Annotated in this window: 79 protein-coding genes (2 of these 79 cut by a window edge); 42 read left to right on the plus strand and 37 right to left on the minus strand. The window is 46.4% G+C overall.

Annotated elements, in window-relative coordinates; translation table 11 throughout:
- Positions 1-1,258, plus strand: the 3' portion of a protein-coding gene (locus ABIE50_RS27725) for a RagB/SusD family nutrient uptake outer membrane protein (protein WP_209866309.1). It extends 221 nt beyond the left edge of the window; 1,258 of the gene's 1,479 nt are visible here — the last part of the coding sequence; the start codon falls outside the window, past its left edge; it ends in the stop codon at positions 1,256-1,258.
- 1,584 nt (positions 1,259-2,842) lie between these two features.
- Here ABIE50_RS27725 and ABIE50_RS27730 read toward each other — a convergent pair.
- The 3 genes from ABIE50_RS27730 to ABIE50_RS27740 form a co-directional block, all read right to left on the minus strand.
- Entirely contained in the window at positions 2,843-3,109 is a 267-nt protein-coding gene (locus ABIE50_RS27730) for a hypothetical protein (protein ID WP_209866312.1), read from the minus strand.
- 136 nt (positions 3,110-3,245) lie between these two features.
- Positions 3,246-3,800: a TlpA family protein disulfide reductase gene (locus ABIE50_RS27735; protein WP_209866315.1), complete on the minus strand. Its 555-nt coding sequence runs from the start codon at positions 3,798-3,800 to the stop codon at positions 3,246-3,248.
- 24 nt (positions 3,801-3,824) lie between these two features.
- Positions 3,825-5,435 carry a hypothetical protein gene (locus ABIE50_RS27740; RefSeq protein WP_209866318.1) on the minus strand — a complete coding sequence of 537 codons (1,611 nt, stop codon included), beginning with the start codon at positions 5,433-5,435 and terminating at the stop codon, positions 3,825-3,827.
- A gap of 444 nt (positions 5,436-5,879) precedes the next feature.
- Here ABIE50_RS27740 and ABIE50_RS27745 point away from each other — a divergent pair, with 444 nt between their 5' ends.
- Positions 5,880-8,543 carry an outer membrane beta-barrel protein gene (locus tag ABIE50_RS27745; RefSeq protein WP_209866321.1) on the plus strand — a complete coding sequence of 888 codons (2,664 nt, stop codon included), beginning with the start codon at positions 5,880-5,882 and terminating at the stop codon, positions 8,541-8,543.
- A 474-nt stretch (positions 8,544-9,017) separates the two neighbouring features.
- On the plus strand, positions 9,018-9,284 hold the full coding sequence (locus ABIE50_RS27750; protein ID WP_209866324.1) for a hypothetical protein: 267 nt from the start codon (positions 9,018-9,020) through the stop codon (positions 9,282-9,284).
- 184 nt (positions 9,285-9,468) lie between these two features.
- Here the strand turns inward: ABIE50_RS27750 and ABIE50_RS27755 are convergent, their stop codons facing one another.
- Entirely contained in the window at positions 9,469-12,207 is a 2,739-nt protein-coding gene (locus ABIE50_RS27755) for an alpha/beta hydrolase family protein (protein WP_209866327.1), read from the minus strand.
- A gap of 390 nt (positions 12,208-12,597) precedes the next feature.
- On the opposite strand from ABIE50_RS27755, the gene ABIE50_RS27760 reads away from it, so the two are divergent.
- From ABIE50_RS27760 to ABIE50_RS27780, 5 genes are all read left to right on the plus strand, one after another.
- Complete coding sequence (locus ABIE50_RS27760; protein WP_209866330.1) at positions 12,598-15,933, plus strand: SusC/RagA family TonB-linked outer membrane protein; 3,336 nt, start codon at positions 12,598-12,600, stop codon at positions 15,931-15,933.
- Positions 15,934-15,963: 30 nt separating this feature from the next.
- A complete protein-coding gene (locus ABIE50_RS27765; RefSeq protein ID WP_209866333.1) occupies positions 15,964-17,409 on the plus strand; it encodes a RagB/SusD family nutrient uptake outer membrane protein in 1,446 nt (481 codons plus the stop codon).
- A 51-nt stretch (positions 17,410-17,460) separates the two neighbouring features.
- Positions 17,461-20,142, plus strand: coding sequence for a glycoside hydrolase family 2 protein (locus ABIE50_RS27770; RefSeq protein ID WP_209866336.1), 2,682 nt, complete (start codon positions 17,461-17,463; stop codon positions 20,140-20,142).
- 284 nt (positions 20,143-20,426) lie between these two features.
- Positions 20,427-21,434, plus strand: a complete 1,008-nt coding sequence (locus ABIE50_RS27775; protein ID WP_209866339.1) for a hypothetical protein — start codon at positions 20,427-20,429, stop codon at positions 21,432-21,434.
- A gap of 159 nt (positions 21,435-21,593) precedes the next feature.
- The gene (locus ABIE50_RS27780; protein ID WP_209866342.1) at positions 21,594-22,412 is read left to right on the plus strand and encodes an SDR family oxidoreductase; all 819 of its coding nucleotides are present in this window, start codon (positions 21,594-21,596) and stop codon (positions 22,410-22,412) included.
- A 33-nt stretch (positions 22,413-22,445) separates the two neighbouring features.
- On the opposite strand, the gene ABIE50_RS27785 is transcribed toward ABIE50_RS27780, so the two are convergent.
- The 3 genes from ABIE50_RS27785 to ABIE50_RS27795 all read right to left on the minus strand — a co-directional run bounded on the left by ABIE50_RS27785 (position 22,446) and on the right by ABIE50_RS27795 (position 27,729).
- Positions 22,446-23,828 (minus strand): tetratricopeptide repeat protein, encoded by a 1,383-nt coding sequence (locus ABIE50_RS27785; protein WP_209866345.1) that lies wholly within the window; start codon positions 23,826-23,828, stop codon positions 22,446-22,448.
- A gap of 79 nt (positions 23,829-23,907) precedes the next feature.
- Positions 23,908-26,694: a family 78 glycoside hydrolase catalytic domain gene (locus ABIE50_RS27790; protein ID WP_354028202.1), complete on the minus strand. Its 2,787-nt coding sequence runs from the start codon at positions 26,692-26,694 to the stop codon at positions 23,908-23,910.
- An 18-nt stretch (positions 26,695-26,712) separates the two neighbouring features.
- Positions 26,713-27,729 carry a zinc-binding alcohol dehydrogenase family protein gene (locus tag ABIE50_RS27795; protein ID WP_209866347.1) on the minus strand — a complete coding sequence of 339 codons (1,017 nt, stop codon included), beginning with the start codon at positions 27,727-27,729 and terminating at the stop codon, positions 26,713-26,715.
- A 214-nt stretch (positions 27,730-27,943) separates the two neighbouring features.
- On the opposite strand from ABIE50_RS27795, the gene ABIE50_RS27800 reads away from it, so the two are divergent.
- The 8 genes from ABIE50_RS27800 to ABIE50_RS27835 all read left to right on the plus strand — a co-directional run bounded on the left by ABIE50_RS27800 (position 27,944) and on the right by ABIE50_RS27835 (position 38,604).
- Positions 27,944-28,504 carry an RNA polymerase sigma-70 factor gene (locus ABIE50_RS27800; RefSeq protein WP_209866350.1) on the plus strand — a complete coding sequence of 187 codons (561 nt, stop codon included), beginning with the start codon at positions 27,944-27,946 and terminating at the stop codon, positions 28,502-28,504.
- A 96-nt stretch (positions 28,505-28,600) separates the two neighbouring features.
- Positions 28,601-29,587 (plus strand): FecR family protein, encoded by a 987-nt coding sequence (locus ABIE50_RS27805; RefSeq protein WP_209866354.1) that lies wholly within the window; start codon positions 28,601-28,603, stop codon positions 29,585-29,587.
- Between the two features lie 102 nt (positions 29,588-29,689).
- Complete coding sequence (locus ABIE50_RS27810) at positions 29,690-33,100, plus strand: TonB-dependent receptor (RefSeq protein WP_209866357.1); 3,411 nt, start codon at positions 29,690-29,692, stop codon at positions 33,098-33,100.
- Positions 33,101-33,111: 11 nt separating this feature from the next.
- Entirely contained in the window at positions 33,112-34,896 is a 1,785-nt protein-coding gene (locus ABIE50_RS27815) for a RagB/SusD family nutrient uptake outer membrane protein (protein WP_209866359.1), read from the plus strand.
- A gap of 71 nt (positions 34,897-34,967) precedes the next feature.
- On the plus strand, positions 34,968-36,140 hold the full coding sequence (locus ABIE50_RS27820) for an acyltransferase family protein (protein WP_209866362.1): 1,173 nt from the start codon (positions 34,968-34,970) through the stop codon (positions 36,138-36,140).
- Between the two features lie 25 nt (positions 36,141-36,165).
- Complete coding sequence (locus tag ABIE50_RS27825; RefSeq protein WP_209866365.1) at positions 36,166-37,023, plus strand: AraC family transcriptional regulator; 858 nt, start codon at positions 36,166-36,168, stop codon at positions 37,021-37,023.
- A gap of 116 nt (positions 37,024-37,139) precedes the next feature.
- The gene (locus tag ABIE50_RS27830) at positions 37,140-37,775 is read left to right on the plus strand and encodes a class I SAM-dependent methyltransferase (RefSeq protein ID WP_209866368.1); all 636 of its coding nucleotides are present in this window, start codon (positions 37,140-37,142) and stop codon (positions 37,773-37,775) included.
- Between the two features lie 232 nt (positions 37,776-38,007).
- A complete protein-coding gene (locus ABIE50_RS27835; protein WP_209866371.1) occupies positions 38,008-38,604 on the plus strand; it encodes a short chain dehydrogenase in 597 nt (198 codons plus the stop codon).
- A gap of 185 nt (positions 38,605-38,789) precedes the next feature.
- On the opposite strand, the gene ABIE50_RS27840 is transcribed toward ABIE50_RS27835, so the two are convergent.
- The 9 genes from ABIE50_RS27840 to ABIE50_RS27880 form a co-directional block, all read right to left on the minus strand.
- Positions 38,790-39,749 (minus strand): FAD:protein FMN transferase, encoded by a 960-nt coding sequence (locus ABIE50_RS27840; RefSeq protein ID WP_209866373.1) that lies wholly within the window; start codon positions 39,747-39,749, stop codon positions 38,790-38,792.
- Positions 39,750-39,751: 2 nt separating this feature from the next.
- Positions 39,752-41,560 carry an FAD-dependent oxidoreductase gene (locus tag ABIE50_RS27845; RefSeq protein ID WP_209866376.1) on the minus strand — a complete coding sequence of 603 codons (1,809 nt, stop codon included), beginning with the start codon at positions 41,558-41,560 and terminating at the stop codon, positions 39,752-39,754.
- Positions 41,523-42,680, minus strand: a complete 1,158-nt coding sequence (locus tag ABIE50_RS27850) for a hypothetical protein (RefSeq protein ID WP_209866378.1) — start codon at positions 42,678-42,680, stop codon at positions 41,523-41,525. The genes ABIE50_RS27845 and ABIE50_RS27850 overlap by 38 nt, the downstream gene beginning before the upstream one ends.
- A 9-nt stretch (positions 42,681-42,689) precedes the next feature.
- Positions 42,690-45,164, minus strand: a complete 2,475-nt coding sequence (locus ABIE50_RS27855; protein ID WP_209866381.1) for a hypothetical protein — start codon at positions 45,162-45,164, stop codon at positions 42,690-42,692.
- A gap of 8 nt (positions 45,165-45,172) precedes the next feature.
- Positions 45,173-46,855: a RagB/SusD family nutrient uptake outer membrane protein gene (locus ABIE50_RS27860; protein ID WP_209866384.1), complete on the minus strand. Its 1,683-nt coding sequence runs from the start codon at positions 46,853-46,855 to the stop codon at positions 45,173-45,175.
- 12 nt (positions 46,856-46,867) lie between these two features.
- Entirely contained in the window at positions 46,868-50,194 is a 3,327-nt protein-coding gene (locus tag ABIE50_RS27865) for a TonB-dependent receptor (RefSeq protein WP_209866388.1), read from the minus strand.
- A gap of 313 nt (positions 50,195-50,507) precedes the next feature.
- A complete protein-coding gene (locus tag ABIE50_RS27870; RefSeq protein WP_209866390.1) occupies positions 50,508-51,701 on the minus strand; it encodes a FecR family protein in 1,194 nt (397 codons plus the stop codon).
- A gap of 82 nt (positions 51,702-51,783) precedes the next feature.
- Positions 51,784-52,383, minus strand: coding sequence for an RNA polymerase sigma factor (locus tag ABIE50_RS27875; protein ID WP_209866394.1), 600 nt, complete (start codon positions 52,381-52,383; stop codon positions 51,784-51,786).
- 131 nt (positions 52,384-52,514) lie between these two features.
- Entirely contained in the window at positions 52,515-53,291 is a 777-nt protein-coding gene (locus ABIE50_RS27880) for a 3-keto-disaccharide hydrolase (RefSeq protein ID WP_209866397.1), read from the minus strand.
- Between the two features lie 187 nt (positions 53,292-53,478).
- On the opposite strand from ABIE50_RS27880, the gene ABIE50_RS27885 reads away from it, so the two are divergent.
- From ABIE50_RS27885 to ABIE50_RS27915, 7 genes are all read left to right on the plus strand, one after another.
- A complete protein-coding gene (locus ABIE50_RS27885; RefSeq protein ID WP_209866399.1) occupies positions 53,479-55,056 on the plus strand; it encodes a tetratricopeptide repeat protein in 1,578 nt (525 codons plus the stop codon).
- A gap of 238 nt (positions 55,057-55,294) precedes the next feature.
- Positions 55,295-58,051 carry a TonB-dependent receptor gene (locus tag ABIE50_RS27890; RefSeq protein WP_209866402.1) on the plus strand — a complete coding sequence of 919 codons (2,757 nt, stop codon included), beginning with the start codon at positions 55,295-55,297 and terminating at the stop codon, positions 58,049-58,051.
- Between the two features lie 23 nt (positions 58,052-58,074).
- A complete protein-coding gene (locus ABIE50_RS27895; protein WP_209866405.1) occupies positions 58,075-59,340 on the plus strand; it encodes a hypothetical protein in 1,266 nt (421 codons plus the stop codon).
- 18 nt (positions 59,341-59,358) lie between these two features.
- Positions 59,359-60,444 (plus strand): phytase, encoded by a 1,086-nt coding sequence (locus ABIE50_RS27900; RefSeq protein WP_209866408.1) that lies wholly within the window; start codon positions 59,359-59,361, stop codon positions 60,442-60,444.
- A 10-nt stretch (positions 60,445-60,454) separates the two neighbouring features.
- Entirely contained in the window at positions 60,455-61,843 is a 1,389-nt protein-coding gene (locus tag ABIE50_RS27905) for a purple acid phosphatase family protein (protein ID WP_354028203.1), read from the plus strand.
- Positions 61,830-63,641: a cytochrome-c peroxidase gene (locus ABIE50_RS27910; RefSeq protein WP_209866411.1), complete on the plus strand. Its 1,812-nt coding sequence runs from the start codon at positions 61,830-61,832 to the stop codon at positions 63,639-63,641. The genes ABIE50_RS27905 and ABIE50_RS27910 overlap by 14 nt, the downstream gene beginning before the upstream one ends.
- A gap of 95 nt (positions 63,642-63,736) precedes the next feature.
- The gene (locus ABIE50_RS27915; protein WP_209866414.1) at positions 63,737-64,588 is read left to right on the plus strand and encodes an aldo/keto reductase; all 852 of its coding nucleotides are present in this window, start codon (positions 63,737-63,739) and stop codon (positions 64,586-64,588) included.
- 148 nt (positions 64,589-64,736) lie between these two features.
- Here the strand turns inward: ABIE50_RS27915 and ABIE50_RS27920 are convergent, their stop codons facing one another.
- From ABIE50_RS27920 to ABIE50_RS27930, 3 genes are all read right to left on the minus strand, one after another.
- Entirely contained in the window at positions 64,737-65,654 is a 918-nt protein-coding gene (locus ABIE50_RS27920) for an IS3 family transposase (RefSeq protein WP_209867494.1), read from the minus strand.
- Complete coding sequence (locus ABIE50_RS27925) at positions 65,549-66,106, minus strand: helix-turn-helix domain-containing protein (RefSeq protein ID WP_209867496.1); 558 nt, start codon at positions 66,104-66,106, stop codon at positions 65,549-65,551. The genes ABIE50_RS27920 and ABIE50_RS27925 overlap by 106 nt, the downstream gene beginning before the upstream one ends.
- 128 nt (positions 66,107-66,234) lie before the next feature.
- Entirely contained in the window at positions 66,235-67,116 is an 882-nt protein-coding gene (locus tag ABIE50_RS27930; RefSeq protein ID WP_209861625.1) for an SDR family oxidoreductase, read from the minus strand.
- A 107-nt stretch (positions 67,117-67,223) separates the two neighbouring features.
- On the opposite strand from ABIE50_RS27930, the gene ABIE50_RS27935 reads away from it, so the two are divergent.
- Positions 67,224-67,616, plus strand: coding sequence for a winged helix-turn-helix transcriptional regulator (locus tag ABIE50_RS27935; protein ID WP_354028204.1), 393 nt, complete (start codon positions 67,224-67,226; stop codon positions 67,614-67,616).
- Here ABIE50_RS27935 and ABIE50_RS27940 read toward each other — a convergent pair.
- Positions 67,605-68,558 carry a hypothetical protein gene (locus ABIE50_RS27940; RefSeq protein WP_209861629.1) on the minus strand — a complete coding sequence of 318 codons (954 nt, stop codon included), beginning with the start codon at positions 68,556-68,558 and terminating at the stop codon, positions 67,605-67,607. The genes ABIE50_RS27935 and ABIE50_RS27940 overlap by 12 nt on opposite strands.
- A gap of 103 nt (positions 68,559-68,661) precedes the next feature.
- On the opposite strand from ABIE50_RS27940, the gene ABIE50_RS27945 reads away from it, so the two are divergent.
- The 4 genes from ABIE50_RS27945 (at position 68,662) to ABIE50_RS27960 (ending at position 71,948) form a co-directional block, all read left to right on the plus strand.
- The gene (locus tag ABIE50_RS27945) at positions 68,662-69,603 is read left to right on the plus strand and encodes a helix-turn-helix transcriptional regulator (RefSeq protein WP_209861631.1); all 942 of its coding nucleotides are present in this window, start codon (positions 68,662-68,664) and stop codon (positions 69,601-69,603) included.
- A 54-nt stretch (positions 69,604-69,657) separates the two neighbouring features.
- Positions 69,658-70,719 carry a winged helix DNA-binding domain-containing protein gene (locus ABIE50_RS27950; protein ID WP_209861632.1) on the plus strand — a complete coding sequence of 354 codons (1,062 nt, stop codon included), beginning with the start codon at positions 69,658-69,660 and terminating at the stop codon, positions 70,717-70,719.
- A gap of 61 nt (positions 70,720-70,780) precedes the next feature.
- Positions 70,781-71,584: a HipA family kinase gene (locus tag ABIE50_RS27955; RefSeq protein ID WP_209861634.1), complete on the plus strand. Its 804-nt coding sequence runs from the start codon at positions 70,781-70,783 to the stop codon at positions 71,582-71,584.
- The gene (locus ABIE50_RS27960; RefSeq protein WP_142686547.1) at positions 71,562-71,948 is read left to right on the plus strand and encodes a DUF3037 domain-containing protein; all 387 of its coding nucleotides are present in this window, start codon (positions 71,562-71,564) and stop codon (positions 71,946-71,948) included. The genes ABIE50_RS27955 and ABIE50_RS27960 overlap by 23 nt, the downstream gene beginning before the upstream one ends.
- A gap of 196 nt (positions 71,949-72,144) precedes the next feature.
- Here the strand turns inward: ABIE50_RS27960 and ABIE50_RS27965 are convergent, their stop codons facing one another.
- The 7 genes from ABIE50_RS27965 to ABIE50_RS27995 all read right to left on the minus strand — a co-directional run bounded on the left by ABIE50_RS27965 (position 72,145) and on the right by ABIE50_RS27995 (position 84,189).
- Entirely contained in the window at positions 72,145-74,616 is a 2,472-nt protein-coding gene (locus ABIE50_RS27965; protein ID WP_209861636.1) for a glycoside hydrolase family 95 protein, read from the minus strand.
- A 327-nt stretch (positions 74,617-74,943) separates the two neighbouring features.
- A complete protein-coding gene (locus ABIE50_RS27970; RefSeq protein ID WP_209861638.1) occupies positions 74,944-77,202 on the minus strand; it encodes a DUF7133 domain-containing protein in 2,259 nt (752 codons plus the stop codon).
- 12 nt (positions 77,203-77,214) lie between these two features.
- Positions 77,215-77,628: a c-type cytochrome gene (locus ABIE50_RS27975; protein WP_209861640.1), complete on the minus strand. Its 414-nt coding sequence runs from the start codon at positions 77,626-77,628 to the stop codon at positions 77,215-77,217.
- A gap of 194 nt (positions 77,629-77,822) precedes the next feature.
- Positions 77,823-80,342 carry an AfsR/SARP family transcriptional regulator gene (locus ABIE50_RS27980; RefSeq protein WP_209861642.1) on the minus strand — a complete coding sequence of 840 codons (2,520 nt, stop codon included), beginning with the start codon at positions 80,340-80,342 and terminating at the stop codon, positions 77,823-77,825.
- 143 nt (positions 80,343-80,485) lie between these two features.
- Positions 80,486-82,864, minus strand: coding sequence for an ABC transporter permease (locus tag ABIE50_RS27985; RefSeq protein ID WP_209861644.1), 2,379 nt, complete (start codon positions 82,862-82,864; stop codon positions 80,486-80,488).
- A 168-nt stretch (positions 82,865-83,032) separates the two neighbouring features.
- A complete protein-coding gene (locus tag ABIE50_RS27990) occupies positions 83,033-83,254 on the minus strand; it encodes a hypothetical protein (RefSeq protein ID WP_209861646.1) in 222 nt (73 codons plus the stop codon).
- A gap of 11 nt (positions 83,255-83,265) precedes the next feature.
- Positions 83,266-84,189 (minus strand): zeta toxin family protein, encoded by a 924-nt coding sequence (locus ABIE50_RS27995; RefSeq protein WP_209861648.1) that lies wholly within the window; start codon positions 84,187-84,189, stop codon positions 83,266-83,268.
- 573 nt (positions 84,190-84,762) lie between these two features.
- On the opposite strand from ABIE50_RS27995, the gene ABIE50_RS28000 reads away from it, so the two are divergent.
- Complete coding sequence (locus tag ABIE50_RS28000) at positions 84,763-86,601, plus strand: hypothetical protein (protein ID WP_209861650.1); 1,839 nt, start codon at positions 84,763-84,765, stop codon at positions 86,599-86,601.
- Between the two features lie 66 nt (positions 86,602-86,667).
- Here ABIE50_RS28000 and ABIE50_RS28005 read toward each other — a convergent pair whose 3' ends face one another.
- On the minus strand, positions 86,668-87,249 hold the full coding sequence (locus ABIE50_RS28005) for an RNA polymerase sigma factor (RefSeq protein WP_209861652.1): 582 nt from the start codon (positions 87,247-87,249) through the stop codon (positions 86,668-86,670).
- Positions 87,250-87,620: 371 nt separating this feature from the next.
- Here ABIE50_RS28005 and ABIE50_RS28010 point away from each other — a divergent pair, with 371 nt between their 5' ends.
- The 6 genes from ABIE50_RS28010 (at position 87,621) to ABIE50_RS28035 (ending at position 98,137) form a co-directional block, all read left to right on the plus strand.
- Positions 87,621-90,983 (plus strand): SusC/RagA family TonB-linked outer membrane protein, encoded by a 3,363-nt coding sequence (locus ABIE50_RS28010; RefSeq protein ID WP_354028205.1) that lies wholly within the window; start codon positions 87,621-87,623, stop codon positions 90,981-90,983.
- Positions 90,984-91,000: 17 nt separating this feature from the next.
- Positions 91,001-92,428, plus strand: a complete 1,428-nt coding sequence (locus ABIE50_RS28015; RefSeq protein ID WP_209861656.1) for a RagB/SusD family nutrient uptake outer membrane protein — start codon at positions 91,001-91,003, stop codon at positions 92,426-92,428.
- 20 nt (positions 92,429-92,448) lie between these two features.
- A complete protein-coding gene (locus tag ABIE50_RS28020) occupies positions 92,449-93,336 on the plus strand; it encodes a substrate import-associated zinc metallohydrolase lipoprotein (RefSeq protein ID WP_209861658.1) in 888 nt (295 codons plus the stop codon).
- 26 nt (positions 93,337-93,362) lie between these two features.
- Positions 93,363-94,763, plus strand: a complete 1,401-nt coding sequence (locus ABIE50_RS28025; RefSeq protein WP_209861660.1) for a DUF4302 domain-containing protein — start codon at positions 93,363-93,365, stop codon at positions 94,761-94,763.
- A gap of 23 nt (positions 94,764-94,786) precedes the next feature.
- On the plus strand, positions 94,787-95,188 hold the full coding sequence (locus ABIE50_RS28030; protein WP_209861662.1) for a hypothetical protein: 402 nt from the start codon (positions 94,787-94,789) through the stop codon (positions 95,186-95,188).
- A 336-nt stretch (positions 95,189-95,524) separates the two neighbouring features.
- Positions 95,525-98,137, plus strand: coding sequence for a putative LPS assembly protein LptD (locus tag ABIE50_RS28035; RefSeq protein WP_209861664.1), 2,613 nt, complete (start codon positions 95,525-95,527; stop codon positions 98,135-98,137).
- Positions 98,138-98,312: 175 nt separating this feature from the next.
- Here the strand turns inward: ABIE50_RS28035 and pdxR are convergent, their stop codons facing one another.
- Complete coding sequence (gene pdxR / locus ABIE50_RS28040) at positions 98,313-99,776, minus strand: MocR-like pyridoxine biosynthesis transcription factor PdxR (RefSeq protein ID WP_209861666.1); 1,464 nt, start codon at positions 99,774-99,776, stop codon at positions 98,313-98,315.
- Positions 99,777-99,863: 87 nt separating this feature from the next.
- Between pdxR and ABIE50_RS28045 the strand changes: the two genes are divergently transcribed.
- Both ABIE50_RS28045 and ABIE50_RS28050 read left to right on the plus strand, forming a co-directional pair.
- A complete protein-coding gene (locus tag ABIE50_RS28045) occupies positions 99,864-100,304 on the plus strand; it encodes a carboxymuconolactone decarboxylase family protein (protein WP_209861668.1) in 441 nt (146 codons plus the stop codon).
- Between the two features lie 20 nt (positions 100,305-100,324).
- Complete coding sequence (locus tag ABIE50_RS28050) at positions 100,325-100,756, plus strand: GNAT family N-acetyltransferase (protein ID WP_209861670.1); 432 nt, start codon at positions 100,325-100,327, stop codon at positions 100,754-100,756.
- A 98-nt stretch (positions 100,757-100,854) separates the two neighbouring features.
- On the opposite strand, the gene ABIE50_RS28055 is transcribed toward ABIE50_RS28050, so the two are convergent.
- The 3 genes from ABIE50_RS28055 to ABIE50_RS28065 form a co-directional block, all read right to left on the minus strand.
- Positions 100,855-101,421 carry a YceI family protein gene (locus ABIE50_RS28055; RefSeq protein WP_209861672.1) on the minus strand — a complete coding sequence of 189 codons (567 nt, stop codon included), beginning with the start codon at positions 101,419-101,421 and terminating at the stop codon, positions 100,855-100,857.
- 257 nt (positions 101,422-101,678) lie between these two features.
- The gene (locus tag ABIE50_RS28060) at positions 101,679-102,107 is read right to left on the minus strand and encodes an SRPBCC family protein (protein ID WP_209861674.1); all 429 of its coding nucleotides are present in this window, start codon (positions 102,105-102,107) and stop codon (positions 101,679-101,681) included.
- Between the two features lie 57 nt (positions 102,108-102,164).
- Complete coding sequence (locus tag ABIE50_RS28065) at positions 102,165-103,070, minus strand: helix-turn-helix domain-containing protein (protein WP_209861677.1); 906 nt, start codon at positions 103,068-103,070, stop codon at positions 102,165-102,167.
- 151 nt (positions 103,071-103,221) lie between these two features.
- Here ABIE50_RS28065 and ABIE50_RS28070 point away from each other — a divergent pair, with 151 nt between their 5' ends.
- The gene (locus ABIE50_RS28070) at positions 103,222-104,208 is read left to right on the plus strand and encodes an aldo/keto reductase (protein ID WP_209861680.1); all 987 of its coding nucleotides are present in this window, start codon (positions 103,222-103,224) and stop codon (positions 104,206-104,208) included.
- A 199-nt stretch (positions 104,209-104,407) separates the two neighbouring features.
- Here the strand turns inward: ABIE50_RS28070 and ABIE50_RS28075 are convergent, their stop codons facing one another.
- From ABIE50_RS28075 to ligD, 5 genes are all read right to left on the minus strand, one after another.
- Positions 104,408-105,772: a Gfo/Idh/MocA family protein gene (locus tag ABIE50_RS28075; RefSeq protein ID WP_142686526.1), complete on the minus strand. Its 1,365-nt coding sequence runs from the start codon at positions 105,770-105,772 to the stop codon at positions 104,408-104,410.
- Between the two features lie 26 nt (positions 105,773-105,798).
- Positions 105,799-106,656: a sugar phosphate isomerase/epimerase family protein gene (locus ABIE50_RS28080; RefSeq protein WP_209861683.1), complete on the minus strand. Its 858-nt coding sequence runs from the start codon at positions 106,654-106,656 to the stop codon at positions 105,799-105,801.
- Positions 106,657-106,872: 216 nt separating this feature from the next.
- Complete coding sequence (locus tag ABIE50_RS28085) at positions 106,873-107,217, minus strand: hypothetical protein (protein WP_209861686.1); 345 nt, start codon at positions 107,215-107,217, stop codon at positions 106,873-106,875.
- 87 nt (positions 107,218-107,304) lie between these two features.
- On the minus strand, positions 107,305-107,481 hold the full coding sequence (locus ABIE50_RS28090) for a hypothetical protein (RefSeq protein WP_209861689.1): 177 nt from the start codon (positions 107,479-107,481) through the stop codon (positions 107,305-107,307).
- Positions 107,482-107,531: 50 nt separating this feature from the next.
- Entirely contained in the window at positions 107,532-109,601 is a 2,070-nt protein-coding gene (gene ligD, locus ABIE50_RS28095) for a DNA ligase D (RefSeq protein WP_354028206.1), read from the minus strand.
- Between the two features lie 281 nt (positions 109,602-109,882).
- Here ligD and ABIE50_RS28100 point away from each other — a divergent pair, with 281 nt between their 5' ends.
- The 4 genes in view from ABIE50_RS28100 to treY are tightly spaced (at most 25 nt apart) and all read left to right on the plus strand, a layout consistent with a single transcriptional unit that may run on beyond the window.
- On the plus strand, positions 109,883-110,392 hold the full coding sequence (locus ABIE50_RS28100; RefSeq protein WP_209861692.1) for a hypothetical protein: 510 nt from the start codon (positions 109,883-109,885) through the stop codon (positions 110,390-110,392).
- Between the two features lie 25 nt (positions 110,393-110,417).
- Positions 110,418-111,926: a 4-alpha-glucanotransferase gene (gene malQ / locus ABIE50_RS28105; RefSeq protein WP_209861695.1), complete on the plus strand. Its 1,509-nt coding sequence runs from the start codon at positions 110,418-110,420 to the stop codon at positions 111,924-111,926.
- Between the two features lie 4 nt (positions 111,927-111,930).
- On the plus strand, positions 111,931-113,745 hold the full coding sequence (gene treZ / locus ABIE50_RS28110) for a malto-oligosyltrehalose trehalohydrolase (protein WP_209861698.1): 1,815 nt from the start codon (positions 111,931-111,933) through the stop codon (positions 113,743-113,745).
- A protein-coding gene (gene treY, locus ABIE50_RS28115; protein ID WP_209861701.1) for a malto-oligosyltrehalose synthase crosses the window boundary here: on the plus strand, positions 113,735-115,343 show its 5' portion. 1,043 nt of this gene lie beyond the right edge of the window; 1,609 of the gene's 2,652 nt are visible here — the first part of the coding sequence; the start codon lies at positions 113,735-113,737; its stop codon lies beyond the right edge, outside the window. The genes treZ and treY overlap by 11 nt, the downstream gene beginning before the upstream one ends.

The following is a 115,343-nucleotide window of genomic DNA, read 5'->3' on the forward strand; positions in this document are numbered from 1 at the left end:
TGGCCGTGTGCTTATTTACTCAGATGTAAGATCTGTTGATGTAAACATTTCCTCTTACTTTGGTAATGTGCCTACTTTCAATATGCTCTCTAATAATGTGTATGCGTTCAACTGCTGGTCAGGCGGATACCGCACTATTTTTGAAGCGAACTATTTCTCACAAAACCTAAAGGACCATGAAAGCGTAGTGGGGCCCCAGGTAGCTGCCGGCTATTACGCAGAAGCCAAATTTATCCGGGCGCTTACCTATTTCTTCCTGGTAAATACTTATGCGCAAACCTATACTTTCCAGGCAGATGCGGGTCATTTAGGTGTTCCCCTGATCCTTACTGCTGCGAAAGACGGCGGCGAAGCCATAGATCCTAAGAATAAGGTTCCCCGTAATACAGTAAAGGAAGTGTATGACCAGATGATCAAAGACCTCACCGAAGCAGCTGCCGCGCTGCCTGTTACTTCCGGTGATGACTACAATGACCGCAGCCGTGCTACCAAAGGAGCCGCGCATGCGCTCCTGTCACGCATCTACCTGTATGAAGGCAACTGGGCCAAAGCCCGTGATTATGCAGACAGCGTGCTCCTCTCGTCTTATGGATATGACCTGGATGCCACTCCTGCAGATGTATGGTCTTCCGGCAACTACCAGAGCTCCATGGAACGTATCTTCTCTGTAGCCATGAGCTCCGGCGATAACCCTAACACCAACAATGCAATTGGCCAGCATTACGGCAGTTCCGGCCGTGGTGATATCACCATCAGCCAGGACTACCTGAAGCTTCCTAATTTTGATCGCTTCACCGACCTGCGTGCCAAACCATTGTTCACCTATGCTATCAGTAATGGCGACACCACTGCTTTCTATACAAAGAAATTCTTTGGCGCCAGCACTGTAGATGCCTGGGTACCTATAGTGCGCCTGGCAGAAGTGATGCTTACCAAAGCAGAGGCATTGGCCAGGCTGAGCCCGGCTGTTGCCGATCCGGAGGCCATCATCCTGCTGAACAAGATCAGAACAAGGGCTAAAGCTAAAGTACTTGCCCCCCTCACACAGGCCGCACTGATCAACGACATCCTCACAGAGCGCAGGATAGAACTGGCTTTCGAAGGACATGGTGAATTCGACTTCCTGAGAACACACCGGAACATTCCTGCTCACGGTGGTGTTGATGAACAGGCATGGAATGATAATGCGGTGGTATTCCCGCTGCCGAATGCAGAAGTAGAACGTAATCCGAATATGAAACAGAACCCGGGTTATTAAGCGCGGGTGCTTATTCATAACGAAGGGGCTGACCATTAACCTGGTCAGCCCTTTTTATTTATGTTGAAAACTTATTGCAGCATTATCTTTCTCACAGCTTTTCCATATCGCTCCACTATATAAATATTCCCTTCCTTATTCACACATAGCCGGATCGTTGTGGCTGTTGGCGATCTTACGCTGTATATCGCCCAGGCTGTTTGAGTATTGGTTAGACAGCTCTCTGAATTCCGGTGATAAATTCTTTGATTTTACCTTTTGTCCCAGGAAACCTATATCGCTGTTATAAAAGCTGTATCCTGTAATAACCAGGCGATCACCTCTGCCACGGTTTCGTTGCTGAGATCGGCCCTATATTTTCTTTCCACCGCCTTCAGCCGGGTCATAGAAGAAGGTAACGCCTCCCTTCTGTTACACTGTCATGAAACACTTTGCGATAGGCTCATTCCTGAAACTGATGCTGATCTTTTTCTGCAAGAAGCTTTCTTGTGCCATTACCGGCAAAGCAAAAGACTGCAGGATCAACATACATCAGTGTAAAAACTTTTCCTTCATTCGTTTGTGATTAAAAAAAGAGTGTCCGTTACCATCAGCAGCCCGCTGATGGTTGTTAGCATTGGCCTTATGTGTAGCGCTACTTTATGATGATAGTCCCGTGTTTGTCTTTATGAATACTGAGCCGGTACAATGCGGATCCAGCCAGTTCTGCAACGCAAATCGGTAGCTATACGTTGCAACGCCCGCAACCAATATCAATACCGCTGCAGCATAGCGCCATACGCGAATACGCGGTGGCGATATATGCCTTTGCAGATTACTCCATACCTCCATGCCCTGTTCTTCCACATCATCAGGTACCTGCTTCTCTTCTCAGGCCTTATCAAGGTAGCTATTCAGCAGTAATGATTGTAAGTATACTTATACGAATACTATCATAAATACTCATGCCAGGATAACTGACGAGTAGTACACAACCTTCCTAATTCACGATACGCATATCAAAATGGACATTCAACTGCTCTAAACGATAACATGTCACGGGCAATACTCTCTTTACGAGAAGCTCTACCAGCAAGTGATTTATCATCAAGATTATCCCATCTTCTGCAGAATCGACCGTTGGCAAGAATAGGTATTTGCGGTATTTTTGCGACTAATATTTAAACAAGGAATCATCCTTAAAGTTGCAAAACTGCTCTAATTGCACCACCGTATGGCGCTTGCACAAGACTCGCGTATTTTTAAAGAGCAAATGTCAACAAAAAAAACTCAAACTAATAATCAATTTCCAAGTGGGTCAATATGCCCAAATGACAATCCTATTATATCATTAGAAAAAATAGATCAAAGCGAATCAATATTCCAGAATCAAATGTTCAGATACTTACAAAAACAATAATTTAAGTTGGTCAACATAAATCAGAATGTATAACAAGAACACATCCCCTTTCTCCTTTCTTCAAAATATAATTTCTAATTTCAGCCTAAATAGCCATCTCCCAATTTATACAAACTGGGAGATGGCATCTCTATCAATGTGGTCTAATAGACAGATTCAAAATGTCCTTAGATACTTCTTTTTGATCAACCATTATTTGTAACTCTAGCAGTACAAGTAGTGGCACCAATACTAATTGTAGAGGAATACAGAGTAGTAATAAAACCACCTGCTGCAACGGGAGTCAGCTGTAAGGTCTTATCGACAACACAACCGCTAACAGGTTGACCATCAATTACGGCCTGACCCAATGAATAAAAATGGTTAACCTGCCTATTAGCTTTAAATGCCAGTGCACCACCAATAACCGCCAAAACGGCAACAGCTGTTAATGCAAATTTTGCTTTTTTCATAATGATAGATGCTTTTTAAAATCAAAAAGCTAAACTTAATTTTTACAAATTCGCCTACTCTTTTATAATGGTTTTCGGCTTCTCCATTTTTAGTAGGTCCTCTACGAGCATGGACCCACCTATGTTGCGCAACAACTTATTTTTCAGCAGTTGATTTTATCTGATCGAATTTCACATTACCAATGAATGCAGCGTTCAGTCTTTTATTGCTACCATATATAGCTAAATATGGAATATTCTGAGCTTGAAAATACTTACCAAACTTATATCCCACATCCATTCCAATTATCACATTGGGATACCTTTTCAAATTATAGGCATCATAAAATCGTTTTATATCCAAAATATGATATGGAGAAATCAAATAGAATTGTATATTCTCCATAGATTTCATGTTTGAAACTATCTCAAGCATCTCTAACTGGCAATATTCACAGTAAGGTCCAAAATAGAACAGCACTGCTGGCTTATCTGATAGCATGCTTCTGATATTAATAACCGTACTGCTGTCTGGAAGCAATAACTCAATATCAGGTAATAGTTCTCCTTCATGTCCAGTTACCAATTCCTTAATGTAACTTTTCCCTTTACCATTTATTACTGGATTATCAACAATCGAATTACCTCCTATGTATATCAGGAAACCTAAAAGAAAAATGATTAAAATGACAAAAAAAATCTTTCCCTTCATACAATCATATTACGTATTTAAAGGTTAAATAGTCGTATATTTCTCATTAGACTCCATAACTCTTACTACCCCGTTGGAACTATCCATAGAAGATCCTTGGGCCGCTTTCACAAGAAACTCAACCAGTAAGAATGTAAAAGATAATGATATCAATATGGGGAATAGTTGAAATCTAAGGGCTATTGGTGAGGCGAAAACGCTAAATCCAAAGTTCACTATCCATAATGAAACCACAAGCGCTAAAGCATTCTTCAACTGGGGAGACTGTTTATATCCTCTTAGTATTAAAAAGCTAATTGTGCTCAAAACAAAAACAACATTCATGGTTCCAGTCAAAATAGGATAAAAATCAAGTGTACTCACTTTGAAATCATTAAAACGACAAGTGATTTTATTGCTTTTATAGTTAAACCATACCTTCGCCGTTTCGTTTACACTATCAACTCCAGTGCTATACTGATTCAGAAATTCCACAGGCGGAGCGTAGTATTTTACTGCATTTGGAATTAGATAGTGGTGTGCAAATTCTCTAGGATATGATTTAATAAGAAATTCACCGTACTCTTTCATTAAAGGTGCCACGGTGGACCACTTCTTTAAAGCAGTAGCCGTTGAGTCATTCTTAAACTGCATTTCCATATACTTAGAAAGCGGTGATCCTGGATCCCACATATAAACTGTACTTGCAACAAGCGCCTCAGCAGGATGAGTTTTTATATCTCGACTCGAATCAAAATAGTTACGGACCATATTATCTAATCGCTCCAAGGTGGGAGGGGCCAACTTCCTCTGAGAGCTATCAACATATCGATAGGCATACAAGGCATTATTTGCCATTTGCCAACCTGTAAAAGGTGTAAATTGTTTCCGTCCAGTTATCTCTTTGTACTTCTCACTTGTTGTCTGTACAAACAATGTAATCAATATAATACTGAGTCCAAATCCCAAAAGATTCATCACCACCTTTCGTCTAACTAATAATAAGGCTATCCCACTTATTACAGGGTAAAATAAAGCATTATACCTAACAGTAAATGCAATGAAAAGTATCAATGAATTATAAAAAATCAACTTCTTAGTTGGTCTATTCATAATCCATATCAACAATGTGAACCATATCAAACTGAGACTTAAAAAGAAAGCATCACTAGAAATATAGTTAGCAAGATAAAGATATACGGGGTTAATTATCATAACTGAGAATAGGAGTATTCTAGTAATTCTCCTTGGATTATAGAAATAAAACAGCGTAAATACCAGCGCCATAGTACTCCCCTCTATCAACAAATACTGAATCGCAACAACAACTGAATCAGAGTGAGTAAACACACTAATTAAGCGGAGAAATTTTGAATATCCAATCGGATATGTATTGACTACAAAATTATGATATGCAGACTCCAAATAGATATATGAGTCACCATTTATAAACCCAGCAAAGGGGTAAAATATCTTAAAAATAATTAGTTGCAAGAAAATAACCAAAATCCCAACAACTAGAAACAATCTGTTCTCTAGCGAATTGACCAAATACTTTGTAAATCGTATTTCGGGGAAACCATCTCTTCTAACTTCATGTATGTCATCAAGCCTTCTATCCAATATAGAACTTCTGTTAGGGTTATCTAGAGTCATAAACTTAGTATATCACTTTATTAATTATAACCAAAAGAATAAAACCTTATTTTTTATCTACAAGACCAGATGAACCGATACCATGCTCGCTCTAAAGCAATTTTGCCTCTGCACAACAGTTAATTGACACATAATTCTAATATTAAGGCATAGTCACGCATCATAGTACTTAATGTTGGCACATCTTAAAGGAACAAAAAACAGACATGGTTAATGAAATTTTGAGGGTTCAATCTCTACACTTACTGTAGTTGCCTGTGAAATAAGATCGATACATATATACCTACCAAAATTCTATTCACTATATATCAAAATTAAATCTCCTCACTGCAATTCCTCGACAGCACATATATTTTTCATAAAAAAGCTAAAACTAGTAGAATTTACGACTGCCATTTGAATGCATTCAAAAGATTGAATTTAGGTGCCATCGATACTCGCCATATGAAGCAATTAGCAATCCTATTACTTGTAATTGTGACAGCTTTAAAAGCTCTACCCCAGACATCCAACAGGGTTAATATTAGCGGACAAATAATTGACAAGGAAACCCACAATCCACTATCTGCCGCTACAGTTAACTGTCTACTCGCAAAAGACTCAACTCAGAAAACATTAGTCTTTACCAATAAAAGTGGGATCTTCTCCCTTAACAATCTCTTAATCAATAATTATATACTACACATAACTTTCCTCGGTTATGAATCGCAGTCCATTCCAATAACAGTAACATCAGAGGACAGTATCAAAAAAATAGGCTTAATTGAAATGAAGAGAACAGGCCTTACTTTAGCAGAAATAGAAGTTGTTCAAACAAAGGTACCAGTTCGATTCACCAAAGACACAATTGAATTTAATGCCAGCCTCTTTAGAACAAAAGCAAATGCCGTCGTAGAAGATCTTTTGAAAAAAATACCCGGTATTCAGATCGACAATGATGGCACGATCCGGGCAAATGGAAAAATTGTGCAAAATATTATGATTGATGGTCGACAACTTTTCAGTGGTGGAAATCCTAGCATAATCAGTAAAAATCTCCAAGCAGATTTAATAGATAAAGTGCAATTAATTGATAGAATACAAGATCAAAAAAACAGCCCTGGGTTGAGCAACACACAAAATGAAAATATCATTAATATTACAATTAAGAAGAGCAAGCACAATTTGCTATCCGGGGAAATAAGTGCCTCTGCTGGAACTGCTGGCAGATTTGCCACAAAGGTAAATTTAAGCCGCTTTAATGAAAATCAACAACTAATGATATTAGGAGATGGAAATAATGTCAATGGAGTACCAGACTCAAAAAACATGGGAAGTCACGGTGTTCAACGAAGTTATAATGGAGGTGTAAGCTATAGCAATGAGGTAAGCAAAAAAATGACAGTTGGTCTAAACTATCTAATAAATGATAACAGAGTGACTGAGAAAGGTTCAAGTATAAGGAATACCATTATTAACGACTCAAATCTTCTATACAACCAGGAAACATTCACCGAAATAAAAAATACGAGTCATGATGGATCCTTGCAATTTGATTATAAAATTGATTCTCTCCAAAGTATTACCATTTCACAACAAATATCCCTTCAACAAATAAGCAATCACTTTTCCAGTAGCTACGAATCAACGGGAAGTCATTCTAGAAAAATCAATATAGGAACCATATTAAATGCAGATCTAAATAGATCTTCAAATTTTTCCTCGAGCTTAAGATATGATAAAAAATTCAAAAAGAAAAATAGATTCTTAAGCATCACAGTAGCATCCGGAGAAGGCTATAGTGAAGATGATGGAGTCGCAATATCAAAAAATATATACTTCCCTATTAATTCTGAAACTATTTCTGATACCATTAATCAAAATACTTTAAGAAAAAAGAACAGTAAACGTTTGTTTCTAATGATAAACTACACTGAACCTATTTCAAATAATGGATTGCTTGAGCTTTCGCTCGTAGAAGACTATAGTCATAATACATCCGATATAGAGGTATCGAACTTTAATAATCATACTAAATTATATGACATACCAACTGATAGCTTAAGTAACAGTTTTAGAAGCACTCCAGTTCAACATTATGCCAAGCTAAGTTGGATATATAAGAAAGACAAATTTGATTACTCGGTTTCACTAGCCTCACTATTATTTAACATGAAAAATGCCAACATTACGCAGAAAGAATACTATTCAACCCAGTCTAAAAGTTTATTACCGGAAGTAAATTTCAACTATCTCTTAGACACAAACAAAAAGCTTCGCTTTTCATATAGAAAGAATCAAGACTTCCCCCAACTATCTCAATTACAACCAATCCGAGACAATAGCAACCCTTTAAATTCAAAAATCGGCAACCAATCATTAAAACCGATGAGCATACATAATATAGATATCACATACAACATGTTTAATATTTCATCTCTGCATAGTTTTTCAGTAAATGTCAATGGCAGGATTCTACGTGATCAGATTCTAAACGCCTCATGGTACGATTCTCTTGGAAGGCAAACCGACCAGCCCATAAATATAAATGGGGGCTATACAATAAGTATTAACATAGACAATAACACACCTCTAAAATCGAAAAAGTCTTCAATTAATTTTTCCACAAAAGGAGTGATAAACCGTTCTATGAACTATACAAATGGGACAAAAATATTTCATAAAGATTTCACTTTTAGCCAATCAATTGGATTTCAGTTTGAATATAAAGAACTTTTCAAATGTAATATTGCAGGTAACTTAAATTATAATCAAGTAGTTTACTCTACTATACAAAGTACCAGCTTCCATTATTTTAACGGCGCGATTTCCTTTACAGGAGACCTCAATCTTCCCCACAAAATTGTCATTTCAACCAATGTCAACTATGGATGGACAACTGGAAGAATGGAAGGTTATAATTTAAATCCTATTATAGTTCATGCATCGATCTCCAAATCTTTATTCTCACATCAACAAGGTATTATCAAACTGCAAGGATTTGATCTATTAAGGCAAAATACTAATATAAGTCGCATTGTACAAAATAACTATATTCAAGATACTAGAACAAATTCGTTACAACGTTTCTTTCTTATTGGTTTCTCATATTTCTTAGGTAAAAGGTGAGGTGTCAGCAATAATCTCCATGGATCAATAAAAACAGGGGCCTGCGTACAAATAGCAGCGATTGTTTGTAGATTTGAAGCAGTGATAATATACTTCAATATTACCCAAGGTTTATTAGACAGCTCGATTCCTTATAAGAGATATAACAAAGGATGAAGACTCATGATATTGTTCAATATCCTCGATTATAACTAATAATCTAGCAATTTAGCCACCCTTAAAAACAACTGCAACTGGCTATAAAAACGAACTTCTAAGGCAACTTAAACTTATATGGCAATGATTTTATAAGGAACACAGCCTCTAAACACTCATTCTGATTTCAGACTGTAGCAGGTTTAAGTCAAATGAGTATATTTTATTCTATTACAAACATTACTCTTCGCAGAGGATGATATTCAGTAGAACTCTTCCTTCCTGTTAAAAGAATGCTTAAAAAATGAAAAACACATTTTAAAATAAAACATAAAAAATATGAAACCAGAAAAAATTATTCTATCAATTATTGCTATTATGGGCATCGTAGGTGGCTCATTAGCATTCAAAGCATCTAGAACATATAACATCTTCTATTCCTTCGGCACAACAATTAAATCTGGAGAAGAGCTCCAAGGTTGTGTACTAAGCATTTCCTTAAGATTGACTGCCGTTCCCGTAGGTGGGTTTATAACTACACTCTATTCATCGGCATTCTCAGAACAAACAAATACCTGCACCGCAAGAGTGACAACCTCCATGTAGCAAACTAATGCTTATAGTTAAAATAAAATCTGGATAATCTACCTTACAATGCTTAGACATAATCAGATCTCAAACTACTAGTCTCCAATTGGATCTTCAAAAGCTCCACTCCGTCAAATCACAAGAATATTTATACCATCGAGATCTCTAGAAGATACATACGATTTCAGAATAAATAAATTGCCTATCGGTTATTTGATCTAATCAATAGTCCTTTGGTGGGAGTTCTAATATCAAAATCCAACTCATACCCTTTTTCATTGCCTGCAGGTTCCAAAATCTCTCTGGTCATCCAAATAGGTGCCGGAGTACCTTTCAAATAGTGATTAAAAAATTGAAATAGTCTAATACTAAAATCATCTGCTGATTTACCACCAATTCCATGATTTCCCTCTGGATACTCCAATAACCATGCTCTTTTTCCTAATCGTCGTAGAGCCGTAAAAAATTCTAACGCCTGAGAAAAAGAACAAATACCATCATTTGTAGTATGCATTAATAATAGCGGTGTGGTTACTTTATCTGCACTAAAAATAGGAGAGTTCCTGAGATAGGATTCTGTTCTATCCCATAAAGTTCCCCCAATTCTTCCCTGGCCAACTTCAAAATAACTATTCAGACTAGTATATCTGGCAGGCACATCCCCGTAGGCGCTAACCAGATCGGAAATCGAAGATGATGAGTATGCGGCGGCAAATAGGCTAGTATGAGTCACCAAATAATTAGTTTGCAGCCCACCAAAACTACATCCCCCAATTCCCATACGATTACCATCAATATAAGGCAATTTAGAAATGTAATTAGCTGATGAAACGACTGCATCATATGTCCCTTGCATGGGATTTCCAATGACATAGTCAATATCAGGAGAAAAGACTAAAAACCCGTTACTTACGAATGTAGGAATATTCAAATTACACATTCCTGCTAGGCTCTCTGGAAAAATATAAGCATTCAATCCAAAGGATTTCTTTTCGTAATAATAAAATATAATAGGGTAACAATGCTTGTCATTAAAATCCTCAGGCTTGTAAAGAATGCCCTGCGAAAAAGTCCCGTCCGATTTCTTCCAGCTATGCAATTCAGTTGTATACCAATTATAATCACGCTCAGGAAAAACATGGCTCTCTTGTGTAAACTTTTTAAAATCAGAAGTAGAGAAAAAATTAGGGGACTCATTTGCCCGCATTCTCGAAACTATATATTTATTGGCATCTCTTGCCTTAATAGGATAGCGTCCCCCATTGTCTGTATACGGGTTATCTATAAGATGATATATATAATTCCCCATTGTCAGCAGTTGAGGGTCCCCACTTAATCCTATAGCTTTTTGAAAAAATCCGTTCTCTTTGTTAATGAGATTAAGCGCATTCAATACAATTGTCTCATTTTTCGAAAATGTCTGATTTAATGAATTGGATAGCCCCAAATAAAATACAATTTTGTGTTTAGCACCATATGAATTAGTAAGATTAACTGGCTTTCTCTTTCCCAATGGATCAACTACCCAAATATCAAATCGATCATAAATCATTACAGACATATCATTATCTAACCAACCTGCAATTCCACGCGGAGCACGAAAGAGATCTTCCCTGTAATAGCTGATCCAAGAGGTCTTTATCTGCGTTGTTATATTTCGACAAATACCGGACATAATATCAAAACTAAAGTACGTAAGTGAATCCCTGTCGTAGTATATTACATACTTACCTGATGGAGAAATTTCAATCATATCAAATCCTGCAAATTTTATATCCCTTGATGCCTTTTCTCCGACTGTTCTCAGCAAGTATGAACGTTGAGCAGATGAGCTCCATACTTGATCCCCTGGGCTTGAATTACCAGACATATGTTCAACCAAATATCTTTTCCCATCATTACTCCTGCTTAGTATCAACTCATTATCCCAGCTAGTCTGGGCAATGCAACGATCGTTAACGAAAGCAACAAACGAATAGGACTGTGGAAATTGACTATCAACTGTTCGTGCAGTTGGTAGTTTCGAGTCCAAATAGCTCCAAATAGTCACCAAAGATTTTTCATTAACACTATCAATTTTTCTCGCCTTCTTCTTTACAGTAAAATACACACAATTACCATCGTTACTAATTTCCGAAATATTATCCAAACTCAGATCTCCCTTGATATCAATTAAGGAATCACAAGTAATTAAAACAGGTATATGCTGCCCTTTTTTGTAGTACCATAAAGACTTCTTATCCGTCATCCTATCTAAAAGTACAAATGCAAAAACAGTAGCATATTGATCAAACATTAATTGCATTAGACCCACTCCTTTCCAAATATCTACGATTTTATTTTTTGACACATCGAGTAAACTTATTGTTTGACTTATCACACTGTCAGCCATCTGTTCATCTTCAATTATCAAAAAATTACCATTATTGCTAAAAGAATATTTTTTGACTGATCTATAAATTCGTTGCTCTCCGCTCCGGAAATTTCTCATTTCAAGCTTCCCCTCAGAATTAGTAAGTGCAATCCACTCCCCGTTTCCATTACTTGGGACTCTAAATAATTTCACCCCTGGGAACTGTGTGAGTACATTTTTATTCAATGTTATGACATTCAACGTATCGCCAACCTTAAACAAAGCTATCTTACTGTCACTGGTAAACTGCACGTAAATGCTTCCACAAATCTTTCTTTCCCATACTCCCTCACATTCCTTTATAACAGTCGTATCCATCCCCTTAAGCCTACTTTTAATATAATAACACATATATCTTCCATCATTCGAAATTTTCGGCCCATCTACAAATGACCATCTACCATAAGCAGTTGAATCAATTCGAGGTTTAGATTGCAATTTATTATCGTTGGTCTTTGAGAAACCCAATTGGCCAAAATTTTCAACCGGAACGCACATAAAAATAAATAACAATATTATATTTCTCATTTAAGAGGATTTAGTCGTTAAATCATGATATGATCAATTGGTCTAAATTATTGCAGTTTGCATAACCCATTGTACCTTAAATTAAACACTTTCAGCGCAATATACCTGCATAAAAGGAATTGAAGCAGTGTGCTTAATCTGTTATATTTCTTAAGTCAGTAAAAAATACCTGCCCTTTTCAGAAACGCCCAACCTTTATTGAACTAGCTTAATCCACCTTCCAGAGCGTAAATAATGTATGATTACACTATATAATACCTAAACGTACCAAAGCCTAATTCTAATGCCTCACAAGTTCGACTAAACCACAATGGTACCCTAGTTCCAAAATAGGTGTACTACAAGTATGTCAAGACATTAGCTTCATTACAGGGACAAATTTGATTTCATATGGCTAGAATGCTACTCGTAAATTGCCTTTTTAGACTTTCATTATTGACAATCATAATGGGCATTTTTAACACAACTCTTTCATTTGGAATAACAATCTGCCAAACATCCAGAGTCACGATATCTGCAAATAACATCCCATTAGGAACTGTCTTTAGAAAAATACATCAACAAACAGGGATTACCATTTCCAATAATGCTAATGCAACTGAGCTAAATGAAAAAAAAAGGGTAACTGTTAACTTTTTTCAAACGGAAATACGTGAAGTCATGAAATTTCTCCTAAATGACAATCGTAATGACTTAGGATTCAAGATAAATGATAAAAATATTTTAATATATAAATATAATAAGTATAATACACTTCCTACAAAAGATACAATATTAAACGTATATGAAATAACAGGAAAAATAACTGATACTGAGGGCAACCCAATATCTGGGGCATCGGTAAAATCCAAAATAAATAATCATGGAACAATCTCCAATAGTGACGGAAGCTTTCGTCTAACAAAAATTGAAAAAGGTAGCGTTGTCGTAATTAGTTCAATCGGATTCGAATCAAAAGAAATCATCGCCGATAAAAAAACGTTCCTAATACTTCTAAAGACACATACAAATGTTTTAGATGAAAAAGTGGTAATCGCTTATGGAAATACGACAAGAAGGTTAAATACGGGCAATATAAGCAGTTTAAAAGCGAAAGATATTGAAAAGCAACCCGTTAACAATCCTCTACTAGCACTGCAAGGGCGTTCTCCTGGGGTTTTTATTGAGCAATCAAATGGCTTACCAGGCGGTGGCGTAACAGTACGTATTCAGGGCGTAAATAGCCTTACAGCAGGAAGAGATCCCTTCTATGTGATAGATGGCGTTCCATATATCTCACAATTACTACCCACTACAAATGTAATCGGGGGATCATCTGGAACACGTGGTACATATGGAAATCCACTAGCGTATATCAACATGGCGGACATAGAAAGCATCGAAGTACTAAAAGATGCAGATGCAACGGCTATTTATGGCTCAAGGGCAGCAAATGGGGCAGTTCTCATTACAACTAAAAAGGGGAAAGTAGGTCCAACTAAAGTGAGTTTTCTATTTCAATCAGGATGGTCAAAAGTTCCATACAAAATGAATCTTTTAAATACAAAAGAATATCTTCAGATGCGCCGCGAAGCATTAATAAATGACGGCCTTACTCCTTCCGAATTTGACTGGGATCTAAATGGCACATGGGACACCACACGAAATATAGATTGGCAGGAAAAACTAATTGGGAATACAGCGCAACAAACAGACGCACAACTAAGTGTATCCGGTGGGAATGCTTATACACAGTACTTGTTTGGCGCCGGATATCACAAAGAAACAACTGTATTCCCGGGATCCTTCTCAGATACAAAAGGATCTATACACATTAACTTAAACAGTAACTCCGCTAATCAGAAATTTAGAATTCAAGTTTCAGGTTTTTTCCTCTTTGATGATAATAGGTTACCATTAACAGATCTAACGACTAGCGCACTAACACTAGCACCTGTTGCTCCAGATCCATATAACATCGACGGTTCTTTGAACTGGGCACCTGACAAAAATGGAGCAAGCACATATTTTACCAATCCAATTGCGCCAAATAAATTAAAAAGTACCAATAAAACCACTAATTTAACGGGCAATGCTACTCTAAGCTATGAAATCTTGCCAGGCCTGACTATTGAAAGCAGTTTTGGCTATAATAGCCTCCTAACAAATGAAATAACAAGGTCTCCCGCCTCAGTTTACCCTCCGGAGTTTGCGGCCTTCTTTCCCAATGGAACAGTATTCTTAACAAATAGAATCAATTCCTGGATAGTAGAACCTAAGCTAGAATACAAAAGAAAAATTGGTAACGGCTATTTAAATATACTACTAGGGAGTACAGTAACTCAGCAAAACAATGATCAACAAAGTATTACAGCTAGTGGTTTCAACAATGAGCTAGTAATGGAAGACCTCGCGTCCGCTACTAGCATCTCCGGAAAAACCATTAATTCTATATATAAATACAATGCCCTATATAGCAGAATTACATATAATTGGTTAGATAAATACGTATTAAATCTTACGGGAAGAAGAGATGGGAGCTCTAGATTTGGTCCAGAAAATCGTTTCCACAATTTTGCAGCTATTGGTGGTGCTTGGATTTTTTCACAAGAACCCCTCCTTCAAAACAACTTACAGCTATTAAGTTTCGGAAAGCTTAGAGCTAGCTATGGTACCACTGGAAACGATCAAATTGGGGACTACACATTTATGGATATCTATCAACCAATATATATTACGGGAAACGCATATCAAGGAACAATTGGGCTTTCTCCTAATCGTCTAACAAACCCATACTTACAATGGGAAGAAACAAAAAAATTACAGATCGGAATTGATCTAGGATTTCGAAACGACAAAATTATCTTAACTGCAAACTATAATCGTAACCGTTCCAGCAATCTATTGACATCATCAAGATTATCTACAGTCACCGGATTTAGCGGAATTAACCTGAACTTCCCAGCAACAATTCAAAACACTGGATGGGAGTTCACTATAACAAGCACCAATATAAAAACGAGAGATTTCTATTGGTCAACTAACTTCAATTTGACTATTCCGAAAAATCAGTTACAATCATACTTTGGGAAAGATAAAAACCAATATATATATCTGGGTACTCCTATTTCAACTATAGCCTATTTCAAATACCACGGGCTTAACGACACTACTGGAATTTATGAATTTATCGACGCAAAAGGAAACCACACTTATTCACCATCAGATCCCTCAGACAAAATCGTGACGCTCAACACAGATCCCAAATTCTATGGTGGTCTTCAAAATACGTTCACGTATAAAAACATTTCACTAGATATCTTTTTTGCTTACACGAAAAGATCTGCCATAGATAACGTCACATACAGTTTAAGGGGGCTTGTCTATCCAGGTCAATTTAACTCAGGAGCCGGTAACCAAGCAGCAGTTGTTATGAACCGATGGTATAAAAATGGAGACAAAGCACAACTTCAGCCATACAGCACTGAGAATATTGGAAACCTTGACAACCTTCTCCACAGCGAAGCAATCGTTGCAGATAATTCTTATATAAGGTTGAAAAATATATCACTCTCATGGCAGCTACCCGATAGATGGAAAAAGAAGCTGCACACGGAAAATACTAGATTATTCTTCAATGCACAAAACGTATTTATGATTACAAACTGTAAAAACCTAGATCCAGAAAGTGGCCTTTCATTACCTCCTTTAAGAGTAATTGTTGTAGGAGCACAAGTTACTCTCTGATTTAAAAGGATAAATCAAAATGTTTAAATTATGCCATATACAATAAAAAAAAAATTATTCTTAAAAAAGAGATTATTACAAATCTCATTACTTAGCCTTACTTTACTTGGCATAAGTTGCGAAAAACTTATAGAGATTAATCCTCCTACTACAAGCATAAATGGAGACAATGTATATACAAATGATCAAACTGCTGCAGCAGTTTTAACAGGTATATATACTAATATCAGCGCTACAGGTATAACAAATAGTGACCTATCTGCTATGGGTTTCATAACGGGCCTTTCCGGCGATGAACTCACTCTCTATAGTGGTTCTACTGACTTACGACTTAAGTCTTATTATCAAAATAATTTAAGGAATATAACGTCCTCTACAGAATTCTGGACAAAAGTCTATAAAATACTCTATACGGCAAACCTTTCAATTGAAGGCCTCAATAATTCTACATCGCTAACCTCTGAAGTAAAACGGCAATTACTCGGAGAAGCCAAATTTATTCGAGCATTCTGTTTCTTTTATTTGGTTAATTTATATGGGGAAATCCCAATAACAACGAGCACAAATTATATAACAAATAATATGCTTGCCCGTAGTCCTATTAATCAGATTTGGTCCCAGATCATTATGGATTTGGAAGAAGCAAAAGAATTACTTTCATCCACCTACCTTGATGGAGCTATTAAACATGAAACATCCGAACGAATCAGACCTACAAAGTGGGCTGCTACAGCACTGTTAGCACGATGTTATTTATACACAAAAAATTGGGAAAACGCTGAAAAACAAGCGACAGAAGTCATTTCTAAATCAGATCTTTATAAGTTGGACTCGTTAGACAAATCGTTTTTGATGAATAATAGTGAGGCAATCTGGCAACTCCAACCTGTTAATATTGGCTCCAATACGGAAGATGCAAAAACATATATTATACCTTCAACCGGACCATCTTTTCTAACGCCTGTATATATCAGTTCGCAACTGATAAATAGCTTCGAAGCTAATGATCAACGGAAAAAAGTATGGATAAACACAGTATCAGCTTCCGGTACCCTTTACTACTATTCATATAAATATAAAATAGGGAAACTAGATGAGCCGTTATCCGAATATAATACTATACTGCGCTTGGGAGAGCAATATCTAATTAGAGCGGAGGCCAGAGCCCAACAAGACAACCTTAGCGGTTCAAAAGATGATCTTAATATCATCAGAAAAAGGGCGGGGTTGGAAAAGTCAAATGTAACCGAAAAAAATTTACTACTCACCGCCATTTTTCATGAGAGACAAGTAGAGTTATTTACAGAATGGGGACATCGATGGATGGATCTAAAAAGAACTAATATGGTCGATGAAATAATGAATCAAGTAACTCCTAAAAAAGGGGGAAACTGGAATTCAAACTGGAAATTATACCCAATTCCTTCGTATGACATTGTTTCAAACTCAAATCTATATCAAAACCCAGGCTATTAATAACGAATATTCTTACCAATTTAAATAAATATCTGACAAAACAACACTCTAATGAAAAAAGAAATTGTAGGATTAGGAATTTTGGCTGTTGTAGCGACAACCTGCTCTGCACAATATACAACAGACACTTCTTACAACTATCATATGCCGCCTATTCAAATGCAGTCCAGATGGGCAAAGGAAGTTAGCGTAACAAATGCATTAAATGAATATCCCCGTCCACAGTTACAACGAAAGAACTGGTTTTCTCTTAACGGCTTATGGGAATACTGCATTACAGATTCCAACATCATATCGCCTCCAATAAAATTTGAAGAGAATATACTTGTACCTTATCCAATCGAATCTGCCCTTTCTGGTGTACAGAAGAAACTGATGCCAGATAAGCTCTTGTGGTACAGAAAGAAAATTCAACGACCTCGTACAAATAATGGAGAACGTATACTTCTAAATTTCGGTGCTGTTGACTGGCAAGCCACAGTTTTTATTAATAATAAATATGTTGGAGAGCATAGTGGAGGGTATCTAAGTTTTTCATTTGATGTCACTGATTATCTTAAATTAGGAGATAATGAAATTTTAGTGAAAGTTTACGACCCAAGTGACAAAGGGTTAAACCCTCATGGCAAACAGGTACTTAATCCTGAGAATATCTACTATACAGCCTCTAGTGGCATTTGGCAAACAGTTTGGTTAGAAACAGTTCCCAATACATATATTAGCAAATTAAAAACCACTCCCGATATTGATAAGGGGATATTGAATATTGATGTTAGCACAATTGGTAACCTGGAAAATACGAATCTTGAGATTATTATCTCAGAGAATGGAAAAGTAATTAATACGACAAAAACTCCCATGACTCAAAAAAATAAAAAAGAATCAATTAAAATACCTCATGCTAGGCTATGGTCCCCTGATGACCCATTCTTATATGATCTTTCAATAAAAATACTAAGAGGGAAAAAACCGGGAGATGAAATAAAAAGTTATTTTGGTATGCGTAAGGTAAATATACAAAAGGATGAAAAAGGAGCAGATCGAATTTTCCTTAACAATACATATACCTATAATCTCGGCATTCTGGATCAGGGTTTTTGGCCAGAAGGCCTTTATACTGCTCCTACCGATGCTGCACTAGCCTTTGACATTAAAACAATCAAATCCTTAGGATTTAACACAATTCGAAAACACATTAAGGTAGAACCTGAAAGATGGTATTATCATGCCGATAAAATCGGAATACTAGTGTGGCAAGATTTCGTAAACCCTCCACATGGCCTACCTGAAGGTTCTCGATCAATATTTGAAGAGGAAGTTCAACAGACCATGGAGCAACTACATAGCCATCCGAGTATTATAACATGGGTTCTTTTTAATGAACGCTGGGGTGCATATGATCAGGAAAGATTAACAAATTGGATAAAAAGATATGATTCAAGTCGAATAGTTAACGGTCATTCTGGTGAACTATTATATGTGGACAATCAATTACGTGAGCCAGCCTCCAATCCATGGATTGGAAGTGATATGACAGATATACATTCTTATCCTAATCCACGAAATGCACCTTCTTTACCTAACAAAGCGAAGGTTATAGGTGAATTCGGAGGTATTGGAGTCTCAGTTCCTTCACATGAATGGGACGATATGCAAGGTTGGGGATATATGAAAGTTTCTCCAGCAGATTTTAAGAAACAGTATATAAACATGATGCTAAATTTAAAAAAAATGGAGTCAGAAGGATTGAGTGCATCTATTTATACACAACCTTTTGATGTAGAAGGTGAAGAAAATGGATTACTTACCTACGATCGCGAAATAATAAAAATTCCAGTAGAAGAATTGAGAAACATTCATCAACAATTTGTTCGTCAGACCAATGGATTCATTCTTGACACCAATTTCGTCATTGCAGCTAATATAAATACGAATGACAATGATGATAGATACCAAGATTACATCAACGATTATGTGAAAGGTAAACGCGATTCCATCTTTTTAAGGAGGCTCGTTCTAATGTCAATTCGCAAAAAAGATCAAACTAATACAACAATTATTGGAAATAGTTATATTAACATATTAACCAATCCATTCTCAAAAGAGAATCTATTGTTCATTTGGAAAATTACCAAAAGGAGTAATGACAAAGGGTTTGAAATTTTTCGGACGCAATCACAAAAAGTAGACTCAGTGCTTGGAGAAAATACATCAATCAGCAAAGTAAAATCTATAATTGATGCGGAGGAAATAGCTCCTTATCGGTCAAATCCGGATTGGGATGCAATTCAAAATAAAATTGCAGGTAAATATGGAGCTATTGGGGAAGAACTGGTATTTGGCAAACAAATGATATATTATGGCTTTGATGCAAATCCCAGAGACTGGAAAAAGTATTCGAAGTATTATGTTCTCTATTTTGAAAGAGCATTAAAACGACCTGAATATCTGATCAATAATATGACTTGGTTTATATATGAGAATGAAAATGATCCTAAAATACTAGAATTTGCTCTTGGTGTAATGAAATATGCAATTGAAAAATGGGATAAGTCACCGGAGTCCTTTGACACATATGCACATCTTCTCCATAAACTAAACAAAACAAGCGAGGCCATTCCCTGGGAAGAAAAAGCAGTTAAACTAAAAAAAGGCGCCCCTGATGAAAAGCTCTACACGGACGCCCTCCAAAAAATGAAAGCCGGCCTCCCCACATGGCCTCAAAATAATTAATCTCTACGCGGTGTAAGAGGGTGGATGGTTTACACCCCTTACGCACTCATGCATCCGGTCGCTAGTATTCTTATTAGTGACCCTTTTTTCCAAAAATCCAAAAAAAAATTCATATTCCTAGTACGCCGGCAAATTTACCGGTGTACTATAAAGGAGAAAGATTCAAAACTGAAAAGGCCTGATTGAAATAGTTTGTTACTATCCTATTAAAACTCTTCAGTCAGCCCGGTCAGGAGGCAATATAACAGACTTTTTTACACCACCTTTTACAAAAAAACAATGTTATGAAAAGGCCCAGTAATTTACCCCGTATACCATTAAGGATCGATGAAGATGACCAGGTATTCGTTAAAATTGAGAGTTTACCCCAGGAATATCAACACCTGGCCATGCCCGCCGCTAAAATCTCTTTCAGAAGTGATGAATACGTGGATATCGTTAGCCAAACCATAAAACTTGGCCGGTTCACGCTCCGTACACATGAAGTATTCAATAAGGAGCAGGATATCATGTTAATACCCTATACCAGGGTCGAACTACTGACACTCCACTTTATGGCCGGAGGTGAAGTAGTGGCCGAAATCACAGACCGGGGCCCATATATGATGGCCAAAAGGGAAATGACCCTGTTCAAACTGGAACCCAGCTCGCATAGAGCGCCTATGAAAGCATGGGACAATATGTTCAGCTTCCATATCGATATTAGACCGGAAGATATGGCCGAAATGGCAAAGGAATATCCTGAGCTCGCCACTATAGCGAAAAAAACATCCGGGAAAGGAAGCGCTCCCGTTAATATAGAACCCTATCATATTAACATGGCCTGTACAGAATTGATTGATGCCATCTGTAATTGTAAATTTATAGGTAAACAGGCAGAAGTATTCATGCACAGGTGCTGCCTGGATCTGTACATGAATTTCGCCGCACAGGATGAAATGGAAGAGGAACCCATGCGGGTGTTCCCGCTATATGTATCCGAAAAACTGGAAGACTCCATTAAATACCTCGTCAATACTACCAACGAAAAATTCTCAATAGCTAAAATGTCGGTACTGCTCGACCTGGGTATCCAGGAACTGCAGGAAGCCTTCGTGGATAGCTTTTATATAGCGCCAGAACGCTTTCACCTGCAACGGCAAATGATGCAGGCATATAGCACGGCCGTAACCACTGCAGAGCCCCTGGAAAAAATTTGTGCTTCTATAGCAATGAACAATGTAGAAGAATTCACTACCCTTTTTGAATCCTATTTTAACTGTTCCTTCGCTATCATCCGTAATAGTCAATGAAGAGATTGAATATTCCCCATTTTGATTTTTTAGGTTGTTAATATGCCAGATCAATCATGGTCCGGCAATTTACTATCCCTCAAAATAACCCTTGCTTTTTGTGGTCAGAAAAAGATTCCTTAAATTCCTCTTTCTTTCTCACCGCTAAAAGCAAGGGTTATGTCATTTCAGCAACGTACCATCTTTATTACCGGCGCAAGCCGTGGCATAGGCAAAGCCATCGCACTACGCCTTGCCAGTAAAGGAGCTAATATTATCATTGCCGCCAAAAGCGTAGAAGAGGACCCAAGGCTGGGAGGCACTATCTATTCTGCCGCCGAAGAAGTAGAAGCGGCGGGAGGTAAAGCGCTTGCTGTACAGGTGGATATCCGGGAAGAAGCACAGATAGCCGCTGCCGTGCAGCAAGGCGTTGAAAAATTCGGAGGTATAGATGTGGTGATTAACAACGCATCAGCCATACAACTTACAAACACGGAAGAAACCCCTGCCAAGCGTTTTGATCTGATGTATGATATCAACGTACGCGGCACCTTCCTGGTAACACAACATTGCCTTCCTTACCTGAAAAAAGGAAATAATCCGCATATCCTTACACTGTCTCCACCGGTGAATATGGACCCAAGATGGTTTGGGCCACACGTTGCCTATACCATCAGCAAATACAATATGAGTATGCTGGCAATGGGTTGGGCCAATGAGCTGGAGAAATATAAAATTGCCTCCAATGCCCTGTGGCCGGCTACCACCATCGCTACCGCAGCAGTGAAAAACCTGCTGGGCGGGGATTCCCTGATCAATAAAAGCCGTACCCCTGAAATCATTGCAGATGCCGTGGAATATATCCTTCAGCAACCAGCTTCTTATTCAGGCCATACATTGATTGATGAAGAGGTATTGAAGGCGGCGGGCATCACCAATTTTGATAAGTATGCAGTGGTGCCGGGCGGCAAACTGCAGCGGGATCTGTTCCTGTCTTAAAAAAGTTGGCCCGGTAAAATACCGGGCCTTTCTTCATGAAGGAAATATGCGTGGTGTATCCCGGAAAATAAACTGTTTATAAAGTTGCTCCGCCACCGGGTAAATATCTTCAGGAATTTCTACTATCTCCCCAAACTCCGAAGTCTTGTATAAGGCGCACCGTATTGCCCGCCAGCAGTCTGAAACCTGTTCGGTAAGCAGTGCGCCAAGGGTTACCTGCTGATCCTGCATAATGGCTTCCTGGAATACCAGGCTGTAATCGTTCCAGGCTGATTTTACAATATCGTCGTCAGAAAGCTCCAACCAGCGCTCAACATAGGGCGGTATTGCCTCCCACTCTCTTAAACGGGCCATCAGGGCTACCAATGTATGCGCATAATCCCTGGCATATGGGGCCTGTTCAACAGCCCGCCGCGAAAATTTCAGGGCCAGGTCTAAGCGGGTATTCAGCAGGTACAGGCGCCAGGCTACACAGTTCAGGTCATGAGGGGTAAGCCGGAGATAATTAAAGTTAAGCTGCTGTTCCATAAACTGGAGCAGCGACAACGCATCTCCCGTCTGTCCCTGATCAGCCAGGAAACAGAGATAACATATTTTAGCATGCAGCATGTCATAGCTGCTCCCCTTCTCTTCTACCGCCTGCCGGTACCAGTTATGCGCTATACTATGATCAGTATTGGTTTCCGCATACAACGCAGCAAGTGCGCACATAGGCAGGCATTTAGGGCTGTAAGGTGCTGCCATCGCCGCTTTATACAGCTTTTCCGCCTCTGCATATTCTCCTGTTGCTTTATAGCAATGCCCCGCCAGGAGCTGTAAAAAAGATACCTGCTGCACAGCTGCCGGTGCATGTTTGTAAACTGCAACGGCAGCTTCATAACGATGCAGGCCCAATAAGGTGCTCATCAGTATATGGGAAGTAGTTATACAGTGCGGATCATTCTGCAGATGTTGCGTCCAGAGAGCTACAGCGGTATCATTATCCTTTGCCTGGTAATAGATGGCTGCCAGCTCCCTGTGTACATTCAACGTGATAAATTCAAATTTCTCTGCCCATTCCAGGCCATTACTCAGCAGGGACACATCCCCGGTTTGTGCCACCACAGTATGCAATGCCTCCAGGTAAACTTTTGCCAGTAAAGCACCTTGCGGAAAATAGTCGTCGGATAGTGTAAAGGCTTGTTCAAAATAATGAATTGCCGCCCTGGGCTCACCTATCTCACAATTACTGTATGCCAATACCAGGTAAAGCGATACCTGCTCCTGCCGTTGCCAGTTGTTGCCCTGTAAGGCTTCCAGGTAAGCAATATCTGTTCTTTCCAGCGTAGTTTCCGGGTGAGGAATACGTTTTTTATCCAGCTGTTGCAGGAATGCGGGTAAATCCTTTTGAATCACATTAAGCAATGTTTCATTCATAATGATTATTTGGGGGATGAGTAACTTCTCTGCGTGCGACGTGCAAATAGTATACACACGCAGCAACCGGGAAGTACCATCACCTCACCGCATAATTACCCGCCGACGTAGTCACCGGCCTGCGATTCACCACATGCAGCACATAATCCCCGGAGCCGGTTTCCATTATGTACCGGCCTTCTTTATACCCCTTCTCTATTGCCATCGGCACACCGTTCACTGTAATATCCGACGTCGATTCCGCGGGCATATAAATAGTAGCACGCGCATTTGCCGGTATGTGCACACGCAATGTGAAAGTATTATCTTCTTTTTTCCAGTCGCTCACAATTTCGCCATAGGGAGAAAGATAACTGGCTTTAGCAGCAGTAACATCCCCAACGGGTTCCGGCCTTATTACAATATCACGGAAAGCAATACTGCCTGCTGCAGGCCGTATACCGGCTAACCCGCTGTAGAACCATTCCATCAGGTGACCCAGCATGAAATGATTATTGGAAGCGTCGCGGTATCCCTGCCAGGATTCGGTAAGCGCAGTGGCCCCTTGAGCTAATTGCAGGCCGTAGCCGGGTACATCGGTGCGACTGTTCATATCATAAATCACATCCGAACGGCCTTCATCGTCCAGCACACGGAGCAGATAACGGTAGCCGATATCACCGGCGGTAATACCATTGTTGTGCCGGCGGATGTCTGCCACAATGTTTTCCACGATATCGGCTTTATAACGGGGATCTGCCAGCTGCATGTACACCGACATGGCATTGGCGGTCTGGCTTCCGGTAGCATATTGTTTGGTGCTGTCGTTGAAAAAAGCACGGTTATACGCTTGCTTTACCGCTTCGCTTTGGGAAAGGTATTTTTGCGCATCTGCAGTTTTTCCTAACAACGCAGCTACTTTGGATAAGATGCTGAGATCATAATAATATATAGCCGTTGCCGTTATACCCTTTGGAGTGAGCTGCGCTTCACCTGGGAATTTCGGGCCGATATCGTACCAGTCGCCCAGCCCATGGGAAAGGATATGATGATCTGATTTTTGCGCCAGGTAGCTTACATAACGGGTCATCATCGGGTAGCTTTCTTCCAGTACTGATTTATCGCCATACCACTGGTACATATACCAGGGTAAAATGATACCATTGCTTCCCCATTCCGGCGAATCGCGAAAACCATCTTCAAAATGCACATACTCCGGCGCTATATCGGGAATAAGCCCTTCTGCTGTTTGCGCATGGATCATATCACGTACCACTTTCCGGCAAAGCGCGGCAATATCATAGTTGTACCTTATGGAACTGCCCACCAGGTGCGCTTCTTCCAGCCATCCCAGTTTTTCACGGTGCGGGCAGTCAGTGAATATGCTGGCGGTGTTACTGCGGATGGCCCAGTCGATCAACTTAAAAGTTTTATTAAATAATTCATTAGAGCAGGTAAATTGCCCGATAGTAGCTGCTGCATTACGGGTGTGCAAACTTTGCAGCGTTTGAATTTCAGGCAACCCTGCAGGATTGCTTTTGCCTGCCGGCACGGCGCCGTCAATTTGTATGTACCGGAAGCCGTAATACATAAACTGCGGTTGCCAATATGCTGTATCTTCCCCTTTGAGTGTATAACTAAAAAATACCGGGCTACCTACGGCAGATTGATCTGCCAGGCCTTTGTCTGTAATAAGTTCTGCGGGCGTAATACGCACTACCATTCCTTTTTTCCCTTTCAGGGAGATGGCGGGAATGGCGGATGCATTCTGGCCCATATCGTACACCCAGGTAGCAGGCCCGGTTTGTGTGACCTTAACAGGGGTAAAGCGGTCAAATATCTTTAGTGGTGCGGCGGTTTGTGCATCCAGTTGCGGCGGACCGGTTACAGCTACCGCATTTTTCCAGCCTGCATCATCAAAAGAAGGTGTATCCCATCCGGGTTGTTCCAGGTTGGCATCATAATCTTCCCCGCCGTAGATGCTGGAAAAAGTAACAGGGCCGGGCGCAGCTTTCCAGCTGGTATCGCTGATAATATTTTCTGCGCTGCCATCGCGGTATTGCAGGTGTAACCTGCAAATCAGCTGTGGATAACCAAACGCACCGGTGAGTTTGCGGTACCTTTCTCCCGGCACATAAAAAAAACCGTTGCCCAGCATTACGCCAATGGCATTATCGCCGCTGTGTAACTGTTCCGTTACATCAAACGTAACATAGAGGGCGTGCTGATCGTATTTTGTCCAGCCGGGGTCCAGGAAATGATCCCCTGTTTTTTTTCCGTTGAGATGAAGATCAAACTGACCCAGTCCGCTGATGTAAACAGTGGCCCTTTGCAGTGGCTTGGCAATATGAAATACTTTTCTCAGCAGGGGCAGTATATCTTTCCGCGGGCCATAATTCTTATCGTTGGTAACCGCCGGCACAATGCGGGCGCTGTCCGGCATTTTCTCATACCCTATCCATTGCGCCTGCTGCCAGTCGCCCCGGGAAAATAAGCCCGTATGCCACTGCGCTGTTTCGCTCCAGCCAGATGGCCTTCCCTGCTGGTCCCATACCATTACTTTCCAGTAATAGGTAGTAGCGGGCAACAGTGGTTTGCCGCTGTAAAGCACCTGTACGGACTGATCCGACAATACCTTCTTTGAATCCCATATCCGTCCGCGGTTACGCTCCAGTGTAGCAGGATTATCTGCCACCAGTACACGGTAGGCAGTCTGACGAACATTGGTTCCTTTGCTTTGCAGTTGCCAGCTGAGTGCGGGCCGGGCGGCATCAATGCCTGCGGGGTTTTGCCGGTATTCACATAACAGGTGTTGCAGCGAAACCTGTTGCGCCACACCGGCATGGGCGATACACAGCAATAGTAAGAATAGCCATGATCTCATCATTCAACTGTTTTTGATAGGTCAGATATCTATGATCGCTTTTATCACTTCATTGCGGGGGTCCAGCCAGGAAGGAAATGTATGTTTCACTTCCCCGAATTTCACGCGGTGTGTAATATATTTTTCAGGCTGCACCTTCCCTTCCCTGATATAGCGGATCACCTGTTCAAAGTCTTCGCGGGTGGCGTTACGGCTGCTCATCAGCGTAGATTCTCTTTTGTGAAATTCAGGATGGGGAAACTGCAGCAGGTCCTTTTGCAATCCTATCAGCACATACCGGCCTCCATGCGCCAGGAAATAAATTCCGTTGTTGATAGCTTTCTGGTTACCGGTGGCATCAATCACTACAGTGGGCATATCGCCGCCCGTGATCCCGCGCAGCCTGCCGGCTACATCCGTGGCCGCGTTAATGGTAAAGGGAATGCCCAACGTTTCGCGCGCAAACTGCAGCCGTTTATCCTGTATATCAGTGGCAATTACATTTGCACCGGCAATGCGGGCCAGTTCCATGGCAGCCAGCCCTATAGGCCCCGCTCCCATTACCATTACAAATTCACCGGGTTGTACCCCCGCCCTGCGGATACCGTGGGCACTTACGGACAGTGGTTCCACCAATGCCAGCTGTTCAGCGCTAAGCCCGTTCCCATGCACCAGCAACCGCTCCGGAACGGAAAGAAATTCAACCATTCCTCCATCTTTATGTACGCCCAGCACCGCTATCTGCTCACAGCAGTTAGGCTTGCCGTTGCGGCAGGCAATACAAACGCCGCAATTTTCATAGGGGATCACGGTTACCAGCTCACCTGCACGGAAAGTGCTGCTATCCGCGGCATCCAGCGCTACTATTTCTCCTGCCAGCTCATGGCCCAGGATACGCGGGTAATTAAAATAAGGCTGCGTACCTTCAAAAGCGTGGAGGTCGGTGCCGCAAACCCCTATTTTCCGGATACGGATAATAGCCTGGCCAGCCTGCAATGCAGGCATCGCCTGCAGGCCATATTCAAAATTGCCGGGAGTGGTACAGATAAGCGTTTTCACACCAATTAATTTAGAAAAAAATATCGGTACCCGCACGTTTTATTTTACCGGGCTGGTACCGGTATAATCATCAAAACGGAAGATGAAGGAAAATTTGTCGCCCACCTGGTAAAACGCACTACCTGTTCAGGGCAAATATCCTTGATAAATCATATTTTTGTCATGCCGACACTTATTATCTGCACATTTATATAATTTGGGTATTTTTACTTTTATGCACGACGATATCCCCGAATTGCAACGCAGAATATATACCGGTGATACACAGGCATTTAAAGAATTATATGATAGTTGCTGCACGTCATTGCTGCAACTGGCAATGGCAATTGTTCATACAAGGGAAATGGCCGAAGAAGTTGTAGCGGATGTATTTATTTCGGTATGGAAAAAAAGGAATGACCTTAACCAGGTAGCCAACCTGAAATGGTATCTCTATGCGGCTACCCGCAACATCTCCCTTAATTATCTCCGTAAATACGCACATAAAAAAACGGTCCATCTCGATGAAGCGCAAATGCCCGAATACGAAACAGACCCCGAAGCGCAACTCATCAGCAACGAAATGATGCGGCATATTAACACCGCTATCAGCGAGCTTCCCCCGCAATGCCGGCTGATTTTCAGGCTGGTAAAGGAAGACGGCCTCAAATACCGGGAAGTAGCCGCGCTGCTCAACGTTTCCATCAAAACCGTGGAAAACCAGGTAGGCATCGCCCTGAAAAAACTTACTAAAATGAAATCGCTCCTGGTTTCCCCCCTCCCCGGCAATCAGTAATTCCTTCTCAAAAAAAAATTCCATTCCTCTTGGGGGTATTATCATCTTCTTGTTGTCTTATACGCCGGAAGCGACCTTCATTCAAATTATTCTGCCATGAACAACGACCGTATATGGGTATTACTCGGGAAACAGGCCAGCGGTGAAATTTCCCGGGAAGAACTGTCGGAACTGGATGCCCTGCTGAAGGAACACCCGGAGGAAACCGCCTCACCTGAAATGGTGGCGGCCATCTGGCATACCCCGCTGCGGGAAACAGCCGCCTCCGCTAACAGTAAAACCCGTATATGGAACAAAGTAAGCCCTCAGCTTACTTCTTCCACATCCCATGGAATAATACGCAGGTTGGTGGCGGTGGCGGCGGCAGCTTCCCTGCTAACCGCCGCATGGGGAATATGGCAATTTGTACGGCCAACTGCACCCGTATTGCAGCAACTCAGCTCCGCCCCCGGCGGAAAATCAAAGGTGATACTTCCCGACGGTTCCATTGTTTGGCTCAACCACGGCACACAACTCAACTACGAAAAAAATAAATTCGGCAAACTACACCGCGAAGTAACCCTTACCGGTGAAGCATTTTTTGATATCGCGAAAAACGAAGGGCTTCCTTTTATTATCCATGCAGGAAAGGTAAACATCCGTGTGCTGGGCACTGCCTTTAACGTAAAAGCCTATACGGGCGACAGCACCGTTTCCGCCACGCTGGTAAGCGGGAAAATTGCAGTGTCGTTCCATGAACAAACCGTAGTGCTGCAACCCAAAGAAAAACTTACCATACCGCTCACCAGGGTTATACCGGTATTCCGGCAACAACACCTGGAAACAGACAGCAGCGGCCAACTTCCCGGCATATCCTGGCTCAATAATAAACTGGCATTCGACAACGAAACCTTTGGAGAACTGGCCGTTAAAATGCATAACTGGTACGGCGTTACTTTCCATTTTGAATCTCCCGGCCTGGAACAACTACGGTTTTCCGGCATCATTGATACAGAATCACTGGAGGAGGCATTGAAAATGTTACAGCTATCGCGCCCCTTTAATTTCCGGATCAATGGGAAAGAAGTCCTGGTTAGTAATTAACGCCGCATTATCCATCTTCCAAAAAACAATTGTTATGACCTAAAAAAAATCTACAAAAAAACGCACTCATTTACTTTCCATCACCCTCTTACATTCCATGTTATGAAAATTAAGTTCCAACGGGCTTTTAGTAAAAGTCTGCATGGCAAGTTACCGGCCATACTTGCTCTGGCGCTGCTGATAACCGGGTTCATACCGGCAGGCGCCGCTTCCTTCACCCAGGAAAAGATCAGCATCTCACTGGAAAAAGTCAGCATAAAAACAGTGCTGAAAACCATTCAACAGAAAACACGTTGCCGGCTTATCTACAACGACGATATTCTCCCAGAAAAACCACCCGTGTCTGTTCATGCACAAAACGCCACGGTAGAACAACTGCTTACACAGGTATTAACCGGCACCACTCTCCGTTATACGGTAATGGATAACAATGCCATCGTGATAGCGCCGGAAAATGTACGCGTAGCCAAACTTACCGGCACCGTAAAAAATGAGCACGGCGATCCGCTGATCGGTGTGTCCGTAAAAGTAAAGGGCAGCAACATTGGTACCGTTACCAATGAAAACGGCCGCTTTGAACTGCAGGCTACCGCAGGCGCAATACTGGTGTTCAGCTATGTAGGATATGAACAAACCGAAATAGTAAGTTCTGCCAGTCCGCTCAACGTGGTGCTGAAAGAAAGCGCCAGCGGCCTGAACGAAGTAGTGGTAGTGGGTTACGGCACGCAGAAGAAAACATCTTCCACTGCTGCGGTAGCAGCCGTACAGGGAAAGGAACTGGCTAAATCACCGGTTACCAATATCTCCAATTCACTGGCAGGAAATGTGTCTGGTATCAGTATGCGCCCTAATGGCGGCCAACCAGGCAGGGATAACCCCGATATCCACATCCGCGGTATCGCTACCACCGGTAATAACTCACCGCTTATTGTAGTTGATGGTATCATCCGTAATAATATCAACGAAATTGCGCCCAGCTCCATTGCCTCTGTAACGGTGCTGAAAGACGCCGCAGCCGTAGCTCCCTACGGGTTAGGCGGCGCCAACGGGGTTATCCTCATCACCACCAAACGCGGGCAAACCGGTGTGCCCACCCTCTCGCTGAATGCCTATTACGGAATGCAAACGCCTACCTATTATCCTAAAATGCTGAATGCACAGGATTATATGCGCCTGCGTAATGAAGCGTATATGAATGAAAACCCGGGCGGCACCCAACAACCTTTCAGCGAAGATCTTATCAGCAACTACGCCAGCCTGAACGCAAAAGATCCCGACAAATATCCCATCAGCAATACCAAAGACCTGGTACGCATGCACGCGCCTATCCAGAATTATAACCTGCAATTAAGCGGTGGTACCAATACCATACGCTATTATGCAGGGATGGGCTACCTGCAGCAGGATGGTATGTTTGACCCGATCAACTACAAACGCTACGATTATAATGTAAATATGGAAATAAGCGCTACGCCTACTACCACGGTGTCTTTAGCGCTTATCGGCGCCATCGAAAAAACCAACAGCGTAGATGCCGCCACCACGCCCGGCCAGTTATTCCGCAGTGCGTATAAGCTCATCCCCATCACCAACCTGTACTACAGTAATGGCCTCTGGGGCGAGTTTGCGGGCAACACCCCGGTAGGGATCCTCAAAGCAGGCTACTCCCACCGCGATGCCACCTCCCTGCTAACCACCCTGGGAGTAGAACAACAACTGCCGTTTATCAAAGGGCTTAGTGTGAAAGGTACTTTCAGCTATGACCCTAACGACTATACGATCAAAGGATGGCATACGCCGTTTTACTTTTACTCACAGAATACATCCACTAACCCTTACAGCTATACGAAACAGATCTCTACATCTGAAGGAAGTGCGGCGCCTTACACGTGGCTGAACCAGGAGTATTCGAAAAACCAGTACTATACCTTCCAGGGATTCCTCAACTATCATAACACGTTTGGCAAACACGACTTTACAGGGCTGCTGGTAGCGGAAGCACGTAAAAACGACTCCACCGGGTTCTCTGCAAGGCGCAATAATTTCGCGGTAGGCATCGACGAGCTGGGTATGGGCAGCTCCAACAAAAATGACTTTGATAACAACGGCTCCACTTCCACCGGCAGCCAGCTGGGTTTTGTATACCGCGTTGGCTATATCTACGATCACAAATACCTGCTGGAAGCAGCCGGCCGGTATGATGGCCACTACTATTTTGCACCGGGCAAACGCTGGGGCTATTTCCCCGCCTTCTCCGCAGGATGGATCATTTCTGAAGAGAACTTTATGAAAGATCATCCCTCCGCGCTGAACTATCTTAAACTGAGAGGATCCTGGGGTAAATCCGGTAATCTTGCCGGCACCGCATTTCAATACCTGAACGGGTATAATTTATACGGTAATGCCTATGCCTTCGGCAACGGGTCTATGGTACAGGGCTCTAACATCATCAGGGAAGCCAATCCCAATATTACCTGGGAAATATCCACCAAAACAGATATCGGGATAGACGCTACCTTATGGAAAGGCTTACTTACACTGGAAGTGGATTATTTCCATGAAAGAAGAACGGGCATGCTGCTGCCACCCGCAGTAACCGTACCGGTGGAATATGGACTGGGCCTCTCCGATGAAAACCAGGGCATCATGGAAAACCGGGGGATCGATATTTCCGCAGGAACCTCTCACCGTTTTTCCAACGGGCTGCAGGTGAGTATGAACGGCAATTTCAGCTACGCCAAAAATAAAATGGTACAGGTATTTGAAACGGCTGCCACACGCAATAATCCCAATCGTAGCAGAACAGGCCGGCCCACCGGTACACAGTTCGGTTATCATGCACTGGGATTGTTTTCCCTGTCGGACGATAAGAACAACGATGGCATCATCAACATCGACGACGGATATAATGTAACCCAGTTTGGCGTGCTGCATCCCGGCGATATCCGCTATGCAGATATAGGCGGACCGGATGGCAAGCCCGATGGCAAAATAGACTCCTATGATGAAACGGTGATCGGTAATCCCGTATACCCGTTCATCACGTATGGCTTCACTCCCAGCGCCTCCTGGAAAGGATTTGACCTGAGCCTCTTTTTCCAGGGATCCGCGCTGGCCAGCCTGAACATCCGCGGCTTCCAGACAGTACCGTTTAACAACAACAACAGTAACTCCGCATACGAATACTATAACAACCACTGGACACCCAGTACACCGGATGCAAAGTATCCACGCGCTAACCAGTCGCCCTACGCAAATAACACCCAGAACTCTGATTTCTGGATGATGAAAACGGGCTATCTCCGCTTAAAAACAGCGGTGCTGGGATACACGCTACCCGCCCATATTTCCAGGGCAATGAAGATGCAGAGCGTTCGCTGCTACTTCTCCGGCCAAAACCTGCTCACCTTCAGCAAAATGAAGTTCATGGACCCGGAAGTAGGATACACCGACCTGGAAACAGCCTATCCCAACCAGAAAGTAATGGTGCTCGGGCTAAACGTAACCTTTTAAAACAAACTGCTATGACCCGCTTTATATTATCATTGCTCGCCGGTACACTACTATTGGGTATCCTGTCATGCAAAAAAGAATTCCTGGAAAACACCGACAAGGCAAAGCTCACCGACGATTTGCAATGGGGCTCGGAAGGCAATGCCGATCTTTTCCTCAACGATATCTACAGCGCTTTGCCCAACTACTGGAACCAGCCGGAAAACCTGGATAATTTCACCGACGATAACGACGCCGGTTTTTACTACACCTCCTACAACTGGAAACAGGGTATCGTGGAAGCATCTTCCAACGACTATACCATATGGGGAGGCATCACCGGTTCCGGCGACCTTACCAACTGGACCACCATTTATACCAACATCCGTAAATGCAATACCTTCATCGCGGAAGTGCGTAAAAATGCCGCCAACTTTTCACCGGAATGGATAAACAAACGTATCGATGAAGCCCGGTTTATCCGCGCGTTCTTTTACAGCGAACTGTGGATGCATATCGGTGGTCTCCCCATCATCACCATTGCGGCCGACCGCCGTACCATGGACAGCTCCATGATCTATGCGCCAAGGAACACCTTTGCCGAAACTGTGACCTTTATTACCACGCAGCTGGACTCTATTGCCAAAGATGGATACCTGCAGCCTAAATATAACAAAGGCGATGCAGATGCAGGCCGCGCTACCCTGGGCGCCGCACTGGCCCTGAAAGGATGGGTGGAGCTGTACGCCGCCAGCCCTGCCTTCAACGCCGCACAGCCTGCCGCCGGTAATGATCCCAACAAAATAGCCGGCTACAACAACTTCGATGGCGGCCGCTGGGCCACTGCCGCTGCTACTTTCAAACAGTTCATCGATCTTTATGGCAACGGTAAAGTATATGAGCTGTTTCCTGATCCTTCCGCTATCTGGTATGAAGCCAATGAATACCATTCGGAAGTGGTGTGGGACCGGCAGGTGGTAGCCAACATCATGGGATCATCTTTTGAGCAGTACGGCGGCCCGGTATGGATCAATGGCGCTTATTACACCTGGGGCAACTACTGTCCTACACAGGAGCTGGTAGACCAGTTCAATATGGCCAACGGCAAACCCATTACAGATCCCTCTTCCGGTTATGATCCGCAGCATCCCTACATAGGCCGCGAAAGGCGTTTCTACGACTGGATCGTATATGACGGCGCTCCCTATAAAATGGCCTGGATGGATAAAGGCGATACCATCTACACCCGCATCGATAAAGTACGCCCCTCCAAAAACCAGATCGATTTTGGTACCGATGATGTGAGCAACACCGGCTATTACTTTAAAAAACGCCTTAATCCCCTGGTACGCCCCGGCGGCGGTGCAGTAAGCGGCGCCAACTTCATCTACTACCGCTATGCAGAAGTGCTGCTGGGATATGCAGAAGCGCAGAATGAAGCAGCCGGTCCGGATGCCACTGTATACAACGCCGTCAACCAGGTGCGCAGAAGGGCCGGCCTGCCGGACCTGGCGCCGGGCTTATCACAGGCGGAAATGCGAAACGCTGTTCATCATGAAAGAAGGGTGGAGCTGTGTTTTGAAAATAAACGCTTCTATGATATTATACGCTGGAAAACCGCCAGTACCGTCATGAATGTGGATAAGCATGCCATGAAGATCTCCAATACTTCTCCCAACAACAATGCAGGCGTATGGAAATATGAAATTGTGCCGCTCAATCATCCACATGTGTTCACTCCAAAAATGTTCCTGAATCCGGTACCGCAGGATGTGATAGATCGTAACCCGAAAATTGTGCAGAACCCGGGGTATTAAAACCAGAAAAGTTGCAGGGCCTTCCCCCTGCAACTTTTGCTTTATCTTCGCGGGCAAAGCAATATACGCATATGCCCACAGTCCGGAACAGCTGGATAGATAACCTGCGCTCGTTTATTACGCTATTGGTGGTGGCCCATCATTCGTCGCTGGCATATACTACGTTTGCATCTTTCAATAAAAGCGCCTATATCCTTTCTACCAATCCTGTTGTGGATACTGCCCGGTGGAAAGGACTGGATATCTTCGAAGACTTTAACGATATCTTTTTTATGTCGCTGATGTTCCTGATCAGCGGCATTTTTATGATGGGCAGTCTGCAAAACAAAACCATCGCTATATTTATCCGCGACCGGTTTTACCGGTTGTTCATTCCCTTTATGGCCGGCGTTACCCTGCTGATGCTGATTGCCTACTACCCTTCTTTCCTGCTGGCTACCGGGCAGCATAACGTAAAGGCCTATGTGATAGATTTTTTTACGGTAGAAGCATGGCCGGTAGGACCGCCCTGGTTCATCTGGGTACTGTTCGTCTTTAACCTCATTTTCGCTGCATGCTACCCATTTGTAAAGAACGCCGTTACCAAGGCAGGTAATTTCCTTGCAGCGCAAAAACAGTTGCCGGTAAAAATATGCCTGTTATGGTATGTATATACCCTGCTGCTTTATATCCCCATCATACAATTTGTATCGCCCTATGCATGGACCGGCATCGGCCCATTCGATTTCCAGGTGAGCAGGGCACTGTTGTACGCAGGCTATTTCCTGCTGGGAATAGTGATCGGCGCCCCTGGGCTTGCCAATGGCATATTTGCAGACGGCGCGGCTTTTGTAAAAAAATGGCCGCTCTGGATGATCAGCTGTTTAGCGATATATGCCTTATTGAAGTGCAGCGAAGCGCCCCTGCTGCAAATGATCCAACGGCAACAGCTTACTGAACAGCAGGCCAACCTTATTTACAGACCGGTATGGATCCTGTCGTGCACCATGAGCTGCATTGCTTTCCTTACCACCTTCAAAAGCCTGCTGAATAAAACAAACAACTGGTGGAAATCCCTTTCCGCCAATGCCTATGGTATTTACCTGGTGCATTATATTTTCATTGTTTGGTGCCAGTATTATTTGCTGGATATACCCCTGCCTGCTATCGCTAAGTTCCTGGTTACATTTATTGTATCGGCAGTGCTGGGCTGGGGAACGGTATCCCTGCTGAGACGCATCCCGGTGCTGAAAAGGTATTTGTAGTACCTTTGATGAATATAGTTTTTGTATGGAAGGGATACCAGTCAGGCATATTAACACCGCCGGAAGAGCGCCGGAGCGGTCAGCCAGTTTCCACATCCGCGATGTGGAAAGCATGCTTGCAGGAAAAGATATGATACAGGCGCTTCACCGCCACGACTTCTTTTACCTGCTTGCCTTAAAAAAAGGCAAAGGCGTCCATGAAATTGACTTCACCTCCTACCAGGTGAGCGATCATTCCGTTTTCTTCATGCACCCGGGGCAGGTGCATCAACTGGCGCTGAAAGCGGGAAGCACGGGCTACCTGATGCAGTTTCACGGCGCATTCTATACTTCCCCCGATAAGGCTTCTAATAAGTTGTTGTGCAAAACAAGTCATATTAACCACTACCAGTTTAACGCCGCTAAATTCCAGAAACTGTTTACCATATTAACATCCATTTTCCAGGAATACACTGCCAAACAGGAACGGCACCTGGAAGTGATGAAGGCAAGTATGTACATCCTGTTTGTGGAATTGCTGCGCGATAATAACAGCGCCGCATCCCGGAATAATAACCTTTATGCACAGGAGCGGCTGGACGATTTCCTGTCGCTACTGGAAGTACATGTCTTTGAGCACAAGCAGGTGTCTGAATATGCAGGTATGCTAAACCTTTCGCCCTACCAGCTCAATGCCATCACGAAAGCTACCCTGGGAAAAACCTGTTCGGATGTTATCAATGAACATATCATACTGGAAGCCAAAAGATCCCTGCTGGCAACATCCGACCAGGTGAACCAGGTAGCCTGGCGCCTGGGATACGAAGACGTTTCCTATTTTATCAGGTTCTTTAAAAAGCACACCGGGCACTCCCCCGAAGCATTCAGGCACAATTTCAGATAAGTCCTGTATAACTGTATTTTTGTCCTATCCCTGCATTTACTTACCGGCTTACCTTTGTGAAGATGAAAGCAGCCAGCGGGAAGGCTTGTTTCATTTAACATAAAAAACAAAGGAACATGAATCAATCCTGGGATGAGGAATACAAAAACATGTGGGATAACCGGTATAAAAATACGGAGTATGCCTATGGCAAAACACCTAACCTGTTCTTCAAAGAATGGCTGGAGAAATTTGAGCCGGGCTCCATTTTACTTCCGGCCGACGGCGAAGGTCGCAACGGTGTATTTGCGGCGCAGCTGGGATGGAGGGTTACCTCTACCGACCTGAGTGCGGAAGGGCGTTCCAAGGCATTGCTGCTGGCTGAAGAACAGCATGTTACAATAGATTATATCGTGGGCGATCTGGAACAGCTAACTTTTCCGCCAGCATCCTTTGATGCCGTTGCCCTTATTTATGCACATTTCGCCGCAGGCAAAAAATCCCTGCTCCACAGGAAGCTAAATAACTTTCTTAAACCAGGAGGAATAGTTATCTTCGAAGCCTTCAGCAAAGCGCACATCCACCTGAAGCTTGCAGACCCAAAGGTTGGCGGTCCAAAAGATGTTGATATGTTGTTCTCCAAGGCAGAACTAACAGCCGATTTTGAGAATTATGACATCATCATGCTGGAAGAAGCTGAAACCTTACTGGAAGAAGGTATTCATCATACAGGAAAAGGCGCCGTAGTGAGGTTTGTGGGACGGAAGCGGTGATGGCTGAAAATACGGGCTTATGGTATGGTCACAGTATAGCTACAGTATGGATACTCCCCGTTTCCCCCATAGTTCCCCCATATATAAGCCATATATAAGCCATATATAAGCCGTCTTTAAAGAAATACGGCTTAAGTCCGGAAGATCATTCCGTTAGTTTCTGGTTAAGGGAGGATATACCAGGAAGATCAGTATAATGTACTTTCTCTTAATAAATAAAAAAGCAAGGCATATGAAAATTATCATCGTAGGGGCTTCCGGTACAATCGGAAAACGTGTGGTAAACGCCCTCGAAAAAGACCACGAAATAATTAAGGTAGGCTCTAAAAGTGGCGATATCCAGGCAAATCTTACCTCGCCCGCTTCCATAGAAAACCTGTTCAAACAGGCCGGTTCATTTGATGCACTGGTATCTATGGCGGGAGATGCTTATTTCGGTCCGCTGAAAACGGCCACCGAAAAAGAATTCAGTATTGGTATCCAGAGCAAACTAATGGGACAGATCAACCTGGTGCTCATCGGGCAGCATTACATCAATCCCAGGGGCTCATTCACTTTAACCTCCGGCTCACTTACAGAAGATCCGGTGCTGAGCGGGGCCAATGCCTCCGTAGCCAACGGAGGGATCGACGCTTTTGCACGCGCAGCCGCCATTGAGCTGGAAAACGGGGTCCGCATTAATGCCGTGAGCCCGACTGTAGTGGAAGACTCTCCCGGGTATTTCCCTTACTTTCCGGGGCAGATCCCCGTATCCATGGAGCGGGTGGTTAATGGGTATATTAAAAGTATATTGGGAGCGGGTACAGGACAGGTGATCAAAATACATTAAAGCTATTTGATGAATATGCTGGTATCAGCAGGTTATTATCCTGAGGGATATTGACCTGCTGATATTGAACGGATTTCTCTTCTTTGGAAAGCCCATGAGAATAGATATTATCTATCGGAACATATGGCAGGCCCATAAAGAGCCGCCATTACCTGGCAGCCCTTCATAAAAATCTGGTACTATCGTTATTTAATAAGCTCCCTTACTCCCTCCGTCATCCACACCTTCACTTCCCCGTCTGCGCCTATGTACACAAGATACGCATCCAGGTCTTTCCGCTGCTGCAGGAACTCTTTTGTTCCGGCTACGCCCATTACCATAAAAGCAGTATCATATCCATCGGCAGTAATGGCATCAGCTGAAAACACCGTAACGCTCAATAGGGAATCCGGTGTGGAATAACCCGTTTGGGGATGAATGATATGCCCTGATACAGCGCCGTTCAGCGCATAATGATCGCGGTAATTACCGGCAGTGGTAGCGGCCATATTATGCAGCTGCACCGTGGCCAGTTTTACTGACGGATGCAAAGGGTTATCGATTCCGATGGTCCACGGAGCGTCATTTTTAAGCCCTTTACAGCGCACTTCTCCTCCCACTTCTACCATGTAGTTGCTGATGCCGTTGCTATCCAGCAACGCGGCTAAAACGTCTACGGTATAGCCCTGGGCAATACCGTCAAAGTCAAGGCTCACACCTTCCTTTTGTTTGCTTACACCGGTTTCATCAAAGCGGATACGGGAAAAACCTACGTATTGCAACAGGGAATCGGCCTTTTCCCACCAGGGGGTATGCGTCCGTTTTCCCTGGCGGTAAGCAGCGCTGAGCGGCATCACCGTAGGATCAAAAGCACCGTTTGTAGCGCTGTATACTTCCGCCGATTTTTTCAGCACCGGGTAAAAATAAGGCAGCTGGAATTCGATGGAAAGGGAGTTATTGAATAAAGAGATCTCTGAATCCTTCCGGTAAACGGATAAACACTGATCGATATCCTGGAGAATATGGGTGATCTGCGGCGTAAAATCCCGCTGCTGTGCATCTTCATATTGAATATGCCAGGTAGTGCCCTGCGCGCTGCCTTCCAGGTGTATCATGGAAGGCGCTACGCTAATATGCAACAGCAGCAGGAAATAAGCGGCGTACATGTTTAATTTTTAAGCAGGTTCATTAATTCATCCAGGTGATCGGTGTATACGCTCCTCGGGCTGCCGTGATACTTATTAGCCACATAGGCAGCAAAGCCTACCACTTCTCCCATCATACCGCAGGTACGCATCACACGGGTACTTCCAAAAGCTACGTGCGTAGTGCTGATATTCCTTCCTGCCATGAACAGGTTGCTGATATTTTTTGAATAAAGACAACGGTACGGAATAGTGTACGGTGCTACTCTGATATGTTTGGTGCCGGCAAAAAATTCCTGTCCTTCAAAATATTTTTTATTAACAGGATCCGGGAAATGCAAATCAATAGTCCAGGTAGCGGTTACTGCGCCATCCGGATACATTTTACCTTCCTGGATATCCATTTGCGTTAGGATATGATCCCCGATAAGCCGCCGGGACTCCCGCTTACCGCCGATATAGGCAACCCACGCCAGCTGCTGCTTCCCGTATTTTTCGGGTTTACTGTTCTTAAGATACGACCAGTTGCCATAAATGGCCCGCAGGTTATGATCGCGGATCTGCTCCGCCTCGGTGATAGTGTTGAAGTTACCAAACCCGGTTTCCCATTCCCAGTCGGCTTTAGATGCGTCAATATGGTATTCGTCTGAAAACTGCAGCGCCCATGGCGTAGCAGGGAAGCTGGTTATGGTATCCGTTGGCAGGGATGCCCAAAGGTTGGAGGTACCCAGCGTAAAGCTGTCGGGTTTCTCGGCTGCCAGCGATTCGCCTGTTTCTGCCTTACTTTCCCGTCCCATCCTGAAAGCCGCGCCGGCCAGGTATCCCAGGGTGCCATCGCCGGTACAATCAGAGAAATAAGTACCCGTAAAACGCGTTTCCTGGCTGGTGGCAATATCGCGGCCTGTAACTGCTATGATACGGTCTTTCTCTTTTTCTGCTTTGAATACATGGGTATTGAGAAACAGGGTGAGATTTTTTTCTGCCTTAACGATCTCAATCTTCCGGGCATCGCCATATTCCTGGGCATCGGGATTACCGTTACCGGGATCGCCGTTATCCATTTCCCTTACAATGCGGCCCAGCTTGGGATAATAATTTTTGTCGATATCGCCCTTCAGGTGCACACGTATTTCTGAACTGTTGTTTCCACCCAGCACAGGCCTGTCCTGTATTAGCGCTACCTTCAACCCCATGCGGGAAGCGGAAATAGCAGCGCAGGTGCCGGCAATACCACCGCCTACTACTACCAGATCGAAAGGCCCTGCTTCTTTAGGCGCAGCCGTTAAATGCAACAGTTCACGACGCAATGCGCCCAGCGCAGCCGCATCATCGGGCGGGGTAAATTTACCGGTGGTAAACATCAGTGCATCACAACGGCCGTTAAAACCGGTAAGGTCATGCAATGCTATTTTCGCGGGGCCGGCAGGAAGTGTGATCTCGCCTCCATCGTACCATTTCCATTTATCATTGCCGCTTTCGCCAAACACTGTTTTAACCGGTGTGTCATTCACCACCAGCCTGAACTTCCCCGGTCCTTTCGGGAAAGGCGCCCAGTCTTTGGTACGCACCCATACATGATACGTGCCTTTCTCCGGGAAATTAACAGTGGTAACGGCGTCTTTCACGGGCCGGCCCATACCATGGGCCATCAGGTAGGAAGAACCGATAACGGGAAACGACTGCTGGTCAATTACCCAGCCTCCTTTTTCTGCAAAGGATTCTGTTTCCACAAATATCCGCTGCTGCGCCTGCAGCCATTGTGTGCATACGCATAGCAGCAACAAGGGCAACCAGCTATTTTTCAGCTGAAGGATGCGTTTGTTCATATTCATAGATCATTGTTTTTATAGTATGATTTACCGGTTGGTGCTGTAACAGGAAAGCATGGATAGCAGCCGCTTTGCCGGTATCGGGACTTTTCAGCTGGGCCGCCAGCTGCTGCATAACAGTTTCCGGCAGCCCCGGCGTTGCCTGCAAGGCAGTTATTATCAGGCGGAACTGTTCTTCATTAGCGCTAATGCAGGCTGTTACAAGATGTTTTGCCATGGCATCGCTCAGCGGCACAGTGGATAACTTCCGCAGTACTGTTAGCTGCAATGGATAACTGCTACGGCTATACGTATCCCATAACCATGCCTGTGCTTTGGCGCCGGTAATAAAACCGGGATGTACCTGTTGCAATGTATGCCGTGCAATAAAAATATTCTTACCATTAATCAGTGCGCGGATATCGTCTTCAAAACCGGGCTTTATTTTCCCGCTTTTATCCATTACCCGTTCCAGCGCCTTATACTGGTATGCATAATTCCCTGAACTCAAAAAGCGATGCAGCAATGCGGGGTTGATATACGTATCTGTGATACGCATTATTTCATCTGTTACCGGTCCGTGTGCCATGTGCCATAACGTATAACAGGTATACACCGCTCCGGAGATCACTTCATTCTTAATTGTTTTCAGGGTGGCGCCGGTATGGGCATCCACTGAGTCGGTAAGGTTTTCTGTTCCGGGTACAATAAGGTCGGTAATGGCCAGATCTGCGAGCAATGAATTAGGCTTCAGCAATATCTCCTGCAATTTTGCGTAATCTTCCGGTTTAAATTCTTTGTGATCCAGCTTGGTCAGCACTTCCCCTGCAGGCAGATCATAGCGGATATAATTGCCCAGCAGGTCCCAGTAAAGATTGATGTATACCGGTTTACATTCTCCCGTATAACAAACCGGTGTAAAGATATGGCGATAGTAATACAGTGGCCTGTTATCCTGGTCCAGCGCCAGCTGTAGCTCGTAAGCCGCCGTATCGCTCACGCGATAGGTTTTATACGTGGCCGCCGGCGGCAATAATGCCCCGTTACCCAGCACGTCTTTCACGGCGCCGGTATCGGCAACAAAAGCCATCCCGTTGGTTACCTGCCAACACCATATCAGTAAACAAGCCACTGCGTATTTCATGTTCGCTGTTTATTTATAGTCCAGCCATGCAGTGGCACGGCAGTTTTTATTGACGGTGAAACGGATCCAGCGTGATTCAAAGCCATCGGGGAACTGCCACTTAAACGTTTCGCCCGGCCCTACTGTTACGGTTTTATAGTTCATCCAGGCGCCGGTGCCTACAGGGTCTATATCAATGATGAATTCAACCGGCGTACCGGCATTATGTGATAGCTGCAACTGCCGTTGTGAATAAAATCCGGTGAGATAAGGATCTGAAGGCTTACCGGCTTCCACGGCCGCATCTTTCCATGGTCCCCCATGTCCTGTAGGCCGGCCCAGCTGCCAGAGGTCATCAATAGCGCCTGCCCATACCATAGCTTTTTTATCGTCCGATACAATGATATGTGCCCCGGCTTTTGTTTCCGGCACAATGCCCGTCATTACCAGCATGCCGCGGTAAGCAGCGTAATCGTTGATCCGGAAAGGGTGCGACGCCACGGGTCTTATTTTTGCATACCCGTCTGCATTCTCCGCAGGTAGCTCGTAAAAAGTGCCCATGCAGTTAAACAGGTCCCTTTCGGTAGATACCTCGCGGCAAATGCGCAAGGCGGCTTTGCCTGTAAGCCCTGTAAAGGCGTCATCGCCCAGGGGCAGCCGCCACCTGCGGCCTTTGTCGTCTACAATCAGCACGCTGCCGGGCTCAATGGTCACGGCCTGTTGAGGGATGGCAAATTTCTGCCGGATAAAATCCGCTGTGGCAGGATCTTCTTTTTTCACGAGGCGCATATCGCCATCCAGCTCATAATAGCCTTCCACAGTGGCATCCGCGTTTTTATAGGATTGTGCCAGTATGCCAAGTGCGCGGCGATCGTTGCCCAGGCCATATAATAAACCGCCGTTGGAGTTGACGTCCGTTACTTTGCTCAGACCGTTGAAAATAGCAGCTGGCGCAGTTTTGCGGGTATCGCTGCCTGCGTAGGAGAAATGCGCTGTGGCCACCACCTGTTGTGCGGCAGTAATACGGATCCATTCTCCGTGCATATTTTCAGGAAAAACAATATCGCCGGTTTTACCAGGTAATACGGTTACCTTTTGCGCCACGCTCCAGTTGCCATCGCCCTTATCTGTTTCGAAAGTGAATTCTACAGGTTGTTTGCCGTTATGCGTGATCCGTGCGCTGCGGTGGGGCCAGCCGGCAAAAAGAAAGGGTTCCGATGGTTGTGATGCCGCTACTGTTTCATTGAGCCATACGGCGCCTTCAGCGGTATTGGGTCCCAGTGCATCCGGCTGCTGCAGGGAAGTGAACCAGAGGTTGGAATTGGATTGGCCAGGGCCTTCAATGCTTCCTTTAGCGGTGCGCTTATTGAGAAATTCCTTCTGGGCAGCATCGTCGCAGCCAAATACCAGCTGGTTCTGCCAGCGGGTAAAGTCGCCGATCACTTTCAGGTAGGCACTACGGGGACGGATACCCGCAGTATGCCCGGTAGAGAAAGTGCCTGGGAAATGCCAGAACATGCCGTGCATGGTCATGAGGTAATCCGGGTTATTTTCAGTGCCTACATCGCGGATACGCGGCCATTCTGTATTCCAGCCGTGCGCGCCATCGTAGCTATGACTGCCTTTGGGCAACCGGAAAAAGCTCCATTTCCCCTGGTCGCGCAAGCCGAGTAACACAGATTTATGATCCCACCCGGTAGCCCATATAGGATCAGTGGCCGGGTTTTTATTTCCGGAGATGCCCCCCGGGCCGGTGATTTCCGTAAACTGATTCCGGCGCACTACTTTCCAGTCTTTTCCATTCCACTCCGATAATGATCCCGCTTCAATATCAAACTGTGTAAGCGCTTTAGGCCCGGGCTCTCCATTGTTGGAATAGATCAGTACCCCCTGGCCGGAGTACAGGCCTTTACCATGCGCTCCCGGCAATAAGGCGGAAGCTGTGTTGGCGGTAGTATCTGCACCTTTCCTGTTCTTTACATTTCCATCTTCATATAATAAAGTGGGCTGAAGGGTTTTTACATCTACTTCATAAAAACCTTCTTCCATAGTGCCGTAATAAATTTTTCCGGCAGGATCGGTAAGGTGGCGCGCATTTCCTGTATGCCGGCCGGGCATGGCAGTGTAGGGTATTACACGCACGTCCCCGTTTTCACCTATGGCGTAAGGGCCTATGAATAACTGGTGACTTTCCGGGTGAATCATGCGATTGGCCGGTGTGCCGCCTATGCTTTCTTTCCTTACCACCTGTTTCAGGTCCGGTGTAATTTCATATAATTTGTCTGACGATCCGAAAGGCAGATGGGGACCATACGTAATCACCCAAAGTTTTCCGGCCCAGGGTACTACAGCCCCTGTGCCGCATTCGCCTTCCCTGTTATACATGGCAAGCTGCGGGTAAATGCCGCTGAACGAACGTGGTGCGGTTGCTTTCTCACTTCTGCAGGCAGCGCCCATCATACCAATTGTAACCAGTGCTGCTGCCAGATAATTCCTTTGTTTCATGCTATCGCTTAATAGTTTGGATTCTGGGTTAAATGACTGGTGAGTACTTCTGTTGAGGGAATGGGCCACAGGTACTGGCGGGTGGCGTCGAACTTGCGCACAGTGATCTGCTTTACCAGGCCCGCGTTATACATCGCCGTAAAGTCAGCAATACCATCTTCATCAACCGCGGGGGTTTGCGGGAAGAACCACAATCCCGGCTGCACTATTTTTGTACGTAAATCCGCAGGCTCCAGTAAACCATAGTTGGCTTTATTCAGCACTTTCTCTGCCAGCTTCCAGCGGATGATATCCATATAACGGATGCCTTCCATGGCAAATTCCATTCTTCTTTCCGTACGGATAATTTTACGCAGCGCAGCCTGATCGGTAGCAGTTACTGCAGGATAGGCAGCCGTATTCGTATATACGGTACCGTATGCCCGCGCCCTCACTTTGTTGATGGCATCGCGCACGGTCTGATCAGTTTCACCCAGTTCTGTTTTTGCTTCTGCATAGATAAGCAGTACATCAGCAAAACGGATAATGATATTATCAGGTTCTATCTTCCAGGAGTTGAGGAGCCAGTCGCCATCCACTCCTTTCTTCCACAACAGCCCGTTAAAGGATGCATACTGCGCAACGGAGCGGGTGTCTTTATTCTCCACATATTTATTCTCTGCTACAGACAGTACCTTCACGGAATCCGGGTGCGGCTGGAAGATGTATCCAAGGTGCGGCGTCTGGAACTCAACGATGGTGGCGGCACAGCGGGGATCGCGGTTATCGAACGGACGGCGGGGATTGAATAAAGGTGATTCATCTACCGGTAATCCGTCTTTACATAAAAAACTACAGAACAGGTCCCACGACGGATCCTTGGCAGCCCAGCCACCGGCATTACGCGACACATAATTCTGGCAGTCGTCGAAAGTAACTTTCAATGTAACTGATCTTGGTAAGCCAAAAACAGTTTCCACGGAGTTCTTTGTTTTCGGGAGGAACAGGTTACCAAAATTATCGTGCAGCTTATACACATCCAGGTCCATACAGGCTTTGGCTGCATCGCGGGCCACGGCCCAATCGCCCATATACAGGGCAATACGTGCTTTCATGGCCAGTGCAGCGCCTTTGGTGGCACGTTTTAATTCTGATGTGCTATAGGTTGGCTTCAGGATATCAGCGGCAAAGTCAAAGTCTTCATAGATCTTTTTCAGTACAGTAGCTTTGTCTGTTTGTTTCAGCTGTAATGCTTGTTCAATGTCGAGCATGGAATCCGTATAAATAATATTACCGTAGTGCGACAACAAACGGGAATACATACACGCTCTTACAAATCTTGCTTCACCGGTATACCTGGCGATCTGGTCGGCCGACAATACCTTATCTGCCCTTGAGATGCTTTGCAGGATATTGTTAGCGCGGGCTACGGCTTTATAGGTATCTGTCCACCAGCTTTTCACAAAATCTGTTTCACCATTGATGGTAGCGCCGGTAACAGGGGTAGTAACATCGCGGTATACCCAGTCGTCGGTCCAGTCGTCGCTGTCCTTCATCCAAAAATTATTTTTATACAATCCGTTGAGCGACATTTCTATTTCTTCCGCATTGGAATTCCAGGTTTCACTGGAGCCGTCTGACAGCGGATTAAGATCCAGGCTGCCACAGGCGCTGAAAAGTATAATACCGGCTATAAGCGTAAGTTGTTTCATGTTCATGGAATTTTAGAATTTAACTGATGCGCCAATAACATAACTGGTGGTGATAGGATAACCTAATCTTGGTTGTTCGGGGTCCCATCCTTTCGGGAAGTTGTGCACCGACAACAGGTCGCTAACGCTACCGTATATACGAACACCTTGTATATGGATCCGCTTTACCCAGTCGTTAGGCATGGAATAGCCTATACTGATATTTTTCAGGCGGAAATAGGCCCCGTTGATCAGCCAGAAGTCGGACATAGCGTAGTTATTACCCGCGGAAGTATTGGTATAGCGCGGGAACCTGGCGGCTTTGTTCTGTTCGGGTGTATTGTATTTGCTCCAGGAGTTGCCATCCAGTATGGCCGGGAAGTTGCCGAAGTTTTCAAGGAGCGGCCGTACCATATCGGTGGTGAGGCGGGAGTTTTGTTTGCCTACGCCCTGGAATACGATACCAAAATCCCAGTTGCGGAATCCGCCGTTCAGGCTAATACCGTACTGGTAGCGGGGCAGTGAGCCTCCCAGCAGTACACGGTCGTATTCAGGTGATATTTTACCATCAGGTACGCCATCGGGGCCGCTGATATCCCGGTAGCGGATATCGCCTGGCTTCACGTTGGCGTTGAGTTTGGCTGATTTATCCACTTCCTCCTGGGTTTGATAAATGCCATCGGATACGTATCCGTACCATTCGTTAAATTCGCTGCCTTGTCTTTTAATGGAATCGCCAATAAACTGTGTTCCGCCCAGGTCGCCCATTTTTGATACGAAATCGGATACATTCACAGATACGCTATAACGGAAATCACCGATGCGATCACTCCATCCTACCTGTGCTTCCCAGCCGGTGGTATACATTTTACCGGTATTCTGGTAAGGGTTATCGAAACCTATATAATCGGGAATTTCCAGTTCCAGCAGGATATCATTGGTGGTTTTCTTAAAATAATCGCCGGTAAAGCGCAGCCGGTTATCCAGGAAGTCCAGGTCTGCCCCCAGATCCCAGGAATGCGTGGTTTCCCAGGAGATATCGCGGATGGCGTATTGCCATTGTGCGGCAGATTGTGCAGATACCGCGGTATTGCCTTTATAGAACAGGGAATTATTTTCAAACCGCAGCAATGCCTGGTAGGGGTAATTACCGATACGTTCATTACCCAATGAGCCCCAGGAAGCACGCAGCTTTGCAAAGGATAGCCAGGGAGCGGTTGACTTCATAAACTTCTCTTCTGATATCACCCAGCCGGCAGAAAATGAGGGAAATGAGCCCCAGCGGTAACCTGCTGCGAAACGGGAAGAGGCGTCATAGCGGATATTCCCCTGGAACAGGTACCTGTCTTTATAGCTGTATGTAATCCTTCCGAACCAGGAGCGGTAGGCATTTTCATAAGCGCTGCCGCTGTTGTCACGAAACTCCAGCGGGCCCAGGTTCAGGTAAGGATAGTTGGTGAGGGCATACTGGCCGCGGGAAGCGCCCAGGTCTTCATTGAATGCCTTAAAATACTCATAGCCGCCCATGAGGCTGAAGCTGTGATCTTTGATCTGTTTATTGTAATTGACGATGAACTGGGTAGTGTAACGGTAGCTGTCGTTGCGTCCTTCTTCCAGCTTGGTTTCCGTCAGGCCTTCGATATAACCTGAAATGGCATTAGGATTATTGAAAGAAGTATAAGGTACTTTGCGGGTGAAGCGTTTGCCTTTATCAAAGTTAAGGAAAGGCGCTACCACGCCGGAGATCTTCAATCCTTCTATTGGAGTGAAGTCGAGCCCTACTTTTCCTCCCAGCTGGTTAAACCAGTCGTTATCGAACCCGCCATATTTGGTTTGCACATAAATATTGGCGCCATCTTTTCCAGCGCCGATGCGCCCGTCCGACCACATAGCCGCATAAATAGGTGGCATGATGCCCATTTTATACATCGGGTCAATGGTAGGTTGTTTAACGATGGTGCGTTTATAGTTCACATCCACACTGGCGGTGAGGTATTTATTGATAGTGATGTCATTGTTGATGCGGGTAGTAAGTCGGTCGTAGGAGCGGTCGTCGTACAGTGCGCCTACTTTATCGTACACCAGCGAAACCCTGGAGCGCAGGGCTTTACCGGCGCCGGAAATACTGAGCGCATGGCTCTCGCGCGGAGCGCTGTTATTAAGGATCAAACCTCTCCAGTCGGTGTTGGGGTATTGGTCAGGATTTTCTGCATGGAGTGATGCGTAGTTATCCACAATATCTTTGGTATAGGTAGGATATTCGTTGGCGTTATTGCCGTTATCATTCCAGCGCAGCTCATTGGTGAGTTGCATATAACGTACGGCATTGGCATAATCCGGCAGTTTGGTCGGTTTTTCCGCACCATATTCGTAGGTATAGTTCAGATCCAGCTGCCCGTTTTTGGCGCGCTTGGTGGTTACCAGGATTACGCCGGCAGCAGCGCGGGAGCCGTAAATGGAGGCAGACGCCGCATCTTTCAGCACCGAAATATTATCGATATCATTTGGGTTGATGGAGTTGATGTCATCTACAGGTACGCCGTCGAGGATGATGAGCGGTGTAGCGCCTGCATCTGTAATAGTGGTAATCCCTCTCACGCGGATCTGCGCAGTGGCGCCCGGTGCGTTATTGGTGCGGGTTACCATTACACCCGGAACCGCGCCCTGCAATGCCTGCGATACCTGGGTGGTTTTACGGGCGGCAAGGGCATCGCCTTTTACGGTGGATACGGCGCCGGTAAGATCACTTTTCTTCATGGTACCGTAACCAACTACCACCAGTTCGTCCAGCGCAGTGTTGGCGGCTTTGCTGAGGCGGATATTCAGGTTATACTGGCGGTTTACCGTCACTTCTTCCTTATTGAATCCTATGTACGAAAAAACGATCACGGCGCCATCGTTCACATTGGCGAGCCGGAACTCTCCTGCTTCGTTGGTAACGGTAGCGTTGCTGGTACCTTTCTGCAATACGGTAACACCGGGCAATGGTGTATTGGATTCGTCGGTAACGCGGCCGGTGACTGTCCACCCGGGTACCAGCAGCTTCAGGATGGGGGGCAATGTCAGCAGTTCCTGCTTTCTGATCGCGATGGTTCTGTCGAGGATCGTAAAGGTCATCCCCTGGTCTTTCAGCGCAGCTTTCAATAAAACCTCCAGCGGCGCATCTTCCACGGAAAGCGTTACCGGCCTGCTGCTTTTCAGCAGCTGGTTATCATAAAACACAACGTATCCCGTTTGCTTCTGGATAGCGGCAAAAACGGATTTCAGTGACACAGACTTACCCGAAAAACTAACTGTTTGTGAAAGGCTGGTGGCGCTTACGTTCAGTAGTAGTAAGGTGAACAGGATCGTTAACTTCATAGCTAACAGCATTTTGGTTGAGCATAGCGTGCGATGCCGGGAAGTTTTGCTGCCAGCCGGGGAAATAGCCCACGGGGTAATGGCAGCAGTAGTCCGGCTGCAAAGAGCGATACAATTAATTTGCATACATTTGCAGTGTTTGGTTGAATGAATAAGGAGTCTTCGCCGATTTTTTGTTTATGTTATCCAGACGCCGCCGGAAATGTTATCAGCGTTTCCGGCTTTGTTTTGCATAACAATCAATAACTATAAACTACAGGAGTTTATACAGTGGAATTAGTGTTCATTTTAGCAGTGAATCAGTAACGTGGTTTTATTTTAAAACAATAATTTTTTTCCCTTCTATCTTAAATTTCACCCCATTTTCTTCCAGTATTCCCAGCACTTTGGTTAGAGGTAAGGAACGCTGTATACCGCCGCCAAAGCTCTTTTCAGGAATAGCCCCTTCATAGGAAACATTGACGTCGTACCATTTTTCTATTTGCCGCATTACAGTTGGCATATCTGCATCGGTAAACTGGAAGAAGCCGTTTTTCCAGGCGATGGTTTCATCGGTATCTATATTTTCAGTAACGTGTAATACATTATCCTTTCCTACTCTCGCCTGCATCCGCGGGCGGAGCATCATACTAATTTCCCCCACAGCCACGCTCACCGCGCCATCCACCAGGGTGGTGCGTATGGCTGGTTCCTCCGTATAGGCATTTACGTTAAAGCGTGTGCCCAGCACCGTTATTTCCGTGTTCCCTGCAGCTACCCGGAAAGGCATATGGGCATTGGGGGTTACTTCGAAATAGGCCTCCCCTTTTACGGTTACTTTTCTTTCCTTGCCGGTAAATGCAGCAGGATATGTGATGGAAGAAGCAGCATTGAGCCATACCTGTGTGCCATCCGGCAAAGTGAGGTGATATTGCCCGCCCCGTGGGGTGCTCATGGTATTGTACATGGCTTCGCTGTTGCCGTTGCCTATATAAGCCAGTTCACCATTTGCCTGCTTGATGATTTTTACTGCACCCTGCCGGCCCAGCAGGCCGTTGCCGGCGCTGTCAAGCGCAATTGTACTGCCATCGGCCAGGGTGAGTATAGCGCGGTTACTGCCGGGCATTACTTCATTTTTGTAACGCTGTTGCCTGCTTTCCGCCACAGGCGCCGGCGCTGGCTGGTGCTGCCAGGCCCACATGCCAATGCCCCCCATTAGAAACAGACCTGCAGCTGCCCACCATATTTTGCGGCGGTTGCGCATAGGAACCACCTCTGCTCCGGATGTTCCGGTTACAGCAACCGTTCCCGTTGTGCGGCCAAACATGCCTGCTACAATACGATCCGACATTTCATCAGGCATCTGTATCAACGGTACATGCGACTCCCAGGCATCGCCCAATACCTGCTGCAGCACGGCATCATCCGTTTGCCTGCAGATCCATTCTGCCAGTTCCAGCTTTTCTGCCGGTGTACAGGTATTATCGAAGTAGCGTGTTGCCAGGTAGTTGATCCTTGCTGAAATCATGCGGTTTTTACTTTATACAGGAAGCTGTACTATTATAGACACATGGGCCAAAGGATATAACTAGTGGGAGGGAAAATATTTTTTACAGGAAACTATCCACCACCAGCAGCAGGCAGGAAGCGCCTGTAATAGATTGCAAATGTGGCCCCAGCTGCTGGCGTATGCTGCGCAGCGCGGCAATCATATGATTATTGACGGTAGAGGGGGATATATTAAGCTGCCGGGCAATTTCTTCGTGTTTCAGCCCCTGCTCCCGGCTCAGGGTGTACACGAGTTTTTGTTTTGGTGGCAGATGATCCAGCGCGTATTGCAGCTTTTCCCGTACCTCGCGGATACGTAACTGTTCCCCTGCATCCGCCGATGCGGCTTCGGTGGTCCGGGTCAGCTCGGCCATGATCAGGGCTTCCTTTGCCATCCGCCGGAATGCATTTAGCACGTGGTGCTGCGCCATCCGGTAGATATACCCACCAAACTGTTCAACGTCCGCTAATTGCTCCCGGTTTTTCCACAATTTCAGGAATACATCCTGTATCACATCTTCTGTCATTTCCGGGGATTCCGTTAACCGCAAAAGAAAGCTGTACAATTTATGCCTGTATAGGAAAAACAGCTGCGTAAATGACTCCTCATGGCCTGCCGCAGCCTTTAGCAACAATTTCTTTTCAATGTGTACCTGCTCCATGAAACCGCGTAAAGTGGAATTGTTTTACATAACGTCGTTGTATTAAAAGTAAAGAAAATGATGGAACAGCGGGAAAAATAAATAAAAAAGGGCCGCCATTACCGGCGGCCCTTCCAGGAAATTCGTTTTTATTATTGTAACTCTCTTACCCAGATATTGCGGAAACTCAAAGGTTCACTCTTATCACCGTGTGCCTGGAGCTTGATGGGGCTTGCACCATGCGCCTGGCGGTAAGCTGCCTGGCCAATGTACTGGGTAGGGCCTTTCAGCTCAAAGCCATTCTGCACCACTACGCCGTTAAAGGTAACGGTTACTTTTGCAGGAGATACCAATGCCCCGTCTGCACCAAATACGGGCGCTGTCCAGATTACATCATAGGTATTCCATTCCCCCGGTTTCAGGGTAGGGTTGGCCAATGGCACCGACTGCTTATAAATACTTCCGGCCTGTCCGTTAGTATATGTTTTATTATTATAGGAATCCAGCACCTGTAATTCGTAGCCGGCATCGCCTTTACCTATAGACGCCAGGAAAACGCCGCTGTTGCCCCGGCCCTGGCCGGTACCGGTGATATTGGCAGGAACACGCCATTCAATATGCAGCTGGTAATTTTTAAAAGCTTTCTTCGTTTCAATATTTCCTGCTTTCTTATTTACAGTGAGCACTCCTTTACTCACCAGCCATTCCGCAGGTTTCTCCCGGTCGTCGGTCATTACCCACTGATCCAGGTTGGTACCGTCGAACAGGATGATGGCATCCGAAGGAGCATCCCCACATTTCTTTCCGGGCTTCACTTCAGGCGGCACCGGGGTGTACACTTCTGTATCTTCAGGCTTTGCTTTTTCCTGGGCGTTGGCAGCGAAGCATCCGCCAGCCAGCAGCATGGTAACTAAAAATCTCTTTTTCATAATCAATATTTAACTGGAACTAATTTATGGGTCATAAAATGTAACCGGCGACACAATAATATATAAAATAGTATCGGTAAGCAAGCATTTTTATACCGGCGGCAGGCAATCTGGTAACATACAGTTAACACTAAAAAACATTCTTTGCGGATTGATTATGCTTAATTAACAGGTGCTGTTATTAAAAATGAAACGTTTTTTCCAGTTCTTAGTACTCTGCTTAACCGTTTTCCAGGTAATGAACACAACAGCGCAGGACTCGCTGGAAATGCAGCTGGCCGCCGCCGGGAAGCTTAGCCAGGAATTGCCGGATGCCGCTTTCCTCGCCCTTCGCAAAATGCACGATACGGCTATCGCCAACAAAGATGAGGCTACCGCCGGCAAGTGCCTGCGCCAGATGGGCAGGATCTGCTTCACCCTGGGCCACTATGCCAAATCACTGGAGTATTACCAGCAGGCCGCTACCCTGTTTACCAGTAACGGCCATAAAGCAGCGGAAGCCGCCGTGCACAATGATATGGGCCAGCTGTATTACCGCAATATCAATAAGCCCGGCGCTAAAATGCAGTACGATAAAGCCCTTGCGCTTTACCGGCAGGTAAACGATCCGGCCGGTATGGCAGCCACTTACGGCAACATAGGGCACTACTACGAAAAGCAACAGCAATACGACAGCGCCCGTTACTTCCAGACGCTGGCCCTGACACAATACGAAGGCGCCCGCGATACCCTGGGCATAGCCGGCATCTACGAAAACCTCGGCACTATTTACGAAGACCTTGCAAAATACGATACCGCCCTCTCCTGCTTCCGCACCGCGCTCCGGTTTTATGAAGTGCGCCATGAACGGATAGCCGCCATAGAAGTGCTCAATAATATAGGAGACGTGCTGCGTAAAACCGGCGATATCAAAAACAGTATGCCCTATTCAAGAGAAGCACTGGCCATTGCACAACAAACCAATAATAAATACCAGGAAGCCGCTGCCTGTAAAGACATTGCCAAGGCCTTCCATCTGCAGGGCCGGAATGACAGCGCCTATTATTATATGGAATACAGCCGCAAATGCCTGCTCGATATCTACTCCGCCCAAAACAACCAGCAGATGAATTTCCTGCAGATCCTGTACGATACCAATAAAAAGAATGACGAGATCCTCCAGCTTGAAAACAGTCATAAAATAAACCGCATTATTTATACCGCGGTAGTGATTGTGGTAGTGCTGCTGGTAATTCTCTGCCTGCTCACCATTTCCCGTCAGAAACTCAAGATCAGCCAGGCACAAACCGTATCTGAACGGAATGCGGAAATAAACCGCGTACAAAAAGACCAGCTGGAACTGAAAAGCAGGCAACTGGCTACCCATACACTGGATGTGATCCAGCGGAACCAGTTCCTCGATGAACTGCGTAATACCCTTTCCGAAATGGTGCAGGAAGATAAACGGGATCAGAAAAAACAACTGCAGCAACTGGTATTGAAAATAAACCAGAATGTGAATCACGAAAAACAATGGAAAGAATTCACCGGCATCTTTGAGCAGGTGCACCAGGTGTTCTTCGATAAACTCAATGCATTATACAGTGATCTTACCAACAACGACATCAAATTACTGGCGCTCCATAAAATGAATATGGACTCAAAAGATATGGCCACCATTCTTGGTATTTCACCTGATAGTTTACGTGTGGCAAGATACCGTTTACGGAAGAAACTAAACATCCCGGAAGGCGATACGCTCAACACTTTTGTACAAAGCCTCTAATGCATAACGTTCCGGTAATATTGCCGTAACATAATGGTAATGGCGTTTCCTGTTACAACCAATCAATTAATTACCAACAACTTACATCCTGTTTGTATACGCTGATCACGCTTTGTTTACGGTGCTGTTAACGCTGTTTACGTTTTGCTTACGCTGCTTCTTTGCATTTTTTTTCACAGCAGCACACATTTGCAATGCCATTCGACACAAAGTCAAACGGTATCAAATTCACCAAAAGATGAAGACACTTTTAACAACGCTTTTATGTTTGCTGCTGGGCGCCGCATTTGCCAGCGCCGGCAGTCTGAAAGGGCACGTGTATGACCAGAAAACGGGCGAACCACTGGTAGGCGTCACCGTTGTACTGGACCAAACCAAACTGGTAGCCCTTACCGGCCTTGACGGATCCTTCGAATTTAAAAAGATCACAGCGGGAAAATTTACCCTGCACATTTCCCACCTTACCTACAAGACATTAACAAAAGAAGTTACCGTACAGGAAAGTGATAATCCCGCCCTCAATATCTACCTCAGTGAGCGCAGCAGCAAAAACCTGAGTGAAGTGGTGATTGCCGGCGGCACCAAAGCCTCCTCCGAAAGTACCGCCCGCAAATTGGAACAGAAGTCCGTACAGGTAATGAACGTAGTATCAGGACAGGCCATAGAAGTATCGCCGGACCTCACCGTGGCCAACGTGATCCAGCGCGTTTCCGGCATTTCCATAGAACGCAGCAGCAATGGCGACGGACAATACGCTATTCTCCGCGGGATGGATAAAAGATATAATTACACCCTCATCAACGGGGTGAAGATCCCCAGCCCGGATAATAAATTCCGTTATGTACCACTGGACATTTTTCCATCCGAACTGCTGGACCGCCTTGAGGTATACAAATCATTAACGCCTAACATGGAAGGCGATGCCGTAGGCGGCGTAGTGAATATGGTAATGAAAGATGCCCCCGGCAGGTTTTCCCTCAACGCCAATGTAGCTACCGGTTACAGCCAGATGGTACTGGACAAGGGCTTTACCTCCTTCGATGCGGGCGGCATTCAGTCCAAATCACCGTATGAAGCCAATGGCAAAAACTTCAAGGCTACCCCGGCAGATTTTGCCACCGGTACCCTGGATTATAAAAACAAGAACTTTGCCCCCAACCTGGTGGCGGGATTATCCATAGGCCAGCGTTTCCTGCATAACAAACTGGGCGTGATCCTGGCGGGCAGCTTCCAGAATAACTATCGAGGTACTACCAGCACCTTCTACAAAAATGATATGGATACCGGCAGGTACGCGGTGCTCACCAGCATGCAAAACAGGCAATACAGCGAGCAACAGCAACGCAGCGGTATTCACGGGAAAATCGACTACGTGTTCAATGAAAACAATAAGCTGTCGCTCTACAATGCCTACATGAACCTGCAAAGCTACCAGACCCGCGAAGGCATTACTACCAACTTATCCGATGGTATTTTTAATCCTGTAGCCGGTAATGCACAACTTACCTATGAAAGCCGTTCCAGGAAAACCACGCAGCAGATCTATAATTCCACCCTGCATGGCGATCATCATATCGTTCCGGGCAAATTAAAATTGCAATGGTCTGCCGTATTCTCTTCTGCTAAAAATGAAGTACCGGATAATACCAGTATCTCCTTAAACGGAGTGCGCAACAACTTCCAGGAAACGCACACTACGATCGATGGAAGCAGCCGCCGCTGGGAACGTAACACCGACGACGACATTGCAGGCTATATAGACCTTACCTATACCGCGAGGATTGCCGGTACGAAGGTAGACTTCTCCGCAGGTGGTTTGTACCGCGACAAACAGCGCAGCAGCTTCTATAATAACTATACGTTCCGGCCTGCCAATGTAAATGCATTGTATGGCAAGGACTTTACCAGCTATACAGATATTGTATGGGATATCCAGAACCCTGGCGGTGCAGTAGGCAACCCGCTTACCTACGACGCATCCGAAAAAACAAGCGCCGGGTATGGCATGTTCAGATTTAAAGTATCAGAACTGGAAGTAACCGGCGGCGTACGCGTAGAACATACCAACCAGGGCTATCATATGTTTTTCCCTCAGGGGGAAGACCGCCCCACCGGCAGCCAGGTATATACCGATGTATTGCCCAGCCTGAACCTGAAGTATGAATTAACCGAACACCAGAACTTACGGGGCTCTTATTTCCGTTCCCTGAACCGTCCGGGCTTCTTTGAAATTGTGCCTTCCAAAATTGTACTGGAAGATTACCAGGAACGCGGTAACCCGGACCTGAAACGGGCCATCGCCGATAACTTCGACCTGCGCTATGAACTGTTCCCTAATCACTCCGACCAGTTATTGTTTGGCGTATTTTACAAAAGGATCCAGGATCCTATTGAAAATACCATCCGTGCTGATGCTACCCGTCCGCAGGACCAGTACTATTCTGCCGGTAACTTTGGAACCGCCCGTAACTACGGCCTGGAAATAGACTATATCAAATTTTTCAGCAAAATAGGCTTCAAGGCCAACTATACTTATACACATTCATCTATCACTACCTCCAAAAGCCTGAAGATCAGGGACGACAAGGGAGACATCAAAACCATTGCGGTAGATCAAACCCGCCCGCTGTACGGGCAATCAGAGCATATCGGTAACCTCTCTATCCTGTACAAGGATATACAACATGGCTGGGATGCGCAGCTGGCAGGCGCTTACACCGGGCCGCGTATCGTTACCGTTGCCCAGTACATCGACAATGATCTCTGGCAGAAAGGATTTGTACAGATGGATATCTCTGTAGAAAAAAGATTTAAAAACAACTTCAGCATCTTCGCCAAAGCAGGCAACCTGCTGAACACGCCTGCTGAAATATTTATCAAAGGTACCAACCCTGAAAACGACAACATGCCCGGGCAGGGTAAAGCAGGCGAAACACTGATCAGGAAAGAATATTACAAACAAACCTACCTGCTCGGCCTGCGCTACAAATTATAAGCTCATTCTAAAATATTCATCTCATGAAATATAAAAACATTCTCTTTTACGCTGCATTGATCCTGACCATCATCAGCGGTTGTAAAAAAGCAAACAGCGATGTAGATCTCAGCGAGGGCATCATTGGTTCCGGCGATGTGCATGGCGACGTTTGGGGCATCTGGCCCAAAGGCAGTATACAGCGGGTTTCCGGCGATATCATAATTCCTGAAGGCAAAACCCTGGTGATTGAAGAAGGTGTGCTGGTGATCATGGATACGCTCGTAAAACCGGAAGTGATCGTAAAAGGTAATCTCTATTCAATGGGAACGCCTGAACAACCGGTACGGTTTACCATTGAAGAAAACCTTCGTACCGAAAGCCGTAAATTCGGTAAGCAATGGGGCGGTATCCTGGCAGCACAATCATGTGCAGAGCTCCTGCTCGACAATACCATCCTGGAATACGGCGGCGCTGTTACCACCGAATCATCCGCGTCTGTAAAAATGGGCCTGTATAAAGCAGTAAGCGGAGAAGCTGTGCCTGCCTTATGGTATAGCAATGTAAATGGGAAACTGGTGGTGAACAATTCCATTATCAGGTATTTTAATGAAGATTGTACCTATATTGAAGGCGGTAAGATCATCTTCTCCAATAATAAATTTTATACAACCGGTATCACCGGCGGAGAAGGCATCAACATTAAATCCGGTTGTATCGCGGACGTAAGTTACAACCTCTTCTACTCCACCAATACCAATGCTCTTAAATTATCCAACTCGGGCGATCGCAGTCCGCAGGCGCATGTGATTGCCTATAATAATACCATGCTCAACACCGGCTGGAGAAGACCTACAGTAAAAGGCGGTTCCATCTGGCTGGAAGCCACCGTATTTGCAGAGCTGCACAACAACCTGTTTGCCAACGCGCGTTTTGGCATCAAGAGAGATACCAAAAAAGCAGAAGATGCACGCTCTGTTGTAAGTAACAATCTTTATTACGGCTTTAACCAGGTAACGGTAGACCAGTTCCAGCCTGCAAAGGATATTCTAAGTGGCACTCATGATGTGATCGGCACCAAAGCCGGCGAGAATGATCCGAAATTCGTAAATTATCCATTGAATACACCCATGGATAATCCCGATTTCAACAGCAGCTGGGATTTCCGTTTACTGGCCGGTTCACCTGCGCTGGGCGCCGGTACTACTGCCTTTACACGTAACTTCCCCAACGGCCTGGAGCTGAACGGCATTAACTATGCCTCTCCCGCTCCGTCTTCCTTCATTGGCGCTTTTGGTGCTAAAAACTAAAACAGCGATCTCACAGTAATGACTACACGTAATATATTATTTTCCACAGCAGTTCTTCCGGGACTGCTGTGTTTTACCGCCTGCGCACAGCAATCCGCGCCTGCTAACGGGCAGGCATATACGGATACTGCCGCCATCCGGCCCGTGGTGATCACCGAACAGGTAAAGTTCGATTCCGATGATCCGGCCATATGGGTTAATCCGCAGGACCCTTCCCAAAGCCTTGTAATAGGTACCGACAAATCGGCGGAGGGAGCCCTGTATGTGTTTGACCTCCAGGGGAAGATCAAACAGGTAGTGCCCAACCTGCAACGCCCTAATAACGTAGACATCGCCTATGGCTTGGTCCTCAACGGAAAACGTATAGACTATGCCGTTACCACCGAGCGTATCACGCATAAGCTCCGCTTTTTTTCCCTGCCGGATATGCAGCCCATCGACGATGGCGGTATCCCTGCATTTGAAGGAGAAACCGGCACACAGTTCCGCGACCTTATGGGCGTAGCTGTATACACCAGTAAAAGCGGGGACCAATACGTGATTGCAGGCCGTAAAACCGGTCCGCAGGATGGCACCTACCTGTGGCAATACCGCCTGTCCGACAACGGCGCAGGAAAAATAAAAGCCACGCTGGTGCGCAAGTTTGGCCACTACAGCGGTAAAAAAGAAATTGAATCCATTGCAGTTGATAATGAAGCCGGCTATGTATATTATTCCGATGAGCAATATGGCGTAAGGCAATATTATGCTGACCCCGAAAAAGGTAATGAGGAATTATCCGTTTTCGGCACTACCGGTTTTACAGAAGACCATGAAGGCATCTCCATTTATAAAACATCCGCCGGCAAAGGTTATATATTGGTTTCCGACCAGGGAGCCAACAAATTTCATATCTTCAGCAGGGAAGGCATTCCCCATAAACTGCTGAAAGTGGTGAAAGTAAGCGCCGGTCACAGCGACGGCTCCGACATAGTGAACGTGCCGCTGAATAATACTTTTCAACATGGATTATTTGTAGTGATGAGTGATGACCGCACCTTCCATTATTACCGTTGGGAAGATATTGCCGGGAAAGAGCTGGAATCAGCGCCAACAAAAAAATAGTATCTCATATATGAAATCCATCCTTCTCGCATCCCTGTGCCTGTTTGCCGGTTTTTACCCGGCGCTGGCACAGGATGCCGCCGTTAAGAAAGCACCTATCGCTGCAAAGCTGATCCGGGGGCCCTACCTGCAGGCCGCCGGCACACAGCAAATGATGATCCGCTGGCGTACCGATGTTTCTGCCCGCAGCCGTGTGAAATATGGTACTTCACCGGATAAGCTGGATCAGCAGGCAGATGATGCCAGCCTGGTAACAGAGCATAAAATACTGCTCACCCACCTGCAACCCAACACCCGCTATTATTATTCCATTGGTGGCTACAGGGATGTATTGCAGGGCAACGCCGACAACTACTTTATGACCCTGCCTGAAGCCGGCAAAAAAGGCCTGTACCGCATTGCAGCATTAGGCGATTGCGGCGACGGCTCTCCGAACCAGCAACTGGTAAAGGAACAGCTGATAAAATATATTGGCGATAACTACCTGAACGCATGGCTGCTGCTGGGAGACAACGCTTATCCCGACGGTACGGATGCGGAGTATCAAAGCAAGTTTTTTAATGTTTATAAAGATGACCTGCTGAAGAAATATCCCCTGTTCCCCGCACCGGGCAACCACGATTATCATGATACCGATATCTCTGCCGCCATGGCGCAGCAAACCCATCAAACCAACTACTACCAGAACTTTTCCATGCCCTCGGAAGGTGAGTCCGGCGGAGTACCCTCCCATACCGCTGCGTTCTATTCTTTTGATATAGGGAACATCCATTTCCTGTCGCTCGACAGCTACGGCAAAGAAGACAGCGCTTACCGCCTGTATGATACCACCGGCCCGCAGGTTACCTGGATAAAAAAAGACCTGGCCGCCAATAAAAATAAAGGCTGGGTAATTGCCTACTGGCATCATCCGCCGTACACGATGGGCTCTCATAATTCCGACAAAGAAGATGAGCTGGTACATATCCGCGAGAACTTTATCCGTATACTGGAACGCAACGGGGTTGACCTGGTCCTGAACGGGCATAGCCACGATTATGAAAGATCCAGGATGATCAGCGGTCATTATGGCCCCGCCAATAGTTTTGATCCTGCCAAACACAACGTCAGCAACTCCTCCGGCCGAAACGACGGCAGCAGGAATTCAGCGCCGTATATCAAGAACAGCCTAAATTCTATTGGTACTGTATACGTAGTGAGCGGCTCTGCCGGCAAGCTGGGAGGTAAACAAACCGTTTACCCGCACAATGCCATGTACTTTGCAGATGCCGATCATGGCGGCTCCAGCATCCTTGAAATACAGGGCAACCGCCTCGATCTGAAATGGATCTGCGCAGATGGCGTGATCCGCGACCAGTTTACCATGATGAAGAATGTAAAAGCAGATGCATCGAAATAAGGTCATCTGGCTGTTATTCAGCCTGCTGCTGGTTGCGTACAGCTTTACGCCCTCCACCGATGACCGCGGTGTTGCTCATACCATTGCCATTTTCAGGGAAGGCGCCGCCGGCTTTGCGGCAGCCTCCCTGGAGCTGGAAAAGGCGGTACAGGCTATTCAGAAAAATGATACCGCCTGCATTAACACTGCAAAAACAGCCTTGAAAAAATGCCGCCTGCAATATAAACGGATAGAGTTTTTCCTCGATTACTTTTTCTTCTCTTCGTCGATGGTATATAACCGTCCCGCCAAAACGGAGATAGACGAGCCTTACATGGAATACCAGGCCCCATCAGGGTTACAGCAGATAGCCGTACTCCTGTCTGACAAAGATCCTTTCTCCTGGAAAAAAGAACTGGCAACAGAAGCGCTGGTGATCCGCACGGCTGCCGCCGACCTGCCTTCACTGCTTTACCAGTTCAACACCAGCGACAAAGCCATTATGGAAAGTATCCGTCTTGAACTGGTACGCCTGTATGCTGGTGGTATTACCGGTTATGATGCACCGGAACTAAAAACTGGCATCACAGAAACAGCACAATCCATGCGCACCATCCGTGCAGTGCTAAAGCCCTGGATCAGCACTACTTCTCCCGTAGCCCGTTACCTGGATCAATGTGTACAATACCTGGAAGCGCATCCCGGCTTCGACGATTTCAACAGGCTGGAATTCCTTACCACCTGCGGCCTTCCGCTGCAGGAAAGCATGGGCGCGCTTATCCGTGATCTGCAACTGGACCTCCATACCCGCAGCGCCTTGAATTATAATGCCCCTCACCTGTTCAGTAAAGATGCCATAGCCCTTAAAGCATTTACTAACGGCGCCGTATATACGGAAAATCAAACACTACTGGGCCGGCAGCTATTCTTTGAAAAAGCGCTTTCCGGTAACAATACGCGCAACTGCGCTACCTGTCACCGCCCGGAATTATACTTCAGCGACGGGCTCCGTACCAGCATGGCGCTGGATAATAAAACCCCGGTGAGAAGAAATGCACCGGGGCTCACCTATGCTGCTTTCCAATACGCGCAATTCTGGGATGGCAGGGCCGGCACACTGGCCAAACAAATACTGACCGTGATCAGTAATCCACAGGAAATGGATGGTGATCATGAAGTGATCATCCACCGGTTAAATGACAGCGCCTATTACCGTACTGCTTTTGCCAACGCTTTTCCCGGCGATACCGGCGCGGCAGTAACCATGCCCCACCTGGCTTCCGCCATCGCCGCTTACCTTAGCACCCTGGCGCCTATGAACAGCGCTATGGACGAATACTTTGCCGGCAACAAAAACGCCATGACACCCGCACAGATCCGTGGCTTCAATTTATTTACCGGCAAAGCGCAATGCGCCACCTGCCATTTCGCACCTTTGTTCAACGGGCTTACACCACCCCTCTACCAGTTCACCGAGTTTGAAAACCTCGGGATCACTGCCAGTGACGACCTCCTTCATCCAACCCCCGATACCGATGCCGGCAGGTATGAGTTTTTCCCCATCCCGTATTACCAGCGGGCCTTTAAAACGCCTACCGTGCGCAACACTGCCATGACCCCGCCTTATATGCACAACGGCGCTTTCCGGGATCTTGAAAAAGTAATGGAATTCTATAATGCAGGAGGCGGCAACGGGCTGGGTATGAATGATCCGTATCAAACCCTTTCTCCCACACCGCTGAACCTGAGCAATACAGAGATACAGGACATTATTGCATTTATTCATGCGTTGACGGATAAGGAGGAAAAAGGAAGATAACGGTCCCCATTCTTTGATTTATACAACTCTTCCTGTTATTTTCACAACTCCGGATATCCTGCTTGCCCTACCTTTGATCCATCAAATTATAAAACATGGAAACAACACAAATATCCTCCACATCCACCTTTACTTTAGGTGGCGACATCACTGTTAACCGCGTTGGTTACGGCGCCATGCAATTAACCGGCAACGGCGTTTTCGGAGAAGCGGCCGACCGCCCCAACGCGATCAGGGTATTACAACATGCGGTAGATGCCGGTGTAAACTTTATTGACACCGCCGCTGCATATGGTCCTGGTTTTAACGAACGCCTTATTGCCGATGCGCTGCATCCATACAAAAAGGGCCTCATTATAGCTACCAAAGGCGGGTTCCAGCGTCCCGGGCCCAACCAGTGGGTGCCCGATGGCCGCCCGGAATGGATTGCCCAGGACATTGACAACAGCCTTAAATTCCTGAAAACAGACGTGATAGATCTCTGGCAGTTGCACCGCATTGATCCCAACATACCGGTGGAAGAAACCCTGGCGCCGGTGGTAGCGGCTATGAAAGCCGGTAAGATCAAACATGTAGGGCTTTCTGAAGTAACCATAGAGCAAATTCAGCAGGCGGAAAAAATATTGCCCATTGTATCTGTACAAAACCTGTACAACCTGGGCAACCGCCAGTGGGAATCTGTACTGGATTACACAGTGGAAAAAGGTATTGCATTTATTCCCTGGTTCCCGCTGGCTTCCGGTCCGCAGGCACTGGAAGAAAAGATCAGGAAAATCGCTGCGCGTCACAACGCCACTACCGCCCAGATCGCCCTGACATGGCTGCTGAAACGTGCCGGCAACATCCTCCTCATCCCAGGCACCAAAAGCATTGCCCATCTTGAGGAAAACCTCAAAGCCGGAGCCATCGATCTGTCTGATGAGGACTTCGCCGCGCTGAGCGCGTAATGGTCGCCTTCGGCGACGCGGAGTTTGTCTGACTCAGGATTAAACTGATTACGCTGATTACGCTGATTTGATTACTTTGGATCTTAAAGGATTTGGGGAGATTTAAGCGGATACTTGTACTGCACCCCAAAGTTTAGACTTTTTTTGATTAGGCGGCTTGAGTTCGATATTGTATTGGACTCAAGCCGTTTAGTTTTAATTTGATTCTATCATTATTATAATATTCTATATATTCTCGAATATCCTTTTCCAGTGTAATTATGGAATCATATTTTTTCAGATAAAACAACTCTGACTTCAATATTGAAAAGAAGCCTTCCATAGCTGCATTATCGAGGCAATTCCCTTTTCTAGACATACTTTGCCTGATTTTATTGCCCTTAAATAATCGTTGCCAGGCCTTCATTTGGTATTGCCATCCCTGATCAGAGTGAATGATTAATTTTGTTTTTTTTGGCAGCTTAGTCAAGGCATTCTTTAGCATTTCTACAGTCTGATTACCTCTGGAATGTCTATCCAATGTATAGCTGATTATTTCACCGTTATATAAGTCCATGATTGGTGATAAATACAATTTTTCCCCTCCTACACTAAACTCCGTTACATCTGTTACCCATTTCTGATTGGGCTTGGCAGCATAAAAATTACGTTGTAGCAGATTGGGGGCTATTTTACCAAGTTCCCCTTTATAGGATTTGTACTTCTTTACTTTTACCAATGACTTAATCCCCAATTCTCTCATGATTCGCAGTACAGTTTTATGGTTAACAATGATGCCTTGTTTTCTTACAGCCAGCATAATTCGTCTATAGCCATATCTGCCTTGATGATGATGATAAATCTGCAGGATTTGAGTTTTTAGATTTGTTCTTTTGTCTTGTCGCGTTTTCTGATAATAGTAAAATGTACTTCTTGCCATCCCTGCTGCTTTTAAAAGCAGATCCTGGTTGTAATCGCGCCTTAATTCCCTGATGGCTTTTGCTCTTTTTTCTTTTTGTTTTGAGCTTGTTCTTCCTTCATTAAGGCATCCAACTTTTTTAGGTACGCATTTTCGGTGCGCAGCCATTCATTTTCCGCTTTCAGGGCTGCTAATTCTTGTTGTTCAGTTGTTAAGTTCTGATCTACTTTCGATGTTTTACGTTTCATGGGTTGTTTCTTTTGACCACTTCCCACCATTAGTAATCCCTGGCGGCCCTCACGCTTGTATATACATAACCAGTTATAGATGGTAGGAGCACTTGAGATACCGAAAATAGCGCTGGCCTCCATCAAAGATAAGGGCTTATTTAAAATTTCCTCAACTACTTTGACCCTGAATCTACTCGTGTACACCTTTAAACCAACCTGCAACTTTAGGCTTGCTTTACCTGCGATTCGATAATGCTCAAGCCATTGTTGGATACAAAAACGACTACATCCATAACGTCTGGCCACTGAACTAACGGACTGATGATCATTCCAAACTGCCCTCACAATTGCTAATTTTTGCTCAAAACTGTATTTCCTGCGTTTATCCATAAAAAATGCCCCCTAAAAGTGTCTAACTTTTAGGGGGCAGTACATACTTTCGCTTAGTTCTCCCCAAATCTGTTTAAATCATTACAAAATCAAATCAGCGTAATCAGCGTAATCAGTTTAATCCTGAGTCAGACAAACTCCGCATAAGCCGCTTTGAGGAACGCTTTCAGCGATTCCGGTTTTCTGCCGAGAAGCTGCTGCAGTGTGGTGTCGGGGAAATCGAACTCGCCCTGCGCTATTGCTCCACTGAAACCTGCCAGAATATGGATGCCTTCCGCCGGTACGCCCGCCTGGGTTAACTGTGCGGTAAAATCAGCCGTGGAGGCGGGGATGTACTTTATTGGCTTACCCGACAGTTCGCTCAGCTGCTGTGCAATATCGCCGAAAGAATAACTGGTATCTGCCGCCAGGTTGTATGTTTTATTTTCATGACCTGCGCCAAGCAGCAGGATGGCTCCTGCCACTCCCATGTCGTAACGGGTGGCATAAGGCGCTTTTCCATCGCCGGCAGGCAGGAAAATGATGCCGGACTCCAATACCTTTTCTCCCAGGAACATAGGCAGTACATCCGCATACAGTGCATGTGCAAGAATGGTATAAGCCAAACCGGAGGCCTTCAGGAGCTTTTCCGTTGCCAGGTGCGCTTCTGCAACAATGCCCACCGCTGAAGCACCCGGTTCCGCTTCGTGCTGGTAGCTGGTATAGAATACATGTTTCACTTGAGCCGCTACCGCTGCATTCACCACGTTTTCATGCTGGGAAATACGGCCCGTTACATCGTTGCCCGAAATAAAATACAGTTTATCAGTACCCTGGAAAGCAGTTACCAGGGAGTTGTAATCATTATAATCGCCTTTGAACACCTTTACTCCCTTTGCCTGCCAGGCAGCCGCCTTTTCCGGATCCCTTACCAATACGGCGATATTGGCCGCATCCGTTCTTTTCAGTAATTCTTCCGTTACCACTTTGCCAAGCTGGCCCGTGGCTCCTGTTACCAATATTCTACCCATGTTACATTTCAGTTTTAATTTTCCAAAACTACTTACCTTTGGTAACTATTAGTTCAACCTTACTTTTTTGTTACTGCTAACCTTTTGGTAAGTTAAAATTGTTAAACGTGAATAAACATCAACGTCCTTCGGCGGAGGCTTGCGCAGCCTCCCTTACGGCAGTAGGAGATGCGCTGTATGCCATCGGTGGTAAATGGAAGCTGAAGATCATTGTAGGGCTTATAGGCAATAGAAGACGCTTTAATGAATTACAGCGTATAGTAACAGGTATTTCTGCCAAGGTGCTCTCTAATGAGCTGAAAGAAATGGAGCTGAATGGTTTTGTGAGAAGAATACCGGTGGAAGATGCCGGCCATATCATGGAATATGAGCTGACAGATTACAGCGACACCCTGGGGGATGTGCTTCATTCATTAACCGTGTGGGGAAAAATGCACCGGCAGAAAATTACAGGGCGCAGTATGGATATACCCGCCCTGCAACCGGAATCAGTTGAGTAAAGTGGCCTTTACGGGCAACTGCAGCTGGTAGCCTTTGCTGCCCATGTATACATATCTTTCCACGGCAGTGAACCGTATTTTATTTTTGCCTTTCAGCAGGCTTTTCACTTCCTCCGGAAGTCCCTCTGTATCTTTGGCGGTAGCGGTTCCCTTCAGCGTGATCACAATATCCCGGAAGTATTTTTTATCACCCGCTGGTACCGTATACTCGCTGGTCCAGCTGGATAATCCTTCTTCCGCTCCTACTGCTGTTCTTTCTGTACCATAAGCGGCCATTACCTGCTGGTAGCCGCCATTAATGCCGGCCACCAGGAAAAGGGCGCCGTCGAACGGGCCACCGCCAGGTCCGTTGCTATGCCTGATCATAAATGCATACTGGTCGTTTCCTATCAGCAAAGGCTTAGGTGCCGGGCAATTTGAAAACGCGCCATAAGCTTTAATAGCCGGCTGAAACATGCGCAGTTTCCAGCCTCCGTCTGTAAGCACAAACTTGGCCAGGCCCAGCAGCCCGCCGGTAAAGCGCGAGGTCTGAAGCCCTTCCTCATCAAATACAGAATGGTTAAAGCTGATCACCTTGTACTGTAAACCTGTAGCATCTTTAAAATCCATTTCATTGATCAGCCGGGTGGCTACTCCTTCGGAATAAGGGAATACCGCATCTCCGTCGCCGTTTACATCCGGGTAGGATTTGGGCTTACAGGTTTTGCATTCCCAGTTGATCAGTTCATTGCGGTATTTTTCCTTGCTGAGATGATAGTATTTGCCGGGAAACAATTGCAGCAGGGCCTTCTGGGCGTTAAAAGTTCCTGCCAGCACCAGGTTGCGAGGTTGTAAAATGGTATCGGGCACATTTTTCTTTTGCAGGTATTCATCGGATTGGGCATAACAGGCGGCTGCCAGTCCTGTTTGCAGCAATGCCATCACAAACAAACGTTTCATCATAAAGTGTAAGCTGTTATCTGTGTCAAAGGTAATACACGCAACGTAATAACGATATGCAGGGAAAACATTAAATTAGTTACCTGAATCCAGCTAACTGTTTACGATGATGAACCGCTTCGACCGATTAACCGCTATTCTGATACATCTGCAATCCAAAAAACTGGTGCTGGCACAGGAAATTGCCGACCGCTTTGATGTTAGCCTGCGTACCGTATACCGCGACGTGCGCTCGCTGGAACAGGCCGGGGTGCCCGTTATTGGCGAAAAAGGTTTGGGCTATTCCATCATGGAAGGTTATCGCCTGCCGCCGGTAATGTTCACCGAAGAAGAAGTGATTGCCTTCCTGATGGCGGAGAAAATGCTGGAACAGCATGCCGACCTGCAAAACAGCGAACGTTTTAAAGGCGCTATGTTCAAGGTAAAAGCTGTATTGCGTAACGCGCAGAAAAAAGTGCTGGAAGACCTGGAGGAAAATATCGTGACCCATAAGGTATCTGAACATAATTACCTGCTCAACGATACGCTGCCACTGCTCATCAGGGCAATAGGCGAAAAGAAGATACTCCATATCCAATACGCTACCGAAACCGGTATTAATGAGCGGGATATAGAGCCGATAGGCATCCTACGGGAAAACGGTACCTGGAATGCGATCGCCTTTTGCAATACCTCGAAAAAATATCATCCCTTCAGAACAGAAAGAATGCTGTCTGTAAAAGATACGAACCGGCCATTTCTGCAGGAGCACATCTCCCTTAACGAATACCTGGCAAACAAACCCAAAGATAAGGGGCAATCGTTCCCGGTAGTGATCAATGTACACAACAATATGGCCCGCTATCTTACAGAGCAGAAATATAACTATGGCTTTATTACGGAAAAGCCGGGGAAAACGCATACCCGGATGGAGTTTGAAGCGCCCTGTATACAAGCCTTTTCCCGCTGGTATATCACTTTTGCAGACCAGGCCGATATTGTTACGCCTGCGTCCCTTAAAACACTGGTAAAAGACCGGCTGAAGGAAATGCTGAAAAAAGTTTCTTGAGCGGGTTTTTCCAACTGACATACGGTTGTCACAAACCACCGGTAATTTTGAAATATGAACAGTCAGCAGATCGCACAACACCGGCTGCAACAACAGCAGCTTCTCCACTCCAGCTTCACGCAGCCGGCAGCGCTGGTACGCTGGATGGGCTGTATACAGGCGCAGGATTACGCCGGCGCCAAATGGGCCATTGGCAACCGTATCAAAGGCAGCACTGATGCTTCCATTGAAAAGGATTTTAACGATGGGAAAATCCTGCGCACCCATGTACTGCGCCCCACCTGGCACTTTGTAGCGCCGGAAGATATCCGCTGGATGCTGCAGCTCACCGGCCCTAAGATAAAAGCCTTTAATAAAAGACTGCATACTAAACTGGGCATCACGGATAAAGACCTTAAACGCAGCAATACCATTATTACCAATGCGCTCAGCGATCATAAATTCCTTACCCGTACAGCCATCCTCCAGCTGCTGGCTAAAGCAAAGATCAATACCGACGATATCCGGCTTGGCTTTTTCCTGATGGAAGCGGAACTGGAAGGACTTATCTGCAGCGGGCCACGGCAGGGAAAGCAATTCACTTACGCATTGCTTTCAGAACGTGCGCCTGCAGCGCCACTGCCCGGCCGGGACGAAGCCATTGCCCGGCTTACGCTTTGCTACTTCAGCAGCCGGGGCCCCGCCACCCTGCAGGATTTCCAATGGTGGAGCGGGCTGAATATGGCAGACATCAAAAAAGGATTACATCTCAACAGCCAACATCTTACCCACACCGTTACTAACGGTAACGCCTATTGGTTTGCCGCAGCGGCCCCGGTAAGTAAACGCAGCATCTCTTCCACTTTCCTCCTCCCCTGCTACGATGAATATGCCGTGGCCTATAAAGACCGCAGCGATATTCTCCCCGCCGGACATCCCGCGGCTGCCGGTTATGGTATCTTTAAGCCTGTAATTGTGGTTAACGGGCAGATAAGCGGTACCTGGAGCCGGAAAGAAAGCAGCCGGCACCTCACCGTTACCACGGAGCTGATGGTCCCCGCTAAAAAAATAAACCCCGCAGCTGCCGCCTACGCGGCTTTTATGGGCAAACCCCTGCAGGAGATCGTCTCCGTATAAAAGATATTTGGTTACTTTGCCCAGGTATAGATCTATATTAAGCAAACGAACCAGATATCAGATGACAGAAGATATACAGCTTCAGCTCAGAACGGTGAATGTAACCCGCTACGTAACGCCGTTACGTGAGGGAGGCTCGCTGCCGGCTATTGCCGAAGCAGACGACGGGTTCCTGTATGCCCTGAAGTTCAGGGGCGCAGGCCAGGGCGTAAAAGCGCTCATCGCAGAATTAATTGGCGGCGAACTGGCCAGGATACTCAAACTTAAAATACCGGAGCTGGTATTTGCCAACCTGGATGCTGCCTTTGGCCGTACAGAGCCCGATGAGGAAATACAGGACCTGCTGAAGAAAAGCGTGGGGCTCAATCTTGCCCTTCACTATTTATCCGGCGCTACTACATACGATCCAACGGTAAATACCATTGATGCGTTAACGGCATCCAAGATCGTGTGGCTCGATTGTCTCCTTACCAATGTAGACCGCACCGCGCGTAATACCAATATGCTGATGTGGCGCAATGAGCTGTGGCTGATTGATCATGGCGCATCGCTTTACTTTCACCACTCCTGGCAAAACTGGCGCGAACAATCGCTACGTCCCTTTGTACAGGTAAAAGATCATGTGCTGCTGCCACAGGCCGGTGAACTGGAAAAGGTGGATACCGCCTTCCGCTTAATACTCACACCCGAACGCATTCGCGCCGTGGTAAACATCATCCCGGAAGCATGGCTGCAAAGTGAAGACAGCAACGATGTTACACCGGAAGAAAGGCGCCAGGTATATTTTGAATTTTTAACTAACCGGATCAGCCACTCCGGGATATTTGTAAAAGAAGCACAACATGCAAGAGAATCACTTATATGAGTACGCGGTAATACGGGTGGTACCAAGCGTGGAGCGGGAAGAGTTTCTGAATGTTGGTGTCATTCTTTATTGCAGGCAACAAAAATTTTTACGGGCAGTGTATACATTAAACGAAGAAAAATTACATGCCTTGTCTCCACAGGCAGATGTTAATACCATCCGCCCCTACCTGGATGCCTTCGTGGAAATTTCCAAAGGCAGTAAAGCCGGCGGCCCTATCGGGGCGCTGGATATGGCCAGCCGTTTCCGCTGGCTTACCGCCATGCGCAGCAGCGTGGTGCAAACCTCAAGGGTACACCCGGGCTTTTGCAGCGCCAACCCGGAAGACACGCTGATGCGGTTGCATGAGCAGCTGGTGCTCTAAGCGGATTTTGTCTGACTCAGGATTAAACTGATTACACTGATTACGCTGATTGGATTACTTTGGAATTTAAATGATTTGGGGAGATTTAAGCGGATATTTTCGCTTCTATCTCCCCGAATCTTTTTTAATCATTGACAAAATCAAATCAGCGTAATCAGTGTAATCAGTTTAATCCTGAGTCAGACAAAATCCGCGCTTACTTCTTTACAAACGTATAAGTTTTACCCGCCTGCGTTTCCAGGTCATACAATATTGTATTGGGTAGTGGCAGCTCCTCCACTTTTGCTTTTTCACTTACCAGGGCAGGCGCTGTTGGCTCCAGCTGGAAGAAAGGATTGGTTTGCTCGCCGGCAGCCGCTTTCAGCTGGCCATTTTCCTTCAGTGCGTTGGGTACCCGCAAACGGCATTTGCCACCGAGCGTGGAGCGGATGGTGACCTTACTCAACTGGCCATTTTCCCACACCATTTCCCTGATCTCAAAACCACCACGTGCACGCAGGCCGCTTACACGGCCGTTCTTCCAGTCGCCCGGCAGCGCCGGCAACAGGTGAACAGCGCCATCCTGGCTTTGCAGCAGCATTTCACAAATACCTGCTGTACAGCCGTAGTTCCCATCGATCTGGAAAGGAGGATGCGCATCAAATAAATTTGGATAGGTACCACCACCACTGTTCTCTCCTTTGTTTACACCTGCAGGCGTAAGCTGGTCTTTGATCAGTTTCCATGCGTGGTCACCATCCAGCAAACGCGCCCAGAGATTCACTTTCCAGCCCATAGACCAACCCGTGGAAATATCGCCGCGCTGCAGCAGCGAGGTACGGGCAGCGCTGAATAAGGCGGGCGTACGGTAAGGAGAGATCTGGTTTGCCGGGTACAACCCGAATAAATGAGATACGTGACGGTGTTTGTCGTTAGGGTTATCCAGGTCCTGCAGCCATTCCTGTAACTGGTTGTACTGGCCTATCTGCATAGGTGGCAGGCGTTTGCGCGCAGCTTTCATTTTTTCTATTAATGCTTCATCAGTATGTAATATTTCTGCTGCATGAATAGTATTGGTAAAGAGATCAAATACTAGTTGATTATCCATAGTGGCGCCGGCCGCGATAGATATGCCCGGATAGGCTTTGGGGCTATTCTCCGGCGACATGGACGGGGATACTACCAGCCATTTATGCACCGGCTCTTCTACCAGGAAATCAAGGTAAAACTGTGCGGCGCCTTTCAATGCAGGATATACCGTTTGCAGGTATTGCTTATCGCCGTTAAACAGGTATCTCTCCCAGGTATGGCGGCTTAACCATGCGCCTCCCATGGGCCACATGGCAGAGTAGATACCGTCTACCGGCCCTGTGATACGCCACAGGTCCGTATTGTGATGGGCTACCCATCCACCGGCGCCATACATTACCTTTGCGGTTTCCCGGCCGGTAACAGACAGGTCTTTCACCATTTGTATCAGCGGCTCATGCATCTCAGAAAGATTCGTTTCTTCCGCAGGCCAGTAATTCATTTCTGTATTAATGTTGATCGTATACTTGCTGCCCCAGGGCGGGTTCATAAGCGGGTTCCAGATACCCTGCAGGTTGGCTGGCTGGCCTCCCGGCTGTGATGCGGCAATGAGCAGGTACCTGCCAAACTGGAAATACAATGTTACCAGCTGCGGGTCATTACCTTCCCTGAAATCCCTTACACGGATATCTGTTGGATTTTTGATGGAATCAGTTGTACCAAGATCCAGTTGTACCCGGTTAAAGAAATGCTGGTAAGCGGCAATATGATCTTTCAGTAAACCGGCGAAATGCTTTGGCCATACCTTTTGCATATATGCGGTGGTACGCTTTACTTCATCGCCGCTTATATCTGCATAGTTTACAAAGTTGGTGGCGATGGAAACATAGATGGTCACCGCATCTGCGTTGGTAACGCTGATAGTGCTTCCATCAGCGGCAGTTTTACCGCCGCTGGTTTTAAATTTTACCTGCGACTGGAACTTCACCTTGCCGGGCACGCCTTCTTTATCGCCGCTGATACCGGATAACACCAGTTCGTTATTACCGCTGGTAACCACGTTCGATTTCTGCGGGCTTTTCATGCCGGCGTTAAAAGTAATGCTGCCGGGTTTACTGGCAGTAAGCTGTATAATGATCGCCTGGTCTGGTATGGATGCAAATACCTGGCGGGTGTATTTTACGCCGTTTACCGTGTAGCTGGTGGCGGCTACGGCAGTTTGCAGATCCAGTTCCCTTGCATAGCCGGTGTACTGGTTGTGCCCCGGGAAATCCAGCTGCAGGTCTCCGACCGGCTGATAGCACATACCGTTGATCTTTTCCGCCTGGATATTCTTTGCCGCCATCTGGCTGGCTTCTTTCATTTTGCCGTCAAATATCAGCTGCCTGATTTCCGGCAATGCCGCCAGCGCATGGGGATTATCGTTGCGGTTAGGGCTTCCGCTCCATACCGTATTTTCGTTTAGCCGTATCAGTTCGCTTTCCGGGTTGCCATACACCATGGCGGCCAGGCGGCCATTGCCTACCGGCAGGGCGGCTTCCCACACCTTGCCTGAGGGGTGGTTGTATTTTAGCTTCAGCTCCGTGCGCTGCGCCAATGCAGGAAGAGATGTGAAGAATGCTATAACGCAAACGGTTATACTGTGTGTGTTCCTTCGCATGAGTTTTTTACAGTTAAGTGGAATATAATTCTCCGGGTTTTCTTTTAAAACGCCGGACTGGTTATGGGTTTTACCGCTATCATTATTTCGGGGCGCCTTCTTTTAAGATGCCGGAACGAAGCGGTAAATTTTCCTGAGTGTTATGATGATCTGGGATCCGGTGTATGACCGCATCAAAATACAATTTATAATTGGCTGTTCATAACTGAAAATAGGGATTGTTTTACAATACCTGCAGGCAAAAGGCGGGTATCCGGTATATATTCCGCATTAATAGCGTGATCCCCCGCCGGATAGCGGGGGATCACTGCGGTATTGTCAACGGGCTTACCGGGCAGACTGCTCCAGCTCTTCCATTGTCCAGAATTTATCACGGCCGGCGGTGGCGGCTCTCATCTTCTTTACGCTTTCCACATCTACCACCGGTGATTTTCCTTTCTCTGCTTTTCCGAAATTATAACGTACATAACTTAATATGGATGCTACCCATTCATCGGTATTGGTAGCGCCGAAAGGAGCCATCACATCGGTATAGGTTTTACCATCAATAGGGCCAGACAATCCATTGAGCAGTATTTTCATCATCAGGGCTTTGTCGCCGTTAACCCGTTTGGACCCTACAAATGGCGGTGCAGCCGCACTGCCGCCTCCTACCACGATACCTTTTCCATCCGGCCCATGACAGGTGGAACAAAGCTGTTTGTAGATGTTGGCGCCATTCAGGATAAGATTGCGGTGGGCTGCCGGCATATTGGCAAGGCGGCTGCCAAACAGTTTGGTATTGTTGTTCACTTCCACGCTACCGGCAACGCTGTTCAGCATTTTCGTATAGGCGGAATGGCTCACCATGGCGGTTTGCAGGGCTTTTGCCTTTTCAGATCTGCTCACGGACAATGACAGTACCAACTGTACCTGCACTGCTGCGGCGGGATCATTTTGCAGCGAAGCCAGTTTGCCGATCACTTCTTCATCGTCTTCTTTCAGGAAGGCTTCACTGATCCATACAGCGGCTTTTCTCACCTGGGCATCCGTATCGCCGAGGGCGGCGAACAGGGTTGCTTTATCAATAGCATGCAGCCCTTCCAGTGTCCACAGTGCATGGATCCGCGCCAGTGCACCGTTATTTTTACCGATGGTGGCATGTTTGCCGGTGGCAATGAGTTTGAGATCGGGCACTACCGACCTGTCGCCGTTGGCAATTATTTCCTTTTGTGCATTATCTCTCCACCAGCCGTTGGCATGATCCAGGTAAGTAATGAGAGTGCTGCCGGGAGCGTCCAGCAGTTTGGGTTTGGCGTCAGGTTTATAACCATCGTGCACCAGGCGGTAGATGCGGCCACGGCCAATATTTTTCTCCAGTCCCTTTTGCAGGATGCGGGGGCGCAGGAAGCTGCCTTCGGCTGTCCAGGTGGCTTCCTGGATAATGCCGCGGTACATATCTACTATATACAGGCATCCATCCGGGCCGGTGGCAGTGTTCACCGGGCGGAAGTTCATATCATAGGAAGTGATGAATTCTTTCTGACCATCGTAAGCATTCTTCAGTGTGATCTTCCCATCCACATCGGTTACTTTAGCGCGGCGGATCAAACGGCCTACCGGCTCACAGATCAGCAGGTCGCCTTTAAGATCAGCGGGCAACGCATCTCCCCTGAAAACCGACTGCCCGCAGCTGGCTGTAAAATGATTAAGCGTGGTATCGGGGCGGAGCCGGTTCATACCTCCCTGTACATCGGGGGTGGCAATGATAGGCCATACCGCCAGGAAATCGCGGTTATACTGGTCGTTGGGATTCAGGAAACCATAAGCAGGATTGATCTGGAAGCCCAGCGCCGGAATTTCGGCGCCTGCACTGGAGAAAAACAATCTTCCGTAATCATCATTCCCTAATCCCCATTGCCCGCCGGGAGAGTTGGTTAAACTATCCGGCACCAGTTTACCATCTACATAACGGTAACGCACAGGGTCGCAGCTTACGTAGATCCAGTTGTCTATATTCCACACCAGGCCGCTCTTCTGATGTTCAAGGTTACGGGTATCGGGCCTGTCGTTCTTGTATACCAGTTCTTTCACATCTGCTACGCCATCGCCGTTGGTATCTTCATAACTCCTGATGTTATAGGTAAAGGTTTCATTTACCAGCAGTTTATGTCCTATGCACAGCATCATGCGGGGCAACACAAGGCTGTCGATAAACGTGGAGCTTTTATCCATGGTACCATCGCCATTGGTATCTTCCAGTAACGAGATGCGGCAGATGGGCAGGTTTTCACCGGTACCATTGATATCCTGCATATAGGTACGCATTTCCGCCACGTACATCCTGGCGTTGCCATCCCATACAATAGCCACGGGCTCCTTGATCATCGGCTCGCTGGCTACCAGCTGCAGATGATAGCCATCCGGCACCTGGATGGACTTCATACTCTCCTTTACCGTTTGATAAGCGGGAGAAGGATGGGGGTTGACGATAATATTCCCGGCCGCATCTTTTTTTATGCCGCTTGTTTTGCTGGATACTTTACATTGATAGATAAACAGGCTGAACCCGGCGAGTGCCAGTAGCAGTAATGAGTTTCTTTTCATGAACGCGGAACTTTATTTAGCATTTAAAGAGAGAATATACGTCACCATTTTTTTTGCATCCGCGGCCGCCAGCGAAGGATGTGCTGCCATGGGCACTGCACCCCAGTTACCGGAGCCGCCGTTAATGATCTTGGACGACAACAGTTCCACATTAGCTGCGGAATATGGGTATTTCTTTGCCACATCGGCGTAAGCAGGGCCTACCACTTTGGTATCCACTTTATGACAGGCCAGGCAATCGGATTTGGTGAGCAACATTTTGCCTTCTTCAATATCCTGTGGTTTAATGGCCGGCGCCACTGTTGCTTTGGTTTTGGCGGAAGGAGTAGTTTTTACAGGCGACTTTTTGGCAGCCGGTTTCGTTTGGGCATTAACGGTACCCATCACATACATCATTAAAAAAAACGGAATAGCTAAACGTTTCATATCGTCATACAGTTTTTATAAAATACAACCAGTTGATTGATTTTTGGTAATGCCAATGCAAGTAAAGCGGGAAGCGATAATAAATGATTAATAAAAGATTAATCCGGCCGTTTCCGGAAAAAAAAGACAAAAAAAAAGCGGTTAACACATTAATAAGCGCACTAATTTCCTTTCAGGAAAAGATCAGGATAAGTTCAGGAAATGGTTTGCTGGAAGTCCGGCTGGTAATCTTCCCCATACAATTTCCGGTAATCCCGGGTAAAATTTGTAAAGGCTGTTCGAGCCAGGGAGTGTTTTCCCAGCGCTACCAGCGCCTTGCATTTCACGCGCATCACATCTTCATTCACCGGATCAAATGCATAGAGGTAGTCGGCCACCTGCACCAGGAAAGCGGGATCTTCTTTAAGGTCGGTGATGGCCACATAACGGAGGAAGCGATCGATGATATCATTGGAAATATCGGATTTGAAGGGATCCAGCCATTCATGCTCTTCAGCCGGTAAAAAACTGCCACGCCGGATAATGCCGGTCATTGCCGTAATGTCAGCACGGTCTGGTTTTACTGCCTGCCGGGCGTCTGCCAGGTAAGCCAGGTAATCGATATACAATACCCCACTGGTTTTTATTTTCCAGTATCCGGTGTCTTTGGAGATCTCACAGCCACCGGTTTTATCAAGGATACTTTTGAGCTTGGCAATATTCACCGCCAGGTTATTACGCGCGCTTTCCGGCGACTTATCAAACCAGAGCAGTTCTTTCAGCTTTTCCGCGCTGATGCCTCTTTCCCACTTCAAGGTATACAGCAGGGTCACCAGGAATAATTCCCTGATCAGTGGGGTGAATAACTTCGTGATCTCGGCGCCGCTGGCATCAAATACCTGGAAATCGCCAAAGAGGTATACTGCGCTTGCTTGCGGGGGGGCAGCCTCTATGTGAGAATTGTTGTCCGGCACTGTGGTAAGGCCTGTAACAGGTGGTGTTTTCTTTTTGCGGAACCTGGCGCCAATACTTATCAGTAATAAAATAACGGTGAGCAGGGCAATGGCCAGCCACCATTTTTTCTCTACACCGGCAGCCGGCGCAGCAGGCGGTGTAACCGGGAACGGCGGATCGTACAATGAGAAAATACCTACCCTGGTATGGCTATGATCATCCGGGCTGTAGAGGGTTACCGCCACAAAACGTTTGTCGGCCGGGCTATAAAACAGGTCCGCAAAGGCGTCTACATCCAGGAACTCATAGGGGATACTGTCTCCTACCGGCTGAAGCTCCGGTTGGGTCAGTGATCCTTTGACCATCTGCAGTGTTGTGTTGAATTTATTTTTCGGGAATATCAATCCATAAAAGGCATTGTCCTCTTTACGGATCACCAGGGAATTGGCAAACACAAATTCCTCTGTATCTTTTCTAAGCGTATACAATTTTTTAAAGGTATGCCGGAAGGCATCATAGTAATGGAGGTCGTATAAATTTTTAGGGTTCAGCACCTGCCTGCCGGAAGTGTTGCCGTACCCGCCAATGATGTATACCCCGTTACTGTCGCCCCCCGCTGCCGCCAGGTACCGCGGCGTGATGGTGCCACCGGTGGAATCGCGTTGGTAGTTGCCGGTAAATGGCCATCGTGCACTGAAAACATCGTTCTGATACACAAAGAAACCATAGCCGTTAAAAGTATAAAGAATACTATCGCCCTGCAGGTATTTATTAAAGTGGCTATAGCCCTGAGAGCGGCCGGGGTTATCAAGGTATTTATTCCAGGAGAGCGAGTCAGGCTGCAGGCTACCCAGTACCAGGAGGTCGCGGGAAAAGGTAAGAATACTGTTGGCGCGTTGATTATATACCGATTGATAGGCGCTGAATATATGCTGTGGCCCGGTAGTATAAGCGGCCGGCGTTATTTTATTGGAGGCTACGGAGTAGCTGAATAAGGAATCGCGGGTAACGATATAAAGAATACCTTTCTGCTGGTTAAAAGCTACTGTGGCGGGGCCGTTCACAGAAAAATGCTGTAAGGGCTGCCAGTTGCGGTGCATCTTTTTTATCCAGAGTGGATTTATTACAACGCCAGGGCGATTACCATGAGCGCTTGCCGCAACCGTACCGTTTTCCTCATTCAGCGGCCAGGTATACCGGAGGGCGCCATTTTGTTTTACCTGTACATTGCGGATCTTCATGGGTGGCACATCCGCGTTACGGAACGACTGGTAATCGTTTGCGCCAAAGAAAATCTTATAGCAGGCTTTCTCCGGGAAATTTACTTTTTCACTAACGATCTCCCGGTCACGCACAACCGTGAGCATTCCCCGCTGCTGGTCAAATTTTAACCGGATGGTATGCCATTCGTCGTTTATGCCAATTCCCGGGATGCTGAAGGAGATATGCGAATAGCTATCGCCCAGGACCACGCGAAAATGTTTATCTCCAAATTTAGGGTCATAGTCGTAAAGAATATCTATGTTCTGTGTTTCGTCACGGATGATCCTGACCACATAACCGAAATAATTTTTTTGCTGGGGGATAAAAGAGATCTCAAAAGATAATTCAAAGCTGCCTGTAAAGCAGAGAGCGTTTGTGGTTCCTAATGCCAGGCCTGTCCTTTTTTCCTGTATTACTTCATGACTGTAAAAGCCCAGTCCGTCCGTTTGGCCGGAAGCGTTATAGGCGCAGCATAGCAACAGGAAGATACATAGACAAAGGTGGTGGAATTTTATCATTACCGGTGTTACTTAAATAGATTCCCTTTTTGATGGTACTAACGGGTAAAATACAAAATTCTGCGCCGTAAGCACTATTTACCGGGGAAATCAAAAGTAACAGGAATAATATTTATTCCAAAACCGCTTACAACATTTTAAGGCTATTCTGCCCGCATGCTTTTCACGGGATCTGCCAATGCGGCTTTCAATGCCTGGTAGCTGATAGTGCCGATAGCAATAACAAGGGCAATAAAACCGGATAAGGCAAATACCCACCAGCCAATACTGATCCGGTACGCAAATGCCTGTAGCCATTTGTGCATAAAATACCAGGCGACGGGAGTAGCTATTACAAAGGAGATAAGCACCAGTTTAAGGAAATCTTTGGATAAGAGGTTTACGATATCTGTTACAGATGCGCCCATTACCTTGCGGATACCTATTTCCCGGGTACGCTGCAAGGCACTGTAGGAGGCCAGTCCGAGTAAACCGAGGCATGAAATGATAATTGCCAGCACGGCGAAGTTGAGAAAGAGCTTACCAAAACGCTCTTCAGAGCGGTATTGCCTGTCGAAGAATTCATCCAGGAAAAAATAATTGAACGGGCGGTTAGGCATCAGCGTTTTCCACTTACGTTCGATGGCGGCAATAGTACCAGACAGGTTGCCGGGCGCCACGTTCACCGATACCATATCGCAATCCTGCGGTTCCATGCGCATAGTGAGCGGTTTGATATTTTCCTGCAGGGAGCGGAAATGAAAATCTTTCACCACGCCGATAATGGTGCCGGTGTGGCCCCATTGGCGGTAACTTCTGCCGATGGCTTCCGCCGGGGTAGCATAACCAAATAGTTTTGCCGCGGCTTCGTTGATCACCAGTGCATGCGAGGAATCGCTGCCGAAATCACGTGAAAATCCGCGGCCGGCCACTATCTTCATTTTATACTGCTGTAAAAAATTATAATCCACAGAATACAGGTCCAGGTTAGCTACCTGCATATCTCCCTGTTTATTCTGAATCTCTGAATAAGCGCCATTTGTTTGGCCACCGGGAATACCTGAAGAAACGGATACCGAGGTCACTTTCGGAATATCCATGATCGCTTCGCTGAAGCTATGCTTTGCCGGATCGCCGTGGGTGTCTATCACCAACACCTGTTCTTTATTAAAGCCCAGATCCTTATTATGCACATAGTGCATTTGAAGATACACCACGATAGTGCCTGTAATTAATGCAATGGAAATAGCAAACTGCGTTATCACCAGTCCTTTGCGCAGGAAGATGCCCCTGGTACTTGTAGAGAAATGGCCTTTCAGCACTGTTGCGGGCCTGAAAGACGACAACACCAGCGCCGGGTACACGCCTGCCAGCAATCCTATGCCTATGGCGGCTACCAGTAAAATCCCAATGTACCATGCATTGGCAAACAAGCCGGTACTGATGGTTTTACCCGCCAGCAGGTTAAATGCGGGCAACAGCGCTACAAACAATATCACTGTAAACACAAAAGCCATCAGGCAGAGTAATACACATTCTCCTATAAATTGCCGGATCAGTTCCACCCGGGTGGCGCCTACAACTTTACGAATACCGATCTCCTTTGCCCGTTCCACCGATCTTGCCGTAGTAAGATTGATAAAGTTAATGCAGGCAATAAACAGGATAAAGATGGCTATAACGGAAAAAATGTACACATTGGTCATGCTGCCGTTCTCAAAAGCGGGCCTGTCGGAATGCAGGTATATCTGCTCCAGCGGCTGTAACGTAATAGTATAAAACATCTTTGCCTTTCTTCTTTCGTCGCCGTTATGACGTTCTACAAAATCCGGGAATTTGGCCGTTAACGCAGCAGGATCGGTATTGGGCTTCAGCAGCAGGAAAGTAATTGCGCCAAAATTGCCCCATGACTTATCTAAGCCTGGGTTCAGCTTTGTCAGTGTGCACATTGACACCAGCATATCTGCCTTGATCTGTGAATTCTGCGGCATATCTTCCATCACCCCGGTAATTGTTGCAGGCATCTGATCGCCGGTAAGCAACACAGTTTCTCCAACCGGATCTTTGTCACCGAAATATTTCTTTGCTGCTGTTTTACTCATCACTATACTGTTCAGCTCTTTCAGCGCAGTAGCGGGGTTGCCGTATACCAGTTTGAAATCAAATACACGGAAGATAGATGAATCGGCAAATAATGAGCGTTCTTCCTGGAAGCTCAGGTTCCCTTTCTTTACCAGCAGGTTGGCATTACTAAAGCGGGTAAAGGCTTCTATCTCAGGGAAATCGCGTTGCATATTCGGAGCAAACGGCCAGGGTGTAATACCTCCCCTGATGGTTTCACTGGGTGTTTTTACATCGCAGGCGACCTGGTAAATACGGTTTCCTTTGCTATGAAATTTATCATAGCTCAGTTCAAAATGAACATAAAGGAAAATGAAAAAGCAGGCAGTAAGGCCAATGGTGAGGCCCATTACATTGATAAAAGAAAAAACTTTATTTCTCCAGAGATTGCGCCAGGCAATTTTGAGATAGTTTTTAAGCATGGACAGAAAGTTGGAAGTTGGGAATACCGGTCGCACAAGCCTGGGGAATGCAGCGAACAAAATGCCAGCCGGGCGAAGCGTTAAAATCAGGGGGTATTGAATAAGGGGAATTTATAATTTGTCCGGATTTAATACAGGGGATGTCCGGAAATGGACATGGGAGGCCGGTTAAAAAGTCTCTTTCTTTGCGTTCATTGCAGTAATCAGATTCCTGATTTCTGCAGCTTCAGAGTGGTAATAATATGACATTATGGTGGAATACCGTTTATACAGATCTTCCTCAGCATGCTGCCGGCCACTTTCTTTAGTTCCGGACGCAATTCTTATTTTTTTTGATGGTAAATCAACCTTTCCCGTTTTGCTGGATTTTGCAAGATATCTCCTTTTCATATTTATCTAAATTAAGACATTTCACGGAATTCGAATAGTTTGGCGGGGTTATCATACAATAAGTCAATGCAGTATGGCAGCTGTTCTTTAGGAACATCTGTAGAAATTGCGCCATAACTGGAAATAAAATCATATAACTTATTTTTTATCAAATCGTATGTCAGGCAGGGATCATTCCCATAACCGTCAAATATTAGCCCTATTGGAACATATCGTTTTGTCTCATAATATCTGTGAATTGCGCGGATAGTTGCTTTCTGTCTTAAAAGAGAGATTAAAGTCAGATGCACTTCATATTTCCGGGAGTGTAAGGATTTAGCTAAATCTATTATCGCATTTACGTCATGCCCGATCTTTGGAAAAAGCAGGTTGTATTCTAAATCGATGCACTTCAATGTTAAGGAAGGTATTTGTGGATTGGGGTTCGAAATTATCTTACTTGACTCTTCATGCACTAATGAAGCACCGAAAGCATGTGCTGAATATTCCGGCAATTTCCTTTTCGCAAAATCCGGATCTAAAATTATTGCTCCAAAGGTGTCTGCCATATGGCAGGCAACAGACGATTTTCCCGATGCCGGTAATCCGATCAGGATAAACGCTTGTCTATTTCTTATAATACCGTTAACAGGCAAGGCGCCTCCCTTTCCTAAACAAATATCTTCATCATTCTCTAATCTTGTTTTGAGTAATAACTCGTTTACAATTGATACTCTCAATTGTGCCCTTGAATCTTCATCAAAGAAATCCTTATCCCTATACACATTACTTGAATATGTTTGCATTTCATATGGTGCTTTCAATATGCCGAGCTCACCTTCAACTATACCTGGAATAATTCCTTTCAAATCAGATGGATCAAAGTCAAGCACATGCCTTAAAAAAAATTCAACCTGTTTTTCATCTATTAAAAGTCTCGAATATTTCTGGCTCATTTAATTATTATTCAATTTTTTCTGCTGCCTTGTACCTTTCAATCCGTATATGTATTGCGAATGTATTTCATCATTACTCAACATCTGCAAACAAAAGGTTAACAGAAGATCATTAACAAAAAGAGACGGGTAAACCGGCTGTCTTTAGAAAAGTTCCAGCATCGCAAAACCAATCCGACGATTTTTGATAAAGCCCTACTGTGCTTCCGCCATCGCTATCAGATTGGGATTATTATCAGAGTTCAGCAGTTCATTTTATGCAGCAATGGCATCAATATTAATATTGCGACTTTCAGGAATAATTGCTGTTAACCAAACCTAACCGGGAAGACAAGCCCTTTCATCCCGTCCCTCCCGGATACCCTTCCGTTTATCAGCACTTTCCCGCCACCGCGTGATATCTACGCATTCCTGAATTTGCGCAGTTATCCTCTTGATGGCGAATGAATTTAGGTGGAGCTTTGCTAAAGCAGCAGGCGCCATTACAACTGTACCAACAGCCCCAAAATTTATGATAACTAACACCCCAAAAAGCACCTGCTCCTGTTTCCGATAACCCCAAAATAAAATGTCATGAGCTACCAGTTCAAAGGCAATTTAAAAGGACTTCTGTGCGACAAATACTGCATAGAAGCCATTGCCAACGTTAAGATCAGGCTTTACCGGGCTGCAGTTTCACGGGAAGTGATCCTGCAGGCCACCGCCGCGGAAAAGGAAACCTTCCATGAAGTATCTGCGGAAGAAGCCAAAAAGAAAGCCGGCAACCTGCTGGCGGAAACCCTCACCGATGCAGAAGGCAACTTCTCCTTTACACTGGGGCGGGAAAGCAAATATGAAGGCGAAGCATTCGACATCGACTTCGAATGCGGCAATGTGCCACGTCCCAAACCCTATCCCGGCCCGCTGCCCACTTTACAGTTCCACATCACCACGCTGCAACCCCGTTGGCGTGCGCAGGAAAACGATTTCCTAGCTTCCTGGGAATATCTGATCCCCAGCCGGTGGTGGTGCCTTATCAGGGCTAAATACGACTCGTGGGTAATTTGCGGCCGCGTGGTCAACTGTAAAACCCAGAAGCCCCTGCAAGGCCTGCGCGTAGCCGCGTTTGATGTAGACTGGCTCCAGGATGATCCTCTCGGCAGCCAGCTCACCGATGCCAGCGGTCATTTCCGGATTGATTATACCATGGCCGATTTCAGCCAGACGCTCCTTTCACCCTGGCTTAACGTGGAATGGCCCGCCGGACCGGATCTTTACTTCAGCATCACAGAACCAGTGTCCGGTGCTGTATTGCTGAAGGAAGACCGTAGTACCGGTCACCGTGCAGACCGCACCAATCGCGGCCCCTGCTTTTGTATTGAGCTCTGCGTACCGGACGATATCACTCCCAACAATGAAGTACCCGCCCTCTTCGAAAGAGTAGGCGCCTACGACATTGGTCCTACCGCGGCCCAGTTCGATGCGCAGGGATACACTACCGATGTGCCCCGTCTCTCTTTCTATGGCGCGCTGGATCTCAACGGCACCCTGCCCAGCGGTACCAACTCCAATGAAATGGAGTACCGTTTCCGCATCATTAATGCAGATACCAGCTATGAGCTCAGCGCTGCACAGGTGCTCAGCGCATTGCTGCCATTCAAGATCGGCGAACTGCTGAAGCAAACCGGTCCCACCACCTGGACGCACGATCCCGTAATTGTTACCCCTGCCCTCAACAGCGCCGGCGAAGTATGGATCCCTGTGCCCCGTGGCAACAACCTGACGACCGGTATCTTTACGCCTACCAACGGTGTACTGGCCATCCTCAATACTTCGCAGCTGGCGCTCAATGCCGCCGGTACCGCCTTCGCAAGGGATAATTTTGATCTTACTGCTCCTTCCGTGCTCGTAGCCGGCAATGCGGTACCTCCTGCGCAAAGAGCCAATGTTCATACTTTCAAGATTATTTTCGAAGCAAGGAAAGTTGGCACTACTACGCTCACCGCCGTCAATACACTGGAGAAGATAGTAGTATCCAATGTAAATTATAAACAAAGAAGGCACCCGGGCTGGGGCTATACCGGCGACGAAAATATTGCTGCTGCAGCGATGCTCGAAATCGGTGAAACTACCGGCAGTGGCCACGGCTGCGGCGGTATTACCACCACCGTTACCGCACAGTATACCATTGCCCATCCGCACATCGAAGCATTTACTATCCGCTTTGAAGGAAACCCGGTACTGCCGTCTGCTTTCAATGGCGGACCACCACCGGCCGCAGCAGAATACCATAACAACAGCCTGGTGTTCTCTACCACCGGCATGGAGCCATGCGCGTATATCCTCTGGCTTGACCTGCAACTGGGTCTTACCAACGGCTACCAGAAAATACCGCTGATACATGATCACATAGCTTTCTGTAAAACAGCATAGCAAAAAAAAGCAGCGAAAATGTTCTTCGCTGCTTTTTTCTTTTTAAATTATTTACAGGAGATCTTTTCAGCGCCGCTTCAAAAGATACAGGAGCTGAAGCAGGGTAAAATCGCGGAACTGTTCGCGCAAACGCTCATGGGCCCGGTATATCAGTATGTTGGCCACCCCTGTGCTCATGTGCATGATCTCTGCAATCTCTTCGTAGGAAAGCTCCTCATAATATTTCAGAAATACCGCTTCCCGCTGCCTGTTGGTTAAAGCGCTGTGCAATGCATTAGCTTTCACCATAAGTTCCTCCATGCGCTCTTTCTTCACTACCGGGTGCTCACAGGTAAGATCAAACCGGAAAGGAATATGTTCCCCGCTCAGTTCCTCCTCATGCCGGGATGGATTATACTCCAGCCTGCGGAGCAGGATGCGCCGGAAGGAAAGATACAGGTATTGCTTCACTGCCGCCGGACGTGTAATACGCTCCCTGTTCTGCCATAGCCTCAGGAAAAGATCCTGCATGCTTTCTTCTATACATACATTATCGGGCGTAAATTTAAATCCGTAATTCGTGAGCGGGGAATAATACTGTTCATATAATCCTTCCAGGGCTTTTACATCTCCTTCCTTATAGGAGTACCATAATTCATTATCATGCATGATGTTGGAATGATGGGATTAGTTCCATAGAAAGGAAGCAAAATACAGCAAAAAACGTTTACAGCAAAATGCGTAACCGCTGCCATAACAAATTGACCGTTCCTCTTTTTTGCTCAGATGGTATTATAATTTTAGTTAAATTAGCTTCATACACTATGATAAATGTACTGATGTAGATAAGATCCCGGTAAGTTTGTTTTTTTTGTTCGGAGCCATTTTTAATACTGCCGGGAAGCGATAGTGATATCAACCAGAATAAGATTAATCCTTATTACCTCTTTATGTATTCAACCAAAAGATGTAGAAAGCTGGGTGCTTTTCCCTACTCCCCTACATTGCCCGGATTATATTCAAATAAATCGCTGTTAACTATGAAGCTACTCTCCCTTTTCCTGCTCGCGCTTTCATTGCAGGCAAGCGCCAGGGATTCCCTGGAAAAACTTCCGCCTGATGCATTGCGGCAAACCTCAAAACCAGCAGGCCCTGTACATGGCATCGTCCGCAATGCCAAAGGCGAACCCCTGCCCGGCGCCTCGGTAAAAATAAAAGGCTCTACCAGGGGCGCGATTACCAATGCGGCAGGCGCATTTGACCTCGATGTACCGGATGGCGCCACACTGGTAATATCTGCCGTGGGCTACAAATCCAGGGAAGTAAGGGCTACCGCCAACCTGGTGATTGCCCTTGAGGAAGATGTAACAGAGCTCGGCAGTGTGGTAGTAACCGGCTTCCAGAACATTGACCGTAAAAAATTTGCCGGCGCAGCCGTTACCCTTAAAGCAGATAACGTAAAAATAGACGGCGTGCAGGATGTAAGCCGTATGCTGGAAGGCCGTGCTGCCGGTGTAAGCGTACAAAACGTTTCCGGTACATTCGGCTCTGCACCTAAAGTGCGTATCCGCGGCGCTACTTCTATCTCCGGTGAAAACAAACCACTGTGGGTAGTAGACGGTGTGGTGCTGGAAGATATCGTGAATGTATCCAACGAACAGCTTTCCAGCGGCAATATCAATACTCTGCTGGGCTCCGCAGTAGCAGGGCTGAACTCCAATGATATTGAAACCTTCGATATCCTGAAAGATGCCGCCGCCACTGCCCTTTACGGCGCCCGGGCCATGAACGGCGTTATTGTTATCACCACCAAAAAAGGTAAAGCAGGCAGGGCGCTTATTTCCTACACCGGCAACTTCGGCGTACAACTGAAGCCTTCCTACGAAAATTACGATATCATGAACTCGGCCGACCAGATGTCGGTGTACGCTGAACTGGAACGTAAAACACTGCTGGAATATGCAGAACAGATCAACGAACCGACCTCGGGTATTTATGGTAAATTGGGCCGCCTCCTTCAGTATCCCGACGGCAGCGATAAGTTTGCAGTGCTCAATACCCCCGAAGGCCGGCAAAAGTGGCTGATGCAATATGCCAACGCCAACACCGACTGGTTCGATATCCTGTTCCGTAATTCACTTACACAGGAACATTCTCTCAGCCTGTCTACCGGCAGCGAAAAATCACAGCTTTATCTCTCCACCAGCTTCTTCAACGATGCAGGATGGACCATTGCTGATAATGTGAAACGGTATACCGTGAACATGCGGGCCAACTATACCCCTAACAATAAACTGAGTTACGGGTTGCAGATCAATGGTAACGTACGCCAGCAACGGGCGCCAGGCACGGAAGACCGCGTATCAGACGTGGTACAGGGCACCTATTCCAGGGACTTCGACATCAACCCCTTCTCCTATGCACTGAGCACCAGCAGGGCGTTGAGGGCATACGATGAAAACGGCCAGCTGGAATACTTTACACGGAATTTCGCACCGTTTAACATCATCGATGAAACCAGGAATAATTTCACGGACCTTAACGTGATCGATTTCAGGTTGCAGGGTAACCTGAACTATAAATTCAATAACCACTTCAGTTATGATTTCACCGGCGCTATCCGTTATGCCAGGACCAGCGCGGAACATAAATCAAACGAAAACTCCAATGAAGCCAATGCTTACCGCGCCAATGGCAACAGCATCATTAACCAGCGGAATAAGTTCCTTTATAAAAACCCCGACTTCCCTAACGACCCGGCAGTAGTAGTATTACCTTACGGAGGGTTTTACCGGAGAAATGATGTGGAACTGAAAAACTATACGTTCCGTAACCAGTTCACCTATAACCAGTCGTTCAACGATGATATGCACCAGCTGAACATACTGGCCGGACAGGAAGTAAAATATGCCGACCGCCAAACTTCCAACAACGTGGGTGTAGGCTACCAGTACAACAGCGGCGGAACACCTTTCGTGGATTATCTCTTCATCAAAAAAATGACGGAAGGCAATAAAACCTATTATGGCGTAAGCAATGAATACGACCGCTTCATCGCATTTTATGCCAATGCCGCCTATACGTATAAAAATAAATATACGCTCCAGGCTACGGTGCGCGAAGACGGTTCCAACAGGCTGGGCAGCTCTCCCAATGCCCGCTGGCTGCCCACATGGACGGTGGCAGGTAACTGGAACGTTGACCAGGAAGATTTCCTGAAAAATTCCCGCGCCATCAGTCACCTGATGCTGAAAGCCAGCTACGGGCTGAACGCCAGCACCGGCGCTGCTACCAATACCACCGCCATACTCCGGTCGTTTGTAACCGCCAGGCCCTATCTCACCGATCAGCAAACAGCCATCCTGATACAGGCACTGGAAAATTCTGATCTTACCTGGGAGAAAAAATATGAACTGGATCTTGGCGCCGATGTTGGTTTCCTGGATGAAAGACTCGGGTTCACCTTCGATTACTACCGCAGGAAAAGTTTTGACCTGATCGGCCTGATCAAAACTTCCGGCGTGGGCGGACAGGTTAACCAGTTTGCCAACTATGCCGATATGAAATCGCATGGTATTGATGTAGCGCTTACCGGCAAAATCATCGCGCAGAAAAATGTGGGTCTCACCAGTACCTTCATCTTCAGTTATAACAATACCCTTATCACCAATGCCAAAAACAACCCGGTGATCTTCGACCTCGTGGGTGAAGGCGGCGGCGCACTGGAAGGTTATCCTGTACGTGGACTGTTCTCCCTGCAGAACGCAGGACTGGACCCTAATACAGGCGTAGCGCGTTTCATTAATGATACCGGCACCGTATCGCCGGGCGTATACCTGCAAAGTCATAATGTAAAGTACCTGAAATATGAAGGCCCTGCGAATCCTACCGTCACCGGCGGATGGAGCAATACTTTCCGTTATAAGGACTTCTCCCTCAGCGCACTGATCACTTACCAGGCAGGAAACAAGATCAGGCTTACACCGGTATATACCACCAATTATACCGATTTCAATTCCCTGCCCAATGAATTTAAGGGAAGATGGAGTTTACCGGGAGATGATAAGAAAACAAATATTCCTTCCGTGGCCGACATCTACACACAAACGGACCTTTTGTCGAACACCGCCTATCCTTACAACAACTATAACTTTTCCAGTGACCGCGTAGCAGATGGTGGTTTTGTAAGATTGAAATCAGTGACCCTCAGCTACCAGATCCCCGCGCCATTGCTGGGTCGTATCGGGTTAAAAGGCGGATCGCTTACGGCTACGGGAAATAACTTATGGCTCATCTACGCAGATGAGCGCCTGCACGGGCAGGACCCGGAGTTTTATAACACCGGCGGGGTAGCATTGCCTGTCAATAAACAGATAACCGTTTCCCTGAGGGTAAGCCTTTAATCCAAAAAGTATTGATTATGAAAAAACTACTCACTTATATAGGCTTGTTTACCGCCATCCTGGCGGCACCGGGCTGTAAGAAATACCTGGAAACACTGCCGGACAACAGGACGGTGATCACCACGCCTGCACAGGTAACCCAGCTGCTCACCACTGCGTACCCGCATGCCAGTTATATGCTGTTCTGCGAAGCGATGAGCGATAACGTGGAAGACAAAGGCAACACCGGTGTAGGTATTGATCCGCAAACATTCCTGATCAACACCCAAACTTTCAAGTACCAGGATGCCGATGATATTTCCGCTGATGGTCCCATCGCTTACTGGGACTCCTGCTACGCCGCTATTGCAGTGGCTAACCAGGCATTGTCTTATTGCAGTGGCCCCGACTCAGCCAACTACTCCGCGCAAAAAGGTGAAGCCCTTGTATGCAGGGCATATGCACATTTTATGCTGGTTACCCTGTTTGCAAAGGCATATAACCCCACTACCGCTGCCAGCGATCCGGGCGTACCTTATATGACCACAATCAGTACTTCTGTATTTAACAAATACGACAGGGGAACCGTAGCCGCCGTATACCAGAAAATTGAAAGTGACCTTACTACGGGCCTGCCCCTGCTGAAAGACGAACTGTATGCCAGCGCGCCCAAATACCATTTCACCCGGCAGGCTGCACATGCTTTTGCTGCAAGGTTCTACTTATTCAAACGGGATTATGCAAAAGTAGTGGAACATAGCACCGCTGTTTTTGGCAGCGCCAGTCCGGCTAACCTGATCCGCGACCAGGATGCGTTCTATGGTATGTCTTACGACAATATGGTGATCTACTATAACCACGCTTCCAATCCCGCCAATATCCTGCTGCAGGAGGCGCCGGGCACCAAATACCCCGATAACTATTACAGCTACCGTTATGGTATAGGCACGCAGATCAACCAGGAATACTTCCTTTCGAATAATGTAACGGGCGGCAGCCTGGCCATGTCTATTTACGGTTCGGGGCCTCAGTATTTTAACTTCCCTAAATTCAAAGGCGATGTCACTGTAATGTCGCTTCTGAGTATGGATGAAGTGCTCCTGAACAGGGTGGAAGCCAATATCCGCTTAAAGAATTACAGCGCAGCCATTACCGACATGAATACCTGGGTAAGTAAAAACATTTCCAATTACAACCCTTCCAGGCACAACGTTACCATTTCAAAAATGATGAACTTTTACGGCCTGCCGCAGGATGAATCCATGATTGAAACGGCGCTTTATATGAAGAGGGTTACTTACATGCAGGAAGGTCTCCGCTGGTTTGATATTCTCCGTTTGGATATCCCGGTAGTACACACCGGATCTCCCGGCTTCAGCACTACCCTGGCTCCGGGCGATAAAAGAAGACTATTACAGTTGCCGGCGGAAGCAGTGAACGACGGAATGGCACTGAACCCGAGATAAACCCTTTAAAAATGACATTCATGAAGCTACATATCATCTCCGGCATCTTCCTGTTACTGTTCATGGGAAGCGCCTGCAAAAAAGAAAAGGTAAACCTTACCACGCCACCGGTTGGCCTGGGCGGCGATTCAACCGCCACCACACCGGAGGATATTTTTATACACGATAGTCTTACGGTGCCTTACAACATCGCCGTATACTACAAATGGCTGCCCGGGCAACTGGATTTTCCTTATGAAATTGTTCCGCCCAAGGCGGAGAAGATCATCCCGGCGTTGAAAGCATTGCTGGCCGTTACTTTCCGGCCTTATAACGAGCAAACCGGCAGTACAGTTTTTTTAAGAAGATACCTGCCGAAAACTTTTAAGGTAGCAGGGTCTGCACAATTTGAAAGTAATGGTACCATCATCCTGGGGCAGGCGGAAGGAGGTACTTCCATGGTGCTCTTTGAACTGAATAATTTCACCACCCAGGCAAAGGACTCCAATATCCTGAAGCGGATGGGACATACCATGCACCATGAGTTTGGCCACATCCTGAACCAGAATATAATGGTGCCTCCTTCATTCAAACAGATCACACCAAGGTATACCGGTAACTGGTACAATATCTCCGACCAGGAAGCGCGCATGGATGGATTCATTACCGCTTATGCGGAATCGGATCCGAATGAAGATTTCGTGGAAATGGTGGCCTCCCTGCTGATAGGAGCTGATAACGGCAACGATGGATATGATGATTACGAAAAGATCCTGGCCGACCAGACCGATGGACCGGGTACACCGGGATATGAAGCTATCAAAGCTAAAGAAGCAGCGGTAGTGGATTATTTCGCAAGGTCGTGGTCTATTGATTTCTACGCGCTGCAACGTAGATGCCGCAGAGCGCTGGCCGCCTATTATCAATAATTGTTGATCACCCTGAATTATTATTTATGAAAAAGATATGGATATACTATTTCCTCAGCATAGCAATAATCCTTTCCGGATGCGACAGGAAATCAGACCTTAATATTGACGGGATACCAACGGATGTGAGAATAGCACAGGCCCTGGCAACCTATCAGCAAAAACTTACGGACGCTCCCTTTGGCTGGATCGTTACGGAATATACCAATGGCACCTCTACCAATGGAGGCGTTACCCGTAACGGACCTAAATCGGTTTTTTCCTATTATATGAAATTCGATAAAAACAGCCAGGTATCTATGCTGTCGGATTTCAACATTGGTGCGGCCACTGTTTTTAATAACACCAGTTACCGCATCAAGGCTACGCAGCGCCCTACGCTGATCTTTGATACCTACAGTTATGTTCATCTTCCCTGCGACCCGGATCCCGGTGTGTCCAACGGCCCGTTCGGATCAGGCTTTGGCTGGGGAACCGATTTTGAGTTCGCCTTCGCGGATAATGTGCCGGCGGCAGAACTGGGAGATACCATCCGCCTGAAAGGAAACCTGAACCATGCAGAAGCCATTATGGTGAAGGCTACCCAGGCAGAACAAACAATGTTTAACACCAACGGGTTTGGCTCTTACAGCACTTTTAACAAGATACTGCAGTACTTCAAACGGGTAAATGCCGGCGGTACTGTGTTTGAAATCACCCCCGGTGTAGGCGGCAGATCTTTCGATATTAAAACAGCCGGCAGCCAGGTAATCACCAATGTTGGCTGCCAGTACACGGCCACCAGTATCATTTTTGATAAACCCGTTACCGTTGGTTCCCTGGCCGTTAAAAGCCTCGATAACCTGGTGTGGAATGCCGGCGCCGGTACTATCAGCACCAATATTAACGGCACTACGGCCAGCACCATTGTGCCAGCTATTGCGCCATTGTCGCCGGAACCAGGCATTGCAGTGGCCTTCTATAATGAAGGCACGGAAAATCCCTGGCTCACTATTCCCGGCTTCCATGTAAAAGGAGTGGATGATGCATATAACATCAGGCAACTCACTTTCCCCGGTCGTACCTATTACCGCTTTGTTTATTACCCTGGCCTGGTAGACGCAGGAGGAGGCGAATTTTATGATGTATTGTCGCCCTTTTTCGTAGGCGCTACCAACGGGTATCCTTACCTGTTTGCAGGTGGAGTGGCCTATCCGTATTTACAAAGCGGAGGACGTCTCACTTTCGAAATGCTCGATGGCGGTGATCCCATTGTAAATCCTCCCGGTCTGATCGCCACCAATACCATTTTTAATACCGGTAAAGTAGCGCCACCTTATTTGGCTAACTCTGCTGGTTTTTACATTGTCCGTAAAGCTGATGGAACTACCATGGATATGGTAACCGCCGCAGATGCACTGGGTTGGATCACATGGAACCATCAATAATCTTATTTTAAAATCATTGTCAGATGAAAAAGATTTTCCTTATAGCAGTTCTCGCAATTTTGGGAGGCCAGTACGTATACGCCCAGCAAAGCAGCGTCTCGCCCGTTACCATGGTAAAACAAGGTTATAGTCAGACAAGGGCTAACACCGACTATAGCTTAATATACCTGAAAAATATTCCGGTGACCAGCACACAAAAACCACAGGTCAATAAAATGATACTGGACTATCTGGACGCCAAAAGGGCATTGGCGCTGGAAAATAAAAAAGATCCCGGTATTTACCAGCAGCGACAACCCGCATTGTTCAATAGTTTTAAAACAAAGCTCGCCACAGTGCTAAGCAGCGAACAAATGTCTGCTTTCATGGCATCCAAACCTACACCGGATGCTAAAAAGAGCTTATTAATGGGACTATTCTATTAATACAAAAGGGAGGGGATGCTGATCCCCTCCCTTTTATTCTATACTTTTCTTCCCGGGTATTTCCACACGGTGCTGTTCTCCCCACTCCTTCATGGCACTGATCACCGGCTCAACTCCCGGAAACGACGCCTGCCTCCTTTATAAAATGTTAAAAGTATGGGGAGCTTCCATTTCCGCTGATGGTTTCCAAAGTATCTTTCACAGCCATCCCGGCGGATTTACATTCTTTTTCACTTAAATGTTCCAGGTCAGTATCCTTTTTGTAACTGGTTACACGAAGCAAACATAACCATTCCGGTACTATTTTCGCTCAACGGATGCCATCCAATTGCTTACATGAAAATACTTTGCCAGCTACTTTCAGTATTACTGATTGCCCTCATTTTTATTGCCGCAGGCATACCGCATACGGCATCCGTTACTACAATGGAGGCATTGGATAGCCTCCCCGCCGATACATTGCCCGTTGCTTCGCCCGACAGCATCGATGCTCCCATCCATTACAAGGCCAAAGATTCCATTGTTATGCAGATCCCCAAAAAACGTATACTTCTGTACGGTAGCGGCGATACCAAATACAAAGAAACAAATATCACCGCGGAGCGTATCAGCTTCGACCAGGAAAATGGCATGGTGCAAGCCACCAAAGTAACCGATACTGCCGGCAAAACCATTGGCCGCCCGGTAATGACCGACAATGGCCAAAGCTTTGAATCAGACACCATGCTGTTTAATATCACCTCCCGAAAAGCAAAAATCTATAATACCCGGTCGGTTTATGGAGAAGGATATATCACCAGCCAGCAATCCAAACGACTGGCTAATAACACCATCTTCGGGTTTAAAAATACTTTTACTACCTGCGACCTCGATACGCCACACTTCCAGTTCCGCGCCCGCAGGATAAAAGTGATCCCGGATAAGCTGGTGATCTCCGGACCGGCTAACCTGGAAATTGAAGGCATTCCCACACCGCTGTATATACCATTTGCCATATTCCCCATCACCCAGGGGCAACGTTCGGGTATCCTGCCTCCACAATATGTGGTGAACCAGCAGAAAGGTATTGGCCTGGAAAACGGCGGTTACTATATCGGGTTAGGCGATCATTTTGATCTCACCATGCGGGGGGATGTGTATTCCTACGGAAGCTGGAGCCTTACTGCCAGCCCTACCTACCGGAAACGCTATAAATATAACGGTGGGCTTAACCTGAGCTTTGCCAATACCCGCTTTGGCGACCCTGCGGTTAAATCGGAGTTCGCTACTTCCAAGGATTTCCGTGTTACCTGGAACCATAGCATGGACAGTAAAGCCCGCCCCGGTGTGAACTTTGGTGCGGCAGTGAATTTCGGAACATCTTCCTATAACAAATACAATGTGTACGACTACAATACCCGTGTAAATAATAACATCGGGTCGTCTATCACCTTTTCCAAAACCTGGCAGGGCAAACCCTATAATCTTACCATGGGTTTGAACCATTCCCAGAACCTCAGTACCCGCGATGTGTCTATCTCCTTTCCGGACGCTACCTTCACGGTGAACACCATTTACCCTTTCCAGCCAAAGGAAATGGTAGGCGCGCCAAAATGGTATGAGAAAATAGGTGTTTCCTATAATACCATCCTGCGTAACCAGGCTAATTTCAAGGATTCCCTGTTTGGCAAGCAGGCCATGTTCGATGCCATGCAAACAGGCATGCAGCATAATATCCCGATCTCGTTCTCCATCCCGGTGTTTAAAACCTTTACCTTATCGCCGGGTATTAACTATACAGAGTATTGGTACACCAAGAAATTTGTGCGTAAATGGGACCCCAACAAGTGGAACCCGGGGCTTGACACATCAGGCGCCATTGACACTACTTATATTCCGGGTTTTTACAGTGCACGTGATATCAGTGCCAGCATGTCGTTATCGACCGCTATATACGGTATGTACACATTCAAAAAGACCTCCAAGATAAGAAAGATCCGACATGTGATGCGACCCACGCTGAGCGCCAGTTATCGTCCGGACCTGTCCAGCAAATATTACCATGAGCTGCAGTATAATGCTGCGGGCGACAAGCAAATGGTATCCGACTTTGATGGTGCCATCATCGGGGTACCGTCTCCGGGGGCGTTTGGTGGTTTGAACTTTGGGTTGGATAATAACCTGGAGATGAAAGTGTTTTCGAGGAAAGACACCACGGGAAACCATGAAAAGAAAATAAAGCTGCTGGATGGTTTCGGGATCAATGGTAGCTACAACCTGGTGGCCGACTCTTTTAAACTATCTACTTTCAGCCTATACGCCCGTACCAACCTGTTCGACAAACTGAATATCTCTGCCAGCGGAAACATTGATCCATACCAGGTGGATGCCCGCGGCCGCCGCCTCAACAAATACGTGTGGCAACAGGGCAAGATCAGCCTGGGCCGCCTCACCAACGCCAGTATTTCCATGAGCACCTCCTTCCAGTCGAAAGACAAAAAGAGCGTGGCCAAAGAACAGAAAATAGATTCCTTACAAAACATGCAAACCGGCGACGCCGCCTTTGCTGCACAACAACGGCAACTGGCACAGGTACGCAACAATCCCGGCGAATACGTGGATTTTGACATTCCATGGCGCTTAGATCTTTCCTATAGCCTATCGTATACCAATACCATCATCCCCGATTCCGGCGGTGTGGTAAAGCGCATTACCCAATATGTGAGCTTTAATGGCGATTTCAGTCTTACACCCAAATGGAAGATAGGTTTGAACAGCGGTTTTGATTTCACCAATATGCAGATCGCTTACACCAACATGTACATCTCGCGGGACCTGCACGATTTCAACCTGTCCATCAACCTCATCCCGTTTGGTACCTACCGGCAGTTCAGTTTCACCATCAGCGCCAAAGCGGGGCTGCTGCGGGATCTGCGGCTTAACCGCACCAGGCAGTTCTTTGACCAGTAGTCGCCTTCGGCGATGCGGATTTTGTCCTGGAACACTGATTACGCTGATTTTAATGATTAGCCTGATTTTATTTTTTAGATCCTATTTTTCCTACTTATCTTCCCCGGTTATCAAATTCAAAAAAACATCAAAGCAATCATTTAAATCAGCCTAATCAGTGTTCCAGGACAAAATCCTATTTCAGCACCTTCTCCAGGATTGATACCGCAGCGGTGATTTCTTTGTTGTTGAGAGAAGCAAAGCCAAAGCGCAGCGCGTTCTGTGGGGCAGTGCCATAGCTGTATTGATCGCCGCTGCTCATTTGTAGTCCCAGCGCGGCGGCTTTGGCTGCAATTTTTTTCAGCGGGTATTTTTTTGAGAAGCGCAACCAGATAGCCATTCCGCCGGAAGGCACCGTAAATTGCACGGCGTTGCCAAGCCTGGTGCTTAGTAAATGACAAAGCAGGTCGCGTCTTTCTTTATAAATTTTATTTGATTTCTTGAGATGTCTTTCTATAGTCCCATCCAGGAGCAGGTTGGCCAAAGCCTGTTCAGAGAGGTTATCACCGCGCAGGTCCATCAACCGGCGCAGGTTGGCGGCTGCCTGGATAAAGCTGGCCGGGGCTATCATAAAACCAATACGGATAGATAAGCCCAGCGATTTTGTAAAGGACCCGATATAAATAACATTGCCTCCATGATCTGCACTGGCCAGCGGCAAAATAGGGGCCGAACTGTAGTGAAAATCATAATCATAATCATCTTCTATTACCGGTAGCTTATACTTCCGGATCACTGCCAGCAGCTTCATCCTGCGTGCAGCGCTCAAGGTAACCGTAGTTGGATGGTGATGATGCGTAACCAGGTACAGCATCTTTATTTTCCGTTTGCTGCATAGCTGTTCAATCATGTCCACATCAATCCCTTCCTCATCTACCGGTACGCGCAACAGCTGTGCGCCAAGCTGTTCAAAGCAAAGGTCTGCAAAAATATAATTCGGATTCCCGACAATTACCAGATCATCCTTTTTAATCAGCAATGCCGCCGCCAGGTAAATAGCCATTTGTGCGCCACGGGTGATCATAATGTGCGGGAGACTGATATTTAGTCCGCGTGTACCTGAAAGATACTCCAGCATTTGCTTACGTAAGGCATCCAGGCCCGCGCTGCCGCCATACATCAGCAGCTTGTGATAACGCGGGCTTTCTATCACCGACCGGCATTCCTTTACCCAATCTGCAAGGGGAGCCAGGCGGGCATCAGGAAAACCGTCATTAATAATGAGCGCAGTGCCGGCAGGTTTAGTTACAGGTACCTGCATGTTGAGTGCATGATAAAATGGAAAGCCCACTGTTTCCCCGTAAGGAGATATACCACCCTGGTAAGTCCTGGGACGGATCACCGGTAAATTATCCGCCACCATTACCCCCTTTCTGGGAACCGACACCAGCCAGTCCTGGCTTACCAGTTCATCATATGCCGCAATCACCGTTTTGCGGTGCAGCTCCAGTTGTGTGGCCAGTAGCCGGCTGCCGGGAAGGAATGAGCCCGGCTTCAGCAGGCCTTCCTGGATCAGGCCTATAAGGCGGTTAGCGATTTGCTGGTACACCGGGAGCTTCAGCGTTTTGTCTGTTTGTATCAGTGTTTTAAAGGGCAGCATCTGGACTACTTAATGATTACAAAGTGGACTACTAAGATACTCCAGTTGCTGATAATTTTGTGGGGTCATTTTTAATAAACAACGGCTATGAAGACGAGATTTTTAATGAACGAAACGGAACCAGGCGCCTATGCCGCTATGGTGGCTATGGAAAAATATCTTAGTACCACCGGTATTGCACCACTCCACCAGGAAATGATAAGGGTACGTGCCTCCCAGATCAATGGCTGCGCTTTTTGTGTTGATAAGCATAGTAAAGATGCCCTTAAACAGGGAGAAACCACACAGCGGCTGCTCCTGCTCAGCGTATGGCGCGAATCGCCGCAGTTCACTGAGGAAGAAAGGATCATCCTGGCTATGACCGAAGAAATTACGCAGATCAGCCAGCAGGGCCTCACCGACGAAACATATGAAAAAGCAGTGGCAGCGTTTGGACTAAACGGTACCGCACAGCTGATCATGGCTGTTAATATTATTAACGCATGGAACCGGATTGGCGTATCCACCCGCCGTATCCCAGGTCAATAATCCAATTAAAACTCCGCTATATGGTAACTGTAAAAACCGCCGGCAGTGATGCAGACCTGCTGGCCTGCAGTGAGGTGATCCTGTTTCTCCGCCCTTTCCTGAAACGGGAGGAGCTGTTATCGCAACTCAAGGATATGCAGTCTGAAAAATATGAGATCGTGTATATCACGGCAGAAGAAGATCCGTCCGTAGTGGCTGCATTCGCTGGCTTCCGTCATATGAACAAGCTGCACTCAGGAAAAACAATCTATATCGATGACCTGGCCTGTTTACCTGCTTACCAGAAACGCGGCTATGCCGCCATGTTGCTGGATCATATAAAGGCGCTGGCACAAAAGGAAGGGTTACGTTTTGTACAACTGGACTCAGGGCACGGGCTGCATCCTGCACACCGGCTGTACCACCGGCAGGGGTACCATATCTCTGCGCACCACTTCTCTCAGCCTTTGTAAGGGCGGTAACGATGGTCGCGCCGGCATACGCGTTGATGCCTGTCGCTTAAATGGGCGGTAACGATGATACCCGTGCACGGGCACACGGCGTATCACCGTTACTGTTTTTTAGCCTGTACATTCAGGGTTACCGTGAGCTTATCGTCAATGGCATTATCCGGCCCTACCTGGAAATCCTTCCTGTTAATGGTGAACTTACCGGCAAGCTGCAATGCTCCGGAAGATACCACCGCTGTGAACGGGAAGGCAATGGTACGTGTAATTCCTTTGATGGTGAGCGCCGCAGTGAGCTGGTAGGTAGATGGCTTATCTGTAGCCGTAACACTGGTGGCAACAATGCGCATCACAGGAAATTTTGCCGCATTGAAATATTTCTCCTCCAGCAGATCGCGATCGCGTTTACCAATACCTGTACTGATCGTATTTACGTCTACAGTGGCGTCTATTGCTGTTGATTTCAGGTTGGCCGGATCGAAACGGATGCTTCCCCTCAACCCTTTGAAATAACCATTGACGGTAGATGTAAATATCAGGTGATTGATGATGGTGAACTGTACTTTTGAACCCTGGTCGACAGGCGTATATTGTTGTGCCTGGGCAGTGATACTGCAAATTGCCAGGAGGCATAACAGCCATATACGGCTTACGTTTGCGGATGTTTTCATAGTTACGAAGTTGATCAATTCCCCGCTTATTGCCAAATCATAAACGCGGATTTTGTCTTGGAACACTGATTCCGCTGATTTTGATGATTAATTTGATTTTATTTAAGAATCTGATATAATTAAGGGAGATATGAGCAAGTATATTTGTTCTTATCTCCCTTAATTATTATTCAAAAATCTAAAATAATATCAGCGAAATCATCAAAATCAGCGAAATCAGTGTTCCAAGACAAAATCCGCATCGCCGAAGGCGATAACTACGCTTCTTCCGCAACTTTCTTCAGGCCGGCCAGCACCTGGCGCCAGTTATTGCGGGAATGATCACAGGCCTGCTGGTCAGCAAAATTCTCCTGGCTCACAGTGAAGCCGGTAGTACCGTTACCATTGCTGCTGAGGGTATAAACGATGATGGAATAATTCTCCGGCTTATCTTCTTTGCCGGAGCTCAGGTAGGAAAAGGATAACTGCTTGTCTTTTTCCACTGCCAGCACCTCTCCTTTTTCTTCGTAGCGTTGTCCTTCCCATTCACCGGACCAGGTAACAGGACTGCCTGCTTTCCAGTCGCTGATAACATCTGTTTCAAAAAAATATTCTTTTATCAGTGACTTATCAGTGATGGCGGCCCATACTTTTGAAACAGGGGCATTGATGCTGATGGATTCCGAAAGTTTTAACTGCTTGTCCATAATACATTGTTTTTGATGTTACAATATTAAGGAACCACTGTTTCGGCGAATTGCATTTTACGGATTAATTCTAACGGAATTGGGAGTAACGCCAAACTTCTTCTTAAACGCATTATTAAAATGCTGTGGCGTGGAATAACCCAGCTCATAGGCGATTTCAGCAGATGTTTTCTGTGTTTCCTGCAGGTACTGGTTAGCCAGTTGCAAACGTTGCCCGGTAAGATAATCAAACACTGTAGAGTTAAAGGTTTCTTTAAACCCGCGTTTGAGCTTATATTCGTTCAGTCCTACCAGCTGTGCTATTTCACTAAGACCGGGAGGGTTACTGAGCCGGGTATTGATCAGGTCTCTTACCGCAATGATCTTTTCCTTGTCTGTTTTATTTTTTATGAAGATGTTTTTCTTCTCCGCATAGTTATATGCTTCTGCTGAAAGCACCAGTAATTCGATACTTTTCGAGAGCAGGAATAATTTCTTCAGCTGGCCGGTAAAACGGCAGTTTAAGATCTGACCTATCACCTGCTGGATACCGGCATCAATAGGCCCCCAGTTTTCAGACAGCAGCACACTTTTCCCGCTCAGTACTGCCTCACAGAACCGTTGCAGGTGCTCATTGCCGTTTTGGGTAAATTCCAGGAATTGTGTTTTGGAGAACTGGATACCGAAGGTTTCAATCTCTTTGGCTTTAGGCATTATTTCAATTTCAAAGCCGTTCGAGTACATGATGTTGTGATGCCCCCCGACCAGGTCAAAAGAGCGGCCCAGCTGCTTATATGAAAAAGCGTAATCGCCTTTCATACCAAAATGCAGGCGTACCACATCCGTATCATTACCGGCATGTACGCGGTCTTGCTTGGTGTACCGGGAAACCGTGTGTGTTAAGCGGATATCATCGCAAAACCAGTCGGTGATATCGGTAATACCGGACGGAGTAATTAACTGGTATTGTTTATCGTGGTTCATAATGGGACCTTAAAAATACGAATATTCGGTACCTTCCTGCACAGGGCATCTTTGATTTGCACAATTAATACTGTAATAATTACAAGTATGCAAGTATTACGCCGCCTATCTTTGCCCCGTTATTATTACCACCAACCCGAAAATAAATCATATGAAGTACAGAACATTAGGAACAACGGACGTGAAATTGTCAGCCATTGGACTGGGCTGCATGGGGATGAGCCATGCGTATGGCACTCCGGATGATGTGGAATCTATTGCCACGCTTGAAAAAGCGCTGGAAATAGGGATCAATTTCTGGGATACTGCAGATGTGTATGCTGCAGGAAAAAACGAGGAGCTGATCTCCAAAGTATTAAAACCTAACCGCAGTAAGATCTTTCTTGCTACCAAATTTGGATTCACTTCTTCCCCTGCTTCCGGCATTACACATTTTGATGGTTCGCCGGCCTATATGAGGAAGGCTGTGGAGGCGAGTTTGAAGAGATTGCAAACGGATGTGATCGATCTATATTATGCGCACCGGATTGATCCGAATGTGCCGGTAGAAGAAATGGTAGGCGCAATGGCTGAGCTGGTGAAGGAAGGTAAGGTCCGCTACCTGGGCCTCTCTGAAGCATCTGTAAACAGCCTGCGTAAAGCGCATGCGGTGCATCCTATCAGCGCATTGCAAAGCGAATACTCTTTACTTACAAGGGATGTGGAAAAAGAGATCCTGCCGGCATGTAAAGAACTGGGCATCAGTTTCGTGCCATTCAGTCCGCTTGCCCGCGGCCTGGTTACCAACGACCTGGACATCACTAACCTGGCGGACAACGATTTCCGCAGGTCGCTGCCACGTTACCAGGGTGAGCATGCAGAGAACAACCGCCTGCTGGCCGCCGGCTTTGCAGCACTGGCAGCGGGTAAAAACTGTACACCTGCACAACTGGCCCTGGCGTGGGTACTGGCACAGGGGGAAAACGTGATCCCTATTCCAGGCACCAAAAGAAGGAAATACCTGCTGGACAATGCCGGCGCAGTGGATATCAATTTAACGGCAACGGATCTGCAAAACCTGGAAGAGCTGTTACAGAAATACCCCAACACCGGCGACAGGTACAATGAGGCCATGGATAAACTGGTGGACCGCAGTTAGCGGATTTTGTCTTGGAACACTGATTTCGATGATTTCGATGATTACGCAGATTTTATTTTAAGAATCTTGTAAATATTAAGGGAGATATGAGCGGGTATATTTGCTCTTATCTCCCTTAATTATTATTCAAAAAATTTTAAAATAATATCTGCGTAATCATCGAAATCAGCGTAATCAGTGTTCCAAGACAAAATCCGAATTACATCTTGAACACCTTGCCTCCCACCATTACTTCCTGGGTAGCTTCGTCAAAGGTAGCCTTCATACCGGTGCGGTAAGCTGCGTTACCCATAATCAGCGCAATAGAGTGTGAGTAAGCTGCTTCAATGGGTGCATTGGGCTGCTTACGTTCACGCACACACGTCATCCAGTTGCGTACATGCGCATTGGTGAGCGGATCACCGCCGGTGTTTGCGCTGGTTGCTGCAGCCTCTTCATTGCTGAGCGTTTGGCTTGGCAGCAGGTTGGCATGCATTCCCATTTCCTGGGCTTCCCTTTCTGTAAGGCCGCCGGTAGGGCTTATTTTGTTGGTAGACATATCGATGGTGCCACCATTCGAATAATAGATCTCCTTGGTACCGCCGGCGGAGTTATGGAAACGGCTGCTGTACATTACCTGGAAACCGCTGGACGGATCATTTTCCGGACCATAGTCGAATACCGCGGTAAGGGTATCAGGGTTCTTACGGCCATCTTTCCACATATAAATACCTCCGTTGGCCACGGCGCTGCGCGGGTGTTTCAGACCGCTGAACCAATGTACCGTGTCTATCTGGTGGGTCATCCACTGCCCGAAGATACCGGAAGAATAAGGCCAGAAGAGGCGGTATTCAAGATATTTGCGCGGGTCCCAGCTGTCTTGCGGGCGACCTGCCAGGAAGCGCTTCCAGTCGGTATCAGATTCCTTAATGGATTTCACCAGGTCGGGACGGCGCCAGCGGCCGGGCTGATTTACGTTCCAGGTCATTTCCACCATGGTAATGGGGCCAAATTTTCCCTGCTGGATAAAGTTGGCGGCCGCATGATAACTGGGACCGCTGCGGCGTTGTGTACCCACCTGCATAATGCGGCCGGAATCCTTCACGGCCTTGAGGGCGCTGCGGGCGTCTTCCATTGTTTCAGCGAAAGGCTTTTCGCTGTATACATCGCACTTGTTCTTTACTGCCTCAATAGTGTGGTAAGCATGCTGGAAATCGGCAGAGGCAATGAACACCGCATCCAGTCCTTTGATATTATACAGCTCATCATTATTCATACAGGCCTGAACGTTATGCCCGGTTTTCTGCTGCAGGAAAGCTTTTCCTTCATCTCTGCGGCGGTTCCATATGTCAGACACTGCAATCAGGTCGAAGTTCAGTTCCTTGTTGTTGTTAAAGAAAGATGGCAGCAGGGCCTGGCGCGCACGATCGGAAAATCCTACCAGTCCAACGTTTACACGGTCGTTGGATCCCATAATACGGGCATAGCTGCTGGCGGGTATTCCCATCGCGCTGATGGTGATACCGGCTCCTGCCAGTAACGACTGTTGCAGGAATTCCCGTCTTGTTTTTTTTGATTCAGACATATAAAAGCGTTTTTATAGTGTGTTGTTTATTTGGCGTAAGCTTCTTTCAGTTGTCCTTCCAGGTAATCGAAGGCCGGTTTATATTGCGTAGCGGGATCTTCCCAGCGGCATTCCATCATAATGCGGCCGGTATACCCGATCTTATGCAGTGCCGCAAAATAAGGACGGAAATCGTCTCCCGCAACGCCGGGGGCGGTGCGCTTATCTCTTTCGGCAATATGGCAATGCACCAGTACCGCTTTTGCATTTTCAATGCTGGCAGGTGATTCCTGTTCTTTCAGCATATGATAAATATCTGCTGTAAGCCTGAAGTTGGGATGGCCGATCTTTGTAACGATCTCATTCCCTTCAGCCAGTGTGTTCACGAAATTAGTTTCAGTGGAATTAAGATTTTCCATGGCGATGACGATATTGTATTTACCGGCCACCGCTGCCATTTTACGGCATAAACCGATGAACTGCTGTTTGCATTTTTCGCGGTCCGCCCCTTCCGGTATTTTTCTCGCCTCACCACTACCCAGCACGATGAGCTTTATCCCTGCAATTTTTGCGCGCTGCATTACAGAGTCCACATAGCCCAGCACCCTTTCTTCATTTACCTCGCTGCCTACTATCTTCATTGTTCCGGGGATAAATACGTTACAGGTCTGGATCTTGCATTTGCTGCCACGGATGGCGTGCAGCTGTTCCCTGAACTGGGCTTCGCTCAGTGCGGGAGACAATATCTTGCGCACCGTTTCTTCCAGGCAGGTAAATCCTGTGGCAGCAGCGAGACTGTCGTTCGAAAAAGAAGTACAGATCCCTATAGCAGGAAGTGATTGTGCATTCGATTGCAAAAATGAGCAAAAGACAAAGGAAAAAAGCAGTAGCAACCATGTTTTCATAACGTCTGGTAAGTTTATGTGGAAAAACGGAACAGCATTAAGATAATATCTAATTCCGGAAAAACAAAACAAAAAGAAGGCGGGCGGGAAAAAACGTAAAATAATAAAGGCTATCATTATACCTTCCTGATAATTGCACAGCAAAGCAAAGTGATAGCCCATTGAAATAAAAAATGATTGAATTTTTATGGGGAAGAAAGGAGAAAGAAATTCAGATTATTGATATTCCTGCTCTAAAAATGTACCCAGTTCCTGTTCAAGCTTTTTACGTTCTGAATAAAAAGGAAAAAGCCTGTCCAATACGTTGCCGCTGCCCGTAACAATAAGATCCAGTAAAAAACAGATGACCAGTATAACCGATGGTTTCGGAGTTCTTTCTATAATCATCCTGTTTTCTTCTCTTGTTACCTGTATTGCTACAAACCATGATTTCTCCACAAAGAGACTTTGCTTATTACCAAAATCAAACAGGTTGTACGCATATCTGCCGGAGAATCTTTGCTGCAGCGTGTTTGCGATGTCATTAATAGATGGGAGTATTTTTGAGGAGTTGATGACCATCTTTTTTTCTTATCAATTTAACTATAAATTCCGAGAAATGGTCAATAAAAAAATGTAGTTACTATTTAACCGGATCAGCCTATCTCTTCACAATTCAGGATCTGTACGATACCCCTGCGGGTACAGTGAGTGTGGTACTACGAAGCCCGGCATACCATAGGTCATTTCTTCACGGAACCCCGGGCGGTAGATGTTCGCGCACCGTTTGCCGCAGGCGGGTGAGTATTTCCTTACGGTCAGGGGATAGTGCGTTATTGTATTCATCGGGAGTCATGCCTGGGGAATTATATCTTAAAGATAAACATTCCCTTGGTTTATACTCTTACTGAAAACTTTTTCAGCAGACGCTCCAGGTTCACTCCCCTTCCCAATACGGGCTTAAAAAGATCTCCTTCTGATCTGATCCGCTCCAACGCATTCTTAATGGTAAAATCGGTCATCTTTAAACCTTTGCGCACTTCATCCCAGTGCAGGGGCATAGATACTGTGGCGCCGGGTTTGGGGCGAAGGGAATAAGGAGCGGCAAGCGTTGCTTTAGGACGGTTTTGCAGGTAATCTATATAGATCCGTCCCTTCCTGTTACGGGTCATCCGTTCAATGCTGGTAAATGCGGGCAGCTGTTCATGCGCCGTTGCAGCGATCAGTTTTCCGAAAAGCTGGCACTGGTCGTAAGTATACTTTGCGCCTAAAGGAATATAAATGTGTATACCGGTGGACCCGGATGTTTTGGGATAGCTTTTCACACCCAGGTTTTCCAGTACCTGCCGAACCACCTGGGCGGTTTGAATAACCTGCTGAAAAGTATTTCCTTTATCAGGGTCAAGATCAATCAGGCACCAGTCGGGGTTATCAGGCTGTTGTATGGTGCTGTTCCATGGGTTCATTTCAATGGCGCCCAGGTTAGCCATCCATAGCAGGCTGGCTTCATCTTCCACTACCAGGTAATTTTTATCTTCTCCTTCACTGGTGCGGTAGGGGAACTGTTTTACCCATTCAGGCGCTACAGCGGTAACATCTTTCTGGTAAAAACTTTTCCCGTTTATACCATTCGGAAAACGGTTCAGTGATTGGGGTCGGTTCAGCAGGTAAGGAATAATATACGGCGCCACCTGGTAATAATAGTTCAGCATATCCCGTTTGGTATATCCTTCTGCGGGCCAGAATTTTTTCCCGAGGTTACTGAACTTTAACTGGTGATGATTTACCTGTTTTACCTGGGTGGCCTCTGAAGGATTCAGCAATGATTTCCTGCTGTGCTTACCAACCGGTTTTGTTAACCGCACCATTTTCTCCTGCTTTTTCCCGGGCAATATATCCGCGGTTTCAACGGGTTGTTCGGCAGTAACGGTTTTAGCCGGCTTGTCGGTGCGCATGCCTTCAAAACTGGGATGCCGCATCACTCCATCACTGGTGATCTCCGCATAGCTTACCTCGCAAACCAATTCAGGCTTCAGCCATGTAGCAGTGGCCAGCGGCGGGTTTTGGCGGAACCGCGAAGGTTGGTTTACATCCGGTGTTTCTGTAAAAGGACATTTCTTTATGATCAGCTTCCGGAAGGATTCCATCATTTCTTTTTGTTGCCGCGCATTAAAGCCGGTACCTATTTTACCGGTATACCGGAGCGCCCCGTTCTCATACACACCTACCAGCAGAGAGCTGAATGGCTTGGGAGAGCCTTCATTATTGGTAAAGCCGCCGATCACCACTTCATGCCTTTTGTTTGTTTTTATTTTCAGCCAATCCCTGCTCCGGTCCTGTATATAAGGACTGTCAGCCTTCTTAGCCATAATTCCTTCCATTCCCATTTTCTTTGTAGCTGCCAGGAGTTTTGCAGGGGACGCATCAAACGATTCGCTGTAACGGATAATACCTGTTGGCGGGATAAGCGCTTCCAGTAATGCCCTTCTCCCGGTAAGCGGTAAACCGGTAAGATCCCTGCCTTCATACCAGAGCAGGTCAAAGATATAATACGCCAGCTCTCCGTCTGCTTCGCTTCTCCAGTTTTGAAGTGCGCCGAAATGAGCAATGCCATTTTCATTCAGCACACAGATCTCCCCATCTATCACTGCGTTCTTATCCAGTTGAACCAATGCTTCATAAACGGGGTAAAATTTATCGTTGAAAGATTTATTATTCCGGGAGATAAGGTTTACCTGGTCATGATTGCATAAGGCAACGGCACGGTAGCCATCCCACTTCACTTCATATAACCATTCCTGCTGCGCAGGCGGACTATCGACCAGTGTTGCCAGCATCGGCTTTACTGTTTTTGGGAAACGTGTTTCCGGCGCCCCGGTGAAACCATTCTTTTGCAGAATGCCCTGCTGTTTCCTGGATAAGCCCCCAGGGAATGCTTTGGGATTTTTTTTGTTCGTGGATCGCATATCCATTCAACAGTAATTCTTATGCCAGAAAACCAATTCCTATGCATATGAAGCCTTCACAGGCAGCGCTTTCACATGAGCCTGCCAGCTTGCCCTGGCAAGCCCTTCAGCCTGGTTGGTACTGCGGCATTATTACACAGATGAGTGATAATATCCCCACTCTCAAAAAATGCTTCCCCACTTTGACCCGCTACCACAGCCATTATGCTATCATATCATCATCCGGCACCTGATTTGTTTTTCCCGGAAGTAAAAATAACCAGATCCCAATATTGTGTCGTATGAGAAACAAAATTACCAGCCTTCTTATTGAAGAAAAAGCAGATCAGCGTATTCAATTTTACTTGTCCCTTGACCTGCTGAAAGTGAACCGCGCCTGTGTTTGCCAGGACAACACTACTGATGCATTTGCCTGGCTTAAAAGAAATACCGGCTTCGTTCCCGACTACATATTCATCAGTTCTGCGATCCCTGTAGCACATGCGGCCTTATTTATCAGGCAGCTCCGCCAGCTAAAGGGAATGGCCACTGTACCTGTGCTGCACTTTGCGGCGCCAAAGGAACAACTGTCCGCGTTTGAGCTTAACGCAACCGGTTTTACTGACTGCCTGGTAAAACAGCCTGATATTTATTATTTAAGGGATGCGCTTAAAGTGATTTTTGAAAAAGATTATCATCTGGCAAAAACGACAGAGGAAGTACCCATGCTGAACAACGTGGCTTCACGGATAAGGGAAATGATGGAAAACAGCGTAACCGCCATCGAAGCGCCACGTCGCTTATCTGCGTGATCTGTTACCGCTTAAACAGCAACATATGGCATTAACACCTTCCGGCAAAACGGTAAGGAGGGCAGGAATATTGCTGCACATTACCTCCCTGCCCGGCCCTTTTGGAATGGGAGACCTCGGGCCTGCCGCGCGGAAGTTCGCCGATCAGCTGTACGACAGCGGTCAGCAGATATGGCAGGTGTTACCGGTAAACCCTATTGATATCTCCAATGCTTCGCCTTACAGCGCCTTATCGGCCATGGCGGGAAACATCCTCCTGATCAGCCCTGAACTGCTGGTAGAAGAAGGCTTACTGGATAGATCGACATTGATAAAATATCACCTGCCGCAGACAGATACTGTTGATTTCAAAGCAGCAGCAAGATATAAACTGGCCATGCTGGAATCGGCATGGCTGAATTTTAACAACGGCGGGTCTCCTGAACTGGCGGCAGAATTCAAAGAGTTTTGCGACAGGGAGGCAGCATGGCTGAAAAGCTATACCACCTATAAGGCCTTGTCTGCCAAATACGGCGGCAAGCCCTGGCAGGAGTGGGATGCAGCCGACCGTAAAAAAGAGGCGGTGCTCAGCAGTGAATATGCTGCTATTAGTCTAAAGGAACAATGGTGGCAGTTTATTTTTGACCGGCAATGGCAGCAACTGAAAATGTATTGCGACCAGCGCAATATCAGTTTGTTCGGAGACCTTCCTTTCTATATCAGTCACACTGCGGCGGATGTATGGAGCCACCGTGAGCTTTTCCTGCTGGACAATAAAGGCAATATGACCAGTGTGGCCGGGGTACCGCCGGATTATTTCAACGAGAACGGGCAACGGTGGAATATGCCTATCTACAACTGGCAGGAGCTTAAAAAAACGAAATACGAATGGTGGCTGCAAAGAATTAAACGGAACATGCATTGGTTCCACTTGCTGCGGCTGGATCACTTCAGGGCTTTTGCCGCCTTTTGGGAGGTACCTGCTTCATCGCCTGATGCTAAAACAGGCACATGGCAGCCGGGCCCTGGCGGCGACCTGCTGAAGGCCATGATCACCGCCTTTCCCGGCAACCCTTTCGTGGCGGAAGACCTGGGCGATATTGATAAAACGGTAACCGATCTGAGAGACCGGTTCAGCTTACCCGGGATGAAAGTATTGCAGTTTGCGTTTGGAGATGACATGCCCGCAAGCACTCATATACCTCACCAGTATCCGCAACACTGCTACGCTTACACCGGCACGCATGACAACAATACCTCGACAGGATGGCTGCAGGAAGATGCCTCCGCTGTAGAACAAAATCACCTTAAGCTATACTGCGGCATCATACCAGGTAAAAAAAAGATACACCTCCTGCTGGGCCGTATGATATATGCTTCCGTAGCCTCCAATGCCATACTGCCTATGCAGGATGTACTGGGACTGGGGTCCGCTGCCAGGATGAACAAACCTGCAGCAGACGGGCAACATTGGGCCTGGAGAATGCTCCCGGGGCAATTCAGCAAAAAAACAATTACCAGGTTAAAAAAATGGACACAGCTATATAACCGCTGATCTTATGGATAAATACGATCTTACAGGAACATTCATCAACAATGAAGGAGCTGCCACCTTCCGGCTATGGGCGCCTCTCCGTAAGGAAGTGGCGCTGCAGCTGGCAGACAGGCAACTGCCAATGACGCCGGCAGGCAACGGCTACTGGGAACTAACGGTAACGGATATATACCCCGGTGCCCGGTATACTTACCTGCTGGATAATACCCTGCAGCGGCCCGATCCCGCCTCGCGCTGGCAGCCCGAAGGCGTACATGGCCCCTCGGCTGTCCCTGAAGCATCGTTCAAATTTACCGATGACCACTGGACCGGCATTGAACCGGAAAAAATGATCATCTATGAAATCCATACCGGTACTTTTTCTTCAGAGGGTACCTTCCGCGGCATTATACAACATCTGCACTACCTGAAAGAGCTCGGTATTACTGCTATTGAGCTAATGCCTGTAGCACAGTTTCCCGGCGAACGTAACTGGGGATACGACGGCGTATATCCGTTTGCGGTACACAACAGCTACGGTACGCCGGATGACCTGAAAACGCTTGTAAACGCAGCCCACGCCATGGGGATAGCGGTAATACTTGACGTAGTATACAACCACCAGGGACCGGAAGGGAATTACTTCTCCGACTTTGCTCCCTGGTTCAACGATCATTACAAAACGCCCTGGGGTGCTGCCATCAACTTCGATGGCCCTTACAGCGATGGTGTGCGCAGCTTTTATATTCAGAATGCGCTGATGTGGCTGGAAGAGTTCCATATGGATGGTTTACGCCTCGATGCAGTACACGCCTTTGTTGATACCAGTGCAGTGCATTTCACGGAAGAGTTGTCTGCCGCCGTGAAAGCGCTGCAGGAACGCACCGGCAAAAGAAAAGTGCTGATCGGTGAAATAGACCTCAACAACCCGCGCTTTATAAACCCTGTAACCATTGGAGGATATGGACTGGATGCACAATGGGCCGATGAATTCCATCATGCGCTGCATAGCAGGTTAACCGGTGAAAGGCAGGGCTATTATGAAGACTTTGGAGAGGTATCCCACCTGGCCGCATCATTTGAAAATGCCTATGTTTATACCGGCCAGTATTCTGTGCACCGGAAAAGGAATTTCGGCAGACCGCCTTCCGGCAATCCTTTTCACCAGTTTGTTGTGTTTGCGCAAAATCATGACCAGGTGGGCAATCGCATGCGGGGAGAACGCCTTTCGTTGTTACTGTGTTTTGAAGCGCTGAAACTGGCTGCTGCTGCCGTTATACTATCTCCCTTTATTCCTTTGCTATTTATGGGAGAAGAATACGGAGAAAAAAATCCCTTCCTGTTCTTCACATCCCATACAGATCCCGGCCTCATAAAAGCGGTACAGGAAGGACGCAGGAAAGAATTTGCACACACCGGTGAAGCGCCGGACCCGCAGGCGCCCGCCAGTTTTCAGCAAAGTAAATTGAGCTGGAACACTACCGGTAACAGTAACGCTGCACTGATGGCCTGTTACAAAGCGCTGTTGTTACTGCGCAGCCAATACCCGGCTATTTCCGGCGGCAACCGCGAAAGCGCCCGCGTACATCATGCGGAAAATGAAAACGTTCTGGTGCTGGAACGCCGTATGGATGGCGAAACACTGCTGATCGTATTTAACTTCGATAACCATACACAAACAATACCTTTTACCACGCATGGCAACCTGCGGAAAATATTTGATTCCTCAGGCACAGAATTTAACGGGCCGGGTACGCTCCCCGAAGCTGAAGGTAATAACCTGCTGGTGATACAACCCTTATCTGCTGTTGTTTATGAAATTACCGCTTATGAAAACTGATACCAATTACCCGCTCTCCACCTATCGCATTCAGTTTAATGATGCATTCACATTTGCCCACCTGGAAGAGATACTTGATTACCTGCAACAGCTGGGCATCACCACTATTTATGCGTCTCCTATATTCGATGCTGTACCAGGCAGCCAGCACGGCTACGATGGTATTGCCCCTTACCGGATCAATCCGGCTATTGGCACACTGGACGATCTGCGCAGGATCAGCGCTTCCCTCCGGCAACGCGGCATGACCTGGATACAGGACATTGTCCCCAATCATATGGCGCTGCATCCCGGCAATGAATGGCTGATGGATGTACTGGAAAGGGGGCCGGTTTCTCCCTGGTATCATTTCTTTGATATCGACTGGGAATATCATGATCCGCAACTGCACGGGCGCCTCATGGTCCCCTTCCTGGACAGGCCTTTGCCGCAGGCTATCTCCGAAAAACAAATCACATTTACTGCCGGGGAAAACGGCTTTCAGTTCAATACCGGCAGCCTGGCTTTTCCACTGTCTGTTACCGCTTATGATGTGCTGCTGGATACTTTTGAAGATGCAGCCCCGGAGATACGCGGGGGTCTGTTATCATTACAGCAGAATGGCCGGCTGGCACTTCCCCCTGATGAATGGCGGAGGCAAAAACAAACCTTGTTTAACGGCTTGCTCCAAACGCCGGCACTTACTGCCTTCCTGGAAAATGTAAACAACCACGAGGCGCTGCTTAACTTATTACTGGAACAACAGTATTACCTGTTCACACACTGGCAGGAAACGGCGCAGCGCATCAATTACCGCCGCTTCTTCACTATCAACGGGCTTATTACGCTGCGTATGGAAGATAAACAGGTGTTTGATACCTGGCATTCCTTCGCACATGAGCTATACCGGGAAAACCTGATCCAGGGATTACGTATAGATCATATAGATGGGCTGATGGAACCAGGCACCTATGTACGCAGGTTACGTGAGCTTTTTGGCGATGCATGTTATATTATAGCAGAAAAGATCCTGGGCGAAGAAGAATCACTTCCTGCCGGATGGGGGCTTGATGGAACCACCGGTTACGAATTCCTGTCGGATGTAAACCACCTGCTCACCAATAAATGGGGCGATGAAAAGATCAGCCGCTTTTACCGGGCGCAGTTCCCGGAGCTCGCCAGATATCCACAGCTGGTGCAGAATAAAAAAACAATGATACTCCAGACGCAACTCAGTGCCGAATGGGATCACCTGGTATACCTGTTGTACCACTACCGGCTGGTGCATAAAAGCACCGACCGCCAGAAGCTGAAAGCGGCATTGGGATTATGGATGGTATGTATGCCTGTATACCGGATCTACCCGGAATCATGGCCGCTGCCGGATAATGATATCATCATCCTGGAAGAAGCCATTACCGCTGCCGTCAAACGCACACCGGCATTAACAGATGAATTTGCCCTGTTCCGCTCATGGTGGAAAGAAGAGGCCGGAAAACCCGCGGTTATTCTGAAGTTTTTAAAAAGACTGATGCAGTTCACCGGCCCCCTCACCGCCAAAGGCGTGGAAGACACGGTGTTTTATGTATACAATGCATTACTGTCGCACAACGAGGTGG

Source organism: Chitinophaga sp. OAE865 (assembly GCF_040546735.1).
Taxonomy (GTDB): domain Bacteria; phylum Bacteroidota; class Bacteroidia; order Chitinophagales; family Chitinophagaceae; genus Chitinophaga; species Chitinophaga polysaccharea_A.

Bases quoted from the DNA above. Each gene is read 5' to 3' on its own strand.
- malQ (WP_209861695.1), top strand. From the start codon at position 110,418: ATGGCATTAACACCTTCCGGCAAAACGGTAAGGAGGGCAGGAATATTG.
- ABIE50_RS28090 (WP_209861689.1), bottom strand. From the start codon at position 107,481: ATGAATACAATAACGCACTATCCCCTGACCGTAAGGAAATACTCACCC.
- ABIE50_RS27870 (WP_209866390.1), bottom strand. From the start codon at position 51,701: ATGATTTCAGCAAGGATCAACTACCTGGCAACACGCTACTTCGATAAT.
- ABIE50_RS28025 (WP_209861660.1), top strand. From the start codon at position 93,363: ATGAAAAAGATATGGATATACTATTTCCTCAGCATAGCAATAATCCTT.
- ABIE50_RS27805 (WP_209866354.1), top strand. From the start codon at position 28,601: ATGAACAACGACCGTATATGGGTATTACTCGGGAAACAGGCCAGCGGT.
- ABIE50_RS27955 (WP_209861634.1), top strand. From the start codon at position 70,781: ATGACAGAAGATATACAGCTTCAGCTCAGAACGGTGAATGTAACCCGC.
- ABIE50_RS28065 (WP_209861677.1), bottom strand. From the start codon at position 103,070: ATGAACCACGATAAACAATACCAGTTAATTACTCCGTCCGGTATTACC.
- ABIE50_RS27830 (WP_209866368.1), top strand. From the start codon at position 37,140: ATGAATCAATCCTGGGATGAGGAATACAAAAACATGTGGGATAACCGG.
- ABIE50_RS27925 (WP_209867496.1), bottom strand. From the start codon at position 66,106: ATGGATAAACGCAGGAAATACAGTTTTGAGCAAAAATTAGCAATTGTG.
- ABIE50_RS27810 (WP_209866357.1), top strand. From the start codon at position 29,690: ATGAAAATTAAGTTCCAACGGGCTTTTAGTAAAAGTCTGCATGGCAAG.
- ABIE50_RS27745 (WP_209866321.1), top strand. From the start codon at position 5,880: ATGAAGCAATTAGCAATCCTATTACTTGTAATTGTGACAGCTTTAAAA.
- ABIE50_RS27995 (WP_209861648.1), bottom strand. From the start codon at position 84,189: ATGAGCCAGAAATATTCGAGACTTTTAATAGATGAAAAACAGGTTGAA.
- ABIE50_RS28070 (WP_209861680.1), top strand. From the start codon at position 103,222: ATGAAGTACAGAACATTAGGAACAACGGACGTGAAATTGTCAGCCATT.
- ABIE50_RS28030 (WP_209861662.1), top strand. From the start codon at position 94,787: ATGAAAAAGATTTTCCTTATAGCAGTTCTCGCAATTTTGGGAGGCCAG.
- ABIE50_RS27785 (WP_209866345.1), bottom strand. From the start codon at position 23,828: ATGAATGAAACATTGCTTAATGTGATTCAAAAGGATTTACCCGCATTC.
- ABIE50_RS27915 (WP_209866414.1), top strand. From the start codon at position 63,737: ATGGAAACAACACAAATATCCTCCACATCCACCTTTACTTTAGGTGGC.
- ABIE50_RS28100 (WP_209861692.1), top strand. From the start codon at position 109,883: ATGAGAAACAAAATTACCAGCCTTCTTATTGAAGAAAAAGCAGATCAG.
- ABIE50_RS27765 (WP_209866333.1), top strand. From the start codon at position 15,964: ATGCCATATACAATAAAAAAAAAATTATTCTTAAAAAAGAGATTATTA.
- ABIE50_RS27945 (WP_209861631.1), top strand. From the start codon at position 68,662: ATGATGAACCGCTTCGACCGATTAACCGCTATTCTGATACATCTGCAA.
- ABIE50_RS28085 (WP_209861686.1), bottom strand. From the start codon at position 107,217: ATGGTCATCAACTCCTCAAAAATACTCCCATCTATTAATGACATCGCA.
- ABIE50_RS27985 (WP_209861644.1), bottom strand. From the start codon at position 82,864: ATGCTTAAAAACTATCTCAAAATTGCCTGGCGCAATCTCTGGAGAAAT.
- ABIE50_RS27905 (WP_354028203.1), top strand. From the start codon at position 60,455: ATGAAATCCATCCTTCTCGCATCCCTGTGCCTGTTTGCCGGTTTTTAC.
- ABIE50_RS27970 (WP_209861638.1), bottom strand. From the start codon at position 77,202: ATGAAAAGAAACTCATTACTGCTACTGGCACTCGCCGGGTTCAGCCTG.
- ABIE50_RS27790 (WP_354028202.1), bottom strand. From the start codon at position 26,694: ATGATGAGATCATGGCTATTCTTACTATTGCTGTGTATCGCCCATGCC.
- ABIE50_RS28050 (WP_209861670.1), top strand. From the start codon at position 100,325: ATGGTAACTGTAAAAACCGCCGGCAGTGATGCAGACCTGCTGGCCTGC.
- ABIE50_RS27965 (WP_209861636.1), bottom strand. From the start codon at position 74,616: ATGCGAAGGAACACACACAGTATAACCGTTTGCGTTATAGCATTCTTC.
- ligD (WP_354028206.1), bottom strand. From the start codon at position 109,601: ATGCGATCCACGAACAAAAAAAATCCCAAAGCATTCCCTGGGGGCTTA.
- ABIE50_RS27885 (WP_209866399.1), top strand. From the start codon at position 53,479: ATGAAACGTTTTTTCCAGTTCTTAGTACTCTGCTTAACCGTTTTCCAG.
- ABIE50_RS27930 (WP_209861625.1), bottom strand. From the start codon at position 67,116: ATGGGTAGAATATTGGTAACAGGAGCCACGGGCCAGCTTGGCAAAGTG.
- ABIE50_RS27850 (WP_209866378.1), bottom strand. From the start codon at position 42,680: ATGAAATACGCAGTGGCTTGTTTACTGATATGGTGTTGGCAGGTAACC.
- ABIE50_RS28010 (WP_354028205.1), top strand. From the start codon at position 87,621: ATGAAGCTACTCTCCCTTTTCCTGCTCGCGCTTTCATTGCAGGCAAGC.
- ABIE50_RS28000 (WP_209861650.1), top strand. From the start codon at position 84,763: ATGAGCTACCAGTTCAAAGGCAATTTAAAAGGACTTCTGTGCGACAAA.
- ABIE50_RS27740 (WP_209866318.1), bottom strand. From the start codon at position 5,435: ATGACTCTAGATAACCCTAACAGAAGTTCTATATTGGATAGAAGGCTT.
- ABIE50_RS27950 (WP_209861632.1), top strand. From the start codon at position 69,658: ATGAACAGTCAGCAGATCGCACAACACCGGCTGCAACAACAGCAGCTT.
- ABIE50_RS27825 (WP_209866365.1), top strand. From the start codon at position 36,166: ATGGAAGGGATACCAGTCAGGCATATTAACACCGCCGGAAGAGCGCCG.
- ABIE50_RS28080 (WP_209861683.1), bottom strand. From the start codon at position 106,656: ATGAAAACATGGTTGCTACTGCTTTTTTCCTTTGTCTTTTGCTCATTT.
- ABIE50_RS27770 (WP_209866336.1), top strand. From the start codon at position 17,461: ATGAAAAAAGAAATTGTAGGATTAGGAATTTTGGCTGTTGTAGCGACA.
- ABIE50_RS27750 (WP_209866324.1), top strand. From the start codon at position 9,018: ATGAAACCAGAAAAAATTATTCTATCAATTATTGCTATTATGGGCATC.
- ABIE50_RS27875 (WP_209866394.1), bottom strand. From the start codon at position 52,383: ATGGAGCAGGTACACATTGAAAAGAAATTGTTGCTAAAGGCTGCGGCA.
- ABIE50_RS27775 (WP_209866339.1), top strand. From the start codon at position 20,427: ATGAAAAGGCCCAGTAATTTACCCCGTATACCATTAAGGATCGATGAA.
- ABIE50_RS28020 (WP_209861658.1), top strand. From the start codon at position 92,449: ATGAAGCTACATATCATCTCCGGCATCTTCCTGTTACTGTTCATGGGA.
- ABIE50_RS27895 (WP_209866405.1), top strand. From the start codon at position 58,075: ATGAAATATAAAAACATTCTCTTTTACGCTGCATTGATCCTGACCATC.
- ABIE50_RS27890 (WP_209866402.1), top strand. From the start codon at position 55,295: ATGAAGACACTTTTAACAACGCTTTTATGTTTGCTGCTGGGCGCCGCA.
- ABIE50_RS27920 (WP_209867494.1), bottom strand. From the start codon at position 65,654: ATGGCTGCGCACCGAAAATGCGTACCTAAAAAAGTTGGATGCCTTAAT.
- ABIE50_RS27980 (WP_209861642.1), bottom strand. From the start codon at position 80,342: ATGATAAAATTCCACCACCTTTGTCTATGTATCTTCCTGTTGCTATGC.
- ABIE50_RS28035 (WP_209861664.1), top strand. From the start codon at position 95,525: ATGAAAATACTTTGCCAGCTACTTTCAGTATTACTGATTGCCCTCATT.
- ABIE50_RS27990 (WP_209861646.1), bottom strand. From the start codon at position 83,254: ATGAAAAGGAGATATCTTGCAAAATCCAGCAAAACGGGAAAGGTTGAT.
- ABIE50_RS27840 (WP_209866373.1), bottom strand. From the start codon at position 39,749: ATGTACGCCGCTTATTTCCTGCTGCTGTTGCATATTAGCGTAGCGCCT.
- pdxR (WP_209861666.1), bottom strand. From the start codon at position 99,776: ATGCTGCCCTTTAAAACACTGATACAAACAGACAAAACGCTGAAGCTC.
- ABIE50_RS27860 (WP_209866384.1), bottom strand. From the start codon at position 46,855: ATGAAACAACTTACGCTTATAGCCGGTATTATACTTTTCAGCGCCTGT.
- ABIE50_RS28005 (WP_209861652.1), bottom strand. From the start codon at position 87,249: ATGCATGATAATGAATTATGGTACTCCTATAAGGAAGGAGATGTAAAA.
- ABIE50_RS27900 (WP_209866408.1), top strand. From the start codon at position 59,359: ATGACTACACGTAATATATTATTTTCCACAGCAGTTCTTCCGGGACTG.
- ABIE50_RS27820 (WP_209866362.1), top strand. From the start codon at position 34,968: ATGCCCACAGTCCGGAACAGCTGGATAGATAACCTGCGCTCGTTTATT.
- ABIE50_RS27940 (WP_209861629.1), bottom strand. From the start codon at position 68,558: ATGATGAAACGTTTGTTTGTGATGGCATTGCTGCAAACAGGACTGGCA.
- ABIE50_RS28075 (WP_142686526.1), bottom strand. From the start codon at position 105,772: ATGTCTGAATCAAAAAAAACAAGACGGGAATTCCTGCAACAGTCGTTA.
- ABIE50_RS28060 (WP_209861674.1), bottom strand. From the start codon at position 102,107: ATGGACAAGCAGTTAAAACTTTCGGAATCCATCAGCATCAATGCCCCT.
- ABIE50_RS27910 (WP_209866411.1), top strand. From the start codon at position 61,830: ATGCATCGAAATAAGGTCATCTGGCTGTTATTCAGCCTGCTGCTGGTT.
- ABIE50_RS27780 (WP_209866342.1), top strand. From the start codon at position 21,594: ATGTCATTTCAGCAACGTACCATCTTTATTACCGGCGCAAGCCGTGGC.
- ABIE50_RS27730 (WP_209866312.1), bottom strand. From the start codon at position 3,109: ATGAAAAAAGCAAAATTTGCATTAACAGCTGTTGCCGTTTTGGCGGTT.
- ABIE50_RS27880 (WP_209866397.1), bottom strand. From the start codon at position 53,291: ATGAAAAAGAGATTTTTAGTTACCATGCTGCTGGCTGGCGGATGCTTC.
- ABIE50_RS27975 (WP_209861640.1), bottom strand. From the start codon at position 77,628: ATGAAACGTTTAGCTATTCCGTTTTTTTTAATGATGTATGTGATGGGT.
- ABIE50_RS27960 (WP_142686547.1), top strand. From the start codon at position 71,562: ATGCAAGAGAATCACTTATATGAGTACGCGGTAATACGGGTGGTACCA.
- ABIE50_RS27815 (WP_209866359.1), top strand. From the start codon at position 33,112: ATGACCCGCTTTATATTATCATTGCTCGCCGGTACACTACTATTGGGT.
- ABIE50_RS27845 (WP_209866376.1), bottom strand. From the start codon at position 41,560: ATGAATATGAACAAACGCATCCTTCAGCTGAAAAATAGCTGGTTGCCC.
- ABIE50_RS27755 (WP_209866327.1), bottom strand. From the start codon at position 12,207: ATGAGAAATATAATATTGTTATTTATTTTTATGTGCGTTCCGGTTGAA.
- ABIE50_RS27800 (WP_209866350.1), top strand. From the start codon at position 27,944: ATGCACGACGATATCCCCGAATTGCAACGCAGAATATATACCGGTGAT.
- ABIE50_RS27855 (WP_209866381.1), bottom strand. From the start codon at position 45,164: ATGAAACAAAGGAATTATCTGGCAGCAGCACTGGTTACAATTGGTATG.
- ABIE50_RS28045 (WP_209861668.1), top strand. From the start codon at position 99,864: ATGAAGACGAGATTTTTAATGAACGAAACGGAACCAGGCGCCTATGCC.
- ABIE50_RS28015 (WP_209861656.1), top strand. From the start codon at position 91,001: ATGAAAAAACTACTCACTTATATAGGCTTGTTTACCGCCATCCTGGCG.
- treZ (WP_209861698.1), top strand. From the start codon at position 111,931: ATGGATAAATACGATCTTACAGGAACATTCATCAACAATGAAGGAGCT.
- ABIE50_RS27735 (WP_209866315.1), bottom strand. From the start codon at position 3,800: ATGAAGGGAAAGATTTTTTTTGTCATTTTAATCATTTTTCTTTTAGGT.
- ABIE50_RS27835 (WP_209866371.1), top strand. From the start codon at position 38,008: ATGAAAATTATCATCGTAGGGGCTTCCGGTACAATCGGAAAACGTGTG.
- ABIE50_RS27865 (WP_209866388.1), bottom strand. From the start codon at position 50,194: ATGAAGTTAACGATCCTGTTCACCTTACTACTACTGAACGTAAGCGCC.
- ABIE50_RS27760 (WP_209866330.1), top strand. From the start codon at position 12,598: ATGGCTAGAATGCTACTCGTAAATTGCCTTTTTAGACTTTCATTATTG.
- ABIE50_RS28055 (WP_209861672.1), bottom strand. From the start codon at position 101,421: ATGAAAACATCCGCAAACGTAAGCCGTATATGGCTGTTATGCCTCCTG.